Origin of the sequence: Kocuria sp. PD6 (genome assembly GCF_031844145.1) — a bacterium.
GTDB classification, from domain to species: domain Bacteria; phylum Actinomycetota; class Actinomycetes; order Actinomycetales; family Micrococcaceae; genus Kocuria; species Kocuria marina.
On sequence record NZ_JAUZUS010000002.1, the window covers coordinates 230464 to 335609 of the forward strand.

Annotated in this window: 94 protein-coding genes, 1 pseudogene and 2 riboswitches (1 of these 97 running past the window's edge); of the genes and pseudogenes, 44 read left to right on the forward strand and 51 right to left on the reverse strand. The window is 69.3% G+C overall.

Translation table 11 applies throughout. The features are described 5' to 3' along the window. The 3 genes from Q9R22_RS02580 to Q9R22_RS02590 all read right to left on the reverse strand — a co-directional run. Positions 1-1313, reverse strand: the 5' portion of a protein-coding gene (locus Q9R22_RS02580) for a hypothetical protein (protein ID WP_131333827.1). It extends 568 nt beyond the left edge of the window; the window shows 1313 of its 1881 coding nt (coding positions 1-1313); it begins with the start codon at positions 1311-1313; its stop codon lies off the left edge, out of view. 67 nt (positions 1314-1380) lie between these two features. Continuing rightward, complete coding sequence (gene murJ / locus Q9R22_RS02585) at positions 1381-3036, reverse strand: murein biosynthesis integral membrane protein MurJ (protein ID WP_131333826.1); 1656 nt, start codon at positions 3034-3036, stop codon at positions 1381-1383. 65 nt (positions 3037-3101) lie between these two features. Next, positions 3102-3602: an NUDIX hydrolase gene (locus Q9R22_RS02590; protein ID WP_064845478.1), complete on the reverse strand. Its 501-nt coding sequence runs from the start codon at positions 3600-3602 to the stop codon at positions 3102-3104. 222 nt (positions 3603-3824) lie between these two features. Here Q9R22_RS02590 and Q9R22_RS02595 point away from each other — a divergent pair, with 222 nt between their 5' ends. From Q9R22_RS02595 to Q9R22_RS02645, 11 genes are all read left to right on the forward strand, one after another. Then, complete coding sequence (locus tag Q9R22_RS02595) at positions 3825-5249, forward strand: CCA tRNA nucleotidyltransferase (protein ID WP_131334019.1); 1425 nt, start codon at positions 3825-3827, stop codon at positions 5247-5249. Between the two features lie 113 nt (positions 5250-5362). Then, positions 5363-6622, forward strand: coding sequence for a glycosyltransferase 87 family protein (locus Q9R22_RS02600; RefSeq protein WP_085107246.1), 1260 nt, complete (start codon positions 5363-5365; stop codon positions 6620-6622). Positions 6623-6631: 9 nt separating this feature from the next. Beyond that, positions 6632-7801 (forward strand): hypothetical protein, encoded by a 1170-nt coding sequence (locus Q9R22_RS02605; RefSeq protein WP_131333825.1) that lies wholly within the window; start codon positions 6632-6634, stop codon positions 7799-7801. A 50-nt stretch (positions 7802-7851) separates the two neighbouring features. After that, complete coding sequence (locus Q9R22_RS02610; RefSeq protein ID WP_082943174.1) at positions 7852-8271, forward strand: TM2 domain-containing protein; 420 nt, start codon at positions 7852-7854, stop codon at positions 8269-8271. 129 nt (positions 8272-8400) lie between these two features. Continuing rightward, positions 8401-8706 carry a 30S ribosomal protein S6 gene (gene rpsF / locus Q9R22_RS02615; protein ID WP_012399407.1) on the forward strand — a complete coding sequence of 102 codons (306 nt, stop codon included), beginning with the start codon at positions 8401-8403 and terminating at the stop codon, positions 8704-8706. A 124-nt stretch (positions 8707-8830) separates the two neighbouring features. Next, positions 8831-9454 (forward strand): single-stranded DNA-binding protein, encoded by a 624-nt coding sequence (locus Q9R22_RS02620; RefSeq protein ID WP_085107252.1) that lies wholly within the window; start codon positions 8831-8833, stop codon positions 9452-9454. A gap of 66 nt (positions 9455-9520) precedes the next feature. Further along, on the forward strand, positions 9521-9757 hold the full coding sequence (gene rpsR, locus Q9R22_RS02625; RefSeq protein WP_012399405.1) for a 30S ribosomal protein S18: 237 nt from the start codon (positions 9521-9523) through the stop codon (positions 9755-9757). Between the two features lie 20 nt (positions 9758-9777). Then, a complete protein-coding gene (gene rplI / locus Q9R22_RS02630) occupies positions 9778-10227 on the forward strand; it encodes a 50S ribosomal protein L9 (RefSeq protein WP_035962847.1) in 450 nt (149 codons plus the stop codon). A 153-nt stretch (positions 10228-10380) separates the two neighbouring features. After that, positions 10381-10686, forward strand: a complete 306-nt coding sequence (locus Q9R22_RS02635; RefSeq protein ID WP_242670536.1) for a hypothetical protein — start codon at positions 10381-10383, stop codon at positions 10684-10686. A 310-nt stretch (positions 10687-10996) separates the two neighbouring features. Then, complete coding sequence (dnaB, locus tag Q9R22_RS02640) at positions 10997-12304, forward strand: replicative DNA helicase (RefSeq protein WP_231885474.1); 1308 nt, start codon at positions 10997-10999, stop codon at positions 12302-12304. 125 nt (positions 12305-12429) lie between these two features. Beyond that, positions 12430-13779, forward strand: coding sequence for a threonine/serine exporter ThrE family protein (locus Q9R22_RS02645; RefSeq protein ID WP_165489836.1), 1350 nt, complete (start codon positions 12430-12432; stop codon positions 13777-13779). Positions 13780-13867: 88 nt separating this feature from the next. On the opposite strand, the gene Q9R22_RS02650 is transcribed toward Q9R22_RS02645, so the two are convergent. Beyond that, positions 13868-14371 carry an FBP domain-containing protein gene (locus Q9R22_RS02650; protein ID WP_064845473.1) on the reverse strand — a complete coding sequence of 168 codons (504 nt, stop codon included), beginning with the start codon at positions 14369-14371 and terminating at the stop codon, positions 13868-13870. A gap of 526 nt (positions 14372-14897) precedes the next feature. Between Q9R22_RS02650 and Q9R22_RS02655 the strand changes: the two genes are divergently transcribed. Both Q9R22_RS02655 and recQ read left to right on the forward strand, forming a co-directional pair. Further along, positions 14898-16040: a Fic family protein gene (locus Q9R22_RS02655; RefSeq protein WP_131333822.1), complete on the forward strand. Its 1143-nt coding sequence runs from the start codon at positions 14898-14900 to the stop codon at positions 16038-16040. A gap of 70 nt (positions 16041-16110) precedes the next feature. After that, the gene (recQ, locus tag Q9R22_RS02660) at positions 16111-17961 is read left to right on the forward strand and encodes a DNA helicase RecQ (RefSeq protein WP_131333821.1); all 1851 of its coding nucleotides are present in this window, start codon (positions 16111-16113) and stop codon (positions 17959-17961) included. 28 nt (positions 17962-17989) lie between these two features. Here recQ and Q9R22_RS02665 read toward each other — a convergent pair whose 3' ends face one another. Further along, a complete protein-coding gene (locus Q9R22_RS02665) occupies positions 17990-18838 on the reverse strand; it encodes an alpha/beta fold hydrolase (RefSeq protein ID WP_131333820.1) in 849 nt (282 codons plus the stop codon). A gap of 37 nt (positions 18839-18875) precedes the next feature. Here Q9R22_RS02665 and Q9R22_RS02670 point away from each other — a divergent pair, with 37 nt between their 5' ends. After that, positions 18876-20408 (forward strand): PucR family transcriptional regulator, encoded by a 1533-nt coding sequence (locus Q9R22_RS02670; RefSeq protein WP_242670534.1) that lies wholly within the window; start codon positions 18876-18878, stop codon positions 20406-20408. Positions 20409-20432: 24 nt separating this feature from the next. Here Q9R22_RS02670 and Q9R22_RS02675 read toward each other — a convergent pair whose 3' ends face one another. Continuing rightward, on the reverse strand, positions 20433-20906 hold the full coding sequence (locus Q9R22_RS02675; RefSeq protein WP_131333819.1) for a MarR family winged helix-turn-helix transcriptional regulator: 474 nt from the start codon (positions 20904-20906) through the stop codon (positions 20433-20435). 175 nt (positions 20907-21081) lie between these two features. Between Q9R22_RS02675 and Q9R22_RS02680 the strand changes: the two genes are divergently transcribed. Beyond that, positions 21082-22374, forward strand: coding sequence for an MFS transporter (locus Q9R22_RS02680; protein ID WP_206399036.1), 1293 nt, complete (start codon positions 21082-21084; stop codon positions 22372-22374). A 516-nt stretch (positions 22375-22890) separates the two neighbouring features. Here Q9R22_RS02680 and Q9R22_RS02685 read toward each other — a convergent pair. Further along, a complete protein-coding gene (locus tag Q9R22_RS02685) occupies positions 22891-23091 on the reverse strand; it encodes a hypothetical protein (RefSeq protein ID WP_085107277.1) in 201 nt (66 codons plus the stop codon). 79 nt (positions 23092-23170) lie between these two features. Next, positions 23171-24430 (reverse strand): Y-family DNA polymerase, encoded by a 1260-nt coding sequence (locus Q9R22_RS02690; RefSeq protein ID WP_131333818.1) that lies wholly within the window; start codon positions 24428-24430, stop codon positions 23171-23173. A gap of 321 nt (positions 24431-24751) precedes the next feature. Between Q9R22_RS02690 and Q9R22_RS02695 the strand changes: the two genes are divergently transcribed. Further along, positions 24752-25333: a class I SAM-dependent methyltransferase gene (locus tag Q9R22_RS02695; RefSeq protein ID WP_131333817.1), complete on the forward strand. Its 582-nt coding sequence runs from the start codon at positions 24752-24754 to the stop codon at positions 25331-25333. Between the two features lie 139 nt (positions 25334-25472). On the opposite strand, the gene Q9R22_RS02700 is transcribed toward Q9R22_RS02695, so the two are convergent. Continuing rightward, positions 25473-26135: a C40 family peptidase gene (locus Q9R22_RS02700; protein ID WP_165489834.1), complete on the reverse strand. Its 663-nt coding sequence runs from the start codon at positions 26133-26135 to the stop codon at positions 25473-25475. 5 nt (positions 26136-26140) lie between these two features. Further along, a riboswitch (cyclic di-AMP (ydaO/yuaA leader) is annotated at positions 26141-26330 on the reverse strand. Between the two features lie 590 nt (positions 26331-26920). Between Q9R22_RS02700 and Q9R22_RS02705 the strand changes: the two genes are divergently transcribed. After that, on the forward strand, positions 26921-27331 hold the full coding sequence (locus Q9R22_RS02705) for a four-helix bundle copper-binding protein (protein ID WP_019310387.1): 411 nt from the start codon (positions 26921-26923) through the stop codon (positions 27329-27331). Positions 27332-27748: 417 nt separating this feature from the next. Next, the gene (locus tag Q9R22_RS02710) at positions 27749-28435 is read left to right on the forward strand and encodes a DUF305 domain-containing protein (protein WP_131333816.1); all 687 of its coding nucleotides are present in this window, start codon (positions 27749-27751) and stop codon (positions 28433-28435) included. A 397-nt stretch (positions 28436-28832) separates the two neighbouring features. Here the strand turns inward: Q9R22_RS02710 and Q9R22_RS02715 are convergent, their stop codons facing one another. The 5 genes from Q9R22_RS02715 to Q9R22_RS02735 form a co-directional block, all read right to left on the reverse strand. After that, the gene (locus Q9R22_RS02715; protein ID WP_131333815.1) at positions 28833-29528 is read right to left on the reverse strand and encodes a DUF305 domain-containing protein; all 696 of its coding nucleotides are present in this window, start codon (positions 29526-29528) and stop codon (positions 28833-28835) included. A gap of 44 nt (positions 29529-29572) precedes the next feature. Next, positions 29573-31804: a copper-translocating P-type ATPase gene (locus Q9R22_RS02720; RefSeq protein ID WP_131333814.1), complete on the reverse strand. Its 2232-nt coding sequence runs from the start codon at positions 31802-31804 to the stop codon at positions 29573-29575. Between the two features lie 51 nt (positions 31805-31855). Continuing rightward, positions 31856-32176, reverse strand: coding sequence for a heavy-metal-associated domain-containing protein (locus Q9R22_RS02725; protein WP_131333813.1), 321 nt, complete (start codon positions 32174-32176; stop codon positions 31856-31858). 97 nt (positions 32177-32273) lie between these two features. Beyond that, positions 32274-33413 (reverse strand): cell wall metabolism sensor histidine kinase WalK, encoded by a 1140-nt coding sequence (locus Q9R22_RS02730; RefSeq protein ID WP_131333812.1) that lies wholly within the window; start codon positions 33411-33413, stop codon positions 32274-32276. Then, positions 33410-34117, reverse strand: coding sequence for a response regulator transcription factor (locus tag Q9R22_RS02735; protein WP_311254011.1), 708 nt, complete (start codon positions 34115-34117; stop codon positions 33410-33412). The genes Q9R22_RS02730 and Q9R22_RS02735 overlap by 4 nt, the downstream gene beginning before the upstream one ends. A 159-nt stretch (positions 34118-34276) precedes the next feature. Here Q9R22_RS02735 and Q9R22_RS02740 point away from each other — a divergent pair, with 159 nt between their 5' ends. From Q9R22_RS02740 to Q9R22_RS02760, 5 genes are all read left to right on the forward strand, one after another. Further along, the gene (locus Q9R22_RS02740; RefSeq protein WP_311254012.1) at positions 34277-35140 is read left to right on the forward strand and encodes a F510_1955 family glycosylhydrolase; all 864 of its coding nucleotides are present in this window, start codon (positions 34277-34279) and stop codon (positions 35138-35140) included. A 99-nt stretch (positions 35141-35239) separates the two neighbouring features. Continuing rightward, positions 35240-35497 carry a DUF2933 domain-containing protein gene (locus Q9R22_RS02745; protein ID WP_311254013.1) on the forward strand — a complete coding sequence of 86 codons (258 nt, stop codon included), beginning with the start codon at positions 35240-35242 and terminating at the stop codon, positions 35495-35497. Next, complete coding sequence (locus Q9R22_RS02750; protein ID WP_101851215.1) at positions 35487-36134, forward strand: isoprenylcysteine carboxylmethyltransferase family protein; 648 nt, start codon at positions 35487-35489, stop codon at positions 36132-36134. Before Q9R22_RS02745 ends, Q9R22_RS02750 begins: the two co-directional genes overlap by 11 nt. A 47-nt stretch (positions 36135-36181) precedes the next feature. Next, positions 36182-36943 (forward strand): DMT family transporter, encoded by a 762-nt coding sequence (locus Q9R22_RS02755; protein WP_311254014.1) that lies wholly within the window; start codon positions 36182-36184, stop codon positions 36941-36943. 154 nt (positions 36944-37097) lie between these two features. Next, positions 37098-37589: a hypothetical protein gene (locus Q9R22_RS02760; protein ID WP_311254015.1), complete on the forward strand. Its 492-nt coding sequence runs from the start codon at positions 37098-37100 to the stop codon at positions 37587-37589. 217 nt (positions 37590-37806) lie between these two features. On the opposite strand, the gene Q9R22_RS02765 is transcribed toward Q9R22_RS02760, so the two are convergent. From Q9R22_RS02765 to Q9R22_RS02800, 8 genes are all read right to left on the reverse strand, one after another. Next, positions 37807-39081 (reverse strand): ISL3 family transposase, encoded by a 1275-nt coding sequence (locus Q9R22_RS02765; protein ID WP_311254016.1) that lies wholly within the window; start codon positions 39079-39081, stop codon positions 37807-37809. Positions 39082-39332: 251 nt separating this feature from the next. Further along, a complete protein-coding gene (locus tag Q9R22_RS02770) occupies positions 39333-39779 on the reverse strand; it encodes a universal stress protein (protein WP_311254017.1) in 447 nt (148 codons plus the stop codon). After that, positions 39776-40861 (reverse strand): type II glyceraldehyde-3-phosphate dehydrogenase, encoded by a 1086-nt coding sequence (locus Q9R22_RS02775; RefSeq protein WP_311254018.1) that lies wholly within the window; start codon positions 40859-40861, stop codon positions 39776-39778. The genes Q9R22_RS02770 and Q9R22_RS02775 overlap by 4 nt, the downstream gene beginning before the upstream one ends. Positions 40862-40924: 63 nt before the next feature. Continuing rightward, positions 40925-42316, reverse strand: coding sequence for an AarF/UbiB family protein (locus Q9R22_RS02780; RefSeq protein WP_311254019.1), 1392 nt, complete (start codon positions 42314-42316; stop codon positions 40925-40927). 18 nt (positions 42317-42334) lie between these two features. After that, on the reverse strand, positions 42335-42589 hold the full coding sequence (locus Q9R22_RS02785) for a hypothetical protein (protein WP_311254020.1): 255 nt from the start codon (positions 42587-42589) through the stop codon (positions 42335-42337). Between the two features lie 4 nt (positions 42590-42593). Beyond that, positions 42594-45917, reverse strand: coding sequence for a beta-phosphoglucomutase family hydrolase (locus Q9R22_RS02790; RefSeq protein WP_219588388.1), 3324 nt, complete (start codon positions 45915-45917; stop codon positions 42594-42596). Further along, complete coding sequence (locus Q9R22_RS02795; RefSeq protein WP_101851210.1) at positions 45860-48340, reverse strand: phosphoketolase; 2481 nt, start codon at positions 48338-48340, stop codon at positions 45860-45862. The genes Q9R22_RS02790 and Q9R22_RS02795 overlap by 58 nt, the downstream gene beginning before the upstream one ends. A gap of 61 nt (positions 48341-48401) precedes the next feature. After that, complete coding sequence (locus Q9R22_RS02800) at positions 48402-50918, reverse strand: heavy metal translocating P-type ATPase (protein ID WP_311254021.1); 2517 nt, start codon at positions 50916-50918, stop codon at positions 48402-48404. A gap of 715 nt (positions 50919-51633) precedes the next feature. Here Q9R22_RS02800 and Q9R22_RS02805 point away from each other — a divergent pair. From Q9R22_RS02805 to Q9R22_RS02820, 4 genes are all read left to right on the forward strand, one after another. Further along, a complete protein-coding gene (locus Q9R22_RS02805; protein ID WP_240505706.1) occupies positions 51634-53193 on the forward strand; it encodes a multicopper oxidase family protein in 1560 nt (519 codons plus the stop codon). A 326-nt stretch (positions 53194-53519) separates the two neighbouring features. Next, a complete protein-coding gene (locus tag Q9R22_RS02810; protein ID WP_298588070.1) occupies positions 53520-54143 on the forward strand; it encodes a class I SAM-dependent methyltransferase in 624 nt (207 codons plus the stop codon). A gap of 656 nt (positions 54144-54799) precedes the next feature. Continuing rightward, on the forward strand, positions 54800-56089 hold the full coding sequence (locus Q9R22_RS02815) for an IS256 family transposase (RefSeq protein WP_311254042.1): 1290 nt from the start codon (positions 54800-54802) through the stop codon (positions 56087-56089). A gap of 103 nt (positions 56090-56192) precedes the next feature. Further along, positions 56193-57725, forward strand: coding sequence for an ISL3 family transposase (locus tag Q9R22_RS02820; protein WP_085107292.1), 1533 nt, complete (start codon positions 56193-56195; stop codon positions 57723-57725). A gap of 135 nt (positions 57726-57860) precedes the next feature. On the opposite strand, the gene Q9R22_RS02825 is transcribed toward Q9R22_RS02820, so the two are convergent. The 10 genes from Q9R22_RS02825 to Q9R22_RS02870 all read right to left on the reverse strand — a co-directional run bounded on the left by Q9R22_RS02825 (position 57861) and on the right by Q9R22_RS02870 (position 67269). Further along, positions 57861-58172, reverse strand: coding sequence for a metal-sensitive transcriptional regulator (locus tag Q9R22_RS02825; RefSeq protein ID WP_085107295.1), 312 nt, complete (start codon positions 58170-58172; stop codon positions 57861-57863). Between the two features lie 86 nt (positions 58173-58258). Continuing rightward, positions 58259-58513, reverse strand: coding sequence for a hypothetical protein (locus tag Q9R22_RS02830; protein ID WP_085107297.1), 255 nt, complete (start codon positions 58511-58513; stop codon positions 58259-58261). Positions 58514-58550: 37 nt separating this feature from the next. Then, complete coding sequence (locus Q9R22_RS02835) at positions 58551-60881, reverse strand: cation-translocating P-type ATPase (RefSeq protein WP_085107300.1); 2331 nt, start codon at positions 60879-60881, stop codon at positions 58551-58553. 73 nt (positions 60882-60954) lie between these two features. Then, a complete protein-coding gene (locus Q9R22_RS02840) occupies positions 60955-61170 on the reverse strand; it encodes a hypothetical protein (RefSeq protein WP_143467409.1) in 216 nt (71 codons plus the stop codon). Further along, on the reverse strand, positions 61167-61379 hold the full coding sequence (locus Q9R22_RS02845) for a heavy-metal-associated domain-containing protein (protein ID WP_085107302.1): 213 nt from the start codon (positions 61377-61379) through the stop codon (positions 61167-61169). The genes Q9R22_RS02840 and Q9R22_RS02845 overlap by 4 nt, the downstream gene beginning before the upstream one ends. Before the next feature lie 1016 nt (positions 61380-62395). Continuing rightward, positions 62396-63331: a cysteine synthase A gene (gene cysK, locus Q9R22_RS02850; RefSeq protein ID WP_085107304.1), complete on the reverse strand. Its 936-nt coding sequence runs from the start codon at positions 63329-63331 to the stop codon at positions 62396-62398. A gap of 133 nt (positions 63332-63464) precedes the next feature. Beyond that, positions 63465-64214, reverse strand: a complete 750-nt coding sequence (locus tag Q9R22_RS02855) for a cytochrome c biogenesis CcdA family protein (protein ID WP_085107306.1) — start codon at positions 64212-64214, stop codon at positions 63465-63467. Positions 64215-64280: 66 nt separating this feature from the next. Then, positions 64281-65162 carry a F510_1955 family glycosylhydrolase gene (locus tag Q9R22_RS02860; protein WP_311254022.1) on the reverse strand — a complete coding sequence of 294 codons (882 nt, stop codon included), beginning with the start codon at positions 65160-65162 and terminating at the stop codon, positions 64281-64283. 767 nt (positions 65163-65929) lie between these two features. Further along, positions 65930-66883, reverse strand: coding sequence for a M56 family metallopeptidase (locus Q9R22_RS02865; protein ID WP_222119041.1), 954 nt, complete (start codon positions 66881-66883; stop codon positions 65930-65932). Between the two features lie 8 nt (positions 66884-66891). Next, complete coding sequence (locus Q9R22_RS02870) at positions 66892-67269, reverse strand: BlaI/MecI/CopY family transcriptional regulator (RefSeq protein WP_085107314.1); 378 nt, start codon at positions 67267-67269, stop codon at positions 66892-66894. 844 nt (positions 67270-68113) lie between these two features. On the opposite strand from Q9R22_RS02870, the gene Q9R22_RS02875 reads away from it, so the two are divergent. After that, positions 68114-68734, forward strand: coding sequence for a TlpA disulfide reductase family protein (locus Q9R22_RS02875; RefSeq protein WP_085107316.1), 621 nt, complete (start codon positions 68114-68116; stop codon positions 68732-68734). A gap of 159 nt (positions 68735-68893) precedes the next feature. Here Q9R22_RS02875 and Q9R22_RS02880 read toward each other — a convergent pair whose 3' ends face one another. Both Q9R22_RS02880 and Q9R22_RS02885 read right to left on the reverse strand, forming a co-directional pair. Next, entirely contained in the window at positions 68894-70219 is a 1326-nt protein-coding gene (locus Q9R22_RS02880; RefSeq protein WP_311254023.1) for an ISL3 family transposase, read from the reverse strand. A 137-nt stretch (positions 70220-70356) separates the two neighbouring features. After that, a complete protein-coding gene (locus tag Q9R22_RS02885) occupies positions 70357-70833 on the reverse strand; it encodes a hypothetical protein (RefSeq protein ID WP_085107322.1) in 477 nt (158 codons plus the stop codon). Positions 70834-71084: 251 nt separating this feature from the next. On the opposite strand from Q9R22_RS02885, the gene Q9R22_RS02890 reads away from it, so the two are divergent. Beyond that, on the forward strand, positions 71085-71675 hold the full coding sequence (locus tag Q9R22_RS02890) for a recombinase family protein (RefSeq protein ID WP_311254024.1): 591 nt from the start codon (positions 71085-71087) through the stop codon (positions 71673-71675). 544 nt (positions 71676-72219) lie between these two features. Further along, the gene (locus Q9R22_RS02895; RefSeq protein WP_311254025.1) at positions 72220-73431 is read left to right on the forward strand and encodes a heparan-alpha-glucosaminide N-acetyltransferase domain-containing protein; all 1212 of its coding nucleotides are present in this window, start codon (positions 72220-72222) and stop codon (positions 73429-73431) included. A 110-nt stretch (positions 73432-73541) separates the two neighbouring features. On the opposite strand, the gene Q9R22_RS02900 is transcribed toward Q9R22_RS02895, so the two are convergent. From Q9R22_RS02900 to gnd, 5 genes and pseudogenes are all read right to left on the reverse strand, one after another. Next, complete coding sequence (locus Q9R22_RS02900; protein ID WP_085107402.1) at positions 73542-74621, reverse strand: cell wall metabolism sensor histidine kinase WalK; 1080 nt, start codon at positions 74619-74621, stop codon at positions 73542-73544. Positions 74622-74686: 65 nt separating this feature from the next. Further along, positions 74687-75408: pseudogene (locus tag Q9R22_RS02905) on the reverse strand (response regulator). Positions 75409-75963: 555 nt separating this feature from the next. Next, entirely contained in the window at positions 75964-76635 is a 672-nt protein-coding gene (locus tag Q9R22_RS02910; protein WP_311254026.1) for a DUF305 domain-containing protein, read from the reverse strand. A 318-nt stretch (positions 76636-76953) separates the two neighbouring features. Further along, positions 76954-77595, reverse strand: coding sequence for a C40 family peptidase (locus Q9R22_RS02915; protein WP_085107335.1), 642 nt, complete (start codon positions 77593-77595; stop codon positions 76954-76956). Between the two features lie 6 nt (positions 77596-77601). After that, a riboswitch (cyclic di-AMP (ydaO/yuaA leader) is annotated at positions 77602-77787 on the reverse strand. 864 nt (positions 77788-78651) lie between these two features. Beyond that, complete coding sequence (gene gnd / locus Q9R22_RS02920) at positions 78652-79590, reverse strand: phosphogluconate dehydrogenase (NAD(+)-dependent, decarboxylating) (RefSeq protein ID WP_085107337.1); 939 nt, start codon at positions 79588-79590, stop codon at positions 78652-78654. Positions 79591-80059: 469 nt separating this feature from the next. On the opposite strand from gnd, the gene Q9R22_RS02925 reads away from it, so the two are divergent. The 11 genes from Q9R22_RS02925 to Q9R22_RS02975 all read left to right on the forward strand — a co-directional run bounded on the left by Q9R22_RS02925 (position 80060) and on the right by Q9R22_RS02975 (position 89879). Beyond that, the gene (locus tag Q9R22_RS02925; protein ID WP_085107340.1) at positions 80060-80470 is read left to right on the forward strand and encodes a four-helix bundle copper-binding protein; all 411 of its coding nucleotides are present in this window, start codon (positions 80060-80062) and stop codon (positions 80468-80470) included. A gap of 39 nt (positions 80471-80509) precedes the next feature. Continuing rightward, the gene (locus tag Q9R22_RS02930; protein ID WP_311254027.1) at positions 80510-80716 is read left to right on the forward strand and encodes a DUF305 domain-containing protein; all 207 of its coding nucleotides are present in this window, start codon (positions 80510-80512) and stop codon (positions 80714-80716) included. A gap of 231 nt (positions 80717-80947) precedes the next feature. Continuing rightward, a complete protein-coding gene (locus Q9R22_RS02935) occupies positions 80948-81637 on the forward strand; it encodes a DUF305 domain-containing protein (RefSeq protein WP_311254028.1) in 690 nt (229 codons plus the stop codon). 103 nt (positions 81638-81740) lie between these two features. After that, positions 81741-82085 carry an NADH-quinone oxidoreductase subunit A gene (locus Q9R22_RS02940; RefSeq protein WP_109244531.1) on the forward strand — a complete coding sequence of 115 codons (345 nt, stop codon included), beginning with the start codon at positions 81741-81743 and terminating at the stop codon, positions 82083-82085. Beyond that, positions 82076-83248 carry a hypothetical protein gene (locus Q9R22_RS02945; protein WP_311254029.1) on the forward strand — a complete coding sequence of 391 codons (1173 nt, stop codon included), beginning with the start codon at positions 82076-82078 and terminating at the stop codon, positions 83246-83248. The genes Q9R22_RS02940 and Q9R22_RS02945 overlap by 10 nt, the downstream gene beginning before the upstream one ends. Continuing rightward, positions 83241-84176, forward strand: a complete 936-nt coding sequence (locus tag Q9R22_RS02950; RefSeq protein WP_029603322.1) for a complex I subunit 1 family protein — start codon at positions 83241-83243, stop codon at positions 84174-84176. Before Q9R22_RS02945 ends, Q9R22_RS02950 begins: the two co-directional genes overlap by 8 nt. Before the next feature lie 3 nt (positions 84177-84179). After that, positions 84180-84743 (forward strand): NADH-quinone oxidoreductase subunit J, encoded by a 564-nt coding sequence (locus Q9R22_RS02955; RefSeq protein ID WP_311254030.1) that lies wholly within the window; start codon positions 84180-84182, stop codon positions 84741-84743. Further along, the gene (locus tag Q9R22_RS02960; RefSeq protein ID WP_019310381.1) at positions 84740-85042 is read left to right on the forward strand and encodes an NADH-quinone oxidoreductase subunit K; all 303 of its coding nucleotides are present in this window, start codon (positions 84740-84742) and stop codon (positions 85040-85042) included. Before Q9R22_RS02955 ends, Q9R22_RS02960 begins: the two co-directional genes overlap by 4 nt. Then, a complete protein-coding gene (locus tag Q9R22_RS02965) occupies positions 85039-86949 on the forward strand; it encodes a proton-conducting transporter membrane subunit (protein WP_035962911.1) in 1911 nt (636 codons plus the stop codon). The genes Q9R22_RS02960 and Q9R22_RS02965 overlap by 4 nt, the downstream gene beginning before the upstream one ends. After that, entirely contained in the window at positions 86946-88442 is a 1497-nt protein-coding gene (locus Q9R22_RS02970; RefSeq protein ID WP_019310379.1) for a NuoM family protein, read from the forward strand. The genes Q9R22_RS02965 and Q9R22_RS02970 overlap by 4 nt, the downstream gene beginning before the upstream one ends. A 15-nt stretch (positions 88443-88457) precedes the next feature. Beyond that, the gene (locus tag Q9R22_RS02975; RefSeq protein WP_240505713.1) at positions 88458-89879 is read left to right on the forward strand and encodes an NADH-quinone oxidoreductase subunit N; all 1422 of its coding nucleotides are present in this window, start codon (positions 88458-88460) and stop codon (positions 89877-89879) included. Positions 89880-89934: 55 nt separating this feature from the next. Here the strand turns inward: Q9R22_RS02975 and Q9R22_RS02980 are convergent, their stop codons facing one another. From Q9R22_RS02980 to Q9R22_RS03015, 8 genes are all read right to left on the reverse strand, one after another. Further along, a complete protein-coding gene (locus Q9R22_RS02980; protein WP_035962920.1) occupies positions 89935-90810 on the reverse strand; it encodes a potassium channel family protein in 876 nt (291 codons plus the stop codon). 64 nt (positions 90811-90874) lie between these two features. After that, complete coding sequence (locus Q9R22_RS02985; RefSeq protein WP_311254031.1) at positions 90875-92206, reverse strand: APC family permease; 1332 nt, start codon at positions 92204-92206, stop codon at positions 90875-90877. Positions 92207-92293: 87 nt separating this feature from the next. Then, positions 92294-93778 (reverse strand): multicopper oxidase family protein, encoded by a 1485-nt coding sequence (locus Q9R22_RS02990; RefSeq protein ID WP_206399030.1) that lies wholly within the window; start codon positions 93776-93778, stop codon positions 92294-92296. Further along, positions 93775-93861, reverse strand: a complete 87-nt coding sequence (locus tag Q9R22_RS02995) for an SHOCT domain-containing protein (RefSeq protein WP_311254043.1) — start codon at positions 93859-93861, stop codon at positions 93775-93777. The genes Q9R22_RS02990 and Q9R22_RS02995 overlap by 4 nt, the downstream gene beginning before the upstream one ends. Positions 93862-93960: 99 nt before the next feature. Then, positions 93961-94626, reverse strand: a complete 666-nt coding sequence (locus Q9R22_RS03000; RefSeq protein ID WP_311254032.1) for a DUF305 domain-containing protein — start codon at positions 94624-94626, stop codon at positions 93961-93963. 100 nt (positions 94627-94726) lie between these two features. Further along, positions 94727-95053, reverse strand: a complete 327-nt coding sequence (locus tag Q9R22_RS03005) for a heavy-metal-associated domain-containing protein (RefSeq protein ID WP_311254033.1) — start codon at positions 95051-95053, stop codon at positions 94727-94729. A gap of 97 nt (positions 95054-95150) precedes the next feature. Then, positions 95151-96290: an ATP-binding protein gene (locus Q9R22_RS03010; RefSeq protein ID WP_311254034.1), complete on the reverse strand. Its 1140-nt coding sequence runs from the start codon at positions 96288-96290 to the stop codon at positions 95151-95153. Next, positions 96287-96997 (reverse strand): response regulator transcription factor, encoded by a 711-nt coding sequence (locus Q9R22_RS03015; protein ID WP_311254035.1) that lies wholly within the window; start codon positions 96995-96997, stop codon positions 96287-96289. The genes Q9R22_RS03010 and Q9R22_RS03015 overlap by 4 nt, the downstream gene beginning before the upstream one ends. 158 nt (positions 96998-97155) lie before the next feature. On the opposite strand from Q9R22_RS03015, the gene Q9R22_RS03020 reads away from it, so the two are divergent. From Q9R22_RS03020 to Q9R22_RS03030, 3 genes are all read left to right on the forward strand, one after another. After that, a complete protein-coding gene (locus Q9R22_RS03020; protein ID WP_029603314.1) occupies positions 97156-98682 on the forward strand; it encodes a multicopper oxidase family protein in 1527 nt (508 codons plus the stop codon). Continuing rightward, a complete protein-coding gene (locus Q9R22_RS03025) occupies positions 98679-99530 on the forward strand; it encodes a F510_1955 family glycosylhydrolase (RefSeq protein ID WP_019310368.1) in 852 nt (283 codons plus the stop codon). Before Q9R22_RS03020 ends, Q9R22_RS03025 begins: the two co-directional genes overlap by 4 nt. An 84-nt stretch (positions 99531-99614) precedes the next feature. Next, entirely contained in the window at positions 99615-100853 is a 1239-nt protein-coding gene (locus Q9R22_RS03030; RefSeq protein WP_242670533.1) for a heparan-alpha-glucosaminide N-acetyltransferase domain-containing protein, read from the forward strand. Between the two features lie 147 nt (positions 100854-101000). Here the strand turns inward: Q9R22_RS03030 and Q9R22_RS03035 are convergent, their stop codons facing one another. From Q9R22_RS03035 to Q9R22_RS03050, 4 genes are all read right to left on the reverse strand, one after another. Then, on the reverse strand, positions 101001-102359 hold the full coding sequence (locus tag Q9R22_RS03035; RefSeq protein ID WP_131333810.1) for a hypothetical protein: 1359 nt from the start codon (positions 102357-102359) through the stop codon (positions 101001-101003). Between the two features lie 535 nt (positions 102360-102894). Continuing rightward, positions 102895-103524, reverse strand: coding sequence for a hypothetical protein (locus Q9R22_RS03040; RefSeq protein ID WP_098055586.1), 630 nt, complete (start codon positions 103522-103524; stop codon positions 102895-102897). Then, the gene (locus Q9R22_RS03045) at positions 103517-103873 is read right to left on the reverse strand and encodes a helix-turn-helix transcriptional regulator (protein ID WP_035962946.1); all 357 of its coding nucleotides are present in this window, start codon (positions 103871-103873) and stop codon (positions 103517-103519) included. The genes Q9R22_RS03040 and Q9R22_RS03045 overlap by 8 nt, the downstream gene beginning before the upstream one ends. Next, positions 103870-105000, reverse strand: coding sequence for a tyrosine-type recombinase/integrase (locus Q9R22_RS03050; protein ID WP_098055584.1), 1131 nt, complete (start codon positions 104998-105000; stop codon positions 103870-103872). The genes Q9R22_RS03045 and Q9R22_RS03050 overlap by 4 nt, the downstream gene beginning before the upstream one ends. Positions 105001-105146: the final 146 nt, after the last annotated feature.

Consider the following 105146-nt stretch of genomic DNA (forward strand, 5'->3'; position numbering starts at 1 on the left):
CCGCGGAAGCCCAGCACGATCGCCGCGATCAGCGCGATGATCAGTAACAACAGCAACAGCCACCGCAGCGGACCCTTGCGGGATCGTTCGGTGGAGCCGGGCCGGGCGCCACCCGCGCCCGCCGGATCAACGGCATGCTCGCGTTCGGCGGCGTGGGCGGTGCGTGCGGCTGCGCCGCCGGCCGCGGGCTCCCTCGCCCCGTCCGCGGTGCGCGCCGCTGCGGTGTCCGTCCCCGCGGGGGAGTGCCCTGCGGATGCGTTCGCCGACGACGCCGCTGCCGCACCCGCGATCCCGCCCGCCGCCGCGGTGGTCGCCGCGGCGTTCATCATCCCGCCCCCGGCGGCATGGGCCGTACCCACGCTCTCGGCGGACGCGGCGGCATCCGAACCACCGGCGGTCGTCCTGGCCGGGGCGGCGGGATCGTCCAGGGGAGCAGCGTCGTCACCAGGGGCCGTGCCGGGGAGCGACGCGGCGGCGTCGTCCGATGCCGAAGCATGCCCGGCCGCTGCACCGGAGGGCGGTGCGACCGTGCGGATGGCCGCGGTGCCGTCGTGAGCGGCGTCGTCATCGCGGGCCGAGCGGGGCGCGGAGGACTGTTCATCCAGGCGCCCAGGCTTGCCCTCGGTCCGTTCGTAGCTCTCGTAGCGGTTGTCGCCGTCGTAGGTGGGATCGATCGCCTCGGCCGACGTCGCTGAGGTCGCCCCGGTGGCCGCGCCCCGGGTGGCTGCGCGGTCGAACATCGTGGAGCGCACGGCATCGGGGCGGACCTTGCGCGCGAAGCCGAGCTTGTTGCGCACGGACGGGGCGGCGGGGGCGTCGTCGTAATCGTCGTAGTCGGAGGCGTTCCAGCGCGTGACGGCGGGGCGCGCCGAGGGTTCAGGATCCCGGGAGACGGTCTCCTGCGGCTGTGTGGGGTCCGGCTCCTCGTAGATGTAGGCGGAGGAGGCGGCCGAGCGGGAGTCCCCGAAAATGTCGTCGGAGAGGGAGTAGTCGTCGGCGCCGTCGTCCTGGACCAGCAGCGCGTCCAACAGGTCCGCGGTGGGTGCATAGGAGGTGACCAGGTAGGTGGAGTCCTCGGTCCGACCCATGTCCAGGACCTGGAAGCCGCTGTGCCCGGCGCCGGCGGCCAGGGAACGCGCGTTGTCCACGAGCAGTGACTCGTGAGCCGGGGAGGGCACCAGGATTGAGACCCTGTGGCGCAGGATCTGGTCCTCGCCCTGGAGCACGTGATCGTTTTCGGCGGTGCTCAGCAGGGACGCGGTGACCTTGTAACGGCCCCCCAGAACGGCTCCAAGCGCAATGGGCTGGGACACGGTGGCTCCCTCTGGTAATCGGGCGCCACGGGGGTCGCACGGGCGCGAGAACGATCTTTCGGGCAGTCTACCGGCCGAGTTTGGCGCGCAGCGGGGCCAGCAAACCCGTGAACTCCTGGACCCGGAACAGCTTCAGGGCCACGGCGTACACGGCGGCCATCACGAGCCCGCCCACGACCAGGCTGATCAGGGCTGCTGCCTGATTACCCCATGGGAAACCGTCGGTGCGGTACCCGCCGAGCAACCACAGCGTCACGACTCCCGCCACGCCCGCGACGAGCGAGGCTGCCAGGATGCGCACGTGACTGCTCACGATCCGGGACAGGCCGTAGTCCCCGATCCGCCGCGTGAGGGCGTAGTGGTAGATCACCGTGGCCAGCACGTTCTGGATGGCGTAACAGGCCGCGACGGCGAACACCATGTGCTCGGGCGGAAAGACCCGGGCGATCAGCACGGCGGCGATCACGGTGAAGACGGACACCCCCAGCTGCACGAGGAACGGGGTGCGCGCGTCCTCCTGGGCGTAGAACGCGCGGCCCAGCATGAACGCGGTGGACATGAACGGCGCGCCGATGGCGATCACCGTGATGACCTGACCGATCACCGCGCCCGCGGCGGGAACACCACCGGAGAACAGCATGCCCAGCGGACCCGCGTACATGATCAGGGCGACCATGCAGAACACGGTGGCCACACCGGTGACCCGCAGGCTCGAGGACAGGGATGAGACCAGGGAGTCACGGTCCTTCTCGGACGCCGCGGCCGCCATGCGGTTGAACAACACGGTGGCGATGGACAGCCCGATCACCCCGTGGGGCAACGCGTAGAGCATGGTGGCCTGGTCCAGGACGGCCGTACCCGCGATGGGGGGCGCCCCACCCGGGCCGGACGCGATGTCCGCCCGGGCACCCGTGGGGATCGCCGCGGTGCGGTACAGGGCCATGAACGCGAGGTTGGCGATCACGCCGGTGGCGAGCGTCCAGCCGCCCAGGCGCGCCGCGGTGGACAGCCCGATCCCGCGCCACCCGAAGCGCGGGCGGATCCGCAGTCCCAGCCGGGCGAGCGGCCAGAACAGGATGAAGGCCTGCGCGGCGACACCCACCGTGGCCATGACCACGAGCCAGAAGGTCTGGGCGGAGCTCCAGTTCTCGAGGGTGTGCGGGTTGGTGCGGAACGGACCGAACTGCTGGATGAAGACCAGCAGGGCGGCGATCGCGATGACGTTGTTGAGCACCGGGGCCCACATGTACGCACCGAACGCACCCTTGGCGTTGAGCACCTGACCCACGACCGTGTAGAGGCCGTAGAAGAAGATCTGGGGGAACGTGATCAGCGCGAACGTGGTGCCCATGGCCAGCTGGGCGTCCGACCACCCCGGGCCCATGAGATTCATGATGGGGCGCACCAACAGCACGACCGCCGCGGTGATCACCAACAGCGCGATCACGGCGAGTGTGATCAGCCGGGAGATGTAATCGGCGCCCTCGTCCTGCGCCTTGGACGCCTTGATGATCTGCGGCACCAGCACCGCGTTGAACACCCCACCCGCGATCAGCACGTAGATCAGGTTGGGCAGTGTGTTGGCCAGCTGGAACACGTCCGCCATGGTCGCGGCGGAACCGATGGCCACCGTGATCAGGAACGTCTTGACGAACCCCAGGATGCGGGACACCAGGGTCCCGGAGGCCATGATCGCGCTGGAGCGCGCACCGGACTTCTGCATGGATCAAGGCCTCCTGCGCGGGGGGACGGGCCGGGTACGGCGCACGACGGATCGGACGGGACAGCCTACAACTGGTGAATGATGTATTCCCGGGCGATGTCCGCGATGCGCCGCTCGTTGGGGAAGGACAACTTCCGGCCGAGGGCGTCGATCCCGGACCACGCTACATCCACGGCCTCGTGGTCGGGGTCGTTCTCCGTGGTCAGGAATCCGCCGATGGCCTCCAGCAGGAAATGGTGGACGGTCTTGTGCACGCGGTGTCCGGAGACCGTGAACCAGTAGTCGATGCTGCCCAGCGGGGAGAGCACGCGGCCCATGATTCCGGTTTCCTCCTCTATCTCCCGCACGGCGGCTTCCTCGTTGGTCTCCTCGCCCTCGGGATGACCCTTGGGAAGGCACCACTCGAGCCGTCCACCGCGGTTGATCCGAGCAATGATGGCCACCGGATGCGTGGGATCGGACAGGTCCACCACGATCCCACCGGCCGACACCTCTTCCACCGTGGGCAGCGCGGAGACCGGTTGGTTCGGTCGCCTCTTGGGCGCGCTGGGTACGGGGAAAGCCATGCCATCTACCTTAGCGACATTCCCGGGACACTCCCTGATATGGGTCCGGCGGCGGTCCGTCCGCCGCGGTCGAGAGCGGTTGTACCGCCGCGAGCCCGACGACGCCCGCGCCGGTCGGGCCGGCCGGGCCGGCCGACGGCACATTCCGCTCGCACCCGCCGACGCAGACGCCGCCCCGAGCCGGCCAGCGGCGCTCGCCGTGATGCGATAATGACGCTCATCATGACGCAGTTGCTGGACACCTCCTCACTTCACCCCGTTTCCCACGAGCTGGGGCGCCTCTTCGACAGCGCCGGATACGAGCTGTCCCTGGTGGGCGGGCCCGTACGCGACCTCCTGCTGGGCCGGGACGCGCTGGACCTGGACTTCACCACGAACGCGAGCCCCGGTCAGACCCTCGAGCTGATCCGGGACTGGGCGGATGCACACTGGGAGATCGGCCGGGAATTCGGGACCATCGGGATGCGCAAGTCCGGCATGCAGCTGGAGGTCACCACCTACCGCGCCGAGGCGTACGACCCCGATTCCCGCAAGCCCACCGTGGCCTTCGGGGACGATCTGACCGAAGACCTGCGACGCCGCGACTTCACCGTCAACGCCATGGCCCTGCGGTTGCCGGGCATGGAGCTCGTGGACCCGTTCGGCGGGATCAAGGACCTGCACGCCGGTGTGCTGCGCACCCCCGGGACCCCGGAGGATTCGTTCACGGACGATCCCCTGCGCATGATGCGTGCCGCGCGGTTCAGCTCCCAGTTGGGTCTAACCGTGGCGGAGCCCGTGCGGGAGGCCATGACCGCGATGGCCGAGCGGATCGAGATCGTCTCCGCCGAACGGGTGCGCGAGGAACTGGTCAAGCTGATCTGCGGCGCCCATCCCCGCCGGGGCACCGAACTCATGGTGGACACGGGACTCGCGCAGATCGTGCTCCCGGAGGTGCCCGCGCTGCAGCTGGAGACCGACGAGGCGCATCATCACAAGGACGTCTACCAACATTCCCTCACGGTCATGGAACAGGCCGCGGAGAAGGAGACCGGTCCGGACGGCCCTGTGCCCGCCCCGGACTTCGTGTTGCGCTTCGCGGCGCTCATGCATGACGTGGGCAAACCCGCCACGCGCCGCTTCGAATCCTCCGGGGCCGTGAGCTTCCGGCACCACGAGGTGGTGGGGGCCAAGCTCACGCGCAAGCGGATGAAGGCGCTGCGCTTCGACAATGACACGATCAAGCGGGTCACTCGCCTTGTGGAACTGCATATGCGTTTCTACGGATATGGTGACGCCGACTGGACCGATTCCGCGGTGCGCCGGTACGTGCGGGACGCGGGGGACGAACTCGAGCGGCTGCACCGGCTCACCCGCTCGGACGTCACGACCCGCAACAAGCGCAAGGCCTCCCGGCTCGCCCGGCACTACGACGAGCTCGAACACCGCATCGACCAGCTCGCCGAGCAGGAACAGCTGGACGCCGTCCGGCCCGAGCTGGACGGCCAGCAGATCATGGCGATCCTGGGCATCCCGCCCGGGCCCCAGGTGGGCCGCGCGTACAAATTTCTCTTGGAGATGCGTCTGGACGAGGGCGCCGTGGGGGAGGACGTGGCACGCGAGCGCCTCGTGTCCTGGGCGCGTGAGAAGGGCGTCATCGACTCCTGACGGAGAGGGCCACGCCGAGGTACCGCAGCGGAACACTCGCGCCATGACGCGTGGACTCCCCGCCCCCGTGGAACACTGACAGCATCCGTACCCGCGTTCCGAGGAGATCCCGCATGAGCCTGGAAGGTGCGCGCAACAGATCGGGAGGCAATGCCGGTCTGATGCTGCTGGGCCTCGGCCTGTACACGGTCATGATGGCCTACCTGTTGCGCATCCCGTGCCGGGTACCGGACTGGAACATGGCCCAGCAGGTTCCCGAGCTGTGTGCCACGGTGATCGGCACCGGGGATCTCAGTGTGCGCTCGTCGGACGTGGCCGGGGGGTTCTTCACCGGGGGTCCCACGGGGGATCAGCCGGTGCTCGTGGGGATGATCACCACGATCATCGGGTGGTTCGCCTCCAACCTGACCTCCCTGCTAGGTCTGGACGTGGGGCAGGGCTTCTACCTGGACCTCTCCCTGATCCTTCTGGCCCTCGTGTGGTTGGCCATCGTGGGCGTGGTCTCCTCGCTGAGCGGCAACCGGCGCTCCGACGCCCTGGTCATGGCGTTGGCCCCCGTGATCGTGCTCGTGGGATTCCAGTCCTGGGACCTGTGGGCCGTGCTGTTCATGATGCTCGCCCTGCTGGGCTACGTACGCGGGAACCCGGCGCTCGCGGGGATCATGGTGGGCTTCGGTGCCTCCGTGGCGTTCTTCCCCGTGGTGGTGCTGCTCGCGATCCTGATCATGGCCGCGCGTCACCGGTTCCTCAAGGACATCCTCTCCGCGTTCATCTGGGCCGTGGTCGCGTGGGCCCTGATCAACGGGACGTACATGATCACGGCGTGGGACCGCTGGCGGGCCCAGTTCGGGGACATGGTGCGCTCCGACACCGAACAACCCTCGCTGTGGAACGTGTGGAGCTCCACCGTTGAACCGCGCACCGGGGTGTCCCTGGGAACCGGCGCGGACGGTCAGTACGTCCTGCTGAGCATGATCCTGGCGCTCGTGTTCGTGCTCCTGATCGCGCTGCTCAGCAAGCGGGAGCCCTCGGCCGTGCAGATCACGTTCCTGTTGCTCGCGCTCTACATCCTGTTGGCCAAGGAGTACTCCCTGACCTACGTGGTGTGGCTCGTGCCCCTCGTCATCCTGTGCCGTCGCAACTGGATCGAGTTCGGGCTGTGGCAGGTGGTGGAAGTGCTCTACTGGGCCACCGTGGTGCTGCCGGCCTCGGCATGGCCCACCCTGCCGTGGGTCGAGGAATTCGGCTGGAGCGCCCAAGATATATTGGCCGTAGTACGTTATGTCTTTCTCATCTATCTGGTGGTGGCGGTCGTGGTGGACATGTTCCGGGGACGCAAGGCTGCGGCGCTCGGCGCGTCCGCGGTCCAGTAAGAACCCGGCATGGCACCGCGCGACTCCGAGACCCTCGCTCGTCTGAGGCTGCCGTCCTGGCGTTCCCTCCGCCTACCCCTGTTGCTCGTGCTGGTGTTCGTCGCGGTCGCGTCCACCGTGTGGGCCGCGCTCGCCAACTACTTCCTGGTCTCGCGGGACCCCGAGGCTCCCGTGGGCAGGTACCTGGGGTACCTCGAGGGCGGCAGTTCCCGTCAGGTCCTCGCACCGTTGTTGATCGGCGGGGACCGCCCCCTGGCCCAGCTGCTGTCCAACGGGGTGTACCGGGATGCCGCAAACCGCCCGCAGGGCCACGACTTCGTGGGGGTCCAGAATCACGGGGAACACGCCGCGGTGGGGGTGGACATCCACCTGGGGGACGGTTCCACCGTGCACCGTGAGTACACGGTCGAGAAGGTGGCGTCCTGGGGCCCCTTCAACGACTCGTGGCGATTGGTGGAACGCGACAACGCCATTGTGGACGTCCGACTGCCTGCGGCGGTGGACGCGGCGTCCGTCAACGGCAACAAGGTGCGTCCGAACGGTTCCGAGCTCTTCCCCACGGACCCTTCCGATCCCGGGTCACCCGCGCGCACGTGGCAGTTCGAGGGCCTGCCCGGGGTCTACGACATCGCGATGCCCGAGGACTCGTATCTCCTGGCCAGCGAACATGCCTCCGCGGAAATATCCATGAGCGATCCCCGGTCCGCCGCGGTCGAACTGGACTTCACGGCGTCGCCGCGCATGTGGGAGGGCGCGGAGCGGGCCGTTCAGGACGCCGTGGGCCAATGCGAACGCGTGCTGCGCTTTGACGCTGCGCAGTGCCCGCTGCCCGCGCAGTTGGGAGGCGGGCCCGCGGCGTCACCCTCCGCTTCGCCCAGCGCTTCACCCACCGGAGCTCCCACGGAGGTCCCGCCGGGCGTGTCCAACATTCGGTGGGAACTGCAGTCCCGCCCGTCACTGCTCCTGGCACAGGATGACGACGATCCCCTGGCCTTCCACGCCGTGCGGTTCCGCCCCGCGGTGGCCACCGTGACCTGGCTGCAGAACGGGCGGCAGCACTCGGAGACCGTGGGCTTCGGGATCGACGTGACGGCCCGGACCAACGGTGAGGACCTGGACACGGACGTGCAGTTGCGCTCAACGCTGACCGAGCGGGAGAGGGCCAGCCAGCGCGCCTAGGATGGGAGCGGTTGCCTCAAGGCAACCGGGGAGTGGAAAAGGGGTTCATCATGGCCGACGAACCGGAGTACTACACGGCACAACCGCTACCGCGCCGCGACGAGCCGTCCCGCGGCTACGGCCAGGGCGCCGGCTTCGGCCCCGCAGGCACCGTGCCCGGGTGGGGTCACCAGCGCCCCGTCGGTCAGCCGGTCAACGTCAACGTGGTGGGCGGCAGGTCCATCGTGCTGGCCTATGTCCTGTGGTTCTTCCTGGGCAACTTCGGCGTCCACAAGTTCTACCTGGCCCAGCCTTTCCAAGGGATCTTCTACCTGGTGCTCTCCGCGATCGGGTGGCTCACCGTGGGGATCCTGATCGGCTGGTTCTTCCTGGGTCTGTTGTGGTTGCTCATGCTGATCGACCTGTTCGTGATCCCTCTGCGCGTGGGCGCGCTCAACGCTCGATTGGCCCGACGCGTCGGTGGCTACTGAGCCCCCGTTGTAGTAAAGTGGGGAAGTCTGTGTGCCGTGCGCCGATCGCTGCCGGCACCGACATACGCACAGAACCTCCTGCTGCGGAAGGACCGCAGCCGCTTAGCCCGAAGGAGGTGGGTTCTTTACATGCGTGAATACGAACTGATGGTCATCCTCAACCCCGAGGTGGAGGAGCGCGCCGTCGAGCCGACCCTCAAGAAGTTCCTCGAGGTCGTCACCAAGGAGAACGGCACCGTCGACAAGCTCGACATCTGGGGCCGTCGTCGTCTGGCCTACGAGATCCAGAAGAAGTCCGAGGGGATCTACGCCGTGGTGAACTTCACCGCCGAGCCGCAGACCGCCAAGGAACTGGACCGCGTGCTGAGCCTCAACGAGGCCGTGATGCGCACCAAGATCATCCGTCCGGAAGAGCAGAAGATCCACGGCAAGTGAGGTGAGCGTGCGGCCCACCCGGGCTGCACAGCACGCACTCACCGCGGGCTCGTGAGAGTCCCCGTGAGATGCTTTTCACCCCACTGAGTCTCGCATCCAGCGTCCACAGAATCCGGAGGTTCACATGGCTGGCGACACCGTCATTACAGTGATCGGAAATCTGACTGCAGACCCCGAATTGCGCTTCACGCCGTCCGGAGCCGCCGTGGCCAACTTCACCGTTGCGTCCACCCCGCGCGCCTTCGACCGGCAGAGCAACGAATGGAAGGATCAGGAGACCCTTTTCATGCGTTGCTCGGTGTGGCGCGAGGCTGCCGAGAACGTGGCGGAGTCCCTGACCAAGGGAACCCGCGTGATCGTCCAGGGTCGGCTCAAGGCACGCTCGTACGAGACCAAGGAAGGGGAGCGCCGCACCAGCACCGAGCTGGAAGTGGACGAGATCGGCCCCTCCATGAGGTACGCGACCGCCAAGATCAACCGGAACTCGCGCGGCGGAGGCAACTCCTACGGCGGGAACCAAGGCTTCGGCGGCGCTCAGGGCGGTTTCAACGACAACCAGGGTGGCGGCTTCGGCGGCAACCAGGGTGGTGGCAACCCCGGCGGTGGCAACCAGGGCGGCGGGTTCAACGGGAACCAGGGCGGCCGCGGGGGCCAGCAACCGCGTCAGCAGGGCAACGATCCCTGGGGTCAGTCCTCCGGTGGGAACTACGACTGGGGAACCGGCGCCGAGGACGAGCCCCCCTTCTAAACACAACCATTCCAACCCATCCCGCAGGTACGCCTGCGGGCTCCGCACCAGAAAAGGAGCACCACGATGGCCAAGGCTGAAATTCGCAAGCCGAAACCGAAGCAGAACCCGCTCAAGGCGGCCGACGTCACCGAGATCGACTACAAGGACGTCGCCTTGCTGCGTAAGTTCATCTCCGATCGCGGCAAGATCCGCGCTCGCCGCGTGACCGGCGTGTCCGTTCAGGAGCAGCGCAAGATCGCCCAGGCGATCAAGAACGCTCGTGAAGTGGCACTGCTGCCCTACTCCGGCGCCGGCCGCTGATCAGAGAGGACTGAGAATTCATGGCAAAGATCATTTTGACCCAGGAAGTCTCCGGGCTCGGTTCCGCGGGTGACGTGGTGGACGTGAAGAACGGCTACGCCCGTAACTTCCTGTTCCCCCGCGGCTTCGCAACTCCGTGGACCCGCGGCGCCGAGAAGCAGATCGACTCCATCAAGCAGGCTCGTGCGGCCCGTGAGCTGTCCTCCCTCGAGGACGCCCAGGCTCTCGCCGCCAAGCTGACCTCCACCACCCTGACCGTCCCGGTCAAGTCCGGTGCCGAGGGTCGCTTGTTCGGTACGGTCCGCGCCGGGGACATCGCCTCCGCGGTCGAGACCGCCGGTCTGGGTTCCATCGACAAGCGTCGCGTGGACCTGACCCAGCGCATCAAGACCACCGGCGTGTACCAGGCCGTGATCCACCTGCACGAGGACGTCAACGCGAACGTGGAGTTCGAGGTCGTCCCCGCCTGATCGCACCTCGAGTGCATCCGGGCCCCTGAACTGTTCGCGGGGCTCGCGGGTGATGTATGAGAACCCCGTGGAACGCTCGTTCCACGGGGTTCTTGCCGTCCTCGGGCTTCCAGAGATCGCGCAGAGCACCGTGGGAGGATGCCGGTCATGATCATGAGCGCACGCAGGTTGAGCACGGGCCGCACGCTGTTCTGGGTGGCATTGGGGTGCGTGGCATTGACCCTGGTGCTCTTCTTGGGGGCGTTCCTCGCCGGCAATTCCTTGGCGCCGCGCGGTGCGGTGGCCGTCCTGGTGGCCGGCCTCATCCTGAGCGTGGTCGCGTCCCTTGTGGCATTGATCCTGGGCATTGCGGGCACCGTGGCCTTCCCGGCCCTGCGGGGCCGTTACGTTCTGGTGTTGCTCCTGGCCATCGTGACATCACCCCTGCTCTGGCTGCTCTTCTTCGCGCTGCTCGGGTGAGTTACCCACAGCTGCGACGGGTTTTCCACAGATCTCTCCACAGCCCGTGCACAGCACTGCACGGCGTGTTCCACATGTTTTCCACGTACTTTTCCACAGGCCGTGGACGACGACGCCGCGCCACCGGGCCGCGTGGCGTCGTCGTCTACTCAGCGCCCGGTTCTGCGACGGGCCCGGGCGGCTATGGGGGTCGGAGAGCGGTGGGAGAATGAACGGGTGCGCCGCTCGAGGTGAGCGCATTCGTCTGCAAGGAAAGTGAGTGAGGGTGTCGGAATATTCGTCCGGGCCGCGCGAGGACTACGGCCGTACCATGCCGCACGACAACCAGGCCGAGCAGTCGGTGCTGGGCGGGATGATGCTCTCCAAGGACGCCATCGCGGACGTGGTGGAAGTGCTGCGGGGCGTGGACTTCTACAAGCCGGCGCACGAGAACATCTACGACGCCATCGTCTCCCTGTACGGGCGCGGCGAACCGGCGGACGCGATCACCGTGGGGGACGAGCTCACCAAGAACGGTGAGATTGAACGGATCGGGGGGATCGCGTACCTGCACTCGCTGATCGCATCCGTGCCCACGGCCGCCAATGCGGGGTTCTACGCGGAGATCGTGCGGGAACGCGCGGTGCTGCGGCGGCTCGTGGAGGCCGGGACCAAGATCGTGCAGCTGGGCTACGCGCACGACGGTGAAGTGGACGACATCGTCAACGAGGCCCAAGGCGAGATCTACCAGGTGGCCGAGCGGCGCACGGCGGAGGACTACGTCCCGCTCAAGGACGTCATGGAAGCCACCGTGGACGAGATCGAGGCCGCAGGCAACCGCTCCGGGATGCAGGGTGTGCCCACGGGGTTCATCGAACTGGACGAGCTCACCCACGGGTTCCAGGGCGGACAGATGATCGTGATCGCGGCGCGTCCGGCCATGGGTAAGTCCACGCTCGCCCTGGACGTGGCACGCTCCGCGTCCATCAAGCACAACATGACGTCCGTGATCTTCTCCCTGGAGATGAGCCGCAACGAGATCGCCATGCGCTTGCTCTCCGCGGAGGGCACCCTGAACATGCAGGACCTGCGCGCGGGCACCCTGCAGGACGAGCAGTGGGCCAAGATCGCGCAGATCATGGGCAAGATGAACGAGGCGCCCCTGTTCATCGACGACTCCCCCAACATGTCCCTGATGGAGATCCGCGCCAAGTGCCGCCGGCTCAAGCAGAAGCACGACCTCAAGCTCGTGGTGCTGGACTACCTCCAGCTCATGAGCTCTGGCAAGAAGGTGGAGTCCCGCCAGCAGGAGGTCTCCGAGTTCTCGCGTGCGCTCAAGCTGCTCGCCAAGGAGTTGGACGTGCCCGTGGTGGCGCTGTCCCAGCTGAACCGTGGTTCCGAGCAGCGCCAGGACAAGAAGCCGCAGGTGAGTGATCTGCGTGAATCGGGGTCAATTGAGCAGGATGCGGACATGGTCATCCTGCTGCACCGCGAGGACGTCTACGACAAGGAGTCCCCGCGCGCCGGTGAGGCGGACGTGATCGTGGCCAAGCACCGCAACGGTCCCACGAAGACCATCGTGGTGGCGTTCCAGGGCCACTACTCACGGTTCGCGAACATGGCGCTGGAGGGGTTCTAAAGTCTTCAGCTCCCCGTCTTGTGCTGCGTTCCGGGCAAGCCGAGCTGCGCCTTGCGTCCAACCTCCCACCCCCTGGGATCGCACCCACCTCGCCCGTAACCGGCCCGTCCCACTACGCTTTGTCGGTGCTTACCACTGAACAGGCTGCTTACAAACTCGCCTTCCAGATTGCGGACGCCCTGATCCGCAGCGGGGCTGGGTCCGCCAACACCACCAAGTCCCTGCTGTCGATCTTTCGCAAGACGGACCTGCGGGACGTCACGGTGAGCGTGGGCCTGGGGCAGGTGACCATCAGCCACCAGGATGCGCCGGACAAGGCGCCGAGCACTCGCGTGTTCGAGTCCCAGCCCGGAACCCTGGACATCCAGCTGCGCACGGACACGGGCGAGGTGCTGGAGGACTTCGTGCTCGGCCGGATCTCTGCAGAGGAGGGGATCCAGCGCATGGACGAGATCCTCGCGGAGTCCCGGCACATCGGCCACCGTCTGACGGTGACCGGTTTCGGGATGTTCGGTGTCGGGTTCGCGCTGATCCTCGGCGGAAGCTGGCCCACCGCCATCACTGCCGCGATCGTCTCCGCGATCGTGTACGGCGTCTACGCCCTCGTTCAGCGGATCAAGGCCCCGGAGGTCTTCAGCCTCGCGGCCGGGGGACTGACCGCAGTGCTCGGGGCCACTGTGGCAGGGGTCCTCTTCGACATCACCCAGACGGCGGTGTGCATCGTGGCAGCCCTGGCCGCGTGGCTCGCGGGGATTGCCGCGTACGGTGCGGTGCACGACGTCATCACCGGGTGGTACGTCTCCGCCTCCGGGCGCATCTTCGAGGCGGTCACGAGCACCGCCGGTCTGGTGGCCGGTGTGACCATCGGCATCCACGCGATGCAGCCGCTCGTGGGGGACTCCGTGGACTACATCGAGACCCTCAAGATGGACGACTCGCGCTGGGCGCTCTCCATCCTGGGTGCGGCCGTGGTCTCCGCCGGCTTCGCCCTTGCTTCCGGCGGCCGCGGCTGGAAGCTCGCGTCCCTCGGACTCTTCGGTGGTCTGGTGCAGCTGGGTGTCCTGGCCATCACAGCCGTGGGCATCAGCTCCTTCGGTGCCATCCTGATCGCCTCGATCGTCGCGGGCGTCCTCAGCGTCACCCTCACCCGCGCCCTGAACCTGGCCTCGAACGCCACGCTCATGGTCGTCCTGCTCCCGCTGTTCCCGGGAATGCTCGTCTACCAGGGTGTCCTGGGCGTGATCTTCGGCCTCGAAGACGCCGGGGAGAACGTCCTCGAGGCTGCCATCACCGCGTTCTGCCTGTGCATGGGCGGCATGCTCGGGCAGTACGTGGCGTCCGAGATCCTCTGGGCCGGGCGGCGTCGCCAGTTCGCGCGTCACTACCCGGGCCAGAAGTTCCGCCGCGAGATGGCGGACGAGGAGAACTTCAGCGACATCATGGTCCCGATCTTCTCCAAGCCCTTCACCAGCTGACGCGGGCGCAGATCAAGCTGGGGCGGTCCGCGCTGCGCGCCCGGCGGCGAGGTGGGTCCTGCCCGCGTGTGCCCCGCCGCGGAGGCCGCTACTTCCCCATGGCCTCGGCCACGCGCTCCACGAGCCCGCGCATGTTGGCGAGCGCGCGATCGGCGCGCTCCTCCGGGCTCATGGTCTCCTCCATCTGCCGGATGCCTTCGGGCTTGCGGCGCCCCAGCGTGTAGTCGCTGCACGCCAGGTTCGAGCACACGTAGGTGCCCACGGAGTTGTAGCGGTCTTTCGCAGTCTTGGAACGCTGGATCGACACCAGTGAGACGCCGCTGGCCGGGTGCAACGTCAGGCAGATCTGGCACATGCGTGCGCCACCGCTCGCCTTCTGCGCGCTCTTCTCGAGCACCAGCCCGCGCAGCCCGTGCTCGGTCTCGACGACGACGTAGCCCGCCCGCGGTGACTTCGGGTCGTACCAGCCCAGGAAGATCTGGGACTCCCAGTCCCCGTGGAGTACGTCCTGCGGGATGTTGATGCGCTGCGCGGCGCCCTTGGAGCAGTTGACGAAGCTCTTGCGGATCTCGGTTTCTGTATGCGTATTCATGTTCTTTGGTCCTTCGAGGATGGTCTCCCCCTGCCTGCCACGTGCGGGTCAGGACGGCGCGCGGGCACCCGGATGCCAAGGAGTGCGGTGGGTGCGGGCGGCGTCGTCGTGCCGTGTGGTGCGGGAGGGCGACGGCGTTCGGCGCGCTCATGGAGCGCGGTCGCCGCGGGGAGGTGGAAAGGGGTGGGTGAAAGCGCACGACGGGGTGGTCTTCACCCGCCGCGTCCGGTCAGCGCTGTCTAGTGCCGACGTTGAAGAAGCCAGCAACCCCCTGACGCACGAAAGCCTCGTTCCCCCACGACTGTGGATCTCGAAAACGTACGGGGACAGTTTAGATCCACCGTGGGGCTGCCCACCACCTGGCATCGGGTCGCCCAGAAGGGTATCCCGCTGGAGGTGAGCATCAAGTTCCCATACTCGTAGAAGTCAAGAATTTACAAGTGGGTATTGCCTTCTTCCCCTGTGTTTCTAAGGGACAGAGGCTCCGATGTTCAAATTTGTCTGATTCTCGGCTAAATTTTGATACATGCAACCCATGGTCTTCCCCGAGGTCGATTTCGCGAGTGCGCTCGTGACGGATCTGTTCGCCCTGGAGCGGGTGCGCGTGGATTTTCGTACTGAGCACCTTGAGGACCCTCTTGGCCTGGAGCTGCGCAGGCTGTTCCAAGGTCTCACGAGCGTCATGTCGGCACGCATCGAAGGGAACCGGACCACGGTGGCGGATGTCGTGGCCGAAGCCCGGCGGGCCGCGGCCACGGGACAGCCAGCAGCAGACGCCGTGCGAGAGATTCTGCAGCTGGAGCAGGCAACTGACTACATGGACGAGTTGGCAGCCCATGGAAGGCTGTCCCTGACTCATGGGCTGATCCGTGAACTCCACCAGCTCGCCGTGCAGGGACTCGAACGTGAAGGTGACGAGCACCCGGGCAGCTATCGAACAATCCCCGTCGGGATCGCTGGAGCGTCCCATGTCCCGCCCGCACCCGGGTCCGTCCAGGCGGACATGGACCAGCTCCTGGAGTTTGCAAACAAGGAGGTGCCCGCTCAGCACCAACTCCTCCAGATCGCGCTTGTCCACCACCGGTTCGTCTGGATACATCCGTTTGCCAATGGTAACGGGCGGGTCTCACGCCTGCTGACGTACGCCATGCTGAGCAACCAGGGCTACACCTCCAGGAGCGCCGCGCGTCCGCTCAACCCCACAGCAGTTTTTGGTGCCGACCGGCAGTCGTACTACGACCACCTCGCAGGAGCGGACTCCCTGAGCCCGGAGGGGGTACTGGCCTGGGCCGGGTATGTGATCCACGGCCTCAAGGACGACATGGACAGGGTCAGTCGGCTTGCTGCCCCCCGCTTCATTTCCGAGGAGGTCGTGGGGCCTTCGGTCAATGCCGCCCTCGCGGCGGGGGAGCTCACGGAGACGGAGGCAGATGTGATCTACGCGGTGGCGCGCCAAGGGAAGGCCAAAGCGGGCGATCTCGAAGACGTGATCAAGGGGTCTCCGTCGAACAGGAGCCACCGTCTGCGCCGCATGGTCGAGTCCGGGTTGCTACAGAAGATGTCAGGGCCGGGGCGGTACGTGGTGAGTCTGCATCGCAACGTTCTGACCAAGCACGTGGTGCGCCGCCTCAACCAGTTGGACATGCTCCCGGCTATCCTGCGTGACTGAGGTGCGGGACTGTCCACACGACGGCAGGTGAGCGCACAATGCTCCAGTACTCAGCACCTACCCTGGAGGCATGACTTCCTCCGCCACAGCCACCACAGCCCTGGGCGTCCTGCAGGAGGTCTTCGGCTACGACGCCTTCCGGGGTGAGCAGGCGGAGATCATCGAGCAGGTGGTCGGCGGCGGGGACGCCGTGGTGCTGATGCCCACCGGCGGCGGCAAGTCCCTGTGCTACCAGATCCCCGCCCTGCTGCGGGACGGCACAGGCGTGGTGGTCTCCCCGCTGATCGCGCTCATGGCGGACCAGGTGGCCGCGCTCGAGGCCGTGGGCATCCGCGCCGCGTACCTTAACTCCACCCTGGAGCCCTACGAGGCGCAGGAGGTGGAGCGGCAGCTTCTCGCCGGGGACATTGACCTGCTCTACATGGCCCCCGAACGGCTCATCCTGTCGCGCACCATCGATCTGCTGAAGCGCTCGCCGGTCGCCCTGTTCGCGATCGACGAGGCGCACTGCGTCTCCCAGTGGGGGCATGACTTCCGCCCCGATTACATGGGGCTGTCCGTGCTTGCGGACGCCTTCCCGGATGTTCCCCGCATCGCACTCACCGCGACCGCCACCCGGGCCACCCACCAGGAGATCACCGAGCGGCTGCGCATGGAGAACGCGCGGCACTTCGTCTCCAACTTCGACCGCCCCAACATCCAGTACCGGATCGAGTCCAAGGACCGCGCGAAGGACCAGCTGCTGCGGCTCATCCAGTCGGAGCACCCGGGGGAGGCGGGCATCGTCTACTGCATGTCCCGCAAGAGCGTGGAGTCCACTGCCGCGTGGCTCGGCGCCCGCGGGGTCGACGCCATGCCCTACCACGCGGGTCTCGACGCCGCAGTACGCCAGGACACGCAGATGCGGTTCCTGCGGGAGGAGGGAATCGTCGTCGTCGCCACGATCGCGTTCGGCATGGGCATCGACAAGCCGGACGTCCGCTTCGTCGCCCACCTGGACCTGCCCAAGAGCATCGAGGGGTACTACCAGGAGACAGGCCGCGCCGGCCGCGATGGTATGCCCGCAACGGCATGGATGGCGTACGGCCTGGGTGACGTGGTCAACCAGCGGCGCATGATCGACCAGGGAGACGGATCTGACCTGCACAAACGCAATGCGCGCTCGCACCTGGACGCCATGCTCGCCCTGTGCGAGACCACGGACTGCCGTCGTGCGCAGCTGCTGCGGTACTTCGGCCAGGACTCCGAGCCGTGCGGCAACTGCGACACGTGCCTGAACCCGCCCAAGGTCTGGGACGCCACCGTGCCCGCCCAGAAGCTGCTGTCCACGCTCATCAGGCTGCAACGCGAACGCGGTGAGCAGTTCGGCTCCGGCAAGGTCCTCGACATCCTGTTGGGCCGCGGCAACGAGCGCACGGAGGCGTCGCGCCACCAGGAGCTGAGCGTGTGGGGGATCGGGCAGGACCTCTCCGAGCGGGAGTGGCGCTCGGTACTGCGGCAGCTGCTTGCCCGCCGGATCGTGGAGGCCGTCGGGGACTTCGGCGTGCTGGTTCCCGGGCCGCAGGCGGGTCCCGTGCTGCGCGGTGAGGGCACCCTGGAGCTGGCGGTGGACAGGACGCCGACGGCGCGCGCGAACGGACGCGCTCGCAGCGGCGGGGGCAGCGGGCGCTCTCGGGCCGCAGACACCCTGGACGAGGCCGCGAAGGAGACCTTCGAGGCGCTGCGGGAGTGGCGGACATCTGTGGCCAAAGAGAAGCAGATCCCGCCCTACATGGTGTTCTCGGACGCCACGCTCGTCGGCATCGTGGAGGCCGCCCCCGCCTCGACCGCGCAGCTCAGCGGCATCAGCGGAGTGGGTGCCAAGAAACTCGCCGAGTACGGGGACGCCGTGTTGGAGGTGCTGGGCTCCCCGGGGTCCTGACGGTGAGAACTGCCCCGGCCGTTCGGCGTCAGTCGGACGTGACGGAGGATATGCGGTCCACGATGGCCTCGGCCACCGCGGGGGCCTCGCGCTCGGGCAGCCAGTGCCCGGCATCGAGCTCGATGAACTCGTACGGCGCGTGCACGTACACCTCGGTCTCCTCGGCGGCCGTTCGGCCCAGGGCGGGATCCCGGTTGCCCCACACGAACGTGGTGGGCACCGTGATGATGCCGTTTCCGGCATTCTTACCGGTCACGCCGTCCTTGCGCAGCATGGCGCGGTACCAGTTAATGGGCCCGCGCAGGTCGTCCGCGGTGGCGAAGCGACGCCCGTAGCGTTCCGCGGCCTCCTCGGGGATGCCCGCACGGCGGGTGAGGGTTCCCACGCGACCGGCGAGCAGACGCTCCGGTGCGGCGGGGATCTGGAACATGCCGATGTACCAGGATTTCTTGACCTGGTCCGGGGTCTTGAGCGCGTGCCCGAGCGCGGTGGGGTGCGGGGTGGACAGCACGGTCAGCGAGGCCACCCGCTCCGGTGCGCGCAGGGCGATGTCCCAGGCGAGCACCCCTCCCCAGTCGTGGCCCACCAGGTGGAACCGCTCCGCTCCGGCCTCGTCCGCGAGGGCCAGCGCGTCCCCGGAGAGCTCCTCGCGGCGGTACGCGGCCAGCTCGGTGGGTCGGGCGCCCGGGGAGTACCCACGCTGGTCCATGGCGAGAGTGCGCAGCCCCTGCGCGTTCAGCCGTTCGGCGACGTCGTCCCAGCCGCGGGCATCCTGCGGGAAACCGTGCAGCAACAGGACCACGGGGCCGTCCTCCGGGCCCTGGTCGAGAACGTCGAACGTAAGTCCCTGTCGCGTGAAGCTGGTGATCCGAGTCATGCCTCCACCCTATGACGCACGGAGGGGCTCGTCAGCCGTGGCCCCGGACCTGGGGCGGGTCTGCGGCGGAGCGGGTCTAGAAGCCCCCGATGACGCGCCCAATGATGGCCAGGACGGTGAACGGTGCCACGACCACGGCCAGTCCGATCAGCACGACCTTGTCCACGGCGCCCGCATCGGAGCGCTCGCGGTCGAGGTGCTCTCCGGGCGGGAGCCCGTGGTGCGGGTGCTGCGCGCGGCGGCCGCTCACCGGGAGCTGCCCGTGTACCTGTTGAGCCGCCAAGTGCGGTTCGTGGCCGTCACGCAGGAGGCGCACCGCCGGATCGCCGCGCGCCAGCTCGAGCAGCTGGAGACGGACCGCCGCATCCACGAGGTCTTCACCCAGCTGACCCTGGAGGCTGCCCCGGTCCAGCGGATCGTTGCGGAAGCCGCGCGGCTACTGGGTGCCGAGGTCGTGTGGCGGCGGCGTGTGGCGTCGTCGTCACCGGAGGACAGCGGGGGGACCGTTCCCGTGGCGGTCGCGGGGGAGACGGTCGGGTGGCTGTCCGCCGAGCCGCGGGGTACTGGGCCCGCGTTGCGTGCCATCGTGCTGGAGCGGGCGGGGCAGGCGGTGGCGCTCACGCTGCTGTCCGAGCGCAGCCGCCGGAATGAGAAGCGCCAGGCGGAGACCGCCCTGCTGCACGAGCTTCGGCGCCCGTGGAACGTGGACGATGACTCCGCGCGGCGGCGCGCGCACGAACTCGGGATCGGCGTGCTGCGCGACGGGGTGCTGAGCGAGGCGGCCCCGGCCGCGTGGCTGCCGGTGGTCGTGCGCTGGGAGCGCCCGGGCGCGGACCCGCTGGGCGAGCACCAGGGCGGCGCCGTGCTCGACGCGCTCGCGTGGGCGCTGGGCCGGGAGCGCACGACGGCGCTCGCGGGCCGTCTCGGCGCCGCCTCCGTGGCCGTGCTGGTGCCGCTGGCCGCGCGCACCCCGCAGGACGCGGTGGTGGAACGGGTGTTCGGGGCGGCGGAGCAGCGCCTGGAGGGAGCGTGGCGGGTGCTCGCGGGGGTCACCGATCCCGAGGCGGGCATGATCGGCCCGGCCGCCCGCCTGGACGAGGCCGGAATGATCGCGGAGGCCGCGGTGTCTCTGCTCGCGCGGGACGGTTGCGCGGAAGGTGGCCCCTCGCAGGACGGGACCGTGGCGGACCGCGCGGCACGGCAGGACGCCGCCCGGTCCGGTTCTGCGCGCTCCGGTTCCGCGCGGCGGCGGTGCTTCCGCGCACAGGACGTGCGGCTGCGCGGGCTGCTCGCGATGCTGCGCGGGGACGAGCGCGTGCAGATGTTCGCGCGCGCGGAACTCGGGAGCGTCCTGGACGTGGAGCGCCACGAGGACCGTGAGCTGTTGACGCAGTTCCTGGCGTGCGGCGGGAACAAGAGCCTGCTGGCCCAGCGGATCCACCTCTCCCGCCCGGCGCTCTACGGGCGGCTGGCCCGGTTGGAACGCAGGCTGGGGGTGTCGCTGGACGATCCGGAGTCGCGGACGTCCCTGCACGTGGCGCTGCTGATCGCGGAGGTGGAGGGGTGCTGAGGACGGCCCGGGCGGCGTCGTGCGCTAAAACTCGGTGGGGTAGTCGCGCGGCCAGCTGTGGCCGAGGGTGGCCTCCACGCTTTCGTTGAAGCGGCGGGTGAGACGGGCCAGCGCGGTGACGTCCTCCTGCGGCCAGTCCGCAATGAAACGCTGGTAGGACTCGCGGCGGACCTCCAGTTCCTCCGCAAGACGGTGCACGCCCTCCTCGGTGGGTTGGTGCTTCTTGGCGACGCCGCCCTCAGGGTCCTTGATGCGCTCGATCAGACCGCTCTTCATGGCGGCTGCGACCTGCCGGTGGACGGTGGAGATGTCCAGGCCGAAGGACTGGGCCAGCTCGGCCACGCTCATGGGGCCGCCGGCCTGCAGGCGGGCGAGGAGCACGGTGGAGCTGCGGTCCAGCGCCTCCCGGCGGGACTGGGGTGGTGCTCCCTGGAGGGCGTATCTCGAGAGCAGCATGTTCTCGTAGACGAGTTCGCTCACTGAGTCATCGCTGTGCACGGTTCCATCCTTTCATCCCCGGGTGGACGGCTTCCGAGGGGCTGCCGCCGTGGCAGCTCTCAACGGTAGGCGGGGCGGAAAGGCGGCGGAGCGGCGTCGTCGGCAAAAATTGCATAATACAAATCCTGGGGTAATATCTTGCACTATACAAACCCAAAAACTCCAGGAGGTGCCCGTGTCGGTCGACGCGAAGGACGACGTTCCCACAGGTCAACTGCCGGTTGTGGTGGAGCAGGCCACGCCCGGTCCCGCGCACTCGGCGGGCCCGGCACGGCTGGTCACTCCCACGTTCGTGGTCGCGTGGGTGGTCAACTTCCTGCAGTACCTGACCTTCTACATGCTGGTCACCACCATGGCGCTGTACGCGGTAAAGAGCTTTGCCGCCTCGGACGCCGTGGGCGGTTTCGCGTCCAGTGCATTCGTGGTGGGGGCGACCGTCGCGCGGCTGGTCTCCGGATACCTTGTCGACATCCTTGGCCGCCGGAAGATGCTGCTGATCGCGCTCGTGGTCGTGGTGGTCGCGTGCGCGCTGTACCTGCCTGCCGGGTCTCTGCCCGTGCTGATCGGGGTGCGTCTGCTGCACGGTTTCGGGTACGCGTTCGCGAGCACCGCCGTCATGACGATCGCGCAGTCCGTGATCCCCGACTCCCGCCGCGGCGAGGGCACCGGGTACTTCGCGCTGGGCACCACGCTGGCCACTGCGGTGGGGCCCGCGCTGGGGCTCTTCCTGGTGGGTTCGCTGAACTACACGTGGCTGTTCTGGACGACCCTCGTCACCGCCGTGCTCGGCCTGGTGCTGGGTGTCTTCTTGCGGGAGCCCCTGGTCAAGCGTGAAGCCCAGGCCAACCAGGAGGTGGACAAGCAGCGCGCCGCCTTCTCGCTCAGCGACATCGCCCACCCGGCAGTGCTGCCCATCGGCTCCTTCATGCTGGTGGTGGGCGTCTGCTACGCGGGCGTCATCACCTACCTCAACGCCTATGCCGAGGACCGCGGAGTCACCACCGGTGCCGCCCTGTTCTTCGTGGCGTACGCCGTGGCCATGCTGATCATGCGCCTAGTGCTGGGCAAGGTGCAGGACCAGCGCGGCGACAACGTGGTGGTCTACCTGGGCCTCGTCTGCTTCGCTGTGGCCCTGGGCTTCCTGGCGGTGGCGAACCAGGACTGGCAGGTGGTCGTGGCCGGCGCCATGACTGGTCTGGGCTACGGCACGCTCATGCCGGCCGCGCAGGCCATAGCCGTGAACGCGGTGCCCGCCCACAAGCTGGGCACCGGCATCTCCACGCTGCTGCTGCTCATGGACGTGGGCGTGGGTGTGGGCCCCGTGATCCTGGGTCTGTTGCTCTCCGCCGCCGGTTTCGGGGCCATGTACGCGGTTCTCGCCGTGCTGGTAGTCGTTGCCGCCGTGCTGTACCACGCGGTGCACGGGCGGCACCCGCACGCCAAGCGGGGGCGGCTCGTGGTGGACTGAGGTTCGCTCTTTCGGGGGCCCGTGGTTTTCACTGCGGGCCCCTTTCCGTTGTACGGCTGCGTTCGGGGACGACGACGGTGAGGGGCCGGGTGGGCGCGTCTCGTCGTCTCCGCGCCAGGCGGTGCCCTCTCTTCCTGGATCCACTGGTCACGGGACCACCAGCACGGCACCCGCGCCTCCGCGCCCTCCGCCGGGTCCGGGGTCCAGGACTTGCCCGTGCGCGCACGGGGAGTGTGGGCCTCGGTCACCGGGAACCGCTGGGCGCTGCGGCACATGCTCCGACGACGGGCGGGGGTTGCGGGGGCTTGTGCCCCCACCAACCCCCGTGCCTCCAATGGGGATAATGGGGTTAGCGGCGTCGCTAAGTCTGCTGGTAGCCTAGACATAGCAACACCTCGATGGGTGCTTTACCTGGTGTCTCATGAGGAACTTTCGTTGCTATCGGAACACCGCGAAAGTTTGGTCGCTGGAACGGTGTTCGAGACTTTGAAGGCGGTCCCTGGCGGGGGGCCGCCTTCAGTCATGTGCGGGCGGGTATTCGTATTGGGGTAGATCGAGGCTCCGTGCTGCTTGAGCGACGATCCACCATGACATGCTCACGTCGTCCTGCGCCGCAGCGGAGCGGATGGCGGTTTCCACTTCCTGCGGGATCTGGATGACGAGGGGAACCATAGGCCCCAAGGCGCGAGGTATGCGGCGCGCCCCCTTGTCAGTCATGTGACAAAGTATGCCCCATGATTCTGCATTCGTACACAAACCGCCGCTGGTGTGTCGCCAGGCAGGCCAAAAACAGGAATCAGCTGACGGTGCGCAAGGCGTTCCAGTCGGTGGTGTAGCCGGGGGAGAGGGCTGCCTGGTGGTTGTCCCAGGGCTTGGGGGTGCTGGTCGCGGATCGTCCCAAGCCGACCGTGCCGGTGCCGAACCGGGTGTTGACGGCGTCGATCAGGGACCCGATGGGCGCTGTGGTGGGGGCGGTACCGGGCAGGGGCGCGGCAGCACCGGTGTCGGTGAGCTCCAGGCACATCACCCCGGCGCGCATGTACGGGATCCCGTGCACCAGGTGCGGCTCCAGGGCCCTGCGGGCCGTAGCGGCCAGCGCCCCGGGCTCGTGTGTCGGAGCAGGCAGCCTTACATGAGCGTTGGGGTGGTGGTCAGGGCCTGGGCGGTGGGGTGAGGTGGCGGCGAAGACCGTCAGACGCGCGGCTTCCTGGTCCTCCTTGCGCAGCCGGCGCGCGGCCCGCTGGGCGAAATCGGCCACCGCCTCTGCGATCAGGGCAGGGTCGAGGATTGGTTCGGGGAAGGAGCGGGAGACCAGGATCTGCTGCTTGGTGGCGGTCTCTTCTTCCACGGGGATCGCCGGCACCGCGTTGAGCTCGAGCGCGGTGCGCATCAGCACCACGGAGAACCGATCGCGGATCCGTACCGGGTCAGCGTCGCGCAGCTCGGCGACGGTGGTGGTCCCCTGGGCTGCCAGGCGGCGGGCGGTGCGCGCGGCCACCCCCCACACCTCGGTCACTGGCAGGGTGCCCATAAGCCGGCCCCAGAAGCCCGGCGGGGTGTTCTCCCAGTGCACCACGCCCCCGGTGGCGGGGATCTTCTTGGCCGCTTCGGTGGCCAGCTTGGCCAGGGTCTTGGTGGGGGCGATGCCCACGCTGACGGGCAGCCCTACGTTGCGCGCTACCACCCGCTGCAGCTCCCGGCCCCAGGCCAGCAGCTCGCGTGTGTGCCCGGGGGGAGGGGTCAGGAAGCACTCGTCGATCGAGTAGATCTCCTGTGCCTGGGCGTAGCGGTCCAGCAGAGCCATGGTGCGTTGGGAGAGATCGGCGTAGAGCGGGTAGTTCGAGGATCTGCGCTGCAAGCCCCACCGGCGGGCATCGGCGGCGATCTTGAACCACGGATCTCCCATCTGGATCCCCAGGGCCTTGGCTTCGGCGGAGCGGGCGACCACACACCCGTCGTTGTTGCTCAGCACCACAGTGGGCTTGCCGAGCAGGGACGGGTCGAAAAGACGTTCGCAGGACACGTAGCAGTTGTTCACGTCCACCAGGGCGATCACGCCGAGCGCCCCACGGGGCGTGTTGGTATGTCGCGATGTTCGTTCTTGCGATGTTCCCTGTGCTTGGAGATCTGATCCCTGCCCATGAGAGCAGGTATAGCCGCCGGAGGCGACATCATTGCTGACCCCGCGTGAGGGGGCATGGGTGGGGGTCCGGAGGCCAGGGACCTAGCTTCCTCGAATCAGCGGCCGCGCCCACCCCGGGCGGTGTGCATAGCGAGGTCGCCTCGTCCTTGCCGAGCCGGTTCACTGCTGTCGATCGTGGAACTAGGCTCGGCGCACACGATCCGGATGCACCGGGAGGGGGAGTCCATGCCGAGGATGTCCGCTCTAGAAGCTTCGTGCTGCCGCAGTGCGCCATGGAGTCTTTTGGCCCGGCGAATGGTCCCCTGGGCGACCCAAGGCTTCCCCGTCACCGAGAACGTGCTGGAAATCGGCGGGGGCAGCGGGGCGATGGCCGAAGCGATCGTCCAAGCCAACCCTTGGGTGCGGCTCACTACGACCGACGCCGACCCGGTGATGGTTGAGGTTGCGCAGCAATGCCTTGTCAGATTCCCCCATGCTGAGGCCTGTCAGGCCGACGCCACCCGCCTGCCCTTCGAGGACGAGTCATTTGACACGGTTGTGAGCTTCCTGATGCTCCACCACGTCATCGAGTGGGAACACGCGGTGGTCGAGGGGTCCCGGGTTTTGCGGCCGGGCGGGGCATTGGTGGGATACGACCTGCTTGCCTCACGGATGGCCTCCTTGGTTCACCGGGCCGATCGCTCTCCCCACCGACTCATCGACCCCGGAGCCTTCGAACCAGTTCTCGACCAGGTCGGCCTGGAGCTCCTCGCCCTCCGGTTGTCCTTCGGTGGGCGGATTCTACGCTTTGTTGCCCAGAAGCCAGCTACGCGGTGACCTGCGTTGGCAACCAGGCCTGGACTGCGGGATGAGATCCCGTGCTGTGGGGGCCCTGTCGTTGACAGGGCCCCCACAGCACGGGGGCGGCTTCTCCGGGAGCCCCTGGGTGGATGCCCAAGGCATCCAGTGGTGTGGGTCAGCGGAAGGTGACGTAGCCGACCACGGGCATGGCGTTGACGTCGTGGACGAAGGTGCCCTGGGTCGGATTCAGCGCGGAGATCATCTTGCCGCCGCCCAGGTAGACCCCGATGTGGCCGCCACCGTTCTGGACGACAAGGTCACCGGGCTGGGGGTTGGCGGTCGGGGTACCAGCCGCCCACTGGGCCTGGCTGGTGCGGGGGATCTCGATGCCGTTCTGGGCGTAGACCCACTGGGTGAACCCGGAGCAGTCCCAGGCGCCGAAGGCGGTACCACCCCAGACGTAACCACCGCCCACACCCTGCATGGCGGTGCCCACGAGCCCGCTCCCGGAAGTGGAGACAGCAGTAGTGTCGGTGGACTGGACGGAAACATCCGAGGCCGAGGCCATCTGCGGCGTCGAGGCCGCCTGCGCCCCAGGGGCCGGGGTGGCTGCCGGGACGATCGGGGCCGCGGCGGGGGACGAGGCCAGGGTCGCCACCATGGGGGCGGGGGTGGAGGAGGCGGTGTTCGAGGGGGTCGGTAGCTCGGCGTAGGCCTGGGCGGGTGCCACCGAGCCAAGCACCGTCGCACCAGCGGCGGCTGCGAGAGTGGTGCGGCGAACGAGGCGGGACGGGGTCTGGGCGCGGTGGCGAGCAGTACGGCGCTGGAACATGGGCATGAGTGGATTCCTCCCTTTGCCTGCGAGGTGAGCTGTCGGATGCGGGTGGGAGACACCCGGCCGGGCGGACGCGCGCGTCCGGCCGGCTTAACCCCCAGGCCCCAAGGGCGGGACCGTGTATGGTTCCCCCGCTTCTGCCAAGCGATGTCTTTTCAGCAGACCCCGGGCACCGGCAGAATTCGGCGATGTACCCGGGGATGCCAACCGGATCGGCGATCGGCACGCAGAGGACAGTAGCGAACAGATAACGGAAAAGTCACGTTACGGTTACGGCCGCTCCTCCCCCCTTGTTTCACCGCCGAGCGGGACGGAGAGACGCTCGGGAGTGACCGCCGAGGCGGCGGCCGCCTTCTACTCGCGCCCCAGCACATTGCTGCCGAAGAGGTGCATATCTGACGGCGACTAGCGGATTTACGCGGTGTGCGCCCAGGCCCTCCTGTACCTGCGGCTCCGTCAGAGGGGTGCAAGAGCGCAGCTGCCAGCCCCTGCCGCCCCACAGGGATTGGTAAGAAAAGGCTAGGAAATAATCCAGGCTATTTTCAGGAAGTCGTTCTCTTCCGGCGGCGCGAGAGAGATTTCTTCATGAGATCTTCATGGTTCCTATGCATCTTTCACAAAAGGAAATGGATGCGTGGCGTGGCGCGCGCCTCGCTCTCGGGATTTCTTCACGGAATCTTCAAGGAGTAAGTGCTTCATCCGGCCAGATCCGCAGTTTGCTGTCGGTTGTATGGCGGATTGGCTCCGGCCGGTTCGTCTCCTCGGCCGAACCGACGAAGGAGCAAGCCATGACTCATCATGTGACGTCGATGCTGGAGACCTACCCGAAGGACCTGGGCGGGGTGGACGAGGAGAAGCTAGCCGCCTGCATCGAGGCCTGTTTCCAGTGCGCCCAGACCTGTACCGCCTGCGCCGACGCGTGCCTGTCCGAGGACATGGTCGCGGAGCTGACCAAGTGCATCCGCACCAACTTGGACTGCGCGGATCTGTGCGAGGCCACCGGGCGGGTGCTCTCCCGGCACACCGGCTACGACGCGAACATCACCCTGGATGCGATCCGGGCCTGCCAGATGGCCTGTAAGGCCTGCGCGGACGAGTGCGAGAAGCACGCCTCGATGCACGAGCACTGCCGGATCTGCGCGGAGGCCTGTCGGCGCTGCGAGGCCACCTGCGCCGAGCTGGTCGCCGCCCTGGGCTGAGCCTGCCCCCGCGGACCCATCACCCGGGTGGCGGACGGCGGTGAGAAGCTCCGGGGCTGGCTGGGAGCGAGGCCGCGGAGCAAGCCCGAGCTGCACAAGTCGGGCGACGCCATGACACACCCACCGCCCGGGTGATGCCCCGGGTGACTGATCACCTGGGGAGAAGTTCCTCCACGGAAACCGGGCCTCTTCTGGAGGCCGACGCTGACCCACGGAGGCCGTGGATGGGCCTCCGTCGGTGAAAGAGGAATCTGATCCGTTGACCGGGCACCTCCGGAGGCGGGGGTTCTCTCTTCCCCCCCGTATCTCATTGAGCACAGCCCCGCCCGCGCGGATCGTTCCCGCCCCGGCGGCGGGGTGATCACCGAGCCGGCATCTCAGGGTCGAGCTCCCTCGTCGTGGAAGAGAGACATCATCATGGGTTCCACCCCATTCCGTGGCCGCCCCACGGTGGCCGCCACTATCGCCGTCGCCACCGCCTTGCTGGGCGGGGCGACCGCCCCGGCCTTCGCCCGCTGGGAGGCCACCCCGGTCCCTGCCCATACCCAGACCGAGACTCTCCAGCCCGAGCCCACCTCCCCGACCGCCTACGAGTTCGGCGAGACCCTGGCCGGCCTCGAAGGCGAGGAACTGGAGATCACTTTCCTGGCCGAGATCATCGGCCACCACCAGGGCGCCATCGAGATGGCCGAACTGGAGCTGGAGCGCGGCACCAGTCCCGACATCCGCACGCATGCGGAGAACATCGTCGCCGACCAGCAGCACCAGATCGAGCAGTTCACCCGGTGGCTGGATCAGTGGTACGGACTGACCCCGGACGAAGCCAAGGCCCAGGCCCCGGAGGAGGCCCGCCAGGAGATGGCGACCATGGAGGAGGAGATGCAGATGATGCACGAGGAATTGCTGGCGGTGGAAGCCGGTGAAGGCTTCGACGTCGCCTTCGTGCAGAAGATGATTCCGCACCACTCCAGCGGAATCATCGAGTTCCTCGAGCCCCAGGCCCGGGCACCGCACGCCGAACTGCGGGTGGCCTCCACCGCCGGGATCACCACTCAGCAGGCTCAGGTCGCCGACTTCCGCACCTGGCTCGCCGGCCACGGCTGAGGCCCGGTCCCGGGCCCCGCGCGCCGGGGGCCCACGGGCATCCGGCGCGTGGGAATCAGTGGTCACCGGCCCGGAGGGGCCCCACGCATTCGGGTGGGGCCCCTCCGGGCCGGTGACCTGCGGTGGCTCAGGCTGACTGCGGGAAGGACTCGTGCCTGGTGGTGGGGGGCCACCCAACAGCAGGTGCTAGTGCGGTGACCGGGTAGGTCGGCGGTGTTTCAGGCCGCCGCGGTGGTGTGGTGGCCCCAGCGGTGGCCCCTTGATGGCGCTCAGGTGAAACTCCCCGCGGCGTACGATCCGCTGCAACCGCTGGCCCTCCGCCGGCGTCAACCGACGCACCTTCACACGTTCAGCCATGCCACCAGTCCAAACCCGGCCGACCCAACCGGTCAACGCACTAGCTCTGGAGCTGCTGGAGCAAGCCGTCCATTTCCTGGATCTCGGCTTCCTGGTCATCGATCACTTTCTGGGCCATCGCGATGGCCTGCGAGTTCTGCCCATTGGTGACCTCTTCCTTGGCCATGTCGATGGCCCCGCGGTGGTGTTCGGTCATCTGGGTCAAAAACAGCTCGGCGGCCTCATCCCCTTCGGCGGCCTGGAGCTGATCCATGTCTTTCTCGGTCATCATGCCCTCCATGCCCGAACCGGAGTCGGAGTCGTGACCCATGGACTCGTGGCCCATGTCCCCGGCCGCCGCTGAGGTGGGCTCACCCCAGGTCTGGAGCATCTGTTCCAGGCGGTCGATCTCCGGGCCCTGGGCGGCGACGATCTTGTTGGCCAGCTCCTGGATTTGCGGATCCACGTTGTCCTTGGCCAGCATCATCTCGCTCATCTGCACGGCCTGCTGGTGGTGGGGGATCATCATCTGGGCGAACATCGTGTCGGCGTCGTTGTGCTCCTCCGAGATTTCCTGGGCGGAGGAGGAGCCAGAGGGGGCGGTCGTGCCGGTGGTCTCGGTGCTTCCGGCACCTGCCGCTGCAGACGTAGCGGCCTCGGAGGCCGCCCCGGTGTTCTCCTCGCCGTTGGTGCCGCAGCCGGCCAGGGCCAGAGCCGAGGCCAGGGCGAGGGTGATGAGGGTGGTGGAACGCTTCACAGTGTGTCCTTCTCTTGTTGTTGAGGGGTTGGGGAAAGGGTGGCTCAGGAGGTGGGGACGGTCGCGGGTTGTTCGGCGGGCCGGCGGTCCTCGGTGCTGGTGGTGGACAGGTGGGCGGGGTCCAGGTCGAGCCGGCGCAGCAGCTGGGCGTTGAGTGCCACCACGATGGTGGAGACCGACATCAGCACCGCCCCCACGGCCGGGGACAGTACGATCCCGACCGGGGCGAGCACACCGGCGGCCAGGGGCACCGCGATGACGTTGTAGCCGGTGGCCCAGGCCAGGTTCTGGATCATCTTCCGGTAGCTGGCCCGGGACAGCTCGATCATGGACAGTACCGAGCGGGGGTCGTTGCCGGCCAGCACCACCCCGGCGGACTCCATGGCCACGTCGGTGCCAGCGCCGATGGCGATCCCGACCTCGGCCCGGGCCAGGGCGGGGGCGTCGTTGACCCCGTCGCCGACCATCGCCACCGTCATCCCGCGGGACTGCAGCTCGGTGACCTTGGTGTCCTTGTCCTGGGGCAGGACCTCGGCGAAGACCTCGTCGATGCCCAGATCCGCCCCGACCGCCTCGGCGACCTGCCGGGCGTCGCCGGTGATCATCGCGACCTTCACCCCGCGCTCCTGCAGCGCCGCCACGGCGGCGCGGGACTCGGGGCGCACCTTGTCCTCCAAAGCCAGGGCGCCGATGATCCGCCCGTCCCGGACGACGTGGAGCACACCGGCGCCGCGGTTGGTCCACTCGGTCACGGTGGCGCGTAGCGGAGCGGGCGTGTCGAGAGCCAACTCGCGCAGCATGTTCGGCCCGCCCACGACGATCTCGGCCCCGTCGACGGTGGCCTTCACACCGCGGCCGGCGGCCGCGGTGAAGCCGGTGCCGCGCAGGCCCAGCCGTTGTGCTTCGGCGCTGCGGGCGGCGGCGGTCACGATCGCCCGGGCCACGGGGTGCTCGCTGTCGGCCTCGGTGGCCGCCGCCACGGCGAGCAGCTCGGCCTCGGAGGTGCCGGGCACCGGCGTAGCACCGGTAACGGCGTGCGCGCCCTCGGTCAGCGTGCCGGTCTTGTCGAAGAGCACCACGTCGATGGTGCGCATCCGCTCCAGGGCCATCCGGTCCTTGATCAGCACCCCGGCCTTCGCGGCGCGCTCGGTGGAGATCGCGATCACCAACGGGATGGCCAGGCCCAGGGCGTGGGGGCAGGCGATCACGAGCACCGTGACGGTACGGACCACGGCGTCGTCGGGGCTGCCCAGCAGGGTCCAGGTGATGGCGGTGAGCACGCCGGCGGCCAGGGCGAACCAGAACAGCCACGCGGCGGCCCGGTCGGCCAGGGCCTGGGCGCGGGAGGAGGAGGCCTGGGCGTCGGCGACCATCCGCTGGATCCCGGCCAGGGCCGTGTTCTCGCCCACCGCGTCGACGCGGACCCGGACCGCGTTGTCGGTGGCCACGGTCCCCGCCACCACCGTCTCCCCGGGCCCCCGGGAGACGGGCTGGGACTCGCCGGTGATCATGGACTCGTCGAACTCCGCGGCGCCGTCGACGATCTGCCCGTCGGCCGGAACCCGAGCCCCGGATCGGACCAGGACCACATCCCCGATCGCCAGCTCGGCGATCGGCACGGTGATGGTCTCGCCGTTCACGATCTTCTCGGCCTCGTCGGGCAGCAGTTCCGCCAGGGCGTCCAGGGCGGAGGAGGCCGCCCCCAGCGCCCGCATCTCCATCCAGTGCCCCAGCAGCATGATCACCACCAGCAGCGCCAGCTCCCACCAGAAGTCCAGCTCGAATCCGCCGATCCCCAGGGTGGTCACCCAGGAGGCCACGAACGCGACCGTGATGGCCATGCTGATCAGCAGCATCATCCCCGGCTGCCGGCTCTTGAGCTCGGTGAGTCCGCCCTTGAGGAACGGCATCCCGCCGTAGAAGTAGATGACCGTGCCCAGCACCGGAGCGATCCAAGCCGACCCGGGGAACTCGGGGATGTGGTAGCCCAGCAGGTGCCCGACCATGGGGCTGAACACCACCACCGGGACCGCCAGCACCAAGGAGAACCAGAACTTGTTCTTGAACATCGCCGTGGAGTGCCCGGCATGTTCGCCGTGGGTGTGGACGGTGTGGTCCTCGTCGAGGGCGGAGTGGGCGTGCCCGTGCGGCATGGCCTGCCCGTGGGTATCGGCATCGCCGTGCTGCCCGTGACCGGCGTGGCCGCTGTGGTCCATGGGTTGCACGGCGTCGGGGTCGGCGTGCGGGTGGCCGTGGTCATGATGCGGGGTGCTCATGATGCTCCTTCCGCGAAGATGGTTGGCTGGTCGGTACGGCGGTGGGGTTACTCAGGCCGCGACGACGGCGTAACCGGCCGCCTCGACCGCGGCCTGCACGGCCTCCGGGGTTGCCATACCGCTCACAGTCACAGTGGAGAGGCCACCGGCCGCCAGGTCGATGCGCACATCGGTCACACCCTCCAGGGCGGTGATCTCCTCGGTGACGCTGGTCGCGCAGTGGCCGCAGGTCATGCCCTCCACCTGATACGTGGCGGACGTGCCGGCCGAGGGGGCCGCTTCGGCGGCGGGAGCCGTCTGGTCGGAGGCCGGGGTGCAGCAGGCGCAGCCGGTGGAGGCCATCGGCAGCGGCTGAGGGGTCTCGGGGGTCATCTGGAGTTCCTTCGCTCGGGTTATGCGATACCGCAGGGACCCAAGGGATCCCTACAGCTCTAGGGTATATACCCCATGGGGGTATAAAGCAAGTGGGTCATCCGGTGACCTCTGCTGCCGGGGAACCCACGCGGTGACAGGTGGGCAGCTCCATGGTGAACACCGCGCCGTGTCCGGGTCCGGGGGAGGTGGCGGTCAGGGTGCCGCCGTGGGCTTCGACCAGTGCTTTGGAGATGGTCAGGCCGATCCCGGAGCCGCCGTGGTCGCGGTCGCGGGCGGTGTCCCCGCGGTAGAAGCGTTCGAAGACGTGGGACAGGTGTTCGGCGCTGATGCCATCACCGGTGTCGGCCACGTGGATGGCGATCTGCCCGGGACCCTGCCGGGCCGCCCTCAGGATCACCTTTCCGCCCAGCGGGGTGTGGCGCAGGGCGTTGGTGAGCAGGTTGCCCAGTACCTGGCCCATCCGTTGCCGGTCCACGTCCACGGTCCCGGCCGACTCGTCGACGTCGAGCTCCAGGGCTACGCCCTTGGCGGCGTAGCCCTCCCGGTGGGCCTCCACGGCACTCCGGAGGAGCTCACCGACGGGCTGCTCGGTGCGGTCCAGGTCGATCCGGCCCTCCTCGGCGCGGGAGACGTCGTTGATGTCGTCCACCAGACGGGTCAGTCGGGCCAGTTGCTCGCTCATGAGCTCACTGGTGGTCTCATCCCAGTGGGTGACCCCGTCCTGGAGGGCCTCGCAGTAGACGGTGAGCACCGCGATGGGGGTGCGCATCTCATGGGCCAGGTCTGAGAGCATTCGCCGGCGGGTGTCCTCGGTGCTCCGCAGACGGGCGGCCATGGTGTTGAACGAGGAGGCAAGGGCCTCGACCTCCGCCCCGGCGCCCATCGCCGGGACCCGGGTGTCGTAGCGGCCGTGGGCCATGCCCTGGGCCGCCTCGGTCAATCGTTCCAACGGCCCCCGGATACGACGGGAGCACCAGGCGCTGACCACCAGGGCGCAGACCAGGGCGGTGCCCAGGGCCACGCCCAGGGTGATGAGGTTGGTGTCGCGGTAGGCCTGCTCCACGTGCAGCAATTCCGGGGAGTTCTCCGGGTTCCCGGCCATGATCAGGTGCTCGTGGAAGATCGCCGGGCCGGCCAGGGAGGCCACCACGACCGCGGCGAGCAGGCTGGCGGCCACCACCAGCAGCTGGGCGAGCAGGAACCGGGAGACCAGCCCCCGGGGGCGTCGGGTCATCGGGCCCCCATCCGGTAGCCGACCCCGCGCACCGTGCCGATATGGGCGGTCGGTTCCTCGCCCAGCTTGCGGCGCAGGTGGCCGATGTGCACGTCCACGATCCGCTCGTCGCCCACCCAAGCCGGGTCCCACACGATGTCGATGAGCTGACGACGGGAGAACGCCTGGTGTGGGCGGGCCGACAGGGCCGCCAGCAGGTCGAACTCGGTGCGGGTGAGCGCCACCGGATCGCCGCCCACCCGCACCTCGTGGGCGGTCAGGTCGATGACGAGGTCCCCGAACACCCGCGCCGGTTCGGCCGGGGCCACGGTGGGGCGGGGCCGGCGCAGCACCGCGGCCACCCGGGCGACGAGCTCGCGCACGCTGAAGGGCTTGGTGATGTAGTCATCGGCCCCGGCGGCCAGCCCGGCCAGCTTGTCCTCCTCGTCCCCGCGGGCGGTGAGCATCAGCACGTAGCACTCCGAGAAGGCCCGCAGCCGCCGGCACACCTCGACCCCGTCCAGCCCCGGCAGCCCCAGATCCAGGACCACGACGTCCGGGTGCTCCGTGCGGGCGGTCTCGAGGGCGGCGGGGCCGGTGTGCGCCTGGGCGACGGCGTAGCCGGCGCGGGACAGGTAGGTGGCGACCATCTGCGCCAAAGGCTTTTCGTCGTCGACCACCAGCACGCGCTCCGGGCGGGTGCCGGCATCGGAGCCAGAATTCATGCCTCCAGTGTGTCCCTGACCTGTATGCCGATCCGGCTCAGAGGCCCTTCCTGCGGCAATCTTCGCCAAACCTTCAAGGAAAACGGCGCAGAGCCTCTCTCCAGCCGGTCGAGAATGGTGGGTGGTCCTCGTGATGTGGTTGCGAGGCGGAAAGGACCCATGAACTCCTTGACCCGCAGATCCCTTCTCCTGGGCGGGTTCAGCCTGCTGGGCTCCGGGGCCCTGGTGGCGTGCTCGCCGCAGGCGAACTCCACGGCTCCGACTGCTTCCTCCAGCACCAACAGCGCTGGAACGGCGATCACCCACGTCCACGCCATCACCCGCGACGCAGCCACCGGGGTGATTCTGTTGGCCACCCATGAGGGCCTGTTCCGGTTGGAGAGCCGGCAGTTGACCCAGGTGGGTCCGGTCGTGGACCTGATGGGTTTCACCCTCACCGAGGGCCGCTACCTGGCCTCGGGCCACCCCGGGATGGGGACCGACCTGCCCGAGCCGGTCGGGCTGATCGAATCCACCGACGGCGGTGAGACCTGGGAGGTGCTCTCCCGAGGCGGGGAGTCGGACTTCCACGCCCTGACCGCCAGCCCGAACGCGGTCATCGGCTTCGACGGACAGCTGCGCGCCAGCACCGACGGCCGCACCTGGGACACCCTTGAGATCCCCTCCGCCCCGGCGTCCCTGGCGATCGCCCCGGGCACGGGCACGGTCCTGGCCACCACCGAGAACGGTGTGCTGCGCTCCAGCGACGACGGGACCACCTGGGACACCCTGGACACCCCGCAACTGATGTCGATTGTGGCTTGGGCCGATGAGAAGACCATCGTCGGCGCCGGCATCGACGGGCGCCTGCTTACCAGCGCTGACGCCGGGGACACCTGGGACACCAGCGAGAAGGCGATCGGGGAGATCACCGCCCTGGGATCGAGCATCAGCGAGGAGGGGACGGTGGAGGCACTGCTGGTGGCCGATTCGGCCGTCCTGCGCACCACCGACGGAGGCAAGACCACCGAAGCGCTGTTGTAACGACACAGGTGAGCCAGCCGGCCCCGTGGGTTCCTCAGTACTCACTGCACCGGTGGTGGACCGGCAGGCTCTTGAGATTGCGACCAGGCAGGAAGTCCAATGAGCGACAGTCCGCACCCATCACCCACCCGTGGCCGTTCCCGCCCGGGCTCCCCGGTTCGTCTCGGCATCCTGGTGGTGGTCCTTGCCATCGTGATTTATTTGCTCACCGCTCACTGGCTGCACATGGCCGATGCCCTGCCGTATGTGTTCGTGGCCGCCATGTTGGTGATGCACCTGTTCGGTCACGGCGGTCACGGCGGCCATGGTGGCCACGGAGGTGACCTCCAGGAGAGAGGAGCCGGCGATGTCCGGTGAGTACGGGTACGGTCTGTGGTGGCTGGTGATCCTGAATTCCTTGGTGTTCATCGCCTTCGCATTCAGTTTCATCCAGCCCAAGACCAGGCTGGACTGGCGCGCCCTGGGCGGGTTTTCGGCGTTTATCGTCGCGCTGTTCACCGAGATGTACGGCATTCCGCTGACGATCTTCTTGCTCTCGGGCTGGCTGGGCGAGAAGGTGCCCGGTCTGCAGTCCCTGGATCATGGATCGGGGCACCTGTGGCAGGAGCTGTTCGGATGGGAAGGGGATCCGCATCTGAATCCTCTGCACCTGCTCAGCAACCTCGTGATCGGGGCGGGGCTGTACCTGCTCTACCGTGCCTGGCGGGTGCTCTATGCGGCCCAGCACGAAGGGCGTCTGGCGAGCACCGGCCCGTATGCGCGTCTCCGCCACCCGCAGTACGTAGGGTTCTTGGCTGTCATGGTGGGCTTTCTGCTGCAGTGGCCCACGGTGCTGACCCTGCTGATGTTCCCGGTGCTGGTGGTGGTCTACTGGCGCCTGGCGCGCAAGGAGGAGCAGATCCTGGTCCGCCAGTTCGGCACCGCCTACCAGGACTATGCCCGCCGGGTGCCGGGGTTTCTCCCCCGGTTCCGCCGGCAGACGGCCCGCTCCTGAGCAGCACAAGGGTAGCCCCGGACCGAGGGGCGCCCCGGGTGGGGACCATGCTGTGGGTGACGACGGCCTGGGGCCTGTGTTTCGTGGCCATCCGATGGGGTTTGCAGGACGCGCCGGTGCTGTGGTTCGCGGCACTACGTGCTCTGATCGCCGGGGCCGCGTTGTTGCTCGTCGCCGCCGCGCAGCGACGGCCCCTGCGGCCGCGGGGGCCGTCCTGGGGTCTGCTGACGGCGATGGCGGTGGTGAACGTGACCGTGGCCTTCGCCGCGATGTTCGCCGGGACCGCAGGACTGGCCACGGGGGCGGCAGCGGTGCTGTCGAACGCGCAGCCGTTACTGATCCTGCTGCCGGCCTGGTGGTTCTACGGTGAGGCCGTGTCCGTGCGTTCCGCGGCCTCTGTGGTGGTCGGGTTCGCCGGGTTGGTGCTGGTGGGGGTGGCTAGTGGTGGCGGGCAGGGGGCGTGGCTGTCGCTGCTCTCAGCGGTGGCCGTCACCGCCGGAACGCTGATGTCACGGAGGCTGTCCGGAACGGATCTGGTGGTCGCCATCGGCTGGCACTTTGTGATCGGCGGTCTTCTGCTGGTGGCGTTGGCCGCCGCGGTCGAGGGCGCCCCGGCCATCGCCTGGACCCCTCGGTTCGTGCTGGCACTGGGGTTCCTGTCGCTGATCGGGACCGCAGCCGCCTTCCTCGCCTGGTTCCGCCAGACCCAGGTGGCACGCCTGGACCTGCTCAGCGCGTGGACCCTGCTGGTGCCCGTGATCGCCATGGCGGTCTCGGCGGTGCTGCCTGGGGAACGGCCCACCGTGTGAAGCGCGGTGGGGGCGGTGATCGTGCTGGTCTCCCTGGCGCTGGTGACGGTCCCAGGCAGGGTTCGCCCGGGACCATGACCCGTCACGCCCTCGACGCCTGCCCAGGTAGCCACCGGCCCCCGTGGCTCACGGGGCTCCTGCCCATGGACCGCCCGTGACTAGACTCGGCCCGGACGGCACACCGGTTGCAGGGAAGGGCGCGACGGCGATGGACGGGCATCTCTCCCACCACCGGGTCAGCGATCAGGCGGGCACCCCCGGAGAGGCTGCGGCGGTCCGGCCGAGGCGCCTGCGCGCGCTGTGGAACTCCGCCATCGGCGGGATCGGCGTGGCCCTGGGGCTGCTCCCGCACGTGCTGCACCACGTGGGAGTGCTCGCCGGGACGGCGCTGATTGCCGGGTCCGGCGGGACCCTCGTGTTCGGTGTTCTGGGCCTTGCCGCCTCGGTCCCCCTCCTGCTGCGCCTGCGCCGCAGGTTCGACACCTGGTGGGCGCCGGCCGTCGGTCTGGTCGTCTTCGCGGGCCTCTACTCGCTCTCGGCCTTCGTCATCGGCCCGCTGATCAGCGGCAGCGCACCAGGCGGCGTCCCGGGCGGCGAGGACTCCCCGGTCCCCTCCCACGGCCCCGGCCACACCTCCGGTCACTGACCGGAAAGGGGAGCCAGGCCCTTTCTGGCCACAGGGCGCAGCGGGTGTGCCACACCCCAGGGGAGCATTCCTCTCAGTTACGGGAACAGTGTGTGATCCTCCGTGGCCGGCTGACGCTGCGACGTGCTCTTCTCGATGCTGCGCGGCAGCACTGAGCACCACCCCGTCTGAGTCACTGAATCCTTCAGGGATCGGGGCTCTTCGCAGATGAGCGGGGTCAGGGGGTTCTCCAGGGTCGGTGTCCTCCGGCTGCCATGAGGGCTCTGAGCCGATAGTTCTCTGGGTTTCGGAAGCCTCGGGCGACGCGGCGCATGGTCTCGATGACCCCGTTGACGGCCTCCGTGGGGCCGTTCGAGGCGCCATTGGTGTGGAAGTAGGCCAGGATCTCTTCCCTCCAGCGTCGCAGGGTCCTCCCGAGGCGGGCGACCTCGGGGATGGGGCAGGTGTGCAGGCTGTCGATGACCTCCACCGCCAGGGCCCGGCCGGTGGTCGAGGTGGGCTGGTGGTAGACGGCGCGCAGCTTCTGATAGCACTGCCAGGCCACCAGGACCTCGTCGTGCGGGTCGCCAGCGGCCAGGCCGGCCTCGAGGCGGGCGGCCTGGCGTTCGGTGAGGTGCTCCACCCCGCAGGTCAGCGCCCGTCGGATGCGGTACAGCGGATCACCAGCCCTGCCTCGGTGCCCAGTCGTGTTCTGCTGCACCCGCCGGCGGACCTCATCGACCATCTGAGTGCCGAGCTTGACGATGTGGAAGGCGTCCAGGACGACCTGAGTCGCGGGCAGCTGGTCACGGATCGCGTTGGCGTAGCCGCGGAACGGGTCCAGGGTCGCGGTGGTGACCCCGTCCCGGAAGGCCGGCGACTGCCGCGCCAGCCAACCCTGGTAAGCGGCACCCGAGCGGCCCGGGACCAGGTCCAGCAGCCGCGCCCGGGGGCGCCCGTCCTCGTCCGGGGTGTGATCGATGATCCCGGTCACCGCCCGTCGTCCCGGCAGCCCGACGTGGGTCCAGATGTGCTCATCCACGCCCAGGCGCCGCACTCCTTCGAGGCGGGCCGGGTCGGCGATCCTGGCCCGGATCATTGGGGCCACCGCGTTCCACACGGTGTGCCAGGCGACTCCGAGCATCCCGGCCAGAGCAGAGACGGTGATGTCGTGGGAGGCGATCTGGTCGGCGCACCAGGCCACGGCCCGGGTAATGAGCCTGGCCCGAGGGGCGGCGACCGGGTGGGGCTCGGTGAAGCTGGTCCGGGCGCAGGCCGGCTCCTGGCAACGCCAGCGGCGCTTGCTCCACACCAGGCGCACCGGCACCCCGTGAGCGGGCAGGTCGTGCAGCAGCACACGGTCCCGGTCCTTGGCCCGGGCAGCGATGACCCCGCAGTCGGGGCAGGCGGCCTCGCGGCCGCGCGTTTCCACGCTCAGTGCCCACCCACGGTCGGTGAGTTCGGCGGCACGCACGTGCATGTCGGGCTGGTCGAAGAGAGTGCACGCGGACACGCAACAGGCGTGCCCGCCGATAGGCTGGGTCACAGTCGAGGCCTTCGAAGGATGCGGAGTAGACGCCTTCATCCTGAAGGCCTCGACGCCTACCCACTCAGCTCGACACGGCCCCCACCGCTCCGGCAGAGAACCTCCCGGCCCCGCTCATCTGCGAAGAGCCGGGATCGGCCTGATTGCTCGACGAGAACCTGAGAGGCCTCCCACCCCCGGATCCGCAGCTGCGGAAACCACCGGGGCCGGACCCGGCTCTACAGCCGGCCCGGGTGACGGGGTCTGACGACGAGCACGGGGCAGCGGGCGTGGTGGAGGACCTGGTTGGAGACCGAGCCCAGCAGCAGGCCGGTGAAGCCGCCGTAGCCGTGGGATCCCACGACCAGCAGATCGGCCTCGGTGGAGGCCTCGACCAGCACGGCGGCCGGCTGTCCCTGGACCACCTCGCCGGTGATGTCCTCCTGCTCGGCGTGCACGCTGCGCATCGCGTCGTCCTGGAGGAACCGGGCCCTGGCTTCGTACCTGGTCAGGTCCCAGTCCGGCTCGTCGTCGCCGGCCACCATGGACGGGTGCTGCCAGGCGGTCACCACATGGACCTGGCCCTGGCGCAACCGGGCCTCGGTGACCGCCCACTCCAGAGCCCTCAGGGACTCGGGCGAGCCGTCCACCCCGACCACGACGCGGAAGGTCTCCGCGGCGTTCACGACCGTGCCCCCGCCGTGGGGTGGGGCCGGCCCGGGTGCGGGGCGGGCGCGAGGAAGTCCGCGCGCACCCCCAGGGCGGCGTCGGTGCGGCTCATGGATTCGGCCCCGTCCGTGACGGTGCCGGCCAGGGCCCGGATCGCGTCGATGTTCTCCGGGACGACCACCGCCTGGTTGTCGACGGTGTAGGTGCAGAACAGCTCGTCGCCCTGCACCGTGAGGATGTCGGCCCACACGGCGACCTCGTACATGTCCCCGCGGGGCCGGCCGAGGTCCCGCATCAGCTCGATGGTGCTGTTGGGCGCCACGATCCCCTCGCCGCTGCGGACCAGCGCGACCCGCGGCATGGCGCCCAGCGCCTCGAGGACCTCTTGCTGGGTGGCGGGGCGGGTGAGGTCGATGGCCCAGTAGTGCAGGTGGTTCTGGGTGTGGGAGCCCTTCGCGGCCATGGTCACCACGTCGAGGCCCGGCACGACCGTCCGGGCGTCGGGCCCTTGGTGGCTGGGGATGGCCGTTTCCGGGACGACGGTGTTCATGATCCCGGAGTGATCGGACTCCCACGGGTCGGTGGCCCGGCGGATGAGCACCCCGCGCGCCCTGGCCAGCAGTCCCGCGCCCTGCAGCGCGGTCAGGGTGCGGACCGTGGCGGTGGTGTTGCAGGAGACCACCCGGGTGGTGTCCCGGCCCAGGGCGGTGGCGTAGTTGGCGTGGGCGACGAAGGAGTGGCCGGTGAGGGCGTGCTTCTCCCCACCCTGGAAGACGGCTCTGACCCCGTGGGCGCGGTAGTGCTCGAGGTTGGTGGCCCCGCTCCTGGCCGGGGTGCAGTCCACGATCACGTCCACGGCCCCGAGCAGCTGGTGCAGCTCTCCTGCCACGGGCAACTGCGCCGAGCGCATCGCCGCTGCCCCTGCGGCGGTGGAGGCGTGGACGGGGATGCCGCGGGAGACCGCGGTGGCGATGCGGTAGTCGGAGACCACGTCGCTGATCCCGACCAGTTCCATGTCGTGTTGGGCGGTGACCGCATCGGCGACGCGTTTGCCGATCACCCCGTAGCCGTTGACGCCCACCCGGATCTTCTGGGTCATTTTCGTTCCTTTCCTAACAGGGACTACCGGCGGTCGGTGGTGTGGATCGGTGCTGGCCAGTGCTCAGGGCCGGCGTCGTCGTTGCCGGTGCGCCGACCACGCCAGATAGGCACCCAGGGAACCGGTCGCGCCCAGGCCCGTGCTGAGCACCGGCAGCTGCCAGGACCGGCGCCGCACCGGGTCGGAGGCGGCCAGATCACCGAGGCCACGCACGAACGCGGCCGCCAGGATCGCCAGCCCCAACCGGTGGCCTGCCGATTCCAGGCGGTCCACGAGAGGGTCCAGTTCTGCGGTGCGCAGGTGCAACTCGGGGCCCCCGGCCTCGAGCATGGCCTGGACGCGGCGCAGCTGCTCGGGCAGCTCAGCGGTGAGATCCAGGACATCGGTCCCTGCCTGGGACAGGCGTCCGGCGATGGCGGAGGGGGAGTAGCGCTCCAGCAGCAGACCGTGGGCGTAGGGCCGCAGGACCTCACCGAGCTGGAACTGGGGGTCCAGCATCGTCCCCACACCCTCGGCCATCAACAGCATCTTCAGCAACAAGGAGAACTCCCGCGGCAACTGCAGATGATGGCGGCGCAGGACCGCGTGAACTTCCTTGATGAGGCCCCCGACCGGGATCTCGCCCAAGGGGCGCCCCGAGTAGAGGGCCACGACAGGGGCCAGGTCCCCGGCCAGGGCGGGGATGTTCACCGGGTGCCGGGAGGTGGTCAGCTGGGCCAGGGCGGTGGCGATCCGCCGCGGGTTCTGGCGCACCAGGGCCAGCAACAGGGCCCCGAGACGTGCCCGCAGGTGCTCGTCGATGTCCCCGACCATGCCGAAATCGATCAGGGCGATGCGCCCGCCGGGTTCCACGAAGAGGTTGCCCGGATGCGGGTCGGCGTGGAAGAAGCCGTCCCGGAACACCATCTGGGCCACCGCACCGGCCGCCCGGCTCGCCAGGGCTGCCCGGTCGATCCCGGCGGCCTCGAGCCCGGCCAGGTCACTGATCTTCAGCCCGTGCATCCGCTCCAGGGTCAGCACCCGGGAGGTGGTGGTCTCCCAGAAGACCCGGGGGATGCGGATGTCGTCGTTGCCGGCGAAGTTCGCCGCGAAACGTTCGGCGTTGCGCCCTTCGGCGAGGTAGTCCAGTTCCGCCCGCAGCGTGACGGCGAACTCCTCGGCGATGCCGGTCACGTCGTAGTCGGCGGCGGCCTCCCAATAGCGGCTGGCCCGTGCGGCCACGTTCTGCAGGATCTCCAGGTCTTCTTGGACCTGGGCGGCGACCTCGGGCCGACGCACCTTGACCACCACCTCGGTGCCGTCGGCCAGGCGGGCCGCATGGGCCTGTCCCAGCGACGCACTGGCCAGAGGGGTCTCCTCGAAGGCGGCGAACACCTCCGAAGGGGCGTGGCCGAGCTCGCCCGCGATCAGCTCCGTGATGACCGGCCCGGGCACCGGTGGGGCGGAGTCCTGCAACCGGGACAGCTGCTCCCGCTACGGTTCGGGCAGCAGATCCGCCCGGGTCGAGAGCACCTGCCCGAACTTGACGAACACCGGTCCCAGTTGCTCCAGGGCCAGACGCAGGTGCTCGGGATTGGTGTAGGGCTCCTCGCGCTGTTCGTGGCCCAGCAGCCCGTGCTCCACCGGCAGCCACCGGTGCAGCCCGGCCGCCCCGATCCCGAAGCCCAGTCCGTGACGAGCCAGGACCTCGGTGATCTGACGGAACCGCTCGGCGTGGTGGTCGGTCATGGCCTCAGCTCCCCACGGTGGAGGCAGCGCGGCCTTGCGCGCTGGGGGGCGGGGGGCCCACCGCGGTGAGCGGCACCTTCCAGACCTGGCCGGGGCTCAGGGTTCTCTCCAGGCCCTCGGCACACACCCGGATGGGTGCGGCCGAGCAGGGATGAAGGCGCATCGCCATGGTGTGCCGGGTGAGGCTGACGCTGATCGGCTGGCCCCGGTACCGGAGCTGGAAAGAGGCCGCGGCCATCTCCTCGGGCAGCACCGGGTGCAACCACAGGGCCTCGGCCCGGGTCTCCACGCCCCCGTAGCAGCGCATCACCATGTCGGCGGTTCCGGCCATCGCCCCGAGGTGGATCCCTTCGCGGGTGGTCCCGCCCTGGGTGTCGTCGAGGTCGGCCCGCAGGGCGTGGTCGAACAGGGTCCAGGACCGGGCCCGATCGGTGCGGGCCAGCACCCAGCCATGGGCCAGCCGGCTGAGGGTGGAGCCGTGGCTGGTGCGGGCCAGGTAGTAGTGGACCGTGCGGGGAATGAGGTCCGGGGGCAGGGCGTAGCCCAGGCGGGCGAAAAGTCCGCGCAGTTCCTCGGCGGAGAACAGGTAGAAGAGCATCAGCACGTCGGCCTGTTTGGAGAGCTTGTAGCGGTTGGTGGAGTCACCCTCGGCCTGGAGGATGAGATCCAGCCGGCCGATGTTGCCGTAGCGGGCGCGGTAGGCCTGCCAGTCGAACTCCTCCAGGTCCTCGTAGCCCTCGAACTGGCTGATGATGCCGTCCGCGTGCCAGGGCACGCGCAGCCGTCGGCTGATCCGGTCCCAGCGCGCGGTCTCCTCGTGGGCCAGGTGCAACCGGCGCCACAGCGGGTCGCAGTCGTGGCCGGCCAGCAGCTCGACGGTTTCTCCGGCGCGGGCCAGGACCCAGGCGGCCAGGACGTTGGTGTAGGTGTTGTTGCGCACTCCCTGGCCGGGGGCGTGGGGGTAGCCGTCGTGGTACTCGTCCGGGCCCATCACCGCGGTGATGTCGAAGCGGTCCTCGACAGGGTCGTGGACGGCCAGGCTGCTGAACAGCCGGGCCACCTCGATGATCAGCTCCGCGCCGTAGTCGGTGAGGAAGCCGATGTCGGCGGTGGCCTGGTAGTACTGCCACACGCTGTAGGCCACGGCCAGCCCGACGTGGCGTTGACGGTGGGAGTTGTCGGGCATCCACTGCCCGTTGCGGACGTTGAACAGCGTTCTCGGCGTCTCCTCCCGCCCGTCGCTGCCGGACTGCCACGGGAACAGCGCCCCTGCCAGTCCTGCTTCCCGGGCCGCAGTCCGGGCCGCCCCGAGGCGTCGATGACGGTAGCGCAGGAAGGACCGGGTCAGCTCCGGCCGGCGCAGGGTGAGCATGGGGTAGACGAAGATCTCGTCCCAGAAGATGTGGCCGCGATATCCCTCCCCGTGCAGGCCGCGGGCGGGCAGTCCGGCGTCCAGGTCCAGGCCCGCTGCCGCGGCCGTTTGCAGCACATGGAAGATGTGCAGGTTCAGCGCCAGCTCCTGGGCGGGGCCGGCCTCCAGGCTGATGCCGAAGCGGTCCCACAGCTCCGCCCAGGCCTTCTCCTGGTCCCCCAGCAACAGAGCGAACCCGGGGGTCTCACCGATCTTCGAGGTCACGTCCAGGGCGGGGGTGGAGATTGCCCGGTCCCGGGAGGTCGCCACCGCCGCGGTCTTCTCCAGGGTCACCGGCTGCCCGGGACGCAGCACCAAGGTGATCTCGTGCCCCAGCCTGTGGCCGGGAACCAGGCGCCGGCCGGTCTGAGCGGAGCCGGGGGCGACCCGGGTGCGGGCGGCGGTGGCCACCGTGACGCCGGACTGGGTCGTGGCCGCTACGTAGAGCACCGTTTCCGCATCCAACTCCCGGGACTCCACCGGAGCCCAGTGTTCGCCGGCCAACTGACGATCAGCGATCACGTTGCGGTTGGACACCGCGGCGTTGACGGCGGATTCGACGATCAGCTCCCCGGACCAGTCCTCGGCCTCCACGGTGACCTCCAGGGCGGCCAGGTGCGGGTCGGCCAGGCTGTGCAGCTGCCGGGAGGTGACCCGGGTGGTGCGCCCGGTCGCGTCACGGTAGCGGTTGGTGCGGGTCAGCACCCCGTGGCGCAGATCCAGGAGCTGGTGGTGAGCGATCATCTCCGGGCACCCCGGGTGCAGCAGGGGCCCCTGCGCCGGGCGCACGCTCAGGTACGTCCAGTCGGGGGCGTTGACCAGGTGCTCTGTCTCGAACGGGTGCCCGGCCAGATCGGTGGTGCGGCGGTTGTAGATACCGGCGAAATAGGTCCCGGGGTAATGGGTCCCGTCGGCGGTGCTGCCCGGCACCGCCCCGCGGGTGGCCCAGTACCCGTTGCCCAGGGTGCACAGGGCTTCGCGGGTGCCTTCCTGCGTCGGGTCGAACCGGTCATAGACCAGCCGCCACCCGTCGGTCGTGGCGGTGACCGCCCCACCGCACCACGACCCTCGGTGCTCCACCGGCGCGGCGTCCTCGCTCAGGGGTACCAGCGGCACCGCCCGAAGGTCCTCCACCACGAGATGGGCACCAGCTGCCGCCAGCTCGTGGGCGGCCCCGGTGCGGTCGACCCCTATGACCTGGCCGAATCCTCCGGCGGTGGCTGCTGCGACCCCGGCGGTGGAGTCTTCGATCACCACGGCCTGGGCCGGTGGGACCTCCAGGCGGCGTGCCGCTTCCAGGAAGACGGCCGGGTCCGGTTTGCCCGGCATCCCCAGCCGCTGCGCGTCGGTGCCGTCCACGCGCACGGTGAACAGGTGCCCCACCCCGGCCGCCGCCAGCACCGCGGCACTGTTGCTGCTGGAGGTCACCAGGGCCGTGGGCACCCCCCGGGCCACCAGCGCGCCCAACAGCACCAGGGCGTCGGGGAACGCCCGCACCCCCTGCCGGGTCAGCTCCGCGGCGAAGAGCTCCTGCTTGCGGGCGGCCAGCCCGTGGACGGTGAGCAGCTGCGCACCGTCACCGGGCCCGCCCTCGGGCACACTGATCCCGCGGGAGGCCAAGAAGGTGCGCACCCCCTCGGGTCGGGGGCGCCCGTCCAGGTAGGCCCGGTAGTCCGTCTGCGCGTCGAAGGGCGCCTGCCCAGTGCCGCCCAGCTCGGGGAGGACCTCGTCGAAAACGGCTTTCCACCCCCGGGCGTGCATCCCGGCGGTGTCCGTGAGGACCCCGTCCATGTCGAAGACGACCGCACGATACCCCTCATCCGTGCGGGCCGGGCCCGGAAGCAGGTGTTCCAGGTACATCAGCAGCACCCCTGTCCGCGCGGGGCGCTGCTGGTGGGGGCGGAGGGCCAGCGCCAACCGCTGATCTTCGGGTCGTCCTCCCCATGGGCCCGGGTGTAGGCCCGGGCCCGTACCCGTTCCTCGACCATGCGCTGCCGCAACGGGGCGGCGGCCTCGGCCAGACCGGGCACCCGGTCGATGACGTCGATGACCAGGTGGAACCGGTCGAGGTCGTTGAGCATGACCACGTCGAAGGGGGTGGTCGTCGTGCCCTCCTCCTGGAAGCCGCGCACATGGAAGTTGCCGTGGTTGGTCCGGCGGTAGGTCAGCCGGTGGATCAGCGACGGGTAGCCGTGGTAGGCGAAGATCACCGGACGGCTGGTGGTGAAGATCGCGTCGAACTCCGCCTCCGGCAGCCCGTGCGGGTGCTGGCTGGCCGGTTGCAGGCGCATCAGATCCACCACGTTGACCACGCGCACCACCAGCTGCGGCAGGTGCTGGCGCAACAGGTCCACGGCCGCGAGGGTCTCCAGGGCCGGCACGTCCCCGGCGCAGGCCAGCACCACATCGGGCAGCACCGGCCCACCGCGTGTCCCGGAGTGGGCCGGTGAGGCGGCATCGGGAGCGGTCGCGGGTTCGTTGCCGGCCCATTCCCAGATGCCCACACCGCGGCGGCAGTGCAATGCCGCCTCCTCCATGGACAGGTAGGACAGGGCGGGTTGCTTGCCGGCGACGATGAGATTGATGTAGTCGCGGCTGCGCAGGCAGTGCTCGGCCACCGACAGCAGCGTGTTGGCGTCCGGGGGCAGGTAGACGCGCACGATCTCGGCTTTCTTGTTGACCAGGTGGTCGATGAAGCCGGGGTCCTGGTGGGAGAACCCGTTGTGGTCCTGACGCCACACGTGAGAGGTCAGCAGGTAGTTCAGCGAGGCGATCGGTCGGCGCCAGGGGATCTCCCCGGCGACCTTCAACCACTTGGCGTGCTGGTTCACCATGGAGTCCACGATGTGGATGAACGCCTCGTAGCAGGAGAACAGCCCGTGCCGGCCGGTGAGCAGGTATCCCTCCAGCCAGCCCTGGCACAGGTGCTCGGAGAGCACCTCCATCACCCTCCCGGAGCGGCCCAGGCCCTCGTCGGTGGGCAGCATCTGCGCCTCCCACACCCGGTCGGTGACCTCGAAGACCGCGCTGAGCCGGTTGCTGGCCGTCTCGTCGGGGCCCATCAGCCGGAAGGTGCGCGGATTGTCCCGGATCACGTCGCGCACCCAGGTGCCCAGCACCCGGGTGGCCTCGTGAACCGTGGCTCCGGGGGACTCCACGGGCACGGCGTAGTCGCGGACATCGGGCAACCGCAAGGGTTCCAGCACGGCGCCACCGTTGGTCACCGGGTTCGCGCTCATCCGGCGGGTGCCCTCCGGGGCCAGCTGGGCCAGCTCGGGGACCAGCGCCCCGGCGGCGTCGAAGAGCTCCTCGGGGCGGTAGGAGCGCAACCACTGCTCCAGCTGGCGCAGATGCTGGGGATTGTCCCGCAGACCGGACAGGGGCACCTGGTGGGAACGCCAGGTGTTCTCGGTAGGCACCCCGTCCACCTCCGCGGGCCCGGTCCACCCCTTAGGGGTGCGCAGCACGATCACCGGCCACCGCGGGAACTCCGGGGCGGTGCCCTCCCGGGCCTGACTCTGGATGCGACGGATGTCCTCGAGCACCTCCTCCAGCACGGCCGCGAACCGTTGGTGCACCTGGGCCGGGTCGCTCCCGCTGACCAGATACGGTTCGTGCCCGTATCCGCGCAACAGGCTCATCAGGTCCTGCTCGGGAATCCGGGCCAGCACGGTCGGGTTGGCGATCTTGTAGCCGTTCAGGTGCAGGATCGGCAGCACGGCTCCGTCGTGGACGGGGTCCAGGAACTTGTTGGAGTGCCAACTGGCCGCCAGCGGCCCGGTCTCGGCTTCCCCGTCCCCGATGACGCAGGCCACCAGCAGGCCCGGGTTGTCGAAGGCCGCCCCATAGGCGTGCATCAACGAATACCCCAGCTCCCCGCCTTCGTGGATGGACCCGGGGGTCTCCGGAGCCACGTGGCTGGGGATCCCCCCGGGGAAGGAGAACTGCCGGAACAGGCGCCGCAACCCCTCGGTGTCCCGGCCGATCCCCGGGTAGACCTCGCTGTAGGTCCCCTCCAGATACGCGCAGGCCACCAGCCCCGGGCCCCCGTGGCCGGGTCCGGTCACATACATCGCCTCCAACTCCCGGGCCTTGATCACCCGGTTCAGGTGCGCGTAGATCAGGTTCAGCCCCGGGGTGGTCCCCCAGTGCCCCAGCAGGCGGGGCTTGAGGTGCTCCACGGACAACGGCTCCCGCAGCAGCGGGTTGTCCAGGAGGTAGATCTGCCCCACCGACAGGTAGTTCGCCGCCCGCCACCACGCATCCAGCCGGGACAGTTCGGTCTCGCTCAACGGCTGTGGGCCCACGAGGGCGGGTGCCGTGGTTTCGGGAGTGGTCATCGGGCTCTTCCTCTTCTTCGGCGAGAACGGGTCAGGATCGGGTCGTACCGGGGAGCCGGGGTTACCGGTCTCCCACAGGTGTCAGCGCCGGTTCCGTGCGAGCCGCAGGGCTCGGCTGCGGGGGTTCCGGCAACCGCAGCCGCTTCAGCAGCAAAGCGTTCACCGCGACGATGAAGCTGGAGCCCGACATCGAGATCGCCGCCATCTCCGGGCTGAGCACGACACCGAACGGCACGAACACGCCGGCGGCAATGGGCAAGGCGATGACGTTGTAACCGACGGCCCAGAACAGGTTCTGCCGCATTTTCCGCACGGTCCCGCCCCCGATCCGCAGGGCGATCGGCACATCCAGCGGATCCGAGCGCATCAGCACCACATCGGCGGTCTCGATGGCCACATCGGTGCCGGCCCCGATGGCCACGCCTAGGTCCGCCTGGGCCAGGGCCGGGGCGTCGTTGACCCCGTCACCGACCATCGCGACCTTCTTCCGGCTGCCCTGGAGCTCGGCGATCTTGCGGGACTTGTCCTCGGGCAGGACCTCGGCGATAACCGTGTCGATGCCCAGCTGCCCGGCGATGCGCCGGGCGGTGGCCTCGTTGTCACCGGAGAGCATCACCACCTCGATGCCGGCCTCGTGCAGGGCGCTCACCGCCGCCGCCGCGGTGTCCCGGGCGGCGTCGGCCAGGGCGATCACGGCCGCCGCCCTCCCGTCCACCGCCACCAGCACCGCCGTCCTCCCGGTCGAGGCCAGCTCGTCGCGCACCCCCGCCAGGGAACCCAGCTCGATCCCGCGGTCGGCCATGAGCTTGCGGTTGCCCACCAGCAACCGGTGCCCCTGGACCGCGGCCCCAGCCCCGTGCCCGGGCACGTTGGTGAAGTCCGAGGCCGTGTACAACGGGGCGCCGCGCTGGAGGGCGTGGCGCACGACCGCGGTCGCCAGCGGGTGCTCGGACTCCCGCTCGACCGCCGCCACCAGGCTCAGCAGCTCCAGCTCGTCGATGCCCTCCACGACGACGTCGGTGACCTCGGGTTCGCCCTTGGTGAGGGTCCCGGTCTTGTCCATCACCACCGTGTCGATGTGGGCGGCGGTCTCCAGGGCGGTGGCGTTCTTGAACAGCACCCCCCGCTTGGCCCCCAAACCGGTGCCCACCATGATCGCCGTAGGTGTGGCCAGTCCCAGCGCATCCGGGCAGGTGATCACCACCACGGTGATGGCGAACAGCAACGCGGTCGGCACCGCAGCGCCCAGCGCCAGCCATATCGCGAACGTGGCGGTGCCGCCCACCAAGGCCACGAACACCAGCCAGAACGCGGCCCGGTCGGCCAAGCGCTGCCCGGGGGCCTTGGAGTTCTGCGCCTCCTGCACCAGCGCGACGATCTGCGCCAACGCGGTGTCCGCACCGACCTTGGTGGCCCGGACCCGCACAGTGCCGGTGGTGTTGATCGAGGCGCCGATCACCTCGGAGCCGACCGACTTCGACACCGGCAGGCTCTCTCCGGTGACCATCGACTCGTCGATCTCCGACTGGCCCTCCTCCACCACCCCGTCCACCGGGACCTTGGCACCGGGCCGGATCAGCAACAGGTCCCCGACCTGGACCTGGGCGGTGGGCACCTCCACGGTCTCGGTCCCCCGGATCACCACCGCCGCCGGGGGCGCCAGCTCCAGCAGGGTGCGGATCGCCTCACTGGCCCCGCCTCGGGCCCGCATCTCCAACCAGTGGCCCAGCAGCACGAAGGACGCCAGGACCGTCGCCGCCTCGTAGAACACCTCCCCACCACCGGTGAGAGTGACATAGAGGCTGTACAGCCACCCCGACCCCACCCCGATGGCCACCAGCACCATCATGTCCAAGGTCCGGGCCCGCAGGGCCCGGAAGGCGCCGTCGAAGAAGATCCAGGCCGAGTAGAAGATCACCGGCAACGACAGCAGCAGCGCGAACACATCGTCGCGCAGCCCCAACGGGGCCGGGACGTCGAAGCCGAACATGTCCCGACCCATCGGGGACCACAGTGTGACCCCGATGGAGAGCAGTGCCGCGACCAGGAACCGGTTGCGCATGTCGCGGACCATCTCGTCCATCGACATCATGTGCCCACCGTGCCCGCCATGGCCCATCACCTCACCCGGAGCCGGCGCGGCACGCCGACCGTCGCCGAGGTGTCCGCCGTGTTCCCCGGCCGGTTCCTGCCCATGCTCCTGACGACCCGCATGCCCAGCACGGCCTCCCGCCTCCGCCGCCGTCCTCACCGCAGCTGCGGTGGTGCCGGCGGACCCGGCGTGGTGGGGGTGGACGGGTGCCCCGGTTCCGGATGAGTCCGTGCTCATCGGCGCGCAGATGTGCTCGGGCACCGCCGCGCCGCGGCAGTGGTACCCGCACTCCTGCACCCAGCCGGTGATCTCAGCGACAGAAGTCCGATCCGGGTCGTAGGTCACCGTGGCCGTTTGGGACACCGCATTGGCCTCCACCGACACGACCCCTGGCCGTTGCAGCAGCGTCTTCTCGATGACGGGCTCAGAGGTGGCCCAGTGCAGCCCGGACACTTCAACGACAGTGTGCAGAGTCGATGGAGCCATCTGGTGTTCTCCTTATGATTGAGGGGCATTGCGAGTTCCCCGGCCCAGAGCCCATACGGCGGAGAGTACTCCGCCGTGCAAAGCACGGTGGGGTGGGGTGGTCGGAGAAGCGTTGGGGCTCAGCGCCACGGCGCTGCAGACACCCCCGGATACCGGCCGAGGAGTCCGGCGTGCAGACGTGCTGCCCGCGGGCTCCTGGGCACCGAAGAGAGGGCCTTCCACCACCTGAGCCCCCGCCACAGGGAATCGTTTCCAGAAGCGCTGCACGGACCAGGGTGCGGAAGTGCGTACCGACCGGCATCTCATCCTCGACTGCTCCTCCGGAGCACTCCACACCAGCACGCCAGCCGTGCCTCGGCGCCCACTGTTCCCCGCCGTGTCCTGCTGTCCCGCCCCGCCCGCAGCGGCCTCATCGCAGGAATGGTGACCCATGCGGTCCTCCGGCAGAGCCGGGGCCCCAAAGGCGGTGGATTCCACGGTGCTCCTTCCCGACCTTGTCCGCTGGGCACCAGGGCCCATCCCTGCCTCTAGATGTAGCCCAAGAACACCCCGTGAAGACCGCACGGCAGGAATCTTCAACGAATCTTCATCGGTAACCCGTCACCTCTTTCTTCTGTGCAATTACCGTGGTAGGGGAAGTCGTTCGTGGTCTTCGTGCAGGACATGGGCCCCGGACCGTCTTCTGTCCTTGTTCCTACCGGATCGGAGTCCTGTCGTGCCCTCATCGTCCCCCTCCCGTGAGGGCAAGAGCCTTGACCGGCGTCGCTTCCTGAAGTTCGGGACTGCGGGCCTGGTGGTGGTCGGTGGTGGCGCCCTGGCCGGCACCCGGTTCTTCGGCGACCCGACCCCGGTGGGACCCGGCGGCGCGGCGGTCTCGGCGGCCGAGGCCGGGCGGGCCACCACGGGCAAGGTGGTGCGCCGGCAGCTGCGGGCGGCCCCGGCCACGGTGGATCTGGGGGGCCGCACGGTACGGACCTGGGCCTACGAAGGCACCGTGCCCGGCCCCGAGATCCGCCTCAGCGCCGGGGACCAGCTGCAGGTGCGGCTGGTCAACGACCTCCCGGAGGACACCACCGTGCACTGGCACGGGCTGGCGCTGCGCAACGACATGGACGGGGTGCCCGGGGTGACCCAGGACCCGGTGGCCCCCGGCACGGCTTTCGACTACAGCTTCGTGGTGCCGGACCCGGGCACCTACTGGTTCCACCCCCACGTCGGGGCGCAACTGGACCGAGGGCTGCAGGCCCCGTTGATCGTGGAGGACCCGGCCGAGCCGGGGGACTACGACCAGGAAGTCGTGCTGGTCCTCGACGACTGGACCGACGGCTGGGGGGAGAGCCCCGAGGCCATCGTGGAGCGGATGGCCCGCGAGGGCATGGACATGGGTGGCATGTCCGGCATGGAAGACATGGGGCACATGGGCATGGGTGGCATGGACATGGAGGGATCGATGCCCTCGGCTGACCAGCCCTTGGGGGCTGATACCGGGGACGTGTCCTATCCGGGGCATCTGATCAACGGGCGCCTGCCGCAGGACCCGTTCGTGATCACCTCCGCTCCCAGACGGCGCATCCGGTTGCGGATCATCAACGCCGGTGGGGACACCGCCTACCGTTTTGCCGTGGGGGGGCACCGCCTGAGCGTGACGCACACCGATGGTTTCCCCGTGGTCCCGGTGGAGGTCGACACTCTGATCATCGGGATGGGTGAACGCTACGACGTGGTGATCACCACCGGTGACGGGGCCTTCCCGGTGGTGGCGGTCCCGGAAGGCAAGGACGCGGCCCCGGCGCAGGCCGTGCTGCGCACCGCTTCCGGCGCCACCCCGGCTCCCGGTGCCCGTCCGGGGGAGCTGACGGGGCGGTTGCTGCGCTACACCGATCTGGCCCCCACCGAAGCCGCCGCCCTGGAGGTCCGGGAACCGGACCGGGAACTGGAGCTGGCCCTGCAGATGGTCGACGGTGGCCGCCAGTGGGTCCTCAACGGGGTCCCGTTCGGGGAGCACACCCCCCTGGAGATCCGTCCCGAGGAGCGGGTGCGGCTGGTGATGCGCAACGAGTCGATGATGTTCCACCCCATGCACCTTCACGGGCACACCTTCGCCCTGGCCGGGCAGGCCGGGCCCGGGATCCGCAAGGACACGATCAACGTGCTGCCGATGGAAACCCTGGCCGTGGACTTCCAGGCCGACAACCCCGGGCAGTGGCTGGTGCACTGCCACAACATCTACCACGGCGAACTCGGGATGATGACCGTGGTCTCCTACCGGGCCTGAACAGCCCTGTCAGCGGCCTTCGAGCCCAGGCACCTGATGGGCGCCCTCGCCGTCCAGGAGCCCGGGGGGCACGTCTGGGTGGGCGGGGACGTCTCGAGGCGAGGAAGACCGATGACCAGGCTGGCTTCTGCGCCGATGTAGGGTCCCTGCTGTTGGTGACCGGCGACCGGTTGCAGGAGGTCATCGCGGTGATTGGGATGAGCAGCGATCATGGGTCCACCGACCTTGTCGAGCCGGGCCGGACGACGGTTCATTGGTGTCGCGCTGGGCTGTGATGCTCTGTCGAGTCCATGCGGGTGCACCAGGAGGTGGAGACCATGCCGAGGATGTCCGCCCTGGAAGCCTCCTTCTGTCGCAGCGCGCCGTGGAGTGTGGTGGCCCGGTGGATGGTTCCCTGGGCGACCCAAGGGTTTCCCGTCACCGGGGACGTGCTGGAGATCGGCGGAGGCAGCGGGGTTATGGCCGAAGCCATCGCCGGAGCCAATCCTCAGGTGCGGCTCATCGCGACCGACGCCGATCCGGTGATGGTTCAGGCCGCCCAGCAGCGCCTGGCCCGATTCCCCCGGGCGCAGGCGCGTCCGGCCGATGCCACCCGGCTGCCCTTCGAGGACGGGGCCTTCGACACCGTGGTGAGCTTCCTGATGCTCCACCATGTGATCCAGTGGGAACGTGCGGTGGGTGAGGCAGCCCGGGTCCTGCGGCCGGGCGGGGTGTTGGTGGGATACGACCTGCTGGCCTCCCGCGCCGCTTCCTGGGTGCACTGGGCCGACCGGTCACCGCACCGGCTCATCGAACCTGGAGCCTTCGAACCAGCCCTGAGACAAGCCGGCCTTGACCCGATCAGCCTCAGATACTCCCTCGGGGATCGGGTGCTCCGTTTCATCACCTGGAAGCCAAGCCGAGCCACGGACGATCCCGGCGATGACATCACGTCGAGGAGGAGCCGGTGAACACGGTACCGCTCACCCGGCAAGGAGCTCAAGACGAACTTGATCGGTTGCGCGCCGACTTCCACCTTTCGATGGCAGTAGCGCCCCCGGCGGGTCTGCTCCGGCCTACGGCCGGGACCCGGTGGGCCGACGGGCAGCTGCTGTTTCACATGTTCTTCGGTTATTTGGTCCTTCCGCGCCTGTTGTCGCTGGTCCGCCTGATGAGCCGCCCCCGCCCCGATCAGCCGGACCATCGCCCAGGTCCTGGAAGCCAGCGCCGAACCGTTCCACATCATCAACTATCCTCAGCTACCGCCGCACGGCTCGTCCGGCTCACGGACCCCGTCTGATCCGGTAACGCGACCGCACCACTGGCGCCCTGCCCGCTCGGCTCGAGACCGAGCCTGCGCAGACGCTGAACCGTGGGATGCACATATGGTGCACCGGGGTCCTCCTACCCCCGGGGTGGATGAGCCTTACCGAGAGCTACCACTACGGCACCCAGAACTACGACCACCACCTGTAGCAGCGGGCGCCCCTGGCGCATCCGTGAAACCCTCCGGTCTGAGCGCGTCCATGCTCGAGTGGGACTATCGCAGTAACGGTGTAAGAGGCCCAATCACCCCGAGAGGGGCTGGAGGGTCGACATGAGCGAGAAGATCGAGACACTGGTGGACGTGAGCCCACCGAAGCCCGGTGACGAGCCGGAAGACAACGCGCAGCTGAGCGCGGCCGACCAGGACACCGTCCGGGAACTGGTCCGCGCCGCCCGCGCCAGCGGGGCGGCGTTGACCGGCCCCGGCGGGCTGTTGAAGCAGCTGACCAAGATGGTCGTCGAGGCCGCCCTGGACGAGGAGATGAACGAACACCTCGGCTACGAACCTGGCGACCCGCAAGGCCGGAACCGGGGCAACTCGCGCAACGGGAAACGGGCAAAGACGGTGATCACCGACAACGCCGGCCCCGTCGAGATCGAGGTTCCACGGGACCGGCAGGCCAGCTTCGAGCCGGTGATCGTGCGCAAGCGCCAGCGGCGGCTGACGGACCTGGACCAGGTCGTCCTGTCCTTGTCGGCCAAGGGCCTGACCACCGGAGAGATCAGCGCCCACCTGGGCGAGGTCTACGGCGCCGACGTCTCCAAGGACACCGTCACCCGCATCACCGACCGCGTCATCGAGGAGATGCAGGCGTGGTGGGCCCGGCCCTTGGAGCAGGTCTACGCGGCGATCTTCATCGACGCCATCATGGTGAAAGTCCGCGACGGGCAGGTCCGCAACCGACCGGTGTACGCGGCGATCGGGGTGGACTTGGCCGGGCATAAGGACATCCTGGGGATGTGGGCCGGGGACGGCGACGGGGAGTCGGCAAAGTTCTGGTACGCGGTGCTCAACGACCTGAAGTCCCGCGGGGTCAAGGACGTCTTCTTCGTGGTCTGCGACGGGCTCAAGGGCCTTCCCGACAGTGTGAACGCGGTCTTCCCGCTGGCCACGGTGCAGACCTGCATCATCCATTTGATCCGCGGGACGTTCCGCTACGCCTCGAGGAAGTACTGGGACGAGATCGCCCGGGACCTCAAGCCCGTCTACACCGCCCCGACCGCGGCTGCCGCCGAGGCGGCCCTGGAAGAGGTGGAGGACAAGTGGGGCGCCCGCTACCCGGCGATCAGCCGACTCTGGCGCAACGCCTGGACCGAGTTCGTGCCCTTCCTGGACTACGACGTGGAGATCCGCCGGGTGATCTGCTCCACGAACGCCATCGAGTCCCTCAACGCCCGGTTCCGGAGGGCGGTGCGGGCCCGGGGGCACTTCCCGAATGAGCAGTCCGCGATGAAAACGCTGTACCTCGTCGTGCGATCCCTGGACCCGAAGGGCACCGGTCAGACACGATGGGTCACACGGTGGAAGCCGGCGCTGAACGCCTTTGCCATCACCTTCGCCGACCGGATGCCGGCAGCGGAGAACCACTAACCATGGAAACGCCTCTTACACCGTTAGAGCGGCTCTGTCGCACTTTCGGTGGTGCGATGTGTTGACGGTTGGTTCGTGCTTCCGGGCTTTCTCATGATGGGGCATGGTTGATGCGAAAATGCTGGTCGAGATGGTGTTCTCGGGGCTGTCGGCGTTGGTGATCGAGGGGATCGAGGACACTGGCGGAATGCTCGTGGTTCGCGCGTCGACACGTGGCGGAGCGGTGGAGTGCCCGTCGTGCGGGACGCTGACTCGGACGGTCCATGCCTTCCATGAGCGGATGCCGGCGGACGTGCCGGTCGATGGGCGTCGCGTGCTGATCCGGGTGCGGGTACGCCGGATGCGGTGCCGGTCATCTGGCTGTGCGCGGCAGACCTTCCGGGAGCAGGTCCCGGGGTTGCTGGAGCGCTATCAGCGGCGCACGGTCCGGTTGACCGGACAGCTGCACTGCGTCGTTCGCGAGCTTGCCGGCCGTGCGTCGGCCCGATTGCTGCCGGTCATGGGGATCACCGCGGGACGGGACACCGCACTGCGGACGCTGCTGGGCATCGCGCTGCCCGAGCGGGCGGTGCCCAGTGCGCTGGGGATTGACGACTTCGCGCTGCGCCGCAGCTGCAGCTACGCCACCGTCCTCATTGACGCCGACACCGGCACCCGGATCGACGTGATTCCCGGACGCGGAACCCAGACCGTCGCGGACTGGCTGCGCACGCACCCTGGGGTGCGGATCGTGTGCCGTGACGGCTCAACGGCCTACGCCCAGGCCGTGCGGGAGGCGCTGCCCGGCGCCGTCCAGGTCGCCGACCGGTGGCACCTCTGGCATGGCCTGGCCGAGACCGTGGTCAAGGAGGTCGCCGCGCATTCGGCGTGCTGGGCCGGGGCGACCGGGCTGCAGGACGGCCCTCGGGCCCGCACCACAGCACAGCGCTGGGCCCAGGTGCACGGGCTGCTGGGAAAGGGCGTCGGACTGCTGGAGTGCTCCCGGCGGCTGGGCCTTGGGCTGAACACCGTCAAGCGGTATGCCCGCGCCGACGCACCCGAACGCCTCCAACGTGTTCCGCAGTACCGGCCTACGCTCGTGGATCCCTACCGGGAGCATCTGCGCACCCGTCGTGTCGAAGACCCCGGTGTCCCGGTCCAGCAGCTTCTGCGCGAGATCCGCGAGTTGGGCTACCAGGGCAGTGCGAACCTGCTGACCCGGTATCTCAGTCAGGGCCGTGCCGAGGACGACAGGGCCCATCTCTCACCACGCCGCGCGGCGCGCCTGCTACTGAGTGCGCCGGACAAGCTCACCGCCGGTCAGCAGGAGCGCCTTGGCCAGATCGCCCTCGCGTGCCCCGAGATCACCGCCCTGCACGGCCTGGTGGGAGCATTTGCCGCCCTCCTGAAGCCCGTTGAGGCAAATGCCGCCGGGCTCGAACAGTGGATCCATGCCGCACGTACGGCGGACCTGCCGCACGTGCACTCCTTCATCCGCGGGATCGAGCAGGACCGCGATGCCGTCGTCGCCGCGCTCACCACGCCGCGCCATAACGGCAGGACCGAGGGTGTGAACACCCGCACGAAGATGCTCAAGCGGCAGATGTACGGACGCGCAGGATTCACCCTGCTCCGCCACCGCATCCTCCTAGCCTGAGCGCCTTCTACCCCACCACCGAAAGTGCGACAGAGCCGTTAGAGCGACAGTCCCGCTCGAGTGAAGATTCCTTCCCCGGATCGAGAGGTTCCCTGGGCCGTTGGTCAGGGTTCCTCGGGACAGGGGCTCGGTGAGCTAGGAGCGCACCAGACGGGCGATGGCCTCGGAAGCTTCCTGAAGCTTGGCCTCGGCGGCATCGCCACCCAGCTTGGCTGCGTCCACGACGCAGTGCTTCATGTGCTCATCGAGCAGTCCCAGTCCGACGTTGCGCAGCGCGGAGGTCAGGGCAGAGATCTGGGTGAGGATGTCGATGCAGTACTGCTCCTCGTCGATCATCCGGTGGATGCCCCGGGCCTGGCCTTCGATCCGCTTGAGGCGGGCCAGGTATCGGTCCTTGTCACTGATGTAGCCGTGGGTGGTGTGGCACTCGGTGGAGGTGGCGTCCATGGTGGTGTCCTTGTTCTTGGCGGGCTCGCGGCCCCGGGCCAGCGCGGGGCTGGGTCGGGGCCGCAGATCGGTGGTGGGCGGGCGGGTCAGCCGGCGTGGGCGTACGTGGTTGGGTCGGCGTCGAAGAGGGCCCCGCAGGTGGCGCAGCACAGCCAGTATCGTTGGCCGGCGTTGTCACGGCTCAGTCCTGCGGCCTCGGTCTCGGTCTTGATGACCATGTTGCCGGGCATCACGGGGCACTCGGCGACCTCCTCCCCGGAGGCGCCGGTGAGATGGCCGACTGCGGTTTCGTGGCGATGACCGTGCTCCTCGTGGTGGTCAGGACCGTGGTGATGGCACATGGGGGTGTTCTCCTCGGTCCATGGGGCAGGCGTGGGATCAGGCGTTCTGGAGGTGCCTCACACCCAGGCGAGAGCGGGCAGGGGAGCCCCGATGGTTCACTGCCCGGCTGGTGAAGGCGCGCAGGCGGAGACTGTTGCTGACCACGAAGACGGACGAGAAGGCCATCGCGGCTCCGGCGAGCATCGGGTTGAGCAGACCGAGAGCGGCCAGCGGGATCGCGGCCACGTTGTAGGCGAAAGCCCAGAACAGGTTGGTCTTGATCGTGGCCAGGGTCTTGCGGGCCAGGCGGATCGCATCGGCGGCCGCGCGCAGGTCCCCGCGCACCAAGGTCAGGTCGGCGGCCTGGATCGCGGCGTCGGTGCCGGTGCCCATGGCCAGACCCAGATCGGCCTGGGCCAGGGCCGCGGCGTCGTTGACCCCGTCACCGACCATGGCCACGACCTTGCCCTTCGCCTGCAGCTCGGTGACGACACGGACCTTGTCCTCGGGCAGCACCTCAGCGATGACCTGATCGATGCCGACCTGAGCGGCGACCTGGGCGGCCGCGGCCTGGTTGTCACCGGTGAGCAGCACCGGGGTCAGGCCCAGGGCGCGGAAGGAGGCGATGGCCTCAGCACTGGTGTCCTTGATCGCATCGGCGACCACCAGCACCCCGCGGACTTCCCCGTCCCAGGCCACGACCACGGCGGTCCGCCCGGCGGCCTCAGCGGCCGCCTTGGCGGCTGAGAGGTCCGCGGGCAGGGTCAGCGACCACTCGGCGAGCAGGGATTCGCGGCCCACGGCCACCAGATGCCCCTCGACGATTCCCTGCACCCCACGCCCGGCAAGATTTTGGAACGATTCCACGGTCGGCAGGACACCGACCTGATGTGAGGCGCCGCGGGCGATGGCCTGGGCGATGGGGTGCTCGGAGGCGTGCTCGAGCGCCCCGGCCAGGCGCAGCACCACGGTCTCCTCGGTGCCGGGCGCGGTGTGCACGCCCTGCAAGGTCATCGTGCCGGTGGTGACGGTGCCGGTCTTGTCCAGGACGATCGTGTCGATGCGGCGGGTGGACTCCAGCACCTCGGGGCCCTTGATCAGGATGCCCAGCTGCGCACCGCGGCCGGTGCCCACCAGCAGCGCGGTGGGGGTGGCCAGGCCCAGGGCGCACGGGCAGGCGATGATCAGCACCGCCACCGCGGCGGTGAACGCGGCCGTGACCGGGAACCCGGCACCGAGCCAGGCGGCCAGGGTGGCCACGGCGACGGCGATGACGACGGGCACGAACACCCCGGAGATCCGGTCTGCCAACCGCTGGACCTCGGCCTTGCCGGACTGGGCGTTCTCCACCAGCTGGGCCATCCGGGCCAGTTGGGTGTCCGAACCCACCCGGGTGGCTCGGATAACGAGCCGGCCACCGGCGTTGACGGTGGCCCCGGTGACCGTATCACCGGCCTCGACCTCCACGGGCACGGACTCACCGGTGAGCATCGAGGCGTCCACCGCACTGACCCCGCTGAGGACCACACCGTCGGTGGCGATCTTCTCCCCGGGCCGGACCACGAACTCATCCCCCACGGCCAGGTGGTCGGTGGGGATGCGGGTCTCCACCCCGTCGCGCAGCACGGCCACGTCCTTGGCGCCCAATTCCAGTAGGGCGCGCAGGGCGGCCCCGGCCTGGCGCTTGGAGCGCTTCTCGAAGTACCGGCCCCCCAGGATGAACAGGATCACCCCGGCGGCGACCTCCAGGTAGATGTTCCCCGCCCCGTCCGTGGGGGCCACCGACAGCTCGAAGGGGTGGGTCATGCCCGGGGTGCCGGCGGTGCCGAAGAACAGGGTGTAGAGCGACCACAGGAACGCCGCGGTGGTGCCCATCGAGATCAAGGTGTCCATGGTCGCCGCACCATGGCGCAGGTTGGTGAACGCAGCCTTGTGGAAGGGCCACCCGGCCCAGACGATCACCGGGGCGGCCAGGACCAGGGACAGCCACTGCCAGTAGGGGAACTGCCACGCGGGGATCATCGCCATCGCGATCACCGGAACCGACAGCACCACCGCACCGATCAACCGGTGGCGCAAAGACAGCAGCTCCAGGTCGCGGCGGTCCACACCGTCATCGGCAGTACCGCCCCCGGGCCCCTGGGCGGGTGGGGGCAGCTGGGCCGAGTACCCAGCACTCTCCACCGCGGTGATCAGCGCCTGCGGATCATAGCCGGCCGGAGCACTGACGCGGGCCTTCTCCGTGGCGTAGTTGACCGTGGCGGTGACACCGTCGAGCTTGTTGAGCTTGCGCTCGATCCGATTGGCGCACGAGGCGCAGGTCATCCCGCTGAGCTCAAGCTCGAGGTCGGTGCCCAGGGCCTGTTGCGGGGTTGAAGGTGCCGGCATGGGGTGCTTCTTTCTCCCGAGATGAGCGCCACCGGTCCGGCCGCAACTGTCTCAGCGATAGGTCAGTGGTGGGTCAGTGATCGTCGTGGCCATCGGCCGCGGTATCGGCAGGATCTTGAGCTGGGGTGCGCCCGGGGTCGGCGGGATGGTTTTTCACGGCTTCTTGCGCCTGTTGTGTCCAATCCGCCACCGTCTCCTCGGGCACTACGGCCCCGGCCGCGGCGAAGGATGCGGCGAAGATCACCGCCAGCCCCGTCGCATACGCCCCCAGTCGTCCGGCGGCGTTCACGCCGACCGCACGACCTGGTAGCCGGCTTCCTCGACCGCGGCGATGACCGCCGCCTTGTCCACCGGCTCGGCGCTGGTGACAGACAGCTGACCCGTCTGGTGGCTGACCTGAACACCTGTCACGCCTGCAACCTCCTGGACCTCCTCGCGCACCGACATCTCGCAGTGCCCGCAGGTCATCCCGGTCACCTGGAACTGAGTGGTCGCCATGGTTTCGCCCTTTCAACTGGTTACCCCTAGGGGGTATCTGTACAAGTACAGATATACCCCGGGAGGGTAAAGCTGTCAAGGTGTGTCGGGAGAGGGAAACCGCGGCCGGCGAAGGGACATGACAGGGCGTGCCCGGGGTGTCACCGGCGTCCAAAGCGGCAGCACGGCATTCCCCGACATGGAGCGGGGCGGTGTCGGCAACCCGTGAGCATCACAGGATAGGCCCGAGGCGCTGGCCTGCGTATGACCCCGGAGCCTCTGTTGCCCATCAGGCCAGGTGCCCATCGCGCACCCACCACCACGCCACCCCCTGGTCGCTGGGTCGTGGGTTGGAATGTGCCCCCTGCCCAAAAACACCCCAGCAGCAACCAGGCCCTCGATGCCCCGGTCTCTGTTGAGGTCCGTCCTGACCGATGGCTGCATCACGCTCATGGCCGGCTCCTCTGGTCGCAGGCCCTCCCCGATGCCACGATGACCCCACAGGACCGAGCGCACCCAGTCCGGAGCCGAAAACTCCTTCGAGCGCAGCAACCACACATCGTTGCCCTACCTTTGCGGCGGACAAGTCCAAAGCCCCGGTGAGGCCCCGGACTCGCCCAGGCCCTCCGTAAAGGGGTGCCGTGGCTGTGCTCCGTCCGGGCTTCAGGAACGGGACTGTCTCCTGCGAAGGCGGACAACCGTTCCCGGCGCTCTTCCGTGGACGTCGGTGGGACGGGACCCTCTCTTCCCGTCAGGGGGTGCTCACCGGTGCTGATATGCACGTCGGTCCGGGCGGCCACCCCTACCGCGGCCGCACGTCGGTGACCCGCAGGGCCAGGGTGGCATGCTGAGCACCCGTGCCCGGAGTGGCCGTCACGCCCAGCAGCGCTGACATCCCGGACTCCCCTCGGGGGCACGACCCGGGCGTGCAGGGAACGCGGACACCAGGGCCGCCATCATCTCCCACACACGCGTCGGGAGGCCACACCATCAAGACGGCTGGTGTGCTGCGCCGTCGTGGTGAGCCGTGCGACGGCTCAGATGCGGATGTCCTCGTAGAGCAGCGTGGAGATGTAGCGCTCCCCGAAGTCGCACACGACCGCGACGATCAGCTTGTCCCGGTTCTCCTCCTTGGCCGCCTCCTGCAGTGCGGCCCAGACGATCGCGCCGGAGGAGATCCCGCCGAGGATGCCCTCCTTGGTGCCCAGCTCGCGGGCCGTGCGCACGGAGTCCTCGACCGTCACGTCGTAGACGTCGTCGTAGATCTCCCGGTCGAGGATCGCGGGGATGAAGTTCGCCCCGAGGCCCTGGATCTTGTGCGGGCCGGCCTTGCCCTGGGTCAGCAGGGGGGAGTCGGCCGGCTCGACGACGATGAGCCGGACGTCCGGCTTCTGCTCCCGCAGGTAGCGGCCGGCGCCGGTGATGGTGCCGCCGGTGCCCACGCCGGAGACGAACACGTCGACCTTGCCGTCGGTGTCCTCCCAGATCTCGGGGCCGGTGGTCGCGTAGTGGACCGCGGGGTTGGCCTCGTTGGCGAACTGGCTCGCCAGGACGGCGTTGTCGGAGGCGTCCACGATCTCCTGGGCCTTCTCGACCGCGCCGCGCATGCCCTCCGCGCCGGGGGTCAGGACGATCTCGGCGCCGTAGGCGCGCAGCATGACGCGGCGCTCCGTGGACATGGTCTCGGGCATGGTCAGGATGACCTTGTAGCCGCGGGCGGCGCCGACCATGGCCAGGGCGATGCCGGTGTTGCCGGAGGTGCCCTCGACGATCGTGCCGCCCGGGCGGAGCTGGCCGGACTTCTCGGCGGCGTCGATGATCGACACGCCGATGCGGTCCTTCACCGAGTTCGCGGGGTTGTAGAACTCCAGCTTCACGGCGACGTTGCCGGGCAGGCCCTCGTCCAGCCGGTTGAGGCGGACGAGCGGGGTCCGGCCCACGAGCTCGGTGACGTCGTGGTAGATCTTCGCCATGTGTACTCCTTGGTGGTTGCGTAGTGACTGGGTGGGTGGGTGGGTGGGGTGGTCAACGTGTGGGTGATAGGCGGACCCATGTATTCACCGGCCCGGCACGTCACATCTGCACCGGCAGGCCCCGTTCCTGGCCTCAGACGGGGGTGAGGTAGGTGCCGGAGAGGTTCTGCAGCTGGTAGATCCATGCTGTCCAGATCCCGGAGACCATCAGCACCCCCACCAGGACCAGCAGGGAGCCACCGGCGATGTTGACCAGGCGCAGGTGCCGACGGATGAAGGACAGGGTGGCCGAGACCCAGTTCACGCCCAGGGCCACCAGGACGAAGGGGATGCCCAGCCCCAGGCAGTAGACGAAACCCAGCAGGGCTCCGCGCCAGGCGGTGCCGGTGGTGGTGCTCAGCGCCAGCACCGCACTGAGGGTCGGGCCCATGCACGGGGTCCAGCCCAGGCCGAAGACCACCCCCAGCAGCGGGGACCCGGCCAGGCCCCTGCGTGGTTGCCAGGACAGTTTCACGGTGCGCTGCAGGAAAGACAGCCGCCCGATCAGCACCAGGCCCATGCCGATGACGAACGCCCCGAGGGTGCGGATCATCAGGTCCTGCCACTGCACCAACCACCCGCCGATGACCCCGAACGCGGCGCCGTAGAGGGTGAACACGGCGGCGAAACCCAGGATGAACAACCCCACCCCGGTGAGCACCCTGGACCGGTTGCCGGCAGCGGTCGGGTCGGTGAGCCCGGAGACGTAGCCCAGATACCCCGGCACCAGGGGCAGGATGCACGGGGAGATGAAGGAGACGATCCCGGCGATGACGGCCAAGGGAATGGCTACCAGCAGGGCCCCGGACTGGACGTTCTGGGCGAAAAATTCCCCGATGCTCATGATCCCACCCGCCCGCGCCTCTGCTCACGGGCGCAGCCGGTGATGCGCAGATACGTCATGCGGAGCTTACTGTCCTGCCGGGATGGTGGTGGAGAAGGTGGCCCCGGCGTCGTCGGAGAACTCGATGCCCTTCTCGGTGGCCACCCAGATCCGCAACCCGTCCTCCCCCTCCGTGCTGGCGGCCACCGCGGAGGGCTGGGCAGTGGCGCCCCCGGCCGTCTCCCAGCTCACCCCGCCGTCGCGGCTCAGCTGCACCGTCCCGTCCGGGGCCACTCCCACGGCCGTGTCGACATCGGCGAAGGCGGTGACCTGCAGGACGGGGGCCTTATCGGGCAGTTCCCAGGTGTCTCCGCCGTCGGTGGAGCGCTGCACGCCCTCTTCGGTGGTGGCCAGCACCACCGGTCCGTCCGCGGAGGCGGCGAGATGGGCCGGCTGGACCTGGTCGCTGGCCTCAGACCATTGCGTCCCGTCGGCGGTCCTGCGCAGGGCGCCGTCGAAGCCGATGACCCCTTCGGAGGAGACGGTCATGGCGTGGAAGTCGGACTCGCCCTGGCGGGAGAGCTCCTGCCAGCTCTGCCCGCCGTCGGTGGACTCCACCAACCCCAGCGGATTGGGTAGATTCGAGCCCGGCCCAGGGTGCCCAGAGGCGTAGTACCGGCCGGCGCCGACGGCGAAGCCCATCAAATCGGTGGTCTCCCCGATCTTTTCCGGGGACTCCCCACCGAGTTGGAACAACCCGTTATGGGTGGCCACCAGCAGCTGATCGGTGCCCGGGTCCACCGCCAGACCGTGGACGTGACCGAACGGGTTCCCCGCCCCGGTCGAGGACCCCACCGCCCCGGAGGCATTGTCCTGGGGGGCGCAGGCGGTGACGAGCAGAGCAGTGACGGCGAGGACCGCGGCGGTGCGGGCTTTTCGGCCGCCGGCGATGTGGGCATTGCAGATCATGAGGTCGCTTTCCTGAAAAAAGGGGGAACGGAGCCATCGGGCCTGTTGAGGCGCCTGCGAGGCGGAGGGTCTCAGCTCTCTGCCCGCCGGTGCCCTCCAGCATTAGCCTGCAGATCCGCGCCATGCCCGCACGGCTGGACCCCAGCCCCGGGAACAGGACGGCCCATGACAGGGAACAGGTGACGGCTCCTACGGCGGATACCGTCGGTGACCGACGTCGAAACCGAAGCGGCGAACACGGACGGGCTCCTTCTGCCTGGTTGCCGGGAGGCACACAATACTAAGAAACATAGTAGACGTGTTGAGACACCGAGTTCAAAACGTCCCGCCCTTCTCCGCCCCCTCTACCTGCACCAACACCAGTCCTGGTGTGTGCTGGCAGCACACCCGTGGGCACAGCGACCCGTACCTGCCGGTCTCCGTGCATCGCCGTGAAGCCCACTCGCTCCATGCGAGGACGCACGTCGTCGGTTGCGCTGCCTCTGCTGAACGTGAAACGTCTGATCTCCTTACCCGGCGTGGCAATCCTCCCTATGGAGGCAGCGGCCTGACCCGGGTGGCCGCGGTGGTCGCTGGTTCCTCGGCGGCGCGCCCAGCACTCCAGGACCGAGGCTCGGGCGCTGGGGGTGAAGGGGCAGCACCCGCACGGATGCAGGCTGTGGCTGGCGGTGGACACCGAGGTCAACGCCCTCGCCCCCACGACCATGGCGTTCTCCTCACCGACTCGTTCCCCGCCCCCTGCGCTGGGGGTGGACCGGCCGTGCGGCTCAGCCGCCCGGGGGGAACTCCACCGGGCAGGTCTGTGCTTGGACCGTGGCCAGGGCCGGGGTGGCGGCAACGGCCACCGGCAGGGCCAGCATGACGGTGGCCGCGGCCACCGTCAGCGCCACCCGGGCCCGGTGCAGCGGGGCGGCCGGTGCCGCCAGCCGGCGCACCCGCATCAGTGTGGCGGTGCCGCTGGCAGCCAGGGCCGAGGTCGGAGCGTGTCTGGCCTCGGCCAGTTGCACCAGGGCACTGGCCACGGTGAGCCTGCTGTCGTTGCCGGCGGCTGCCCGGTCATCGGCGGTGAGTTCCACCAGCCGGCCCAGCTCCGCTCGCGCTACGGCGAAGACGGGGATCCGGGGAAAGGCCCGCACCAAAGCCTGGGCACCGGCCAGGACCAGATGGTGGCGCCCGTGCAGGTGCGCCACCTCATGACGCAACACCGCCTGACGCTGCTGGGCGTCCAGGGCGTGCAGGGCTGCGGTGGTGAAGACAATGTCGCGGCGGCGCCCGGGCAGGCAGTAGGCGGCCGGCACCGCATGGTCGACCACCAGCACACCGGTGACCGGGTCACGGCGGGAGACCAGCGACAGGGACTCTAGATGCTTCCTCTGCTCCCGCCGGGCGGACATCACCTCGGAGCTCAGGCAGCAGAGCACCCGGCCCCCGAGCACGAACGCCAGGATTGCTCCTGCCGTGCTGACCGCTGCCCCACCGGGAGTGGAGTACTGGGCGCGCAGCACCACCGCGCAGGCCTGCAGGAAGTCCGCCAATCCTCCGATGGCCGGCATCACCGGCAGAGCCAAAGACACACCGGTCAGGATCACACTCACCACGATCGAGACCGTCAGCGCCTGCCAGGCCAGGATTCCCAGCCGGGGTGAGCGGTCGACCCAGCCCCTGCGCCCCAGCCGCGGGCCCGCCAGGGTGGCCAGTACGGCGAAGGCGATCAGCAGCACCGGGGCTGTCACTGGGCGGTCCCCGTCTGGGGTCCTGCCGCCTGATCCAATGCCTCGCGCAGCTGCGCGAGGTCCTCGGCCGGAATCTGCTCCAGGAAGTGCAGCAGGGTGGCCCGCCGGTCGCTGCCACTGGCCAGGACCTCCCCCATGTGCGAGGCGGTGTACTGCTCACGCGTCTGGGTGGGTCGGTAGCGGAATGCGCGCCCGTCGGGCTCCCTGCTCAACAAACCCTTGCGATGCAAGGTGTCCATGACGGTCTTCACGGTCATGTAGGCCAGATCTCGATCACGCTGCAGGTCCACCAGGATCTCCCGGACGGAGGCCGGCGCGGACCGCGACCACATCCGTTCCATGATCGCCGACTCCAGGTGTCCCAGATGGTGCACGGAGGTCTCCTTCCCACGTCTTGCGCCGCCGTTTCCCCACAATTCCTATGCCCCATAGTAGGGCCGCACCGGGGATCGGGCCCTGGGTGCCGGTACCCCTCCCCCTCCTCACCCCACAAGCCCACGTTCTGGGGTTCACCAGGGCGTCAACAGCCTGTGGTCCGAGGCCACCGGGGAGGTCATGTCGGCATCTCTGTCGTGACCGCCGCCGGAGACAGCACAGGTGGCCGCGGGCCCATCGGGGCCCGAAAGGCCGTCCGGCCCGCGTGGGCCTCGCGTCCCCGGGGTCGGATAGCTGGCGATACCTGCTGTGGGATCCGGTGGCCCATGGCGCCGTCGTGCGCGGCAAGTCCGGCGTAGCCCCCACGTGAGCAGAGCCACGACCGAAGAGGTGAAGAATCCAGGTGGCCACCGGTGAGCCCCACAGGAAGAAACCTTTTGCTGCCTGCGGTATCGGTGGTTCGCCGCACAACGCCACCAGCACGGTGACCGGGGGATCGGCGGAGCTGGCTCTCCTGCAGGGGGTGCACCGGAGGTGAAATCCACCCCCAGAGCGGTTACTATCCGTCATAGTACTTCGATGGGTGGTGGTGCGACTGGCCCGATGGAGAAATCGCGCCGGAGCCGGTCCTGGCCGTGGCCGCATGATCAGCTCCGGCAACGGAGTGGCCTCAAGCCCTGAGCGTGCCGAGGCCCCGGCCCGTCAAGGCTGGGTGACCTCCCCGGATCCATCGTCAGCCCGCCACGGTGCGCTCCAAGGCCCCTCGATCTGTCTGCCCATCAGGGCAGGGACCGGCACCGCCCCCGTTGCCCCAACATATTCCGATCCTCAGGTGAAACGCCCATGACTTCCCGCCCCACGCCCTGCGCCGCCCCGTCCCGCCGCCGCGTCCTCTCGCTGGCCGGCCTCGGGGTCCTGGGGCTCGCCCTCACAGGGTGCGCCGAGGAGGACTCGCTGGCCCAGCAGGCGAACTCCGGGGACCAGAAGGGCTACATCGCCGGGGACGGCACCGTCTCGGAGTACCCGGCGGGGGAGCGGGGCGAGCCCGTGCAGTTCACCGGCACCCTCTTCGACGGCACCGAGCTCTCCGCCGAGGACCTGCGCGGGAGGCCCGCGCTGTTGAACTTCTGGTACGCGGGCTGTGCCCCGTGCCGGGTGGAGGCCCCGGACCTCAAGGAGCTCGCCCAGCGCTTCGACGGGCAGGCCGCGTTCTACGGGGTGAACCTGCGCGACGAGCGCCCCACCGCCGAGGCGTTCGAGCGCACCTTCGAGATCCCCTACCCCTCCTTCCGGGACAAGGACGGGGGCGTGCTGATGGCCCTGAGCGCGTACGTGCCCTCGCAGGCCGTGCCCACCACGCTGGTGCTCGACGCCGAGGGCCGGGTCGCCGCCCGGATCCTCGGGATCGCGGACCGCTCCGTGCTCGAGACCCTCCTCGAGGACACGGTGGCCGAGGCGGCATGAGAACCGGCAACCCCTCTCACCACAGCCTCGGCAGCAGCAAGACCAGCGTGGGCGCCCTCAGCGAGGCCGAGTCCACCCCCGACGGCAGCACCGCCGGTGGTTCCCGGGGCGTCTCGACCGGCGCGCCCACACTCAACTCTGAAGAGCCCGATAGGCTCTTCAGAGTTGAGTGTGGGGTGAGGCGTCGAGTCCACCGGTGATGAGGAGCATGCGGAGGCGGTAGTGCTCGAAGTTGCGGAAGCCGCGGACGATGCGGCGGCCGAGTTCGATGATCCCGTTGATGGCCTCGGTACCACCGTTGCTCGCGCCGTCGGTGTCGAAGTAGGCCAGGAACGCGGTCTTCCATCGTCTCAGGGTCTTTCCGAGCCTGGCGATCTCGGGAATCGGGCAGGTCGTCAGCGAGGCGATGAGTTTTTCGGCAAGCTGGCGTCCTCGTGCAGGCGTGGGCTGGTGGAACACGTCCCGAAGGTCCTGAGCGCAGCGATAGGCGACTTCGACAGCGATGTGATCGGGATGGGCCGTGAACGCAGCTTCCAGGCGAGTCTGCTGGCGAGACGTGAGGCGTTCTCGCCCGGCGCGGAGAACATGGCGGATGCCGTAGAGGGGGTCGCCCTTGCGGCCTCGGTGGCCGAGGGTCTCCTGTTGGATCCGGCGGCGGACGTCATCGACTGCCGCGCCGGCGAGCTTGACGATGTGGAACGCATCCAGCACGCAGGTGGCGTCCTCGAGTTGGTCATCGATCGCGTTCTTGTATCCCTGGAACGGGTCCAACGTCGCGATCTCGACCCGCTTCCGGAACCCTTCGCCCCGCTCGTCCAGCCAGTCGCGGTAGGCCTTGCCGGATCGGCCGGGGACGAGGTCGAGGAGCCTGGCGGTGGGGTGGGGTCCGCGGGTCAGGTCGACCATCCCGGTGAGCTCTTTCGGACCGCGCCGGCGGGGGTCGCGGTGATGCCAGATGTGTTCGTCCACGCCCAGGACCTGCACGTTCTCGAACCGGACCGGGTCGTCAGCGGCCGTGGCCAGGACGGGGCGGACCTGAGTCCAGAGGGTGTTCCAGGTCGTGCCGAGCTGCCGGGCCAGGCCCTGGATCGTCGCTCCCTCGCGCCGGAGCTGACCGATGGACCACCGGATCGCGCGTGTGCTCAGCAGACCGCGCGGCGCACAGACCTCCGGGTCCTGCTCGACGAACGAGACCACCGCGCAAACGTCCTCGTGACAGATCCAGCGGCGCTTGCGCCATCGGACCCGCACCGGCCGACCCGCCCAGGGCGCATCAATCACCTCGACCACCACACGGCCGTGACCAGTAGCGATGACTCCGCAGCCGGGACAGCCTTGGACCGGAACGCAGGACTCCACCTCGAGCACCAGGCCCGAGGGAGCCTGCGTGACCGAGACCAGGTGGAGGCCGGGGAAGTCGAGGAGGAGATCGCATCGGTCGCAGCGATCGAGCGCGTCAGGGCATACGCAACTATGGTTAAGCATTGTCGAGGTCCTTGGTGCGAGCAGAGGTAAGAGTCCGCTCATCATCGAGGACCTCGACGTCTATCCCCAGCTACCCCGCACCACCGGCGCGCCCACACTCAACTCTGAAGAGCCCGATATCCGGGTGGGGGAGTGGGTCAGGGGTGGTCGAAGTCGTCGTCGGCGGACAGGTCAGGGGTCACATCGTCGACCAGTGCTTCCGCTGGTTCTGCAGCCTCCACCGAATTCATCGGCTTGGTGCGGTTGCCAGTGATTACGGTGCCCCCGGTGGTGAGGTCAACGCAGAGCATGCCGTCCTCCACGAACGGCTTCCATCGCCTGGTGGCGGTGGTGTCGATGCCGTAGTGGGCGGTGAACGCGGTAGCCGAGATGATTGCCTGCCCGGGCCCGCGCTTGGAGCCGTTCCGGACTGCATAGGCATGCGGAGAGGAATTATCGATGGCGCGTAATGCCATGACCTGGCGATCACGGTCGTAGAGAAGTTCCACCGTCTCGGCGTTGTCCATCAGGTCGTGGGCAGCCTTGTTGAGTGAGATCACCCCACGCTTTTGGATGGTCACGCTCGGCGCCTTGGCCAGCGGAATCATCCTCTTATCGAACACCTCGAACGGCATCGTTCCCCCTATGACTTGTAGCCGATAACAGTGAACTTCATCGCAACCATTGCACGTATTTACTGGAGAGTCATGCTCGGCTCATTGCTGGTGTCTCTGAAGGCAGGGATGCGAGACGTCTCGTCGGTGGATTTTTGTGGTCCCAGATCTGTACGGGTTTCCGCGGTCCGGCAAGTCTTGCAACTATGTGCTTTATCTGTGCGCCTAGAATCGTGTACTGGACGTTGGTTGCGAGACACATTGGGGTTGACGTGGGTAAGTTGATTGGGTACGGGCGCGTATCGACGCGGCTGCAGGATGCGGACCGTCAAGTGTCTGATCTGCTGGCTGCTGGAGTGCGTCGCGATGACCTCTATGTCGATCATGGAGTGTCTGGAGCTCATGCTTCGCGGCCGCAGTTCGACAGGGCCGTGGCTGCTCTCGAGGAGGGCGACACGTTAGTCGTCACGACCCTGGACCGTCTGGGGCGCTCCACCCAGAACATGCTGGCCTTCGCCGAAGCGCTGCGGGGGAGAGGCGCCGGGTTGCGGGTGTTGAACTTGGGTGGGGGAGACGTGGATACCCACACCCCAATGGGCTCGATGGTGTTCACCGTGATGGCCGCCCTTGCCCAAATGGAGTTGGAGATCAAGCGGGAGCGGAACACCGACTCGGTGGCCAAGCGTCGGGCCGCCGGCAAGGACCTGGGCGGGCGACGTCCAACCTTCACAGACAGCCAGATCCGCAGTGCCCTCCGGTTGATCCAGGGCGGTGAGCCTGCGACCCAAGTAGCCCGGGATATGGGGATGTCGCGAGCCACCCTGTACCGACGAATCCGAGAGCTCCCGCCCGCCATGAGTTAAGACTCTTTCGGCACTTGAAGGAGCTGTTCGTGGGTCGCTCATCGACGCGGATCCTGTGGCAGTTCAAGGGTGACGACGGGATGTGAAGTCGATTGTGGAGCTTCCCTCAAGACGACATGAAGATTCCCTGAAGCTTGCTCTCCTGGGTGCTCTACGTCCTGTTTTTCTGGGTCACTGAGGGCATAGTTTGCCAGTGAGAACACCCCGTTCTCATCCGTTCGTGCACGGACATTCGGGTGCCCCAGTATTCCTCCCCAGGGCTGGGGCACCCGTCTTTAACGTGAAGGGGTGGCCTGGCTCGGATCAAGGGTCCCAGCGGACCCTGGGTTACCTCGCGGATCCTGTGCTGGGTTTCCCTTTCCTCGTTTCGTGCTTCGGTCGCACGGAGGAGCTCCTGCGTCGCCCATGGACTCTGGAGTCTTCATGGAACCTTGAGAATCCCGCGACGGGGACTCCAAATGAGGTGTCCACCCTGGGAACAGACGGTCCTGGATGCACCGGGACCTTGTAGTCAACAGGGGGAATGATGAGTACTGGAGCGAGGATGGGAGGGCACTTGTCGGCGGGTCTTGGAGACGCGGTGGTAAGGCCCACGCGCCGGTTGGTGGGGATCGATGCGGCTCGCGGGCTGGCGCTGATCGGGCTGATGGCCATTCATCTGCTGCCGGCTTGGAACGAGGAGACCGGGGAAGCGAGCTGGTCGTGGCGGCTGTTCTCGGGGGACTCAGCGGCCCTGTTCGCTCTGCTGGCAGGGGTGGGGTTGGCACTGACTTCCGGGGGGCGGCACCCGCACGAGGGTAGGACGATGACCGCTGACCGGATCGGTCTGGTGGTGCGCGCGGTGCTGATCGCGATCGTGGGGTTGTGGATCGGGACGCTGATGTCGGAGGATCCGCCCGCCTACAACATCCTGATCTACTACGGGGTGTTCTTCCTGCTGGCGATTCCGTTCCTGCACGCAGGCCCGAAGGCCCTGTTCATCTCCGCAGTGCTTTTCGGGGTGGTGTCTCCGATGCTGATGCAGGGGCTCCAGGATGGGTTGCCCGAATTTGTCTCCTACAACCCCACTTTCACGGATCTGCTCACGCAGCCCGGTGCCACGGCCTCCCAGCTGCGGCTGACCGGGACCTATCCGGCCCTGCCGTACATGACCTATCTGCTGGTCGGGTTGGGGTTGGGGCGGTTGAATCTGCGCAAGACGGAGGTTCAGGCTCGACTGGTGGTGGTGGGCGTGGGGCTGGCGATCTTCGCCCAGACCACTTCCTATGTCCTGCTCTATGCCTTGGGTGGTTACCAGCGGCTGCTGGATGCCTCCTCGATGGGCGAGCACGAGCTGGAGGATGTGCTGGTCTGGGGGCCGGACTCGTTGCCCACGGAGACCGTGTGGTGGTTGGCGGTCGCCACCCCGCACACCAACACCCCGCTGGCGATCGCGGCCAGCCTTGGGGTGAGCCTGGCGGTGCTGGGCGTCTTCCTGCTGATCGGCCCGAAGATCGGGGCATGGTTGTTGCCGCTGTCGGCGATGGGCGTGATGACCTTGACCCTCTACACCGTCCACTTGGTGGCACTGTCCTTCGAGGCCCACTACGAGCTGCCCTACCTGTGGTTCATGGTCCACCTGGCGGTGGCGGCGCTGTTCGCGGTGGCTTGGCACCGGAGCCTGGGGCAGGGACCGCTGGAGAAGGTGGTCAGCACCAGCGTGAAAGGCACCCGCCGGCTGGTGCTGGGCCGGCCGGCCAAGGACAGCCACGGATAGGGTGTGCCGGTAGCCACGACATGACGGGCCGTGCCCGCCGCAGCAGACGTGCTCTCTGCGGCGGGCACGGCCCGCCGCCGTCACAGCACGGTCTGGTGGTAGTGCTGGGGTCAGTCCGGGGGTGTGTGGCGGGGCAGGCGGATCCGGAAGCTGGTCCCGCGTCCGGGTCCGCCGCTGGTTGCCTCCAGGGTCCCGCCCTGGGCTTCGACGAGGGATTTGCTGATGGCCAGTCCCAGGCCGGAGCCGCCGCGGTGGGCTTCCCGGCCGGGGTGGGCGCGGTAGAAGCGTGCGAAGACGTGCGGGAGGTGCTGGGGGTCGATACCTTCCCCTGTGTCGGCGACGGTGAGGGTGACCGCTTCCGGGGTGTGATCGGTGCGCACGGTGACGGCGCCGCCGGATGGGGTGTGGCGCAGTGCGTTCTCCAGCAGGTTGCCCAACACTTGTCCCATCCGTTCCCGGTCGACCAGCACTGGTGTGACCTCCATGCCGGTGTTGATGGCGGTCACTGAGATGTTCTGAGCGGCGGCGTCTTGCTGGACGGCCGCGGCCGCCTGGGCTGCCAGCTGGCCCGGGTCCTGGAGGGTCAGCTGCAGGTGGGTCATGCCTTCCTCGGCGGCGGTGAGGTGGCGAATGTCGCGGGCCAGTCGTTCCAGCCGGGCGATCTGGGCGTAGAGGATGCCGGTGGTCCGTTCATCCCACTCGACCACTCCGTCCTCGATGCCCTCCAGATGTCCTTTGAGACTGGCCAGGGGGGTGCGCATCTCGTGCGCCAGATCGGCCAGCATCTGGCGCCGGGTGGTGTCCACGGCGTCGAGCCTGGCGGCCATGTCGTTGAAAGACCCGGCCAGGGAGTCGAATTCCGGGCCCAGGCTGGTGGAGGTGACACGCACGTCGTAGTTGCCGGCAGCCACCTCCTGGGCGGCGGTGCTGAAGGAGGTCAGGGACCGCCCGATCGTGCGGTAGAGGTAGAAGGTGAGCATCCCGGCGATGTAGAGCGCCGGTAGCCCGCCGATGGTCAGGGCGGTGAGGCTCACCGAGCGGAAGGCGTCCTCCAGGTGCACCAGTCCGGTGGCCGCATCGGCGTGGCCGGTCTCGACGAGCTCGTGATAGAACATGCTCGGCCCGACCAGCACCGCGGTGATCACCACGATGATCAGCCCGATGGCCAGCACCGCGGTCTGGGCCAGCATCAATCGCATTGTCAACGGGCTCCAGGACCAAGACCAGGCCCGGGTCCGGTCGGAGACGGTGGTGCTCATCGCCCGGTGCCCATCCGGTAGCCGATCCCGCGGATCGTGTGGATGAATGTCGGCCTGGTGGCTTCGTCGCCGAGTTTCTTGCGGATCCGTCCGATGTGCACGTCCACCAGGTGTTCGTCCCCGGTCCAGGTGGTGTCCCAGACCAGCTCCACCAGCTGCCGGCGCGAGAGCACCAGTTGCGGGCGGGCAGCCAGGCACAGGAGCAGGTCGAACTCGATCCGGGTCAACGCCACCGGTTCCCCGGCCAGGTGCACTTGGCGGGAGTCCCCATCCACCACCAGTTTCCCGATCACCAGTGCCTGCTGTCCGTGCGGTAAGGCTGTAGTGGATTCAACACTTCCCGTGCGGGCCCGGCGCAGCATGGCCTGGACCCGCGCCACGAGTTCGCGCGGGCTGAACGGTTTGGTCACGTAGTCGTCGGCACCGACCGACAGGCCCACGATCTTGTCGACCTCATCATCCCGGGCGGTGAGCATCAGCACGTGGCAGTCCGAGAAGGTCCGCACCTGACGGCACACCTCGATCCCCCGATCCCCGGTAGCCCCAGATCCAGCACGAGCACGTTGGGGGTGTACTCCCGCACCGCGGCCACCGCCTGGGTGCCGTCGTGGCGCATCACGACCTCCAGCCCGGCCTTGCGCAGATAGTCCGCGACCAGCTGCGCAAGGTCGACCTCGTCGTCGACCACCAGAACACGTCCGGTGAGCGGATCCGTCATCTGTCCTCCCGGTACTGATCGCTGTGACATGAAGACTGTGCTGCGAGCCCCAGCGTCCCAGGGCGACCGTGTCTGAGGCCTCCGGAACGGAACAGGGGGGGGGTGGACTCGACGTGGCCGGGCTCACCGGTGAACCGGTGGTGGCTGTGGCTAACGATCCCTTGCCCCGGGCGGATGAGAGGGTTATCAGGCACGGAGAAGATCGCGTGTCGCCCCTTCACGAGCCCGGACAGACGCAACACGGTCGGGACCCGGCCACCACCACCGAGCGAGGGGACTCCGGTGGTCTCGGCCATCTCGGTGACGGTGCGCGCGCTGGAGGAGCAAGACCCCAGGCGAGGGGGTCCGTGTCCTGAGGCAAGAGGACGCGGCGCTGGCGAACCTACGGTTGGTCGGTGACCGTTTGGGGTGCTGCTGACTGTGCGAAGGGCGCGCGCCCATCGGGTGCCGCGTCGGGGATCACCGCACTGGACTGGCTGGAACGGGTCGACGGGGATCATGACGTCCCGGTGTCGGCCCGTTCCAGCCGGTGGGGGCTCAGTTCGTGGTCCTGGATCAGGCCGCGAACCACTCCTCCAACCAGCCCTGCATGAGCTCGATCTCCGCCTGCTGGTCCTCGATCATCTTCTCCGCCATGGCTCGCAGCTCTGGGTCGGTGCCCATCTGCAGCTCCATCTCGGCCATCTCGAGAGCCACCTGGTGGTGGGCGATCATCTCTTCGAGGAAGGCCTTGTCGAAATCATCCCCGGACAGTTTCGCCAACTTTTCCAGGCTCATGCCGTCCATGCCGTCCATTTCGCCCATCATGGCGCCCTGCATGTCGGCATTCATGCTCTGACCATGGCCGCCATGGCCGCCATGGCCGTGCCCGTGGCCGTGGCCGTGGTGGTGTCCCGGGGTGTTCTCGGCGGCCAGCCGCTGGGCCGCTGCTTCCAGCTGCTGGATCTCCTCGGTCTGGGCCTCGATGATCTTCTCCGCCAGGTCACGGATCTCGGGACGCTCGGACTTCTGCAGGGCCAGCTCGGCCATGTCGGTGGCACCCTGGTGGTGGGGGACCATCATCACGGCGAAATGGCGGTCGTGGTTCATGTGCCGCTCAGCGCCCGTCTGTGCGGAGGCGGAGGAGGGCTGGTGCGTCGGGGACGCGACCGCCGCGGTCGCCCCGGCACCGCTGAGGGCCAGCGCCAGGGCCGTCCCGGCGGCCAGGTGCTTGATCGTCGACGTCATGACGAACCTCTCCTTCGCAGCAGCCCGTGCTGGGCCTGCACATCGTGGTGTTTGCTCTGCTCAGCCTCGGGTCGAGGCGGGCCGATCCGTCCACGGTAGCCCCGCCGTGGTTGCTTTCTCCGGGCTGGGAGGGCTGGGCGGTAGATCTTCACTGAACCTTCAAGAGCGGGCCCATCAGGGGGCCGAATCGGGGTGTTCCCCGGCGGTGGCCTGATGCAGGCATCTCAGGTTCTGACCGACCGATCCTGGATGCTGATCAGGTGGGGGGCACACTCGCCGCCCGCCACGAGCGGCATTCGTGGCGGGCGGCGTGTTGGCTCAGCGAAAAGTGACGTAGCCGACCGTCGGCATGGCATTCACGCTGTGCACGAAGGTGCCCTGGGTGGGGTTCAGCGCGGAGATCATCTTGCCGCCACCGAGGTAGATCCCGATGTGGGCCCCGCCGTTCTGGACGACGAGGTCGCCGGGCTGCGGGTCGGTGGTCGGGGTGCCGGCCGCCCACTGCTGCTGGCTGGTGCGGGGGAGGTCGATGCCCTGCTGGGCGTAGACCCACTGGGTGAAACCGGAGCAGTCCCAGGCGCCGAAGTCCGTGCCGCCCCAGACGTAGCCGGTACCGACGCCCTGCATCGCGGTGCCGACAAGGCCGCCGGCCGCAGCGGAGGTGGCGGAGATCTCGGAAATGTCCGAGGACTGGGGGGACAGACTCGAGGTGGCCGCCCCAGCGGCCGGCAGGCTCGCCGCCTGCACGGTGACGGGGGCCTGGGAAGCGGCCGGGGCCGGGGAGGTCGCGGGGGTCGAGTATGCGGTGCCGGACGTGGCGGGGGCTTCGGCATAGGCCTGAGCGGGGGCGACGGAGCCGATCACCGCCGCGCCGACAGCGGCGGCCAGGGTCGTGGTGCGCACCAGGTGCGAGGGGGTCTGGGCGCGGTGGCGGGCAGAGCTACGCGTGAAGAAAGCCATGAATAGGGGTCCTCCTTTTGCCTACGAGGTGAGCTGTCGGGTTCGGGTGGGAGGCACCCGGCCGCCGAGCCTGCAGCTCCGGCGGCTTCACCCCAAGGTCCGGGTGCGGACCGGGTATGGTTCCCCCGCTTCTGCCAAGTCATTTCTGTGATGGGGTCCCCGGCTGCCGGCAGAATTCGGCGAAGCACCCGGGGAAGCCGATGAGATCAGCCAACGGCACGCAGAGGACACTAGCGCCTAGATAACGAAAAGGTCATATTCCCTGTGGTGCCGGGAAAAGGCTTGCGCCGGCCTCGCGCGGTCGCCGGCAAACCGGCCGGTAGCCCACCACGCCTGGGGCACATTCGTTCCGGCGGGGTGGCGCCGCTAGCTGTCTTTCCTCCCCGTGCCACCACTCATCGGGACCGACCCGGGGAGGCTCTGACCTGCGGTATCGCGCCGATGAGTGCGGTGGGAGCTCGGATCCGCTGCCCTCACTACCCGTGGAATCCTTCGGCCTGCGCGCGGTGCGGGGGGAGGTGAACCCCCCGGGGGAGCTTCAGCGTCCCTCAAGGGTGTTCTCGGATTTTTTACGAAACCGCCCAGCATTTCCTGGGGGAGTGAGCTGTTTCCTTCATGAAATCTTCATATCCCAGGGTGTCGACCAGGTGAGAAGAGCTGCTTTCTTCACGAGATCTTCAAATTCCTCCGGGTCCATGTATCGGACCGGTAGATCAATGGCCCGGGTGAGGGGAGCGAATAACCAGGTTCTTCGCTGTCGTTGGTGAGGCCAGATTCGTCAGCGGCGGAGCCACTGGGCTGCCGGCTGCCACGTGGCTGGGTCGATCAGTATTCCGGGGCCGATTGGGGACGCCGGGCGGTGCCGTCACCGCTGCCTCGATCGTGGTCACGGGCTGTTGATCCGCGATCCCCTCGCCCCGCAGGCATTCCTCGACAAGGCCGGCCCTTGGCGGGAGCAGTGCCGACCGTGGTGAACGTGCGGATCGGCATGGCGCAGGCCTTGCAGAGGGGTGAGGGTGGCCGCTTCCGAGCCGTTGGCGGCGGGGACGGCCGGACCTACTGCTCGGCGGGGTGGGCCGGCTCCTCACCGGGTGCGGCCTCGACGTGCTCGGGGCCCGCGGCCACGTCGCGGACCGTGTGGCCGCCGAACTGGTTGCGCATCGCCGCGATCATCTTCATCGCCGGGGCCTGGTCCTGCCGGGAGGCGAACCGGGCGAAGAGGGCACTCGAGATGGCCGGCACCGGGACCGCGAGGTCCAGGGCGGCCTCCACCGTCCACCGGCCTTCGCCGGAGTCCTCGGCGTAGCCGGCGAGCCGGTCCAGGTGCTCGTCCTCGTTGAGCGCGTTCACCGCCAGGTCCAGCAGCCAGGACTTGATCACCGACCCCTCGCGCCAGGAGTTGAAGGTCTCCCGCACCGAGCGGACGTGACCGGCGGCCTCGAGCAGTTCCCAGCCTTCGGCGTAGGCCTGCATGATCGCGTACTCGATGCCGTTGTGGACCATCTTCGCGAAGTGACCCGCACCGTGCTCACCGGCGTGGACGAAGCCGAACTCGCCGGCGGGTTTGAGCGAGTCGAAGATCGGCTGCGCCTTGGCCACGGTACCCTCGTCCCCGCCGACCATCAGGGCGTAGCCCTGGGTGATCCCCCACACGCCGCCGGAGACCCCGCAGTCCAGGTACTCGATGCCCCGTTCGGCCAGTCTCCGGGCGCGGGGGGCGTCGTGGATCCACCGGGAGTTGCCGCCGTCGATGATCACGTCGCCCTCGCCCAGCACGCCGGCCAGCTCGTCGATCACGGTGTCCACCGCCGTGTCCGGCACCATGACCCACACGACCCGGGGCGGGGTGCCGATCTGCTCCACCATGGCGGTGAGGCTCTCGGAGTCGGAGAGCTCCGGGTCGGTGTCGTAGCCGACCACTGTGTGGCCGGCCTCGCGCAGCCGCTCACCCATGTTGCCGCCCATCTTGCCCAGTCCTACCAGTCCCACCTGCATGGTGTGCTCCCTTCTCGGTCCTCCGCCGCTCAGGCGGACATCAGCTGGCCGGGTCACCCCACGGAGGAAAACCGCACAGACACAGCCCTCTTGTATCTAGCCAACAGGGACAGTTTCCTCCCCTGCATCTCCAGGTGTCCGCCACGTTCGCACGCTCCCGTCTGGGGCTGCCACCCGACGCGCGGAACCGGTACCGGACGGGCCCAGCCGCACGGGTGCGTCCACGTGCGTGGCGCTGCTCCATGCCGACAAGCTCACTAGCCCGCCGCGACAGGGAAGGCCCCACGGTTCCAGGACCTCCTTCTTGAAGGTTCCGTGAAGATTCCCGCTCATCGCCCTGACATGGAGTTGATCACCGTTTAGATACAACGCTGATAAGGCTACTGTCGGAAACATGGTGGATCGCAAGATCCGTCGGCACCAGATCGATATACCGCACGAACCGCAGTATGAGAGAAGGAGCAGAACCATGACTCATCACGTGAGCTCGATGCTGGAGACCTACCCGAAGGACCTGGGGGGCATCGACCAGCAGAAGTTGGCGGAGTGCATCGAGGCCTGTTTCGAGTGCGCCCAGACCTGTACCGCCTGCGCGGATGCCTGCCTGGCCGAGGACATGGTCGCGCAACTGAGCACCTGCATCCGTAAGAACCTGGACTGCGCCGACATCTGCGCGAGCACCGGCCGTGTGCTCTCCCGTCAGACCGGCAACAACGCCGAGGTCACCCGGGTCGTCCTGGAGGCATGCCGGGCCGCCTGCAAGGCCTGCGGCGACGAGTGCGCCCAGCACGCGGGTGAGCACGAGCACTGCCGCGTGTGCGCCGAGGCCTGCCGCCGCTGCGAGGCCGCCTGCGCGGACCTGATCTTTTCCCTGGGCTGAGACGGGCCGAACACTGACCTGACGCAGGAAAGGAAGAGGATGGGCTTGAAAGAACAGAGCATGATCGACCACCACTACATGGCGGTCGTGATGGCTCAGGAGTGCGTGGACAAGGCCGTGCACCCGGAGCTGGCCGCGATGTGCGAGGACATCATCACGGTCCAGAACCAGGAGATCGAGCAGATGCAGACCTGGCTCGAGGAGTGGTACGACCGCCAAGGCGGCCGCCCCGCCGCCACCGCCTGATCGACCCGCTGACCGGCCGATGTCCATTTACACCATCTGCCGGTAAAAGACGGGGCCTGTGCCCCTGCACGAACGAGCTGCACGGGGGCAGATTCCGTCTTCCCCCCATACCGCCCACTACTGCTTGGCGTTTGCTTCACCGCGGTGCACGCATGGTCCCGGTGACAGACCGCCCGGCATCCGCCGAGCTGGTATCGAGGGACCGGCTCATCGCCCGAGAGGGAATCTGCCATGCACTACATTTCATTAGGCCGCCGTACCGCGGCCGCCGCCTCCGCGGCCGCTGTGGCCACTGCGTTGCTGGGCGGAGCCGCTGCGCCGGCATCCTCCCACTGGGAGGCCGCCCCGGTGTCCTCCCACAGTCAGACGGAGATGCTCCAGCCGGACCCGACTTCCCCGACCGCCTACGAGTTCGGTGAGACCCTGGCCGGGCTGGAGGGCGAGGAACTGGAGATCACGTTCCTGGCCGAGATCATTCCGCACCACCGGGCCGCGATCGAGATGGCCCAGCTGGAGCTCGAGCGCGGGACCAGCCCGGACATCCGCACCCACGCAGAGAACATCATCGCCAATCAGCAGCACCAGATTGACCAGTTCACCACCTGGTTGGAGGAGTGGTACGGGCTGACCCCTGAAGAGGCCATGGCCCAGGTCCCGGCAGAAGCCCAGGAGGAGATGAAGATCCTGGAGGAGGAGACCCAGATGATGATCGAGGAGCTGTCGGCCGTTGAGGCCGGTGAGGACTTCGATGTCGCTTTCGTGCAGAAGATGATTCCACACCACAACAGCGGTATCATCGAGTTCCTCGAGCCGCAGTCCCGCGCCGTGCACCCGCAGCTGCGCGTGGCGGCCACCTCGGGGATCACCACCCAGCAGGCCCAGGTCGCGGACTTCCGCACCTGGCTCGCCGGCCGCGCCTGATCACCGAGCTGAAACGGCGCGATCGGTGGGGCCGCCCGTTAGGGTGGCCCCACCGATCAACGACAGACTTCCATGTTCCGACCGCGCGAAAGGGGAGACCGTCGTGTACTCCGGAATCGTGGCCATGGCCCTGGTGGCGATGTCGGTCGTCGTTCTCCTCTACGCGCTGCACCGCACAGCAGTGATCACGGCCGACCCGCTGACGGTGCTGCCCGCTCAGTCCGGGTGGATGCCCCAGGAGCACGCGCTGTCCCGGTTCCACGCCCGCTGGTACCTCGCCTCGATCGTGTTCCTGGCCTTCGACGTCGAGATGCTCTTCATGTATCCGTGGGCGGTGGTCGTGATCGAGAAGGGGATCTCCGCGGTCGTGGAGATGTTCCTGTTCCTCGGGGCCCTGCTCGTCGCCGTGGCCTGGGCCTGGCGGGAAGGAGCCTTCCGATGGGCCTAAGCGATGCTCTCGCCCGGCTCGCGGTCCGGGCCGCGCAGGTCCTCGTCGTCGAGGTCCCGGGACACTGGGCTACCCGCATGGAGCTGGAGCAGCAGCTGCGCCGCCGCGGGTGGCGGCCGGCGTGGACACCAGCGGACGCGGACGTCCTGGCGGTGTGCGGTGTCCCCGGCCCCGAGCTCTCGGAGCTCGTGGACCGGCTCTGGGAGCAGATGCCCGGTCCTCGCGTCCGCGCCGACATCACCTCGCCGGGAGGGGTGGGGCCCGCCCTCGACGACGCCGCAGCCCTTCTTCTTGATAGCCCGCGCCACCGGAAGGACGCGCGGGAGCGGGCGCAGGAACCCGAGATACCTGAGGACGTGGATCATGGGGGCCACGGGGGCATGGGCCACGGGGGCATGGACCACGGGGGCATGGACCACGGCGAGATGGACCACGGCGAGATGGACCACGGCGGTCATGGCGGCATGGACCACAGCGGCCACGGCGGGATGGACATGGCCCCGGGGGGAATCGCCCTGGCCGGGGGCGGGGAGGACCGTGACGGGCTGGAGATGGACGTGCTCCACCTTCCGCTCGGTCCCGTGCTGCCGTTCTGGCCGGCCGGGCTCGTGCTGCGCTGCTCCCTGCAGGGGGATGTCGTGGTCGACGCCGAAGCCTCCGTGGTCGACGGCGCCGGAGCAGGCGGACCGGGTCCCGGTCCCGCGCCGGCGGCGGTGGTGTGGTGCGACCAGGTCGTGGCGCTGCTGGCCCTGGCCGGGGCCGAGGACGCGGCATCCGGCGCCCGCCGCGCCCGGGACGCCCTCCTGCACGGCGATCAGGGCGCCGCCCGGGCCGCCGCCGAGCGGTTGCACCGGACGATCCGGAGATCACGACTGCTCCGCTGGTCGCTGCGGGGCGTGCTGCCGCTCGACCCGTCCGACCTGGAGCAGCATGGTTTGCCGCGGCGCTGCCTCGGGGACGCCCACGACCGGCTGCTGGCCCGGGTGGAACGGATCCGGGCCGAGGCCGGCGGCGCGGAGCCGGTCCCGGTGGAGGACGCCGCGGTGCCGTGGGCGGTGCTGCCGGAGCTGGTGACCGGGCTGGAGCTGGGCTCCGTGCGGTTGGCCGTGGCGAGCCTGGATCTCGATCCGCATCCTGCCGTCCAGGCGGTGGGGCATGGCTGAGAGCGTGGTGACGACCGTCCCCGGAGGATGGGCCGTGCTGGCGGGGATCCTCCTGTGCGGCTTGGCCTTCTTCGCCGTGGCGCTGGATGCGGCGCTCTCGGCCCGGGCGCAGGGCACCGGCGGCGGATGGGGCGCGCCGCTGGGCCGTGCGGCGAGGCTGCTGCGGCAGCGGCGCCGGAGCACCGTGGCCGCGGACACCCTGCTGTGGCGGATCGGTGGCGCGGGCATGCTGGTCGGGGCGTTCCTGATGATCGCGGTGATCCCGCTGGGGGAGTGGACGCTGGCGGACCTGGACGTCGGTGTCGTGTGGTTCAACACCGTGGACGTCATGGTCTGGGCGCTGGTCTGGTTGGCCGGCTGGGGTGCGAACTCCGCCCACGGCCTGGTGGGCGGCTACCGCTTCCTGGCGCACGGGCTGGCCTACGAGCTGCCGTTGATGTTCGCGCTGGTGGCCCCGGCGATCGCCGCCGGCAGCCTGGCCGTGGGCGATGTCGCGGCGGCCCAGGACGGCGTGTGGTTCGTGGTCTGGATGCCGGTGGCGTTCCTCGTGTTCCTCATCGGCGTGACCGGCTTCTCCGTGTGGGGCCCGTTCGCCCCGGCGCTGGCCGCCGACATCGGCGGCGGCGTGCTGGCCGAGCTCTCGGGGGTCGACCGCCTCGTCCTCCAGGCCGGGCGCTACCTGTTCCTGACCGCCGGAGCCGCCTTCTCGGTGCCGCTGTTCCTCGGGGGCGGGGCCGGGCCGGTCCTGCCCGGCTGGGCGTGGGTCCTGGTGAAGACCGTGGCCGTGCTCGCGGTGCTCGTGTGGTTGCGGCGGAAGCTTCCGCTGCTGCGCCCGGACCGGTTCATGGAGATCGGGTGGATGGTCCTGCTCCCGGCCGCCGTGCTCCAGGACCTGGTCGTGTCCCTCGTCGTCGTCTGGAAGGGCTGAGCCGTGCTGGTCGGAATCGTATTCTGGGTGCTCGCCGTGGTGGCCGTGACCGCGGGGGCAGCTGTGTTCGTGGTGGACTCCATGGCCCGGGCCACCTATGCCCTGGCGCTGTCGTTCATCGCGGTGGGGGTGCAGATTCTGCTGCTCGGGCAGAGCTACCTCGGGATCATCACGATCCTCATGATGGTGATGGAGATGGCGGTGATGGCGGTCTACATGGTGATGTTCATGGGCATGAACCCGGCGCTGATGCCCATGGACATGACCCACGGGAAGAAGACCGCGATCGTCGCCTCGGCCGGGGTCTTCGTGCTGCTGGCCGCCGGTGCGCTGCTCGTGCCGTGGCCGCAGCGGCGCGGTGTCCCGCCCGAGGACGTCACGCACGCGCTGGGCCTGGAGATCATGGGCGAGAAGATGCTGATCATGGCCGTGGTGGGCCCTGTCATGGTGGCCACCATCGTGGCCGGGGTGGTCCTGGCCGCCCACCGCACCCGCTACGACCGGCTCGGTGACGACCTGCGCCGCCGCCCGGCCGACGACCCCCAGCCGGGGGGTGTGGGCCGATGACCCTGGAAGCCGTGCTGGTCGTGGCCGCCGCACTGTTCGCCGTCGGGCTCTACGGCGCCCTGTCCCAGCAGGTGGTGGTGATGGTGATGATGGGCCTGGAACTGATGATCAACGGGGTCCTCCTGGCCGCCGCGGGCTTCTGGTGGTTCCTCGCCCCGGACCCCTCCGGGCAGGTGCTGCTGCTGGTGATCCTGGCGGCCATGACCGTGGAGATGGCCATGGGCTTCGCCGTGGCCACGCTGCTGCACCGCAGGCGCCAGACCGACATGACGGACATGGCCGAGGAGCTCTCCCGATGACCGCGGCCCAGGCCGTCCTGCTGGCCGTGGTGGTGCTCCCGGCCACCGTGGGGGCGGTGCTCGCCCTCACCCGGGCGGAGCGTGCCGCGGCCCCGGTCGCGGTGGCGACCGCCGCGGTGACCACGGTGCTCGCGGCGGTCGCCGCCCTGGCGCGGCCCGCCCTGGCGTATCCGTTCGTGGCCGGTGCCGACTTCGCGCTGGAGGCCGACGCCCTCGCGGCACTGACCCTCCCGATGGTCGCGGGAGTGACGCTCCTGGTGCTGGTCTTCGCGGCCGGCAGCATCCGGGCGGCACGGCCGCGCTTCCACGGGCTGATGCTGCTCTTCGCCGCCGCGGCCCTGACCACGGTCACGGCCGCGAGCCTGCCGGCGCTGCTGTTCGCCTGGGAGCTGATGGGCGCCACGTCCTACGCCCTGATCGGGTTCTGGTGGCGGGACGCCGACCGCGTCTCGGCCGGACTCACCGCCTTCATCACGACCCGCACCGCGGACTTGGGACTCTACGTCGCCGCCGGCGCCGCCCTGGCCGGCGGCGCCGGGATGGCCCTGTCCGCCCTGCCGGCCGCCGAGAGCCCGTGGCGGCACGTGATCGCGGCCGGGATCCTCGTGGCGGCCCTAGGCAAGGCCGCGCAGCTGCCGTTCTCCTTCTGGCTCTCCGGGGCGATGAAGGGCCCCAGCCCGGTGAGCGCGCTGCTGCACTCCGCGGCCATGGTCGCCATGGGCGGCTACCTCCTGCTCCGGGTGGAGCCGCTGCTGGCCTCCACCGGGTGGGCGGGCCCGGCCGCGGCGTGGATCGGGGCGGTGACCGCGGTGCTGATGGGGTTCGTGGCGCTGGCCCAGCGGGAGCTCAAGCAGCTGCTGGCGGCGTCCACGGTGGCGCAGCTGGGCTTCGTCGTGCTGGCCGCCGGGGTGGGCGCGGTCAGCGGCGGCGCGGCCCACCTGGTGGCCCACGCCTCCACCAAGGCGCTGCTGTTCCTGGCCGCCGGGGCGTGGCTGACGGCCCTGGGCACCGAGGAGCTCGCGGCACTGCGCGGGGCCGGCCGCCGGTGGCGGGTCGTGGGCGTGAGCGCGACCGTGGGGGCGCTGGCCCTGGCCGGGATCGCCCCACTGTCCCTGTGGGCCACCAAGGACGCGGTGCTGGCCGCCGCCCTCGAGGCCTCGGCGTGGCTCTACGCCGCCGGGCTCGTGGCGGCGGCCCTGTCGGCGGCCTACGCGGGCAAGGTCCTGTGGACGATCTGGTATCGGGGTGTCCGCGCTGAGGCCCAGGAGGGCGGCACCGGGGGAGTGGGGGTGCTGGAGCAGGTCCCGCTGGTCGTGCTCGCCGTCGGCGCGGCCGCCCTCGGGGTGCTGGCCCTGCCCCCGGTCAGCACGACCCTCGCCCAGGCGGTGGGCGGGCACGGTGAGGTGGCGGCCGCCGAGCTGCTCGTCTCGGCCGCGATCGCCCTCGTGGTCCTGCTGCTCATGCTGCGCCTGCGCGTCCCCGAGCCGGGATGGGCCGTGCGGTGGCTAGGGTTGGAGGCCGCCGCGCACGCCGTCGTCGTCCGCCCCTCACTGGGCCTGGCGCACGCCCTGGCCCGGTTCGACGACCTCGTCCTGGACCGGGCCGTGACCGCCGCCGCCGGGGCCGTCCCGGTGCTGGCACGGGCCGCGGCCCGGTTCGACGACCGGGCCCTCGACACCGGGGTCGAGGCCACCGCGCACGCCGCCGACGCGACCGGCCGGGGTGCGGCCCGGCTCGACGACGACGTCGTGGACGGCGCCGTCGAGGGCCTCGCCGGCCGGGTCCGCCGGCTCGGGCAGCTGGCCCGGGCCCCGCAGACCGGGGCAGTCCACCAGTACTTCCTCCAGGCCGTCGCGGTGCTCGCCGTCGGCGTCATGGTCTGGTCCGTCTACGCCGTGATGGGATGAACATGCTGAGCCTGATCGTCTTCCTGCCCCTGGCCGCCGCCGCCGTCCTGGCCGTGGTCCCCTCGATCGGGGCCGCGGCCGCGCGGTGGGCGTGGGTGGCGGTGAGCGTCGTGGAGCTGCTGCTCGTGGGCGTGCTGTGGGCGGGCTACGAGGACCCGGGACCCAACGGGCTGGCGTTCGAGGAGCAGGTGCCGTGGATCCCCGGGGTGAACAGCAGCTACCACGTGGGCGTGGACGGGCTCTCCCTGCCGCTGCTGGCCATGACGGCCGTCGTGTTCCTGGCCTGCGCCGTCCACGCCCTGCGGGACGCGGACCGCCCGCGCGTGCAGGCCGCACTGTTCCTGTTCCTGCAGGGCGTGAGCCTCGGGGTGTTCGTGGCGGCCGACCTCATCCTGTTCTTCGTCTTCTTCGACCTGTCCATCGTGGGCATGTACTTCGTGATCGCCGGGTGGGGCCACGGCAACGCGGTCCGGTCGGCGCTGAAGTTCTTCCTCTACACGTTCCTGGGCTCCCTGGCCCTGCTGCTGGGCTTCATCGGGCTCTACGTGGCGGCGGCACCGCACACCTTCGACATCCCCGAGCTCGTCGCGGCCGCACCTCTGGCGGGCGATCCGCTCACCGGGGGGTTGGTGCTCGCGGCGATCCTGGTGGGCCTGGCCGTGAAGACCCCCACCGTGCCGTTCCACACGTGGCTCCCCCCGGCCCACACGGACGCCCCGGCCACCGGCTCGGCCGTGCTGGCGGGGGTGCTGCTGAAGATGGGCACCTACGGGTTCGTGCGCATCGCCATGCCGATCCTGCCCGAAGCGTGGCGGGCGTGGGCCTGGGTGATCGTGGCCGTCGGCGTCGTCTCGGTGCTCTACGGGGCGTTCGTGGCCCTGGCCCAGACGGATCTCAAGCGGATGATCGCCTACACCTCGGTCAATCACATGGGCTACATCGTCCTGGCCCTGGGCGCGGTCGGGGTCCTCGCCGAGGGCGCCGCCCAGGCCCGGTCCGTGGCGGTCACCGGCGCGGTGGTGCAGATGGTCAGCCACGGGCTGATCACCGCCGCCCTGTTCCTGCTCGCCGGGGTGATGCAGGACCGGGCCGGCTCCTACGACATGGGCTCCTACGGCGGGCTGGCCGCCCCCGCCCCGCGCTACGCGGCGCTGTTCGCGGTCGGGGCCTTCGCCTCCCTGGGCCTGCCCGGGTTCTCCGGGTTCATCGCCGAGTTCCAGATCTTCGCCGGCAGCGTGGCGGTGGCCCCGGTCACCGCGGTCGCCCTGGTGGGCATCCTGGTCACCGCCGCACTGTTCCTGCGGGCCCTGCAGCGGGTCTTCACCGGCCCGGCGGCCGGGCACACCCCCGGGTTCGAGGACCTCCGGGCGCCGGAGCTGTGGTCCGCCGGTCCCCTGCTGGGCCTGTCCCTGCTCATCGGTGTGCTGCCCCGGGTGCTGCTCGAGGTGATCGAGCCGGCCTCGGCCGCCCTCGTGGGCCTGGTGGGACGGTAACCGATGGAGGCCTCGATGCAGATGCGCCCCGAGCTGCTGCTACCCGAGATTCTCGTCTTCCTCGGCGGGCTGGTGGTGCTGCTGGGCGGATCCTTCCTGCCCCGCGACCGGCAGTGGATCGCCCGCGCCGCCGCAGCCCTGGCCCTGCTGGGTGCCGCGACCGCCGCGGCCCTCGCCATGGCCGGGCCCGCGCAGAGCGCCTTCAGCGGCACCTTCACCGTGGACACCGCCACCGGTACCGCCCGGGTGATCACCGCCCTGACCACCCTGCTGGTCCTGGGGGTGGCCTCCGGGGAGATCGCCGGGTCCCCGCGGGAGTCGGACACGTACGCGCTGCTGCTGCTGGCCACCACCGGGGTGATGGTCCTGGCCGGGTCCACCGACCTGCTCGTGCTGATCGTGGGGTTCCTGCTGGCCAGCATCCCCCTGTACGGGATCGTCGGCCTCACCGGCGGCCGCGCCGGGGCCGAGGCCGCCATGAAGACCTACCTCATGGGGGCGCTGTCCGGGATCCTGCTCATGCTCGGGGTCACCGTGCTCTACGCCCTGGCCGGGGGCACCGACTACGCCCTGCTCCAGGAGACGCTGCCCGCGGCCCCGGCCGCGGCCGTGGGCGCGGGCGTGCTGGGCGTGCTCGCCGGGCTGCTCTTCAAGGCCGGTGGGGTGCCCTTCCACTTCTGGGTGCCCGACGCCGCCCAGGGCACCGGGGCCACCGCCGCCACGTTCCTCACCACCGTCCCGAAGGTGGGGGCGCTGGTGGCCGTGTACCGGCTCGTGGCCACGGTCTCCGCCGGGGACGGCTCCTGGTTGCTCGTCGCCGCACTGCTGGCCACCGCCTCGATGGTCCTGGGCAACCTCGCGGCGTACTGGCAGACCGACCCCCGCCGGCTGCTGGGCTGGTCCACGGTGGCCCAGGTCGGGTTCCTGCTCGTGCCCGTGGCCGCGGCCGGGCGCAGCGACCTGGCCCTGCCCTCGCTGCTGTTCTACCTCGCCGCCTACGCCGTCACCAACGTCGCCGCCTTCGCCGTCACCGCCGCGCTGCCCGAGCACCGGGAGCTGGCCGACTACCGGGGCCTGGCGCGCTCCCGCCCCGGCCTGGGGCTGGCGCTGCTCGTGGCGCTGCTGGGGCTGGTGGGGACCCCGCCGCTGGCCGTGTTCGTCGGCAAGCTCACCACCGCCACCGCCGCCTGGGACGGCGGGCACGGCTGGCTGGCCCTGGTGGTGATGCTCAGCAGCGTGCTCAGCCTCTTCTACTACCTGCGCTGGTTCGCCCCCGTCTTCGCCCGCCCGGAGCAGCACGCCGCGGGGTTCCCCGGCCGCGGCGGGGCGGCCGCCTGGCCGGCCGTCACCGCCGGGGTCGCCGCGGTCGCGAGCCTGGTGCTGGGTGTCCTGGCCGGCGCCCTGTGGGCGGCCCTCGAGGGCCCCCTGGGAATGTAGGTGCGGCGACCTTCGCGCCCCGGACCGCCCGTGCGCAACGCCGAGAGGGGCGAACTCAGGCCCGGGTGCTCTGGCCGTGCTCGGCCGCATAGGCGGCGAAGACCTCACCGGGGTGCTCCCCGGTGCCCACGAAGTCGTCCTTGATCTCGGACCCGAGCTGGTCCAGGGCCGAGGACAGCCGCTGGGCGCTGGACCGCACCGCCGGCTCGGACCGGGCCATGGCCGCATCACGGAGCCGCAGCGCATACGGCAACTGCCGTGCCAAGGACAGATCGGGGTCGCTCTCCTGAAAATAGAAACCCTCGGTGTGCTGGGTGAAGTCCACGGAGATCTTCGTGAGATCCGCCTGCAGGGAATCCAGGACCCGGGAGGCGATGACCGGCTCGACCTCCTCGATCGTCTCGGCATAGTCGGCGTCGGCCAGCCCCTTGAGTTCCAGGGCCAGCGCCCGGCGCCGCATCAGGGGAGGATAGATCTGCGTGAACCACGTCAGCGCCGCGGTCAACAGCGCGAACCCGGTCAAGGCCTCGAACGGGGCAGCGACCCGGATCCACGAGTCGGTGGCCACCACGTCCCCGTAGCCCAGCGTCGACAGCGTCACCACGGAGACGTAGACGGCCTCGACCGCGTCCGGGTAGGCGGCCGCGTCGATGCCGGAGGAGTACATGAACCCGCCCGGGACGTGCGGGTAGTAGATCAGCGCCCACCCCGCTGCTTGCAGCACCACCCAGAGGAGCACCACGGCCACCATCGCCGCCGGCCCCACGGCGGAGCCGGCCCGGTGACCGGTGGCCTTCGAGACCTTCCACACCGTGGAGAGCACCAGTCGGCTCAGACGTCCCTGGCCGCTGGGGTGCAACAGGGTGTGGAACATGTCCATCAGCCCGGCCACGATGACCACGATCCCCAGAGCTGTCAGCAGTACGTCCATGATCGACCTCCGTCGTTGGTTTTTGTTCTTCCGGTCCCCGGGTTACGGGGCGGCTCACCGGTCCTCAGTGCTGTTCGTGCTCGCCCTGCCGCGCGTCCTCGTCGGAGCGGTGTCGCACGGTGAACCACTGCGCCACGACGATGACCAGGGCCACCACGGCGGTGATTACCAGGGTGAACGGGTCCGACTGGGATTTCAGCAGCACGAACGGCACGAGCACCGTGACGTCGAGGGCGATCGCGACCCAGGGGATCCACGGTTTGGCCCCGACGTCGTCCTTGAGGTGGCGGAGGATGCCGAGGTGGATGGCGATGTCCATCGCCAGGTAGAGGATGGCGCCGAGGGAGGCGATCTGGCCCAGGTCGAAGAAGGCCGCCATGACGATGGCCAGTCCCGCCGTGATGTAGAGGGACTGGTGGCCCTCCTGACCCGGCAGCCCGGGGGCCTGGCCCATGCCGCGGAGCATGTCGTAGAGCTTCGAGACCGAGAACAGGCTCGCGATCAGCCCCGACAGGGTCGCGACGACGGCGATCGCCACGGTCAGCGTCACGCCCCAGGCGCCGAACATCGGCTCGGCCGCCTCGGCCAGGGCGTAGTCCCGGGCCTCGACGATCTGCGGCACGGTCAGGCTGCCGGTCACCGCGACGGTGATCAGCAGGTAGAGCACGGTGCACAGGGCGAGGGAGATCATGATGGAGCGGCCGATGTTGCGCTCCGGCTGCTGCAGGTCGGCGCCCTGGTTGGTGATCGTGGTGAAGCCCTTGTACGCCAGGATGCACAGGGTGGTTCCGGCCAGGAAGCCCAGCCATCCCGCCTCCGGCGGGGTGCGGTCGGCGGCGCTGAACAGCCGGCCCAGGGAGGACACCCCGGCGGCGAGGATGCCGGCGATCGCCAGCACGGCGATCCCGACGATCTTGAGCGCCGCGGTCACCGTGGCGGAGCGCTCCACCCACCGGTTGCCCACCAGGTTGACCAGGGCGGCGGCCACGATCGCCACCACCGCCAGCACCGCCACCCACACCTCGGAGCCCTGCAGGCCGAAGGGGCGCAGCAGGTAGGAGGCGAAGGTGCGGCCCAGCAGGGACTCGGCCAGGATCATCGACACGTACATGAACAGGGAGAAGGACCCGGCGAGAACCCCGGGGCCGTAGGCGGCCTTGAGCAGCATCGCGATCCCGCCGGAGGACGGGTTGGTGGCCGAGTAGCGGATGTAGGAGTAGGAGCTGAACGCCACGACCACGGCTCCGGCGAGGAACGCCCAGGGCACCCAGCCGCCGGCCAGTTCGGCGACCTGCCCCACGAGGGCGAAGATGCCTGCGCCGATCATCACCCCCGTCCCGAGGGCGACGGAACCGGTCAGGGAGAGCTTCTGCTGCGTCTGCGTGTCGTGGTCCATGAGGAGGTGCACGTCCTTCCTGCCGGGCGGTGAGTGCCCCCGGCGGTGGGGTGGTTCGGACAGGGTCGGTGGGCCGGCCCACGGTGCTCAGCGGGCCTCGAGGGTGCCCATCATGCCGAGGTCCTCGTGGTCGAGGATGTGGCAGTGGTAGACGGTGCGGCCGGCGAAGTCGTCGAAGGCCACCCGGACCGTCACCTCTCCGAAGGCCGGGACGTTGACCACGTCCAGCCACCGCGGTGCGGCGACCTCGCGGCCCGCCTCGGTCACGACCTGCATGGGCCACACGTGCAGGTGCATCGGGTGGTCCATGGGGCTGGAGTTGGTGAGGGTCCACTCCTCCACGGTGCCCACCCGGACCCGCTGGTCGGTGCGCTCGGCGTCGAACGGCCGCCCGTCGATCGTGAAGGACATCATCTGCCCGGGGCCGCGCATGCCGCCCATCATCCCGCCCATGCCCATGCCCATGGCGAAGTCCAGGGTGCGCCGGGCCGCGACCGGCTCCTCGCGCAGGTCCCGCAGCACCGGACCCGGGGGGACGGGGCCGGCGTCCGCGGCCCGGTCCCCGGTGACCTCGAGGGTGAGCAGCTCGATCGGCTCGTCGGTGCCGGGGCCGTCCCCCGGCACCGCCCCGCCCATCATGCCGTCCATGCTGCCGCGGTCCACGGGGGCGGCGGTCAGGGTGGAGGCGCCCTCGCGGGTGTCCACGAGCAGCTCCACCCGGTTGCCCGGGGCCAGGGTCACCTCGGTGAGCTCGACCGGCTCGGGGAGGCGGCCGACGTCGCGGCCGAGCAGCCGCAGCGTCTGGCCGTCGAGGGTCAGGCGCAGGTACCGGGCCGGGCAGGCGTTGACGACCCGCCACAGCTCCCGCTCCCCGGGTGCGGCGCCGGCCCGGGGCCGGACCTGGCCGTTGACCAGCACGGTCTCGCCCTCCCGGCCCATCATCCGCTGCGGCGGAGAGACCTCGGCCAGGTTCCCGGAGTCGTCGAGGGTGAGGTCCGAGACCACCAGCACCCGTTCCCGGGCCACGGGCACGGGGTCGGGGTCCTCGACGACGATGGCCCCGTAGAGACCCGCCGCGAGCTGGTCGGCCACGTGCCCGTGCCGGTGCGGGTGGTACCAGTAGGTGCCGGGCGGGTGGTCGTCCGGAAGGGAGAAGTCGTAGTCGAAGGAGTCCCCGGGGGCGATGCTGACGAAGGGGTTGTCCCCGTTGTCCTCCGGGGAGACGTGCAGCCCGTGCACGTGCAGGTTCGTGGGGGCCTCCAGGCCGTTGGTCATCGCCACCCGGAGCGTGTCGCCGGGGCGGACCCGCAGGGTGGGCCCCGGCAGGGAGCCGTTGAACGCCTGCACGTGCGCGGTGCGCGCCCCGATCCGCACCCGGGCGGGGGCGGCCTCCAGGGCCAGGTCCAGGGCCCCGTCCCGGCTGGACAGCACCTCGGGCTGCAGCAGCTCCCGGCCGCCGCCGAGGGCCTCGCCACCGCCGCCGGTCCACCACAGCCCGGCCCCGCCCACGGCCGCGGCGCCGGCCCCGGCCGCACCCAGGGCCAGCAGCTGCCGGCGGGTCAGCGGGCTCACCGGTCGCCCTCCTCCAGGGTCCGCAGCCGCTCGCGATACTCTTCGGTGCTGATCTCCCCGCGGGCGTAGCGCTCCTCGAGGATCTCCCGGGACCGGCGCGGACCCGCGCCCGTCGGCGGCGGGGCGCTCCCGCCCTGCCGGGTCCCGCCGCCCGTGGGCGGCGACGCCGGTCACCGGGGCAGTCAGGAACCGTCCGGCAGCTCCTGGAGCATCTGCTCCATCTCGGTGATCTCCGCCTCCTGGTCCTCGACCACCTGGCGGGCGAGCTCGACGGCCTGGGGGTTCTGTCCCTGCTCGATCTGCTCCTGGGCCATCTCGACCGCGCCTTCGTGGTGGACGGTCATCTGCTCCAGGTACAGCCGGGCCGCGTCCGTCCCCTGCGCGTCGGTGAGCATGCCCATGTCCTCCTCGCTCATCATCCCGCCGGCCCCGTGGTCCATGGACGTGGAGTCCTCGCCGGACATCGGCGCTTCCCAGGTCTGCAGCATCTGGTTCATGCGCTCGATCTCCGGGCCCTGGGCATCGATGACCTTCTGGGCGAAGTCCTGGACATCGGCGGGGATGTCGTCCTTGGCCAGCAGTGTCTCGCTCATGTCCACGGCCTGCTGGTGGTGGGGGATCATCATCTGGGCGAACATCACGTCGTCGTCGTTGTGCTCTTCAGCGATCGGCTCCCCTGAGGTAGTGCCCGACGGGGTGCTCGAGGGGCTACCGGCCCCGGTGGCGGCAGCTGTGGAGCTGGTGGTCTCGGAGGCCGCGTCAGTGTTCTGTTCGCCTCCGGTGCCGCAGCCGGCCAGGGCCAGGGCAGAGGCGAGGGCCACGGCGGTGAGGGAAGAGGCTCGGTTCATGGGGATGTCCTTACGTGGGGTGGTTGGGTGGTGGTGGCCCCAGGCAGGGCCTGGAGACCGGGAGCCGGGTCGGGCCGTGGGGGATCCGGTCCCGGCACGCTCAGGAAGAGGTGACCGCATATCCGGCACGCGCCACTGCGGCGCGCACGGATTCCTCTGCGACAGGGGTGGTGCTGGTCACGGTAACGGCCGAAGCCTCGCCGGCTACGAGGTCGATCTGCACGTCAAGGACCCCCTCCAACGCCGTGAGGGCCTCGGTGACCCGGCCGGCGCAGTGGCCGCAGGTCATGCCCTCCACCTGATACGTGGCGGACGTGCCGGCCGAGGGGGCCGCTTCGGCGGCGGGAGCCGTCTGGTCGGAGGCCGGGGTGCAGCAGGCGCAGCCGGTGGAGGCCATCGGCAGCGGCTGAGGGGTCTCGGGGGTCATCTGGAGTTCCTTCGCTCGGGTTATGCGATACCGCAGGGACCCAAGGGATCCCTACCGCTCTAGGGTATATACCCCATGGGGGTATAAAGCAAGTGGGTCATCCGGTGACCTCTGCTGCCGGGGAACCCACGCGGTGACAGGTGGGCAGCTCCATGGTGAACACCGCGCCGTGTCCGGGTCCGGGGGAGGTGGCGGTCAGGGTGCCGCCGTGGGCTTCGACCAGGGCGCGGGAGATGGTCAGGCCGATCCCGGAGCCGCCGTGGTCGCGGTCGCGGGCGGTGTCCCCGCGGTAGAAGCGTTCGAAGACGTGGGACAGGTGTTCGGCGCTGATGCCATCACCGGTGTCGGCCACGTGGATGGCGATCTGCCCGGGACCCTGCCGGGCCGCCCTCAGGATCACCTTTCCGCCCAGCGGGGTGTGGCGCAGGGCGTTGGTGAGCAGGTTGCCCAGTACCTGGCCCATCCGTTGCCGGTCCACGTCCACGGTCCCGGCCGACTCGTCGACGTCGAGCTCCAGGGCTACGCCCTTGGCGGCGTAGCCCTCCCGGTGGGCCTCCACGGCACTCCGGAGGAGCTCACCGACGGGCTGCTCGGTGCGGTCCAGGTCGATCCGGCCCTCCTCGGCGCGGGAGACGTCGTTGATGTCGTCCACCAGACGGGTCAGTCGGGCCAGTTGCTCGCTCATGAGCTCACTGGTGGTCTCATCCCAGTGGGTGACCCCGTCCTGGAGGGCCTCGCAGTAGACGGTGAGCACCGCGATGGGGGTGCGCATCTCATGGGCCAGGTCTGAGAGCATTCGCCGGCGGGTGTCCTCGGTGCTCCGCAGACGGGCGGCCATGGTGTTGAACGAGGAGGCAAGGGCCTCGACCTCCGCCCCGGCGCCCATCGCCGGGACCCGGGTGTCGTAGCGGCCGTGGGCCATGCCCTGGGCCGCCTCGGTCAATCGTTCCAACGGCCCCCGGATACGACGGGAGCACCAGGCGCTGACCACCAGGGCGCAGACCAGGGCGGTGCCCAGGGCCACGCCCAGGGTGATGAGGTTGGTGTCGCGGTAGGCCTGCTCCACGTGCAGCAATTCCGGGGAGTTCTCCGGGTTCCCGGCCATGATCAGGTGCTCGTGGAAGATCGCCGGGCCGGCCAGGGAGGCCACCACGACCGCGGCGAGCAGGCTGGCGGCCACCACCAGCAGCTGGGCGAGCAGGAACCGGGAGACCAGCCCCCGGGGGCGTCGGGTCATCGGGCCCCCATCCGGTAGCCGACCCCGCGCACCGTGCCGATATGGGCGGTCGGTTCCTCGCCCAGCTTGCGGCGCAGGTGGCCGATGTGCACGTCCACGATCCGCTCGTCGCCCACCCAAGCCGGGTCCCACACGATGTCGATGAGCTGACGACGGGAGAACGCCTGGTGTGGGCGGGCCGACAGGGCCGCCAGCAGGTCGAACTCGGTGCGGGTGAGCGCCACCGGATCGCCGCCCACCCGCACCTCGTGGGCGGTCAGGTCGATGACGAGGTCCCCGAACACCCGCGCCGGTTCGGCCGGGGCCACGGTGGGGCGGGGCCGGCGCAGCACCGCGGCCACCCGGGCGACGAGCTCGCGCACGCTGAAGGGCTTGGTGATGTAGTCATCGGCCCCGGCGGCCAGCCCGGCCAGCTTGTCCTCCTCGTCCCCGCGGGCGGTGAGCATCAGCACGTAGCACTCCGAGAAGGCCCGCAGCCGCCGGCACACCTCGACCCCGTCCAGCCCCGGCAGCCCCAGATCCAGGACCACGACGTCCGGGTGCTCCGTGCGGGCGGTCTCGAGGGCGGCGGGGCCGGTGTGCGCCTGGGCGACGGCGTAGCCGGCGCGGGACAGGTAGGTGGCGACCATCTGCGCCAAAGGCTTTTCGTCGTCGACCACCAGCACGCGCTCGGCTGAGGACGCATCCCTGTCTGCGGAGATCACCATGATCCCAGTGTGTCCCGCCGTCCCGACGTAGAAGCCACTCGGGGGCCGGATGGTCCGCAATCTTCGCCAAACCTTCAAGGAATCTGGGCTCCCGCCTGCCGGTGGCCTGCCAGAATGGTTCTCAACCCCCGCATTTTCTGGTGACCCGACAAGGAATCATGGACACCCTTTCCCGTAGAAGTCTGCTCGTCGCCGGATTCGGCCTGCTCGGCTCCGGCGCCCTGGCGGCCTGTTCCTCACCTGCCCCGTCCCTCCCAGCAGGGGTGGGGGCCGGGACGGCCTCCGCCGGAGCCGGTCAGCGCCTCGTGGACACGGCGCTCACCGCCCGGCCGGTCACGCTCGATCTGGGCGGATCGACGGTGGCGACGTGGGCCTACGGCGACAGTCTCCCCGGTCCGCTCATCCGCGCCACGGCCGGGGACCGGCTGCGCATCCGGGTCGAGAATCGCCTGCCGGCGGACACCACCGTGCACTGGCACGGCATCGCCCTGGCCAATGGCGCCGATGGGGTGCCCGGGGTGACCCAGGATCCGATCGCCGCCGAGGCGACCTACACCTACGACTTCACCGCCCCGGACCCGGGGACCTACTTCTACCACCCGCACGTCGGGGTGCAGCTGGACCGCGGTCTGTACGCCCCGCTGATCATCGACGACCCGCAAGAACCCGGCGCCTACGACCACGAGTGGATCCTCGTCCTCGACGACTGGGTCGACGGCACCGGCCGTACCCCCGATGAGGTCCTGGCCGCCCTGACCTCCTCCCGGGACAACGGCGGGATGCCCGGGATGGACCACGGCAACATGGGCGGGATGGAGGGCATGGACATGTCCTCCGGCTCCTCGGAGGGCATGGCTGGGATGGACCACGGGGCGATAAGCGCCGGGGACTCCCCGTACGGCGATGACGCCGGGGACGTGTCCTACCCGCACTACCTGGTCAACGGGCGGGTTCCCGCGGACCCGGAGGTGCTCACGGCGAAGCCGGGCCAGAAAGTGCGGTTGCGGATCATCAACGCCGCCGCGGACACCATCTTCACGGTCGCCCTGGGCGGGCATCGCATGACCGTCACACACACCGATGGGTTCCCGGTGCAGCCGCAGGACACCGATGCCCTCTACCTGGGCATGGGAGAACGCTACGACGCGACCGTCACCCTGGCCGAAGGGGTCTTCCCCTTCGTGGCCGTGCCGCTGGGCAAGGACGGGCAGGCCATGGCCCTGGTGCGCACCGGGGCCGGCAATCCACCGCCGTCGTCAGTACGACCGGCGGAACTGGACAGATCCGTGCTCATCGGCGCCGACCTGACACCGGCGGACAGCGCCCGGCTGGAGGCCCGGGACCCCGACGTGTCCCTGGACCTGGCCATGACCGGGCAGATGAACCCTTACGAGTGGGGATTCAAGGGGGCCCCCTACGGGCAGCACGATCCTGTGCAGATCCAGGAGGGACAGCGGGTGCGGCTGACCGTGGCCAACCACACGATGATGGCCCACCCCCTGCACCTGCACGGGCACACCTTCGCGCTGCCCAACGGCCTGCGCAAGGACACCGTCCTGATCGCCCCGATGCGATCGATGGCCATCGACGTGCAGGCGGACAACCCCGGGAACTGGCTGATCCACTGCCACAACATCTACCACGCCGAAGCCGGCATGACGACCGAACTGAGATACCGCCCATGACCACCCTCTCCCGCCGCTCCCTACTCACCTTCGGCCTGGTCGCCGGCACCGGACTGGCCGTCACCGCCTGCTCACCACAGTCCGGGAACTCCACCGCCCCGGCCTCCAGCACGGGCACCGCCATCACCCACGTCCACGCCATCACCCGCGATGCGGCCGGGACGATCCTGCTGGCCACCCACGAAGGCCTGTTCCGCCTGGACGACCAGGACCTGACCCAGGTCGGCCCGGTAGTGGACCTGATGGGCTTCACCACCACCGGCGAGGGGCGCTACCTCGCCTCCGGCCACCCGGGTCTGGGCGTGGACCTGCCTGAACCGGTCGGGCTGATCGAGTCCACCGACGCCGGTGAGAGCTGGAGAGTGCTCTCGCGGGCCGGGGAATCGGACTTCCATGCCCTGGCCGCCGGCCCGAACGGGGTCATCGGTTTCGACGGGCAGCTGCGCATCAGCGCCGACGGCCGCAACTGGGACACCGCCGCCATCCCCTCCGCCCCCGCTTCTCTGGCGGTCGCCCCGGGTACGGGCACGGTGCTGGCCACCACCGAGGACGGCCTGCTGCGCTCCTCCGACAACGGCACGACGTGGACGACGGTGGACACCCCGCAGTTGATGTCCCGGGTGGCCTGGGCCGACGACGAAACGATGGTGGGCGCCGGCATCGACGGGCGCCTGCTGACCAGCCGTGACGCCGGGGACACCTGGACAGCCAGTCGGGACCCGGTCGGCGAGGTCGTAGCCCTGGGAGCAGGTCTGACCGACGGCGGGGAGGTCGAGGCGCTGCTGGTGGAGGGCCCCCGGGTGCTGCGGAGCCTGGACGGTGGAGCCACGACGGAGCAGCTGCTGTGAACACCACCGCTCGTGCCCCCAGGCACAGTCGGCGACCATTCACGCCTGACAGCGCGCCAGGCAACAAGGGAGTAGGGGGCCATCATGAGTAAGGACGACTCTACGCACCAGGACGCCACCCATGCCGCGATGCCGGCGGAGGCCGTACGTGTCCCGCGGAAACGGCTGACCGGCATCGACGCGGCGCGCGGGCTGGCGCTGATCGGGCTGACCGCCATCCATTTCCTGCCCGCCGAGAACGAACAGACCCACGAGGCGACGCTGAGCTGGACCCTGTTCTCCGGAGACTCCGCCGCCCTGTTCGCCCTGCTGGCAGGGGTGGGCCTGGCCTTCGCCACCGGTGGCCGACACCCCCGAACAGGCCGACGGATGACGGGAGCGCGGGTGGGCGTGGCGGTGCGGGCCCTGCTGATCTTCGCCCTCGGGGTGGCAATCAACTCCCTGATGCCCGAGGACCCACCGGCGTTCAACATCCTCACCTACTACGGCATCTTCTTCGTGCTGACCATCCCCTTCCTGCACCTGCCCGCCCGGACGCTGTTCCTCAGCGCAGCTGGGTTCGCGGTGGCGGCACCGGTCCTGATGCTGGAGCTGGGCGACCAGGTCCCGGAATTCTCCTCCGGCAATCCCACCGTCATCGACGTGCTCACCGACCCCGGCGCCACCCTCGCCCAATTGCTGCTCACCGGCACCTACCCGGCCCTGCCCTATCTGACCTACTTGCTGGTGGGCCTGGGCATCGGACGCCTGCACCTGCACCACGTCGAGATCCAAACCCGTCTGTTGGTGATCGGGGTGGGTCTGGCGGTCACGGCCCGGCTGGCCTCCTGGCTGGTGCTCTACATCTTCGGCGGCTATCACCAGCTCACCCACGCCGCGTCCTTGGACGAGGAGACTCTGGCCGGGATCCTGATCTGGGGCCCCGACGACGCGCTGCCCGCGGGCTCCTGGTGGTGGCTGGCCATCACCACCCCGCACACCAACATGCCCCTGGCCATCGCCTGGAGCCTGGGGGTGAGCCTGGCCGCGCTCGGGGCGTTCCTGCTACTAGCCCGCAAGGTCGGTCCGTGGCTGCTGCCCCTGTCGGCGATGGGGGCGATGACCCTGACCCTCTACTCCACCCAGCTGGTGCTGCTCTCCTTCGAGCTGCACTACGACCAGCCCCAGCTGTGGTTCCTGCTCTACCTCGTTCTGGCGGCGATCTTCGCCCTCGCCTGGAAACGCGCCTTCGGGCAAGGCCCTCTGGAACGGCTCGTCAGCACGGCCGCCAAGAAAGCCAGCACCACCGTCCTGCCTTCCTCCTCCGGCGCCGATCGAGAATGAGGACACGGTGGTCAGCCACCACATGAAGAAGCTCGTCGACCCTGGCCTGCTCACCCGTGAACAGCGGTGCGCGGCAAAACCTGGGCGGCCGACCGACCTCGTTGGGCAGGCGCTTCTCAGGCCGCGGACTACTCCGTCTTGCGACGCTCAGGGCGGCTCTGTGCTGGATGCCGAGGAAAGCACAGTTCGCAGCACTGCGGTTGGGCTCTCTTCGGAGGCGAGCAGCAGGCCGGCGTAGTGAGCGTTGCTGGCGGCGACGGTGCTGCGCCAGCGGACGGCGGTGGCCAGGTGCATGCCGGTGAGGTCGGCGAGCACGGGTGGTGGCAGCTGTTGGGACAGTGAGGTGAGTGCCCCGGTTCGCGCCGGGCTCACCAGGACACCGACTGCGGCCAGCCGGCGCACCAGAGCGGCCGCTGACAAGGGTGTCCCCGGCTGAGCGCCGGGATACAGCCAGTGGTGGTCTTGGGCAGGGGTGAACATCCGACGCGCGCTGCGATCTGCTGCGGTCTGGGTAGCGAGATCGGCCAGCGGCTCGGGCAGGAGCAGCGGTTCCTTCCCGACCGTGACTTGCAGCGCCTCCCCGGTGGAGCGGATGTCGTCCAGACGGATCCGGGTGATCTGGGCAGGGCGGAAGCCGAAGACCAGCACCAGGGCGGCGGCCAGCTTCGTCCCCGCCGTGATCGTGTCGTGGTTCAGGACGCCGTCGAGGACTCGGCGGCGCTGGTCATCGCTGAGACCTCCCACCAACAGGTACGTCCTGGGCGGTCGGGTGATCTCCAGAGGCTGGCTGCGGCCGTTGGTGTGGGCCCAGGTGAGGAAGCCGGCCACGAGGTATTTCTCGGCCCCGGTGGTGGCCCAGTGGTCCAGGTCGGCCTGGTCCAGGCTCGCCAGGGTCTTGCCCCGGTCTCGGGCCCAGGCGAGCAGGTCAAGCACGACCCGCAGCTCGTGCCGGCGGCTGGTGACCAGCGGACCGGACAGGGGCTCGGCGCGGCTTCTGAGATCGCGCAGGTGCTTCCAGGTGGCGAACTGGATAAAGGCCTGCCGCTCACCCGGATCCTCGATCAGCTGGGCGGTGGTGATGATCCACGCCTGGAAGCGGGCCAGCGGCAGGTTGCGGGCGGGCAGCAGGCCGTGCTCGACCAGCAGCGCCCGCACCGCCCGGGTCGTGTACTCGGGCCCGAGATCGTCGAGGGCCTCGTGGTCGAGCAGATCGGGGGTGGCCAACACCGTGCGCAGCAGTTCCACGGCGCGGTGGCGATGGAAGGCCGCGCGGACCGTGGCCGGGTCCCCGGCCTGGAGGGCGGTGAGCATCGTGCGGGCGGTCTCGTGGCGCTCGAGCAGCTCGGGCGGGAACAAGGTGGCGAGCTGGTCATCGGCGGTGCACCGGTCGCACAGCCCGGTCTGTCGCAGCTTGGCATGGCGGCCGCAGCGGGTGCAGTCGCGGAAGCTGACCGGGTGGCGCGGGTAGCAGTATTCGCACAGGGGCGCCCCCTCGGTTCGTCCCACGACGCGCCGGTGCCGGTGGCAGACGCTGCAGTCCTCGAGAATGTGGTGACAGCTGTGGCAGATCGGGGCGCCGGACTCGTCCCGGGTGGCGACAATCCGCTCCTGGGCGCACCGGGAGCAGGGTTGCCTGGGTTTGCGGCACCTCTCGCACACCGCGCCCGGGGTGCCGGGGAACCGGCACGGTGTAGTGCGCCCACACCGGGTGCACGTGTCCACCTGGGCTGCGAACCGGCACGGGGCGCAGACGGGTCCGGCGGGGCCGCGGTAGACGATGTGCTGGTGGGTGCCGCACTGGCTGCAGATGCCCCAGCCGTCGGGGAGGGCCTTCGCGCACCCCTGGCACAGCCGGGCCTCGTCGGGCATCCGCCGTGCGATCGGGCCCGTACGCCCACATCCGTCGCACGGTTGGGACCGCAGTGCTGTGTAGCACCGGGAGCAGCAGCGTAAACCTTCATAGACGTTGGTCAGCGACCGGTGCTGCCCGCAGTGCCCGCAGCACGCCGGCGGCAACTCGGGCGCCTGGCGGGCCAGCTGATCATAGAGGACACCGAAGAGGGCCGACCCCCGGGCAGGGGCTGCGAACCAATCCGCTCCGTAGTCGGCGATGTCCAGGGCCAAGCGCAACCGGCGCCCGGGCGAGGCGGGAAGCTGGGCGAAGACCCCCCAGGACCGCAGGATCCAGGGAGGGGATCAGGCCGTGGGCGGCCGCGACGAAGATCGCCGATGCTTGCCCGTACATGTCCCGCCAGCAGGCCCCGCAGTAGTCGGCGTCCCCGACGAAGGAGGCGAGCTGACGCTCTCGTCGGCAGCAATGACAGGTGATGGCCCTGGTACCGGCCCGCTTCTTGCACTTGGAGCAGACCCGGTGCCCGTCGAGGCGTTCGGGCAACATCCGCTCGAGACCACAGCCGGTGCAGCGCGGCAGGCGCACCGAGGTGGCACCGGCCTCGAGCAGGGCGGCGATGATGCGCTGCAGCAGGGTCGGCATCGCGTTGTCGGCCGAGGTCAACAACCCCGGATCCACGTGCAGCTGACCCAGCTGCCGGGCCCCGGAGTGGGGCCGCACGACGATGGCAGCCACGATCTCCCGGAGGCGATCGGCGGGCACACCGGCCTCCACCGTGCTGATCAGCTCGGCGATGGGCCGCCCCGGGTGCTCACTCATCGCTGGGAGGCACGATCCGGGCCCGCTTGGGCCGAGCCCCGGAGGCACGCAGCGCATCCGCCGAAGCCTCGGGCGACCCCGCATCGGTGCCGGTGCCGGTGCGAGCGGTGGCCGCGCCGAGATCGACACGGGTGATGAGGTCATTGGCCGTGCAGCCGAAGATGTCCATCAGGGCCGCTAGCACGTGCAAACTCAGCCGTTCCGGTTTCTCCGCGGCCAGCCGGTAGACCTGGCTGGCCGACAGATGGATACCCCTCGCTTCCAGTTCCGGGATGAGCTTGGTGGTGCTGAACATGCCCGCGGCCGCCATTACCTGCCGCAGCTTCCACTCATAGCCGATGACCTTCACTGTCTCTGCCCTCCCGGGTTCGTGGGCAGCACGGCCCGGATCGCGTCATGGAGCATCTTGTTCTTGAAGTCCCCACTCACGGCCGTGTAGAGCCCGGTGGTGGACTGGTAGACGTGGCCGGCCTGTTCCTGGACGAAGCGGGGGTCCACCCCGTCCTCGATCAGATGGGTCACGTAGCTGTGGCGCAGACAGTGCGGGCTCAACGCCGGATCCAAGCCGAGCTCATCGCGGTAGAACCCGAACCGGTCAGCGACGTCACGGGCCTGCAGCCGGGTCCCGCGCTCGGTCAGCCACAGCGCATTCGAGGCCGCACTGGAAGCGCTCTTCACGACTAGGGGACGGACGTTGGCGATGTAGTCGACCACGGCTTCCACCGCCCAGTCGAAGAGGGAGACGACCGAGCGGCGCTTGGGCGCACCACCCCGGGAGGCCTTTCCGAAGCGGACCTGCAGCACCCCGTAATCACCGAACTGGGCAGCGTGCGGGTTGCGGTAGAAGTCGGTGACATCCAGATGAGCGGCCTCGTTGGCGCGCAAGCCCCAGCCATAGACGACCTTCAGCAGCGTCGCATCCCGATAGGCGATCACCGCGCCCTTGCGCCCGGCATCCAGCCGGGCCGCCACCTCGGCATCGGCCTGATCGAACAACTTCTGCAGCTCATCTCGGCTCAACGGTCGGCGCCCCGGGCGCCCCTCGTAGCCCTGCAGGTGCTGGGCGGTGTTCTCCTCGTGGTAGATCTGGCTCGGGTGCCCACCGAAGCGCTCTTCGCACTCCGCGACCCACCCGTAGTGCTCCGAGCACAGGTAGGTGCAGAAAGAACGCACCGCGTACTGGTAGGAACGGATGGTCGTCGGGGCCAGCGCCCGAGTGCGGACCCGGTCCGTCATCCACTCATCGAACAACTGCGGACTCCACCGCCACGGCCACTCGCTGGTGCTGGCCTGGAACCGCCGCACCGTGGACACCACCGCGGCCACGGACCGCCGCTGAAGTCCCCGCCCACCGATCATCTGCGCCGACCACCCCTGGACCATGGCCTCGAATACGGATTCTTCCTCCTGCAGAAAGGTCACACCGGGGGCCAGCACCAAGGAGGCCGCCCCCTGCGGCACTTCGACCTTCACCATCAGAACCCCATCACCAAATGGGCGAATCATGCATCTGATGCAGAGACTATTCCGGGGCCTTCTGCATGACGAGGGGTTCACCGGATCGGACAGACACCTTGACGCCGAACGTCGGTACTGTCATCACGCGAAATCGTGCACCTAAT

Coding starts and splice junctions, on each gene's coding strand:
- murJ (WP_131333826.1), bottom strand. CDS start 3,036: ATGCAGAAGTCCGGTGCGCGCTCCAGCGCGATCATGGCCTCCGGGACC.
- Q9R22_RS02590 (WP_064845478.1), bottom strand. CDS start 3,602: ATGGCTTTCCCCGTACCCAGCGCGCCCAAGAGGCGACCGAACCAACCG.
- Q9R22_RS02595 (WP_131334019.1), top strand. CDS start 3,825: ATGACGCAGTTGCTGGACACCTCCTCACTTCACCCCGTTTCCCACGAG.
- Q9R22_RS02600 (WP_085107246.1), top strand. CDS start 5,363: ATGAGCCTGGAAGGTGCGCGCAACAGATCGGGAGGCAATGCCGGTCTG.
- Q9R22_RS02605 (WP_131333825.1), top strand. CDS start 6,632: ATGGCACCGCGCGACTCCGAGACCCTCGCTCGTCTGAGGCTGCCGTCC.
- Q9R22_RS02610 (WP_082943174.1), top strand. CDS start 7,852: ATGGCCGACGAACCGGAGTACTACACGGCACAACCGCTACCGCGCCGC.
- rpsF (WP_012399407.1), top strand. CDS start 8,401: ATGCGTGAATACGAACTGATGGTCATCCTCAACCCCGAGGTGGAGGAG.
- Q9R22_RS02620 (WP_085107252.1), top strand. CDS start 8,831: ATGGCTGGCGACACCGTCATTACAGTGATCGGAAATCTGACTGCAGAC.
- rpsR (WP_012399405.1), top strand. CDS start 9,521: ATGGCCAAGGCTGAAATTCGCAAGCCGAAACCGAAGCAGAACCCGCTC.
- rplI (WP_035962847.1), top strand. CDS start 9,778: ATGGCAAAGATCATTTTGACCCAGGAAGTCTCCGGGCTCGGTTCCGCG.
- Q9R22_RS02635 (WP_242670536.1), top strand. CDS start 10,381: ATGAGCGCACGCAGGTTGAGCACGGGCCGCACGCTGTTCTGGGTGGCA.
- dnaB (WP_231885474.1), top strand. CDS start 10,997: ATGCCGCACGACAACCAGGCCGAGCAGTCGGTGCTGGGCGGGATGATG.
- Q9R22_RS02650 (WP_064845473.1), bottom strand. CDS start 14,371: ATGAATACGCATACAGAAACCGAGATCCGCAAGAGCTTCGTCAACTGC.
- Q9R22_RS02655 (WP_131333822.1), top strand. CDS start 14,898: ATGCAACCCATGGTCTTCCCCGAGGTCGATTTCGCGAGTGCGCTCGTG.
- recQ (WP_131333821.1), top strand. CDS start 16,111: ATGACTTCCTCCGCCACAGCCACCACAGCCCTGGGCGTCCTGCAGGAG.
- Q9R22_RS02665 (WP_131333820.1), bottom strand. CDS start 18,838: ATGACTCGGATCACCAGCTTCACGCGACAGGGACTTACGTTCGACGTT.
- Q9R22_RS02685 (WP_085107277.1), bottom strand. CDS start 23,091: ATGACTGACAAGGGGGCGCGCCGCATACCTCGCGCCTTGGGGCCTATG.
- Q9R22_RS02695 (WP_131333817.1), top strand. CDS start 24,752: ATGTCCGCTCTAGAAGCTTCGTGCTGCCGCAGTGCGCCATGGAGTCTT.
- Q9R22_RS02700 (WP_165489834.1), bottom strand. CDS start 26,135: ATGCCCATGTTCCAGCGCCGTACTGCTCGCCACCGCGCCCAGACCCCG.
- Q9R22_RS02705 (WP_019310387.1), top strand. CDS start 26,921: ATGACTCATCATGTGACGTCGATGCTGGAGACCTACCCGAAGGACCTG.
- Q9R22_RS02710 (WP_131333816.1), top strand. CDS start 27,749: ATGGGTTCCACCCCATTCCGTGGCCGCCCCACGGTGGCCGCCACTATC.
- Q9R22_RS02720 (WP_131333814.1), bottom strand. CDS start 31,804: ATGAGCACCCCGCATCATGACCACGGCCACCCGCACGCCGACCCCGAC.
- Q9R22_RS02725 (WP_131333813.1), bottom strand. CDS start 32,176: ATGACCCCCGAGACCCCTCAGCCGCTGCCGATGGCCTCCACCGGCTGC.
- Q9R22_RS02730 (WP_131333812.1), bottom strand. CDS start 33,413: ATGACCCGACGCCCCCGGGGGCTGGTCTCCCGGTTCCTGCTCGCCCAG.
- Q9R22_RS02735 (WP_311254011.1), bottom strand. CDS start 34,117: ATGAATTCTGGCTCCGATGCCGGCACCCGCCCGGAGCGCGTGCTGGTG.
- Q9R22_RS02740 (WP_311254012.1), top strand. CDS start 34,277: ATGAACTCCTTGACCCGCAGATCCCTTCTCCTGGGCGGGTTCAGCCTG.
- Q9R22_RS02745 (WP_311254013.1), top strand. CDS start 35,240: ATGAGCGACAGTCCGCACCCATCACCCACCCGTGGCCGTTCCCGCCCG.
- Q9R22_RS02750 (WP_101851215.1), top strand. CDS start 35,487: ATGTCCGGTGAGTACGGGTACGGTCTGTGGTGGCTGGTGATCCTGAAT.
- Q9R22_RS02755 (WP_311254014.1), top strand. CDS start 36,182: ATGCTGTGGGTGACGACGGCCTGGGGCCTGTGTTTCGTGGCCATCCGA.
- Q9R22_RS02775 (WP_311254018.1), bottom strand. CDS start 40,861: ATGACCCAGAAGATCCGGGTGGGCGTCAACGGCTACGGGGTGATCGGC.
- Q9R22_RS02785 (WP_311254020.1), bottom strand. CDS start 42,589: ATGACCGACCACCACGCCGAGCGGTTCCGTCAGATCACCGAGGTCCTG.
- Q9R22_RS02795 (WP_101851210.1), bottom strand. CDS start 48,340: ATGACCACTCCCGAAACCACGGCACCCGCCCTCGTGGGCCCACAGCCG.
- Q9R22_RS02800 (WP_311254021.1), bottom strand. CDS start 50,918: ATGGCTCCATCGACTCTGCACACTGTCGTTGAAGTGTCCGGGCTGCAC.
- Q9R22_RS02810 (WP_298588070.1), top strand. CDS start 53,520: ATGTCCGCCCTGGAAGCCTCCTTCTGTCGCAGCGCGCCGTGGAGTGTG.
- Q9R22_RS02820 (WP_085107292.1), top strand. CDS start 56,193: ATGGTTGATGCGAAAATGCTGGTCGAGATGGTGTTCTCGGGGCTGTCG.
- Q9R22_RS02825 (WP_085107295.1), bottom strand. CDS start 58,172: ATGGACGCCACCTCCACCGAGTGCCACACCACCCACGGCTACATCAGT.
- Q9R22_RS02830 (WP_085107297.1), bottom strand. CDS start 58,513: ATGTGCCATCACCACGGTCCTGACCACCACGAGGAGCACGGTCATCGC.
- Q9R22_RS02835 (WP_085107300.1), bottom strand. CDS start 60,881: ATGCCGGCACCTTCAACCCCGCAACAGGCCCTGGGCACCGACCTCGAG.
- Q9R22_RS02845 (WP_085107302.1), bottom strand. CDS start 61,379: ATGGCGACCACTCAGTTCCAGGTGACCGGGATGACCTGCGGGCACTGC.
- cysK (WP_085107304.1), bottom strand. CDS start 63,331: ATGGCGAAGATCTACCACGACGTCACCGAGCTCGTGGGCCGGACCCCG.
- Q9R22_RS02855 (WP_085107306.1), bottom strand. CDS start 64,214: ATGAGCATCGGGGAATTTTTCGCCCAGAACGTCCAGTCCGGGGCCCTG.
- Q9R22_RS02860 (WP_311254022.1), bottom strand. CDS start 65,162: ATGATCTGCAATGCCCACATCGCCGGCGGCCGAAAAGCCCGCACCGCC.
- Q9R22_RS02875 (WP_085107316.1), top strand. CDS start 68,114: ATGACTTCCCGCCCCACGCCCTGCGCCGCCCCGTCCCGCCGCCGCGTC.
- Q9R22_RS02880 (WP_311254023.1), bottom strand. CDS start 70,219: ATGCTTAACCATAGTTGCGTATGCCCTGACGCGCTCGATCGCTGCGAC.
- Q9R22_RS02885 (WP_085107322.1), bottom strand. CDS start 70,833: ATGCCGTTCGAGGTGTTCGATAAGAGGATGATTCCGCTGGCCAAGGCG.
- Q9R22_RS02895 (WP_311254025.1), top strand. CDS start 72,220: ATGGGAGGGCACTTGTCGGCGGGTCTTGGAGACGCGGTGGTAAGGCCC.
- Q9R22_RS02900 (WP_085107402.1), bottom strand. CDS start 74,621: ATGCTGGCCCAGACCGCGGTGCTGGCCATCGGGCTGATCATCGTGGTG.
- Q9R22_RS02910 (WP_311254026.1), bottom strand. CDS start 76,635: ATGACGTCGACGATCAAGCACCTGGCCGCCGGGACGGCCCTGGCGCTG.
- Q9R22_RS02915 (WP_085107335.1), bottom strand. CDS start 77,595: ATGGCTTTCTTCACGCGTAGCTCTGCCCGCCACCGCGCCCAGACCCCC.
- gnd (WP_085107337.1), bottom strand. CDS start 79,590: ATGCAGGTGGGACTGGTAGGACTGGGCAAGATGGGCGGCAACATGGGT.
- Q9R22_RS02925 (WP_085107340.1), top strand. CDS start 80,060: ATGACTCATCACGTGAGCTCGATGCTGGAGACCTACCCGAAGGACCTG.
- Q9R22_RS02930 (WP_311254027.1), top strand. CDS start 80,510: ATGGGCTTGAAAGAACAGAGCATGATCGACCACCACTACATGGCGGTC.
- Q9R22_RS02935 (WP_311254028.1), top strand. CDS start 80,948: ATGCACTACATTTCATTAGGCCGCCGTACCGCGGCCGCCGCCTCCGCG.
- Q9R22_RS02945 (WP_311254029.1), top strand. CDS start 82,076: ATGGGCCTAAGCGATGCTCTCGCCCGGCTCGCGGTCCGGGCCGCGCAG.
- Q9R22_RS02950 (WP_029603322.1), top strand. CDS start 83,241: ATGGCTGAGAGCGTGGTGACGACCGTCCCCGGAGGATGGGCCGTGCTG.
- Q9R22_RS02960 (WP_019310381.1), top strand. CDS start 84,740: ATGACCCTGGAAGCCGTGCTGGTCGTGGCCGCCGCACTGTTCGCCGTC.
- Q9R22_RS02965 (WP_035962911.1), top strand. CDS start 85,039: ATGACCGCGGCCCAGGCCGTCCTGCTGGCCGTGGTGGTGCTCCCGGCC.
- Q9R22_RS02970 (WP_019310379.1), top strand. CDS start 86,946: ATGAACATGCTGAGCCTGATCGTCTTCCTGCCCCTGGCCGCCGCCGCC.
- Q9R22_RS02975 (WP_240505713.1), top strand. CDS start 88,458: ATGCAGATGCGCCCCGAGCTGCTGCTACCCGAGATTCTCGTCTTCCTC.
- Q9R22_RS02980 (WP_035962920.1), bottom strand. CDS start 90,810: ATGGACGTACTGCTGACAGCTCTGGGGATCGTGGTCATCGTGGCCGGG.
- Q9R22_RS02985 (WP_311254031.1), bottom strand. CDS start 92,206: ATGGACCACGACACGCAGACGCAGCAGAAGCTCTCCCTGACCGGTTCC.
- Q9R22_RS03000 (WP_311254032.1), bottom strand. CDS start 94,626: ATGAACCGAGCCTCTTCCCTCACCGCCGTGGCCCTCGCCTCTGCCCTG.
- Q9R22_RS03005 (WP_311254033.1), bottom strand. CDS start 95,053: ATGACCCCCGAGACCCCTCAGCCGCTGCCGATGGCCTCCACCGGCTGC.
- Q9R22_RS03010 (WP_311254034.1), bottom strand. CDS start 96,290: ATGACCCGACGCCCCCGGGGGCTGGTCTCCCGGTTCCTGCTCGCCCAG.
- Q9R22_RS03015 (WP_311254035.1), bottom strand. CDS start 96,997: ATGGTGATCTCCGCAGACAGGGATGCGTCCTCAGCCGAGCGCGTGCTG.
- Q9R22_RS03020 (WP_029603314.1), top strand. CDS start 97,156: ATGGACACCCTTTCCCGTAGAAGTCTGCTCGTCGCCGGATTCGGCCTG.
- Q9R22_RS03025 (WP_019310368.1), top strand. CDS start 98,679: ATGACCACCCTCTCCCGCCGCTCCCTACTCACCTTCGGCCTGGTCGCC.
- Q9R22_RS03030 (WP_242670533.1), top strand. CDS start 99,615: ATGAGTAAGGACGACTCTACGCACCAGGACGCCACCCATGCCGCGATG.
- Q9R22_RS03040 (WP_098055586.1), bottom strand. CDS start 103,524: ATGAGTGAGCACCCGGGGCGGCCCATCGCCGAGCTGATCAGCACGGTG.
- Q9R22_RS03050 (WP_098055584.1), bottom strand. CDS start 105,000: ATGGTGAAGGTCGAAGTGCCGCAGGGGGCGGCCTCCTTGGTGCTGGCC.